The sequence below is a fragment of the Spongiactinospora sp. 9N601 genome, assembly GCF_044326295.1.
Lineage (GTDB): Bacteria > Actinomycetota > Actinomycetes > Streptosporangiales > Streptosporangiaceae > Spongiactinospora > Spongiactinospora gelatinilytica.
Genome location: NZ_JBIRBB010000010.1, coordinates 1 through 111,450 on the forward strand (window position 1 = coordinate 1; position 111,450 = coordinate 111,450).

The 111,450-nt window shown below is 71.8% G+C and carries 102 protein-coding genes, 3 pseudogenes and 1 riboswitch; of the genes and pseudogenes, 57 read left to right on the forward strand and 48 right to left on the reverse strand.

The features are described from left to right. Window positions 1–142 (reverse strand): dihydrodipicolinate synthase family protein (locus ACH34R_RS23995; RefSeq protein WP_397564065.1); only part of this gene is annotated, 142 nt, incomplete at its 3' end. Between the two features lie 7 nt (window positions 143–149). Then, the gene (locus ACH34R_RS24000) at window positions 150–1,562 is read right to left on the reverse strand and encodes a fumarylacetoacetate hydrolase family protein (RefSeq protein WP_397563760.1); all 1,413 of its coding nucleotides are present in this window, start codon (window positions 1,560–1,562) and stop codon (window positions 150–152) included. Window positions 1,563–1,980: 418 nt separating this feature from the next. Between ACH34R_RS24000 and ACH34R_RS24005 the strand changes: the two genes are divergently transcribed. From ACH34R_RS24005 to ACH34R_RS24025, 5 genes are read left to right on the forward strand one after another with little or no spacing between them, the layout of a single operon-like run. After that, entirely contained in the window at window positions 1,981–2,154 is a 174-nt protein-coding gene (locus ACH34R_RS24005) for a hypothetical protein (RefSeq protein ID WP_397563761.1), read from the forward strand. Continuing rightward, window positions 2,118–2,555, forward strand: coding sequence for an aldehyde dehydrogenase family protein (locus tag ACH34R_RS24010; RefSeq protein ID WP_397563762.1), 438 nt, complete (start codon window positions 2,118–2,120; stop codon window positions 2,553–2,555). The genes ACH34R_RS24005 and ACH34R_RS24010 overlap by 37 nt, the downstream gene beginning before the upstream one ends. Then, window positions 2,555–3,424 carry a 3,4-dihydroxyphenylacetate 2,3-dioxygenase gene (gene hpaD, locus ACH34R_RS24015; RefSeq protein WP_397563763.1) on the forward strand — a complete coding sequence of 290 codons (870 nt, stop codon included), beginning with the start codon at window positions 2,555–2,557 and terminating at the stop codon, window positions 3,422–3,424. The genes ACH34R_RS24010 and hpaD overlap by 1 nt, the downstream gene beginning before the upstream one ends. 35 nt (window positions 3,425–3,459) lie before the next feature. Beyond that, window positions 3,460–4,200, forward strand: coding sequence for an alpha/beta fold hydrolase (locus ACH34R_RS24020; protein WP_397563764.1), 741 nt, complete (start codon window positions 3,460–3,462; stop codon window positions 4,198–4,200). Window positions 4,201–4,214: 14 nt separating this feature from the next. Next, window positions 4,215–4,913: a GntR family transcriptional regulator gene (locus tag ACH34R_RS24025; protein WP_397563765.1), complete on the forward strand. Its 699-nt coding sequence runs from the start codon at window positions 4,215–4,217 to the stop codon at window positions 4,911–4,913. A 169-nt stretch (window positions 4,914–5,082) separates the two neighbouring features. Here ACH34R_RS24025 and ACH34R_RS24030 read toward each other — a convergent pair whose 3' ends face one another. The 5 genes from ACH34R_RS24030 to ACH34R_RS24050 all read right to left on the reverse strand — a co-directional run bounded on the left by ACH34R_RS24030 (window position 5,083) and on the right by ACH34R_RS24050 (window position 8,409). Further along, on the reverse strand, window positions 5,083–6,351 hold the full coding sequence (locus ACH34R_RS24030; RefSeq protein WP_397563766.1) for a hypothetical protein: 1,269 nt from the start codon (window positions 6,349–6,351) through the stop codon (window positions 5,083–5,085). Beyond that, complete coding sequence (locus tag ACH34R_RS24035) at window positions 6,348–6,839, reverse strand: SigE family RNA polymerase sigma factor (RefSeq protein WP_397563767.1); 492 nt, start codon at window positions 6,837–6,839, stop codon at window positions 6,348–6,350. The genes ACH34R_RS24030 and ACH34R_RS24035 overlap by 4 nt, the downstream gene beginning before the upstream one ends. Then, on the reverse strand, window positions 6,764–7,117 hold the full coding sequence (locus ACH34R_RS24040) for a DUF397 domain-containing protein (RefSeq protein ID WP_397563768.1): 354 nt from the start codon (window positions 7,115–7,117) through the stop codon (window positions 6,764–6,766). The genes ACH34R_RS24035 and ACH34R_RS24040 overlap by 76 nt, the downstream gene beginning before the upstream one ends. A 98-nt stretch (window positions 7,118–7,215) precedes the next feature. Further along, complete coding sequence (locus ACH34R_RS24045) at window positions 7,216–7,368, reverse strand: Scr1 family TA system antitoxin-like transcriptional regulator (RefSeq protein ID WP_397563769.1); 153 nt, start codon at window positions 7,366–7,368, stop codon at window positions 7,216–7,218. Window positions 7,369–7,485: 117 nt separating this feature from the next. Continuing rightward, a complete protein-coding gene (locus ACH34R_RS24050) occupies window positions 7,486–8,409 on the reverse strand; it encodes an NmrA family NAD(P)-binding protein (protein WP_397563770.1) in 924 nt (307 codons plus the stop codon). Window positions 8,410–8,511: 102 nt separating this feature from the next. Here ACH34R_RS24050 and ACH34R_RS24055 point away from each other — a divergent pair, with 102 nt between their 5' ends. Next, complete coding sequence (locus ACH34R_RS24055; RefSeq protein WP_397563771.1) at window positions 8,512–9,117, forward strand: TetR/AcrR family transcriptional regulator; 606 nt, start codon at window positions 8,512–8,514, stop codon at window positions 9,115–9,117. A gap of 125 nt (window positions 9,118–9,242) precedes the next feature. Here ACH34R_RS24055 and ACH34R_RS24060 read toward each other — a convergent pair whose 3' ends face one another. Next, window positions 9,243–9,977 (reverse strand): SDR family NAD(P)-dependent oxidoreductase, encoded by a 735-nt coding sequence (locus ACH34R_RS24060; RefSeq protein ID WP_397563772.1) that lies wholly within the window; start codon window positions 9,975–9,977, stop codon window positions 9,243–9,245. A 149-nt stretch (window positions 9,978–10,126) separates the two neighbouring features. Here ACH34R_RS24060 and ACH34R_RS24065 point away from each other — a divergent pair. Beyond that, window positions 10,127–10,288 (forward strand): annotated as a pseudogene (locus ACH34R_RS24065) (helix-turn-helix domain-containing protein); the annotation flags it as partial. A 163-nt stretch (window positions 10,289–10,451) separates the two neighbouring features. Here ACH34R_RS24065 and ACH34R_RS24070 read toward each other — a convergent pair. Beyond that, window positions 10,452–11,456, reverse strand: coding sequence for a methyltransferase (locus ACH34R_RS24070; protein ID WP_397563773.1), 1,005 nt, complete (start codon window positions 11,454–11,456; stop codon window positions 10,452–10,454). Between the two features lie 123 nt (window positions 11,457–11,579). On the opposite strand from ACH34R_RS24070, the gene ACH34R_RS24075 reads away from it, so the two are divergent. Next, a complete protein-coding gene (locus ACH34R_RS24075; RefSeq protein ID WP_397563774.1) occupies window positions 11,580–12,560 on the forward strand; it encodes an aldo/keto reductase in 981 nt (326 codons plus the stop codon). Between the two features lie 73 nt (window positions 12,561–12,633). On the opposite strand, the gene ACH34R_RS24080 is transcribed toward ACH34R_RS24075, so the two are convergent. Then, window positions 12,634–13,992 carry an amidohydrolase gene (locus tag ACH34R_RS24080; RefSeq protein WP_397563775.1) on the reverse strand — a complete coding sequence of 453 codons (1,359 nt, stop codon included), beginning with the start codon at window positions 13,990–13,992 and terminating at the stop codon, window positions 12,634–12,636. Window positions 13,993–14,188: 196 nt separating this feature from the next. Here ACH34R_RS24080 and ACH34R_RS24085 point away from each other — a divergent pair, with 196 nt between their 5' ends. From ACH34R_RS24085 to ACH34R_RS24115, 7 genes are read left to right on the forward strand one after another with little or no spacing between them, the layout of a single operon-like run. Beyond that, complete coding sequence (locus ACH34R_RS24085; RefSeq protein WP_397563776.1) at window positions 14,189–15,046, forward strand: alpha/beta hydrolase; 858 nt, start codon at window positions 14,189–14,191, stop codon at window positions 15,044–15,046. Continuing rightward, window positions 15,046–15,807 carry an ABC transporter ATP-binding protein gene (locus tag ACH34R_RS24090; RefSeq protein ID WP_397563777.1) on the forward strand — a complete coding sequence of 254 codons (762 nt, stop codon included), beginning with the start codon at window positions 15,046–15,048 and terminating at the stop codon, window positions 15,805–15,807. The genes ACH34R_RS24085 and ACH34R_RS24090 overlap by 1 nt, the downstream gene beginning before the upstream one ends. After that, window positions 15,804–17,546, forward strand: coding sequence for an ATP-binding cassette domain-containing protein (locus tag ACH34R_RS24095; RefSeq protein ID WP_397563778.1), 1,743 nt, complete (start codon window positions 15,804–15,806; stop codon window positions 17,544–17,546). The genes ACH34R_RS24090 and ACH34R_RS24095 overlap by 4 nt, the downstream gene beginning before the upstream one ends. Before the next feature lie 27 nt (window positions 17,547–17,573). Next, window positions 17,574–18,722 carry an ABC transporter substrate-binding protein gene (locus tag ACH34R_RS24100; protein WP_397563779.1) on the forward strand — a complete coding sequence of 383 codons (1,149 nt, stop codon included), beginning with the start codon at window positions 17,574–17,576 and terminating at the stop codon, window positions 18,720–18,722. 40 nt (window positions 18,723–18,762) lie between these two features. Next, window positions 18,763–19,638 (forward strand): branched-chain amino acid ABC transporter permease, encoded by an 876-nt coding sequence (locus ACH34R_RS24105; RefSeq protein ID WP_397563780.1) that lies wholly within the window; start codon window positions 18,763–18,765, stop codon window positions 19,636–19,638. Window positions 19,639–19,655: 17 nt separating this feature from the next. Next, complete coding sequence (locus ACH34R_RS24110) at window positions 19,656–20,777, forward strand: zinc-binding dehydrogenase (RefSeq protein WP_397563781.1); 1,122 nt, start codon at window positions 19,656–19,658, stop codon at window positions 20,775–20,777. Window positions 20,778–20,816: 39 nt separating this feature from the next. After that, entirely contained in the window at window positions 20,817–21,776 is a 960-nt protein-coding gene (locus tag ACH34R_RS24115; RefSeq protein ID WP_397563782.1) for an aldo/keto reductase, read from the forward strand. Between the two features lie 240 nt (window positions 21,777–22,016). On the opposite strand, the gene ACH34R_RS24120 is transcribed toward ACH34R_RS24115, so the two are convergent. The 3 genes from ACH34R_RS24120 to ACH34R_RS24130 all read right to left on the reverse strand — a co-directional run bounded on the left by ACH34R_RS24120 (window position 22,017) and on the right by ACH34R_RS24130 (window position 24,493). Continuing rightward, complete coding sequence (locus ACH34R_RS24120) at window positions 22,017–22,793, reverse strand: HAD family hydrolase (protein WP_397564066.1); 777 nt, start codon at window positions 22,791–22,793, stop codon at window positions 22,017–22,019. 132 nt (window positions 22,794–22,925) lie between these two features. Then, window positions 22,926–23,783 (reverse strand): glutamate ABC transporter substrate-binding protein, encoded by an 858-nt coding sequence (locus ACH34R_RS24125; protein ID WP_397563783.1) that lies wholly within the window; start codon window positions 23,781–23,783, stop codon window positions 22,926–22,928. Then, entirely contained in the window at window positions 23,780–24,493 is a 714-nt protein-coding gene (locus tag ACH34R_RS24130; protein WP_225878828.1) for a response regulator, read from the reverse strand. Before ACH34R_RS24130 ends, ACH34R_RS24125 begins: the two co-directional genes overlap by 4 nt. Window positions 24,494–24,651: 158 nt before the next feature. Here ACH34R_RS24130 and ACH34R_RS24135 point away from each other — a divergent pair, with 158 nt between their 5' ends. Continuing rightward, the gene (locus ACH34R_RS24135; RefSeq protein ID WP_397563784.1) at window positions 24,652–27,753 is read left to right on the forward strand and encodes a response regulator; all 3,102 of its coding nucleotides are present in this window, start codon (window positions 24,652–24,654) and stop codon (window positions 27,751–27,753) included. On the opposite strand, the gene ACH34R_RS24140 is transcribed toward ACH34R_RS24135, so the two are convergent. Beyond that, window positions 27,713–28,336 (reverse strand): LuxR C-terminal-related transcriptional regulator, encoded by a 624-nt coding sequence (locus ACH34R_RS24140; RefSeq protein WP_397563785.1) that lies wholly within the window; start codon window positions 28,334–28,336, stop codon window positions 27,713–27,715. The genes ACH34R_RS24135 and ACH34R_RS24140 overlap by 41 nt on opposite strands. Further along, entirely contained in the window at window positions 28,270–28,650 is a 381-nt protein-coding gene (locus ACH34R_RS24145) for a hypothetical protein (RefSeq protein ID WP_397563786.1), read from the reverse strand. The genes ACH34R_RS24140 and ACH34R_RS24145 overlap by 67 nt, the downstream gene beginning before the upstream one ends. A gap of 194 nt (window positions 28,651–28,844) precedes the next feature. Between ACH34R_RS24145 and ACH34R_RS24150 the strand changes: the two genes are divergently transcribed. Then, complete coding sequence (locus ACH34R_RS24150; protein ID WP_397564067.1) at window positions 28,845–29,621, forward strand: ABC transporter ATP-binding protein; 777 nt, start codon at window positions 28,845–28,847, stop codon at window positions 29,619–29,621. After that, the gene (locus tag ACH34R_RS24155; protein ID WP_397563787.1) at window positions 29,606–31,462 is read left to right on the forward strand and encodes a hypothetical protein; all 1,857 of its coding nucleotides are present in this window, start codon (window positions 29,606–29,608) and stop codon (window positions 31,460–31,462) included. The genes ACH34R_RS24150 and ACH34R_RS24155 overlap by 16 nt, the downstream gene beginning before the upstream one ends. Before the next feature lie 22 nt (window positions 31,463–31,484). On the opposite strand, the gene ACH34R_RS24160 is transcribed toward ACH34R_RS24155, so the two are convergent. Beyond that, complete coding sequence (locus tag ACH34R_RS24160) at window positions 31,485–32,144, reverse strand: 4'-phosphopantetheinyl transferase (protein ID WP_397563788.1); 660 nt, start codon at window positions 32,142–32,144, stop codon at window positions 31,485–31,487. Between the two features lie 74 nt (window positions 32,145–32,218). Then, window positions 32,219–32,467, reverse strand: a complete 249-nt coding sequence (locus tag ACH34R_RS24165) for a DUF5988 family protein (RefSeq protein WP_397563789.1) — start codon at window positions 32,465–32,467, stop codon at window positions 32,219–32,221. 220 nt (window positions 32,468–32,687) lie between these two features. Between ACH34R_RS24165 and ACH34R_RS24170 the strand changes: the two genes are divergently transcribed. After that, complete coding sequence (locus ACH34R_RS24170; RefSeq protein ID WP_397563790.1) at window positions 32,688–33,506, forward strand: universal stress protein; 819 nt, start codon at window positions 32,688–32,690, stop codon at window positions 33,504–33,506. A gap of 4 nt (window positions 33,507–33,510) precedes the next feature. Here ACH34R_RS24170 and ACH34R_RS24175 read toward each other — a convergent pair whose 3' ends face one another. From ACH34R_RS24175 to ACH34R_RS24185, 3 genes and pseudogenes are all read right to left on the reverse strand, one after another. Then, window positions 33,511–35,514, reverse strand: coding sequence for an MBL fold metallo-hydrolase (locus tag ACH34R_RS24175; RefSeq protein WP_397563791.1), 2,004 nt, complete (start codon window positions 35,512–35,514; stop codon window positions 33,511–33,513). Then, window positions 35,511–44,087, reverse strand: coding sequence for a hypothetical protein (locus tag ACH34R_RS24180; protein WP_397563792.1), 8,577 nt, complete (start codon window positions 44,085–44,087; stop codon window positions 35,511–35,513). The genes ACH34R_RS24175 and ACH34R_RS24180 overlap by 4 nt, the downstream gene beginning before the upstream one ends. 253 nt (window positions 44,088–44,340) lie before the next feature. Then, window positions 44,341–44,947, reverse strand: a pseudogene (locus tag ACH34R_RS24185) (SAM-dependent methyltransferase). 437 nt (window positions 44,948–45,384) lie between these two features. Between ACH34R_RS24185 and ACH34R_RS24190 the strand changes: the two are divergent. Continuing rightward, complete coding sequence (locus tag ACH34R_RS24190) at window positions 45,385–46,617, forward strand: C39 family peptidase (protein WP_397563793.1); 1,233 nt, start codon at window positions 45,385–45,387, stop codon at window positions 46,615–46,617. Window positions 46,618–46,948: 331 nt separating this feature from the next. Here the strand turns inward: ACH34R_RS24190 and ACH34R_RS24195 are convergent, their stop codons facing one another. After that, entirely contained in the window at window positions 46,949–47,692 is a 744-nt protein-coding gene (locus ACH34R_RS24195) for a DUF6597 domain-containing transcriptional factor (protein ID WP_397563794.1), read from the reverse strand. Between the two features lie 64 nt (window positions 47,693–47,756). Between ACH34R_RS24195 and ACH34R_RS24200 the strand changes: the two genes are divergently transcribed. From ACH34R_RS24200 to ACH34R_RS24210, 3 genes are read left to right on the forward strand one after another with little or no spacing between them, the layout of a single operon-like run. Then, on the forward strand, window positions 47,757–48,338 hold the full coding sequence (locus ACH34R_RS24200) for a TIGR03086 family metal-binding protein (protein WP_397563795.1): 582 nt from the start codon (window positions 47,757–47,759) through the stop codon (window positions 48,336–48,338). A 44-nt stretch (window positions 48,339–48,382) separates the two neighbouring features. Beyond that, complete coding sequence (locus ACH34R_RS24205) at window positions 48,383–49,303, forward strand: DUF5996 family protein (protein WP_397563796.1); 921 nt, start codon at window positions 48,383–48,385, stop codon at window positions 49,301–49,303. 20 nt (window positions 49,304–49,323) lie between these two features. Beyond that, on the forward strand, window positions 49,324–49,695 hold the full coding sequence (locus ACH34R_RS24210; protein ID WP_397563797.1) for a VOC family protein: 372 nt from the start codon (window positions 49,324–49,326) through the stop codon (window positions 49,693–49,695). A gap of 10 nt (window positions 49,696–49,705) precedes the next feature. On the opposite strand, the gene ACH34R_RS24215 is transcribed toward ACH34R_RS24210, so the two are convergent. Next, complete coding sequence (locus tag ACH34R_RS24215; protein WP_397563798.1) at window positions 49,706–50,401, reverse strand: Mut7-C RNAse domain-containing protein; 696 nt, start codon at window positions 50,399–50,401, stop codon at window positions 49,706–49,708. A gap of 63 nt (window positions 50,402–50,464) precedes the next feature. Between ACH34R_RS24215 and ACH34R_RS24220 the strand changes: the two genes are divergently transcribed. Next, window positions 50,465–51,442: an LLM class flavin-dependent oxidoreductase gene (locus ACH34R_RS24220; protein ID WP_397563799.1), complete on the forward strand. Its 978-nt coding sequence runs from the start codon at window positions 50,465–50,467 to the stop codon at window positions 51,440–51,442. Between the two features lie 4 nt (window positions 51,443–51,446). Here ACH34R_RS24220 and ACH34R_RS24225 read toward each other — a convergent pair whose 3' ends face one another. Further along, window positions 51,447–52,871 carry a PLP-dependent aminotransferase family protein gene (locus ACH34R_RS24225; protein ID WP_397563800.1) on the reverse strand — a complete coding sequence of 475 codons (1,425 nt, stop codon included), beginning with the start codon at window positions 52,869–52,871 and terminating at the stop codon, window positions 51,447–51,449. Window positions 52,872–52,965: 94 nt separating this feature from the next. On the opposite strand from ACH34R_RS24225, the gene ACH34R_RS24230 reads away from it, so the two are divergent. After that, the gene (locus tag ACH34R_RS24230; protein WP_397563801.1) at window positions 52,966–54,189 is read left to right on the forward strand and encodes an MFS transporter; all 1,224 of its coding nucleotides are present in this window, start codon (window positions 52,966–52,968) and stop codon (window positions 54,187–54,189) included. Here the strand turns inward: ACH34R_RS24230 and ACH34R_RS24235 are convergent. Beyond that, window positions 54,173–54,295 (reverse strand): annotated as a pseudogene (locus tag ACH34R_RS24235) (GNAT family N-acetyltransferase); the annotation flags it as partial. The gene ACH34R_RS24230 and the pseudogene ACH34R_RS24235 sit on opposite strands and share 17 nt — an antisense overlap. Before the next feature lie 200 nt (window positions 54,296–54,495). Between ACH34R_RS24235 and ACH34R_RS24240 the strand changes: the two are divergent. Next, window positions 54,496–55,086, forward strand: coding sequence for a histidine phosphatase family protein (locus tag ACH34R_RS24240; RefSeq protein WP_397563802.1), 591 nt, complete (start codon window positions 54,496–54,498; stop codon window positions 55,084–55,086). Here the strand turns inward: ACH34R_RS24240 and ACH34R_RS24245 are convergent. Continuing rightward, window positions 55,055–56,959: a glycoside hydrolase family 15 protein gene (locus ACH34R_RS24245; RefSeq protein WP_397563803.1), complete on the reverse strand. Its 1,905-nt coding sequence runs from the start codon at window positions 56,957–56,959 to the stop codon at window positions 55,055–55,057. The two genes, ACH34R_RS24240 and ACH34R_RS24245, sit on opposite strands and share 32 nt — an antisense overlap. A 269-nt stretch (window positions 56,960–57,228) precedes the next feature. Continuing rightward, window positions 57,229–57,873, reverse strand: a complete 645-nt coding sequence (locus ACH34R_RS24250; RefSeq protein WP_397563804.1) for a phosphotransferase — start codon at window positions 57,871–57,873, stop codon at window positions 57,229–57,231. Between the two features lie 129 nt (window positions 57,874–58,002). Between ACH34R_RS24250 and ACH34R_RS24255 the strand changes: the two genes are divergently transcribed. Beyond that, the gene (locus tag ACH34R_RS24255) at window positions 58,003–58,380 is read left to right on the forward strand and encodes a VOC family protein (protein WP_397563805.1); all 378 of its coding nucleotides are present in this window, start codon (window positions 58,003–58,005) and stop codon (window positions 58,378–58,380) included. Window positions 58,381–58,383: 3 nt separating this feature from the next. On the opposite strand, the gene ACH34R_RS24260 is transcribed toward ACH34R_RS24255, so the two are convergent. After that, entirely contained in the window at window positions 58,384–58,986 is a 603-nt protein-coding gene (locus ACH34R_RS24260) for a class I SAM-dependent methyltransferase (RefSeq protein ID WP_397563806.1), read from the reverse strand. A 175-nt stretch (window positions 58,987–59,161) separates the two neighbouring features. On the opposite strand from ACH34R_RS24260, the gene ACH34R_RS24265 reads away from it, so the two are divergent. The 3 genes from ACH34R_RS24265 (at window position 59,162) to ACH34R_RS24275 (ending at window position 61,163) form a co-directional block, all read left to right on the forward strand. Further along, window positions 59,162–59,416 (forward strand): hypothetical protein, encoded by a 255-nt coding sequence (locus tag ACH34R_RS24265; RefSeq protein WP_397563807.1) that lies wholly within the window; start codon window positions 59,162–59,164, stop codon window positions 59,414–59,416. 94 nt (window positions 59,417–59,510) lie between these two features. Further along, a complete protein-coding gene (locus tag ACH34R_RS24270; protein WP_397563808.1) occupies window positions 59,511–60,428 on the forward strand; it encodes a TIGR03619 family F420-dependent LLM class oxidoreductase in 918 nt (305 codons plus the stop codon). A gap of 234 nt (window positions 60,429–60,662) precedes the next feature. Then, complete coding sequence (locus ACH34R_RS24275; protein ID WP_397563809.1) at window positions 60,663–61,163, forward strand: hypothetical protein; 501 nt, start codon at window positions 60,663–60,665, stop codon at window positions 61,161–61,163. Between the two features lie 12 nt (window positions 61,164–61,175). On the opposite strand, the gene ACH34R_RS24280 is transcribed toward ACH34R_RS24275, so the two are convergent. After that, window positions 61,176–64,265 carry a BTAD domain-containing putative transcriptional regulator gene (locus ACH34R_RS24280; RefSeq protein WP_397563810.1) on the reverse strand — a complete coding sequence of 1,030 codons (3,090 nt, stop codon included), beginning with the start codon at window positions 64,263–64,265 and terminating at the stop codon, window positions 61,176–61,178. A gap of 155 nt (window positions 64,266–64,420) precedes the next feature. On the opposite strand from ACH34R_RS24280, the gene ACH34R_RS24285 reads away from it, so the two are divergent. Further along, window positions 64,421–64,687: an SHOCT domain-containing protein gene (locus ACH34R_RS24285; RefSeq protein ID WP_397563811.1), complete on the forward strand. Its 267-nt coding sequence runs from the start codon at window positions 64,421–64,423 to the stop codon at window positions 64,685–64,687. 15 nt (window positions 64,688–64,702) lie between these two features. Here the strand turns inward: ACH34R_RS24285 and ACH34R_RS24290 are convergent, their stop codons facing one another. The 4 genes from ACH34R_RS24290 to ACH34R_RS24305 all read right to left on the reverse strand — a co-directional run bounded on the left by ACH34R_RS24290 (window position 64,703) and on the right by ACH34R_RS24305 (window position 67,844). Beyond that, window positions 64,703–65,059, reverse strand: a complete 357-nt coding sequence (locus ACH34R_RS24290; protein ID WP_397563812.1) for a Uma2 family endonuclease — start codon at window positions 65,057–65,059, stop codon at window positions 64,703–64,705. A 70-nt stretch (window positions 65,060–65,129) separates the two neighbouring features. Beyond that, on the reverse strand, window positions 65,130–66,059 hold the full coding sequence (locus ACH34R_RS24295) for a HEAT repeat domain-containing protein (protein WP_397563813.1): 930 nt from the start codon (window positions 66,057–66,059) through the stop codon (window positions 65,130–65,132). A 29-nt stretch (window positions 66,060–66,088) separates the two neighbouring features. Next, the gene (locus tag ACH34R_RS24300; RefSeq protein ID WP_397563814.1) at window positions 66,089–67,009 is read right to left on the reverse strand and encodes an acyltransferase domain-containing protein; all 921 of its coding nucleotides are present in this window, start codon (window positions 67,007–67,009) and stop codon (window positions 66,089–66,091) included. Window positions 67,010–67,136: 127 nt separating this feature from the next. After that, window positions 67,137–67,844, reverse strand: a complete 708-nt coding sequence (locus tag ACH34R_RS24305; RefSeq protein WP_397563815.1) for a bleomycin resistance protein — start codon at window positions 67,842–67,844, stop codon at window positions 67,137–67,139. Between the two features lie 49 nt (window positions 67,845–67,893). Between ACH34R_RS24305 and ACH34R_RS24310 the strand changes: the two genes are divergently transcribed. Beyond that, window positions 67,894–68,673 (forward strand): TetR/AcrR family transcriptional regulator, encoded by a 780-nt coding sequence (locus tag ACH34R_RS24310; protein ID WP_397563816.1) that lies wholly within the window; start codon window positions 67,894–67,896, stop codon window positions 68,671–68,673. 231 nt (window positions 68,674–68,904) lie between these two features. Further along, window positions 68,905–69,144 (forward strand): hypothetical protein, encoded by a 240-nt coding sequence (locus ACH34R_RS24315; RefSeq protein ID WP_397563817.1) that lies wholly within the window; start codon window positions 68,905–68,907, stop codon window positions 69,142–69,144. A 44-nt stretch (window positions 69,145–69,188) separates the two neighbouring features. Here ACH34R_RS24315 and ACH34R_RS24320 read toward each other — a convergent pair whose 3' ends face one another. Then, a complete protein-coding gene (locus ACH34R_RS24320) occupies window positions 69,189–69,653 on the reverse strand; it encodes an SRPBCC family protein (RefSeq protein WP_397563818.1) in 465 nt (154 codons plus the stop codon). Between the two features lie 350 nt (window positions 69,654–70,003). Here ACH34R_RS24320 and ACH34R_RS24325 point away from each other — a divergent pair, with 350 nt between their 5' ends. After that, entirely contained in the window at window positions 70,004–70,765 is a 762-nt protein-coding gene (locus ACH34R_RS24325) for an ABC transporter permease (RefSeq protein WP_397564068.1), read from the forward strand. Next, entirely contained in the window at window positions 70,762–71,793 is a 1,032-nt protein-coding gene (locus tag ACH34R_RS24330) for an ABC transporter ATP-binding protein (protein ID WP_397563819.1), read from the forward strand. Before ACH34R_RS24325 ends, ACH34R_RS24330 begins: the two co-directional genes overlap by 4 nt. 6 nt (window positions 71,794–71,799) lie before the next feature. Here the strand turns inward: ACH34R_RS24330 and ACH34R_RS24335 are convergent, their stop codons facing one another. The 5 genes from ACH34R_RS24335 to ACH34R_RS24355 are packed head-to-tail and all read right to left on the reverse strand — an operon-like array spanning window position 71,800 to window position 78,970. Next, on the reverse strand, window positions 71,800–72,765 hold the full coding sequence (locus ACH34R_RS24335) for an ABC transporter permease (RefSeq protein ID WP_397563820.1): 966 nt from the start codon (window positions 72,763–72,765) through the stop codon (window positions 71,800–71,802). Then, the gene (locus tag ACH34R_RS24340; protein WP_397563821.1) at window positions 72,762–73,718 is read right to left on the reverse strand and encodes an ABC transporter permease; all 957 of its coding nucleotides are present in this window, start codon (window positions 73,716–73,718) and stop codon (window positions 72,762–72,764) included. Before ACH34R_RS24340 ends, ACH34R_RS24335 begins: the two co-directional genes overlap by 4 nt. Then, a complete protein-coding gene (locus ACH34R_RS24345; protein ID WP_397563822.1) occupies window positions 73,711–75,267 on the reverse strand; it encodes a sugar ABC transporter ATP-binding protein in 1,557 nt (518 codons plus the stop codon). Before ACH34R_RS24345 ends, ACH34R_RS24340 begins: the two co-directional genes overlap by 8 nt. A 2-nt stretch (window positions 75,268–75,269) precedes the next feature. Further along, window positions 75,270–76,349 (reverse strand): ABC transporter substrate-binding protein, encoded by a 1,080-nt coding sequence (locus ACH34R_RS24350; protein WP_397563823.1) that lies wholly within the window; start codon window positions 76,347–76,349, stop codon window positions 75,270–75,272. Window positions 76,350–76,384: 35 nt separating this feature from the next. After that, window positions 76,385–78,970 carry a PA14 domain-containing protein gene (locus tag ACH34R_RS24355; protein ID WP_397563824.1) on the reverse strand — a complete coding sequence of 862 codons (2,586 nt, stop codon included), beginning with the start codon at window positions 78,968–78,970 and terminating at the stop codon, window positions 76,385–76,387. 217 nt (window positions 78,971–79,187) lie between these two features. Here ACH34R_RS24355 and ACH34R_RS24360 point away from each other — a divergent pair, with 217 nt between their 5' ends. After that, entirely contained in the window at window positions 79,188–80,012 is an 825-nt protein-coding gene (locus tag ACH34R_RS24360) for a DeoR/GlpR family DNA-binding transcription regulator (RefSeq protein ID WP_397563825.1), read from the forward strand. A 113-nt stretch (window positions 80,013–80,125) separates the two neighbouring features. Beyond that, a complete protein-coding gene (locus ACH34R_RS24365; protein ID WP_397563826.1) occupies window positions 80,126–81,655 on the forward strand; it encodes a sugar ABC transporter ATP-binding protein in 1,530 nt (509 codons plus the stop codon). A gap of 199 nt (window positions 81,656–81,854) precedes the next feature. Here the strand turns inward: ACH34R_RS24365 and ACH34R_RS24370 are convergent, their stop codons facing one another. From ACH34R_RS24370 to ACH34R_RS24380, 3 genes are all read right to left on the reverse strand, one after another. Then, the gene (locus ACH34R_RS24370; RefSeq protein WP_397563827.1) at window positions 81,855–82,298 is read right to left on the reverse strand and encodes a VOC family protein; all 444 of its coding nucleotides are present in this window, start codon (window positions 82,296–82,298) and stop codon (window positions 81,855–81,857) included. A gap of 40 nt (window positions 82,299–82,338) precedes the next feature. Beyond that, window positions 82,339–84,573: an accessory Sec system translocase SecA2 gene (gene secA2 / locus ACH34R_RS24375; RefSeq protein ID WP_397564069.1), complete on the reverse strand. Its 2,235-nt coding sequence runs from the start codon at window positions 84,571–84,573 to the stop codon at window positions 82,339–82,341. A 126-nt stretch (window positions 84,574–84,699) separates the two neighbouring features. Next, window positions 84,700–85,572: a DMT family transporter gene (locus ACH34R_RS24380; protein WP_397563828.1), complete on the reverse strand. Its 873-nt coding sequence runs from the start codon at window positions 85,570–85,572 to the stop codon at window positions 84,700–84,702. A 594-nt stretch (window positions 85,573–86,166) separates the two neighbouring features. On the opposite strand from ACH34R_RS24380, the gene ACH34R_RS24385 reads away from it, so the two are divergent. Both ACH34R_RS24385 and ACH34R_RS24390 read left to right on the forward strand, forming a co-directional pair. After that, window positions 86,167–86,529 (forward strand): VOC family protein, encoded by a 363-nt coding sequence (locus tag ACH34R_RS24385; RefSeq protein ID WP_397563829.1) that lies wholly within the window; start codon window positions 86,167–86,169, stop codon window positions 86,527–86,529. A 149-nt stretch (window positions 86,530–86,678) separates the two neighbouring features. Continuing rightward, window positions 86,679–87,521: a DMT family transporter gene (locus ACH34R_RS24390; protein WP_397563830.1), complete on the forward strand. Its 843-nt coding sequence runs from the start codon at window positions 86,679–86,681 to the stop codon at window positions 87,519–87,521. Here ACH34R_RS24390 and ACH34R_RS24395 read toward each other — a convergent pair. Continuing rightward, a complete protein-coding gene (locus ACH34R_RS24395) occupies window positions 87,457–88,644 on the reverse strand; it encodes an FAD-dependent monooxygenase (RefSeq protein WP_397563831.1) in 1,188 nt (395 codons plus the stop codon). The genes ACH34R_RS24390 and ACH34R_RS24395 overlap by 65 nt on opposite strands. A 55-nt stretch (window positions 88,645–88,699) precedes the next feature. Here ACH34R_RS24395 and ACH34R_RS24400 point away from each other — a divergent pair, with 55 nt between their 5' ends. Both ACH34R_RS24400 and ACH34R_RS24405 read left to right on the forward strand, forming a co-directional pair. Next, complete coding sequence (locus ACH34R_RS24400) at window positions 88,700–89,359, forward strand: TetR/AcrR family transcriptional regulator (RefSeq protein WP_397563832.1); 660 nt, start codon at window positions 88,700–88,702, stop codon at window positions 89,357–89,359. Window positions 89,360–89,518: 159 nt separating this feature from the next. Continuing rightward, on the forward strand, window positions 89,519–90,286 hold the full coding sequence (locus ACH34R_RS24405) for a nuclease-related domain-containing protein (RefSeq protein ID WP_397563833.1): 768 nt from the start codon (window positions 89,519–89,521) through the stop codon (window positions 90,284–90,286). A 30-nt stretch (window positions 90,287–90,316) separates the two neighbouring features. Here the strand turns inward: ACH34R_RS24405 and ACH34R_RS24410 are convergent, their stop codons facing one another. Next, a complete protein-coding gene (locus tag ACH34R_RS24410) occupies window positions 90,317–90,832 on the reverse strand; it encodes a universal stress protein (protein WP_397563834.1) in 516 nt (171 codons plus the stop codon). 216 nt (window positions 90,833–91,048) lie between these two features. Then, window positions 91,049–91,214, forward strand: a riboswitch (cyclic di-AMP (ydaO/yuaA leader). Between the two features lie 369 nt (window positions 91,215–91,583). On the opposite strand from ACH34R_RS24410, the gene ACH34R_RS24415 reads away from it, so the two are divergent. Both ACH34R_RS24415 and ACH34R_RS24420 read left to right on the forward strand, forming a co-directional pair. Beyond that, window positions 91,584–92,471 (forward strand): hypothetical protein, encoded by an 888-nt coding sequence (locus ACH34R_RS24415; RefSeq protein WP_397563835.1) that lies wholly within the window; start codon window positions 91,584–91,586, stop codon window positions 92,469–92,471. A 205-nt stretch (window positions 92,472–92,676) separates the two neighbouring features. Beyond that, complete coding sequence (locus ACH34R_RS24420; protein WP_397563836.1) at window positions 92,677–93,561, forward strand: alpha/beta fold hydrolase; 885 nt, start codon at window positions 92,677–92,679, stop codon at window positions 93,559–93,561. Window positions 93,562–93,580: 19 nt separating this feature from the next. Here the strand turns inward: ACH34R_RS24420 and ACH34R_RS24425 are convergent, their stop codons facing one another. Continuing rightward, window positions 93,581–94,795, reverse strand: coding sequence for a DUF4032 domain-containing protein (locus ACH34R_RS24425; RefSeq protein WP_397563837.1), 1,215 nt, complete (start codon window positions 94,793–94,795; stop codon window positions 93,581–93,583). 229 nt (window positions 94,796–95,024) lie between these two features. Here ACH34R_RS24425 and ACH34R_RS24430 point away from each other — a divergent pair, with 229 nt between their 5' ends. Further along, window positions 95,025–95,975 carry a zinc metalloprotease gene (locus ACH34R_RS24430; protein ID WP_397563838.1) on the forward strand — a complete coding sequence of 317 codons (951 nt, stop codon included), beginning with the start codon at window positions 95,025–95,027 and terminating at the stop codon, window positions 95,973–95,975. Between the two features lie 9 nt (window positions 95,976–95,984). Here the strand turns inward: ACH34R_RS24430 and ACH34R_RS24435 are convergent, their stop codons facing one another. Further along, complete coding sequence (locus tag ACH34R_RS24435; RefSeq protein WP_397563839.1) at window positions 95,985–97,097, reverse strand: acyltransferase; 1,113 nt, start codon at window positions 97,095–97,097, stop codon at window positions 95,985–95,987. Beyond that, window positions 97,094–97,720, reverse strand: a complete 627-nt coding sequence (locus ACH34R_RS24440; RefSeq protein WP_397563840.1) for a TetR/AcrR family transcriptional regulator — start codon at window positions 97,718–97,720, stop codon at window positions 97,094–97,096. Before ACH34R_RS24440 ends, ACH34R_RS24435 begins: the two co-directional genes overlap by 4 nt. Before the next feature lie 208 nt (window positions 97,721–97,928). Here ACH34R_RS24440 and ngcE point away from each other — a divergent pair, with 208 nt between their 5' ends. From ngcE to ACH34R_RS24465, 5 genes are all read left to right on the forward strand, one after another. Then, on the forward strand, window positions 97,929–99,377 hold the full coding sequence (gene ngcE / locus ACH34R_RS24445; RefSeq protein ID WP_397563841.1) for an N-acetylglucosamine/diacetylchitobiose ABC transporter substrate-binding protein: 1,449 nt from the start codon (window positions 97,929–97,931) through the stop codon (window positions 99,375–99,377). A 2-nt stretch (window positions 99,378–99,379) separates the two neighbouring features. After that, on the forward strand, window positions 99,380–100,294 hold the full coding sequence (locus ACH34R_RS24450; RefSeq protein ID WP_397563842.1) for a carbohydrate ABC transporter permease: 915 nt from the start codon (window positions 99,380–99,382) through the stop codon (window positions 100,292–100,294). A 9-nt stretch (window positions 100,295–100,303) separates the two neighbouring features. Beyond that, window positions 100,304–101,206, forward strand: a complete 903-nt coding sequence (locus tag ACH34R_RS24455; protein WP_397563843.1) for a carbohydrate ABC transporter permease — start codon at window positions 100,304–100,306, stop codon at window positions 101,204–101,206. A gap of 68 nt (window positions 101,207–101,274) precedes the next feature. Continuing rightward, entirely contained in the window at window positions 101,275–101,568 is a 294-nt protein-coding gene (locus tag ACH34R_RS24460; RefSeq protein ID WP_397563844.1) for a 4a-hydroxytetrahydrobiopterin dehydratase, read from the forward strand. 71 nt (window positions 101,569–101,639) lie between these two features. Further along, window positions 101,640–102,509 carry a hypothetical protein gene (locus ACH34R_RS24465; RefSeq protein ID WP_397563845.1) on the forward strand — a complete coding sequence of 290 codons (870 nt, stop codon included), beginning with the start codon at window positions 101,640–101,642 and terminating at the stop codon, window positions 102,507–102,509. Between the two features lie 8 nt (window positions 102,510–102,517). Here the strand turns inward: ACH34R_RS24465 and ACH34R_RS24470 are convergent, their stop codons facing one another. Then, complete coding sequence (locus ACH34R_RS24470; protein WP_397563846.1) at window positions 102,518–104,050, reverse strand: penicillin-binding transpeptidase domain-containing protein; 1,533 nt, start codon at window positions 104,048–104,050, stop codon at window positions 102,518–102,520. A 91-nt stretch (window positions 104,051–104,141) separates the two neighbouring features. Between ACH34R_RS24470 and ACH34R_RS24475 the strand changes: the two genes are divergently transcribed. The 8 genes from ACH34R_RS24475 (at window position 104,142) to ACH34R_RS24510 (ending at window position 110,831) form a co-directional block, all read left to right on the forward strand. Beyond that, complete coding sequence (locus ACH34R_RS24475; RefSeq protein WP_397564070.1) at window positions 104,142–104,993, forward strand: spermidine synthase; 852 nt, start codon at window positions 104,142–104,144, stop codon at window positions 104,991–104,993. A gap of 346 nt (window positions 104,994–105,339) precedes the next feature. Next, window positions 105,340–105,798, forward strand: coding sequence for a peptidoglycan-binding protein (locus ACH34R_RS24480; protein ID WP_397563847.1), 459 nt, complete (start codon window positions 105,340–105,342; stop codon window positions 105,796–105,798). Window positions 105,799–106,032: 234 nt separating this feature from the next. Continuing rightward, window positions 106,033–106,926: an ABC transporter ATP-binding protein gene (locus ACH34R_RS24485; RefSeq protein WP_397563848.1), complete on the forward strand. Its 894-nt coding sequence runs from the start codon at window positions 106,033–106,035 to the stop codon at window positions 106,924–106,926. 15 nt (window positions 106,927–106,941) lie between these two features. Then, entirely contained in the window at window positions 106,942–107,637 is a 696-nt protein-coding gene (locus tag ACH34R_RS24490) for an ABC transporter permease (protein WP_397563849.1), read from the forward strand. Between the two features lie 3 nt (window positions 107,638–107,640). After that, entirely contained in the window at window positions 107,641–108,804 is a 1,164-nt protein-coding gene (locus ACH34R_RS24495) for a sensor histidine kinase (protein WP_397563850.1), read from the forward strand. After that, window positions 108,797–109,441 (forward strand): response regulator, encoded by a 645-nt coding sequence (locus ACH34R_RS24500; RefSeq protein ID WP_397563851.1) that lies wholly within the window; start codon window positions 108,797–108,799, stop codon window positions 109,439–109,441. Before ACH34R_RS24495 ends, ACH34R_RS24500 begins: the two co-directional genes overlap by 8 nt. Before the next feature lie 616 nt (window positions 109,442–110,057). Further along, window positions 110,058–110,312, forward strand: coding sequence for a MerR family transcriptional regulator (locus ACH34R_RS24505; protein ID WP_397564071.1), 255 nt, complete (start codon window positions 110,058–110,060; stop codon window positions 110,310–110,312). A 312-nt stretch (window positions 110,313–110,624) separates the two neighbouring features. Beyond that, window positions 110,625–110,831: a cold-shock protein gene (locus ACH34R_RS24510; RefSeq protein ID WP_111170406.1), complete on the forward strand. Its 207-nt coding sequence runs from the start codon at window positions 110,625–110,627 to the stop codon at window positions 110,829–110,831. Between the two features lie 72 nt (window positions 110,832–110,903). Here the strand turns inward: ACH34R_RS24510 and ACH34R_RS24515 are convergent, their stop codons facing one another. Further along, entirely contained in the window at window positions 110,904–111,290 is a 387-nt protein-coding gene (locus ACH34R_RS24515) for a hypothetical protein (RefSeq protein ID WP_397563852.1), read from the reverse strand. Window positions 111,291–111,450: the final 160 nt, after the last annotated feature.

The window sequence follows — 111,450 nt, forward strand, 5'->3', positions numbered from 1 at the left end:
AGATGCCGTGGGAGCCTTGGCGTAGTTGCCAGCGGACCAGTTCGCGTAGTGAGTCGTGGTCGAGGGCGCCCTCGTCGGTGAAGGGGGTCACCACCGGGGCGATGGACCCACGGATCGACGCGGGGTCGGAACGGAATCTCATGCCGGACTCACTCCTCCTTCCACTCCTCGTATTCGCGGCGGCGGCGCGGGCCGAGCGGGTAGAGACCGTCGATCGAGGCGCCGCCGTCCACCTGCTGGTAAATGAAACGTTCCTCGCGTTCTTGGGCGGCGGCCTCCTGGGCGATCTCCGCGACCAGGGCGGGCGGGATGACGACCACGCCTTCGGCGTCGCCCACGAGTACGTCGCCGGGCATGACCAGCACGCCGCCGCAGGCCACGGGGACCTGTGACTCCAGTGGAACGTGCCGCCGCCCGAGCACGGAGGCGTGCGCGACCGCGTAGTAGGCGGGCATGTCGAGCTTGCCGAACGAGGGGCTGTCCCGCAGGCCGCCGTCGGTGACCACGCCGGCCGCGCCCCTGCGCAGCGCGCGCAGGGCGAGGATGTCGCCGAGCGTGCCCGCGCCATGGTCGCCCCGTGCCTCGATCACCAGCACCTCGCCCGGCCGGATCTCCTCGATCGTGCGCTTCTGGGCGTTCATGCCCCCGCCGATCTTCTTGAACACGTCCTCGCGCAGCGGGACGTACCGCAGCGTGCGCGCCACGCCGACCATGCGCAGGTCCGGCCGGGCCGGGCGGACGCCTTCGATGAAGTGATGGTCGATGCCGTGCCCGCGCAGCCGGGCCGACAGCGTCGCGGTGGACACCGAGCGCAGGGTGGCGGCCACGTCGTCGGGCAACACCGGAGGCGGCGGGACGCTCCCGTACGCCAGGGCCCGGGTCTTCTCGTCCACCTGCGGCTGCGCCCCGTACGGCGGGATCGGGGTCTCCTCGGTGACGATCTTGTTGCTCAGCCGGCCAGCGTTCTCCAGCTCGACCTCCACCACGTCGCCCGGCTGGACGACGGTCGAGCCCGCCGGGGTGCCGGCCAGGATGATGTCACCCGGCTCCAGCGTCATCATCCGCGACAGGTCGGCGATCAGCAGGTCGAACGGGTAGAGCAGCTCGTCGGTGCGGGCCTCCTGGGCGATCTTCCCGTTGACGTACGTGCGGAGCAGCAGGTTCTCGGGGTCGGCGTCGGCGGCCCACACGATCGCGGGGCCCACCGGGGTGAAGCCGTCCTGGCCCTTGGCCCGCAGGTTGGAGCCCCCGTCGCTGTGCTTGAAGTCATAGACGCCGAAGTCGTTGGCCGCGACGTAGCCCAGTACGTGACCGAGCGCCTTCTCCCGGGACACCCGGTGGGCGCGTGTTCCGATGATGATGGCGATCTCGCCCTCGAAGGCCAGCAATTCGCATCCGGCGGGCCGTACGACCGGGCGGCCGGACCACGACAGCGACGACGACGGCTTGAGGAAGTACGTGGGGTGGGGGGCCGGGAGGCGTCCCCGCTCGGCCGCGCGGCTGCGGTAGTTCAGGTGGACCGCGATGATTTTGGCTGGTGAGAGGCCCAGCGGGTGTTCCATACCATCCCTTTCGGATCATATAGGACATCGTTGATGATACTTCGTGGGCCCTGGTCGGGCTATAGACAAAAATATCTGACTTCATACATGATTTTAGCTATGGGTCGGTGCGCACCTCAGGGGAAGGGTCGCTCTTCGACTCCGAGGGCGGCGCGCCCTCGGGGGTGCCCCTCCTGCCAAGGCGATCCCCCGGATGCGGCGTGCCGCCCCGACGCCCCCCTTCGGTGTGGGGCGCGCGGCTGCGGGAGCTCGGCGGGGAGGAGTTTCCCGAAGTCATCCCCGGGGGTGCGGATTCCAAGGCCACCCCCGGGGAACGCGGTCGCGGGCAGCGGGCGGACGCGGGCGGTTCCCTCCGGCCACGGGCCGGTGGGAGGGCGGTGACGGTCGGGGATGACTGCGGCGAGAAGGAGGCTGGCGGATGACCGATTTGCTGGTCGGCGGCGAGTGGGCGGCGGCATCGGGCGGAGCGCGGTTCCAGACCGTGAACCCCGCCGACGGTACGGTGATCACGGAGTGCGCCGAGGCGGCACCCGCCGACACCGGGTGGACTCCTACGTGCGCGGCGCCCGCGCCGAGGGCGCCGAACTGGTGACCGGCGGGCGGCGCGCCGACGGACCGCTGGCCGGCGGGTACTTCTACGAGCCGACCGTCCTGGCGGGTGTGGGCGACGAAATGACGGTTGCGAAAGAAGAAGTCTTCGGTCCGGTCATCCCCGTGATCGCCTACGATGACCCAGAGGAGATAGTGGCGCGCGCCAACGCGTCGGAGTACGGCCTGGCCGCGTCGATCTGGACCAACGACCTGTCCACCGCGCACAAGCTGGCCGCAAGGATCCGGGCCGGCGCCGTATTCATCAATATGGGTCATGTACCCGACGCCGCGACGACCTGGGGCGGTTTCAAGGCCAGCGGCTGGGGGCGGGAGATGGGGCCCTACGCCATAGACGCCTACACAGAGATCAAAGGCGTCTGGACACACCTTGGAGGGGTGTGATGGGAGAGCTCGTCCTCGCAGCGAAGATCACGCACGTACCGTCGATCTGGCTGTCGCTCCAGCCCGGCAAGCACTTCGGCATCCGCCGTCCGGCCGAACTCGCGCTCAGCGAGGTCGGCCGCAGGGCCAGGGAGCGCGGCGCCGACACCTTCCTGATCGCCGACACCCACTGGATGAACAGCATCGGCTTCCATCTCAACGGCAAGGAGCGGCACAGCGGCTCCTACGCCAGCCATGAGCTGCCGCACTTCATCCACGACCTCGAATACGACTACCCGGGCAACCCGGAGCTGGCCGAGCTGGCCAGGCAGGAGATCGTCGCGGGCGGCCAGAAGGGGCTCGTGCACACTTACCGGGACCTCGGGCTGGAGTACGCGACCCTCGTGCCGATGTACTTCATGAACCCCGACTCCAACATCAGGGTGCTGCCGATCGGCTGCAACGTCTACTCCTCGATCGAGGAGAACCGCCGGATCGGCGAGGCCCTGATGCGGGCCATCCGGCACAGCGACAACAGGGTGGCCTTCCTGGCCAGCGGCTCGCTGTCGCACGCGTTCCCGGACAACGAGGTCGCCGAGTCGCTGCTGAACGACGTGAGCAGCGAGATCAACCGCAAGGTGGACATGGCGGTGCTCGACATGTGGACGACCGGCCGGGCGGCCGAGTTCATCGACATGCTGCCCGACTACAACCGGCGCTGCTCGGGCGAGGGCGCGATGGCCGACACGGCCATGCTCTTCGGCATGCTGGGCTGGCGCGACTACAAGGGCAGCGGCGAACAGCTCTGCCCCTACTTCGGCTCGACCGGGACCGGGCAGGTGGTCGTCGACTTCCCTGTACCCGGGCACGATACGATGTCGAGTCGATAAGAAATCATATGTGAAATAGCACAGGAGTACCTGGGATGGCTGAGCGGCCGGTGTTGTCGTACAGAAGGTTCGAGCCGGGCCCGTCCGGCGACGGGCGCGTCACGGTCCTGCTGCACGGGTTCTGCTCGGACGGAGACGCCGACTGGGTGCGGCCGGGCACGGCCGCGGCGCTGGCCGCGGCCGGGCACACGGTGATCGTGCCCGACCTGCGCGGCCACGGGGCCAGCCCGGCCCCGGCGGCGGCATCCGCGGCGCACGCCGACGCGCTGGCCCGCGACGTGCTCGCGGTGCTCGACCAGGCCGGAGCCCGGGAGTTCGACATCGTCGGATACTCGCTGGGCGCGCGGCTGGCCTGGGAGGTCGTCCGGCAGGCCCCCGAGCGCGCGGGCCGGGCGGTGCTCGGCGGGCTCAGCCCGGCCGAACCGTTCACCGCGGTGGACGTCGCGGCGCTGCACCGCGCGGTGCGCTCCGGTGAGCAGCCGGCCGACCCGCTCACCGGGATGATCGCCGGAATGGTCGCCGGCGCCGGCGAGCGGGCCGCGGGCCTCGCCCTGGTGGTGGAGGGACTGCGCGAGACGCCGTTCGACCCGGCGACGTGGGCGGGCCGCACGCCGCCCGTGCTGATCGCGGGGCGCGACGACATGATGGTCAAGGGAATCGAGCGTATCGTCGAATCGACCGCGGGCGCGCAGCTCGTCACGGTCCCTGGAGGACACATCGAGGCCCTGACGGGAGCCGACTTCCGCGAGGCCGTCGTGAAGGTGCTCCAGAGATGAGCGAGGGGGGACGTGTGAGCACCACCAAGAGATCGGCCCCGGCCGCGAAACAGGCCAGGTCCAAGGGATCAAAGGCCGAGCTCAGCTACTCGCTGCTGCGCTCGCGCATTCTGGACGGCACGTACGGTCCCGGGTACCGGCTGGTCATCGACCAGTTGGCCAGGGAGACCGGCGTGAGCACGATCCCGCTGCGCGAGGCCGTGCGCAGGTTGCAGTCCGACGGGCTGGTCGAGGTCATCCGCAACATCGGCGCGCGGGTGGCCGCCTTCGACGCGGTCCAGGTCGAGCACACGCTCAACGTGCTGGCCCGGCTGGAGGGGTACGCGACCGCGGTCTCCGCGCCGCTGATGAGCGCCGCGCAGATCCGCGAGTCGCGCGAGATAAACACCCGGATGTTCGAGGCGCTGGAGGAGTTCGACCCGGCCTCCTTCACCGCGCTCAACCGGGAGTTCCACTTCTCGATCTACCGGCACTGCCCGGACGACCACCTCAACGCGCTGCTGGAGTCGGAGTGGGCGCGGCTCGACCACATGCGCCGGTCCACCTTCACGTACGTGCCGGGGCGCGCCCGCCGTTCCGTCGAGGAACACGACCACCTGCTCGAACTCATCGAGACCCGCGCGGCGGCGGCCGAGATCGAGGAGGCGGCCCGGATGCACAAGGTCGCCACGGCGGCGGCCCTGCACAGCGCCCACGTGGGCAGCCTGCGCTGACACTTGGTGCGGGCCCTCATAGGCCCGCACCTTCGCCATCTCGGGCGGGCGAATCAGGCGGCGATCGACCGCTTGCAGCCGTCGGGCATCGGCAGACCGCAGCACACGACCGGCGCGAACGTCACGCCCTTGATCGACATCGGAAACCTGTACGACGGGTGGCTCGGGGTCACCTGATCCGGCGCAGGTTCACGACCACCCACTCGCCGCCGCGCTCGTAACCGAACAGCCCCTGGTAGCGGTAGTCGAGCACGGCCACGGGCAGCGAGACCGACCCGCGCTTGAGCCTGCTTCCCGGCCTGCGCTCGACCTTGGTCGCCTGAAGACCGAGATCCCCCGCCCGCCCGGTGGACAGGTCGTACAGCACCTGTCCCCGCAGCTCGCCCTTCTCGTCCTTCTGAAGCAGCGTGACGAAACGGTCGAGTTCCACCCCGTTGGAGTCGATCAGGCCGGGCAGGGGGCGTTCGGTGCCGTCGCCGCGGCGGAACGCCGAGCGGTCCCGCACGCACCAGGTGGCGGTGCAGAAGGATCCCTTCGGGGCGGGCGCGCGCCCAAGCCGGTGCCCGGTTTCGAGGTTGACCAGAGTGCTGAAGGCCACGATGGTGTTCCGCTTGAAGCCGTCGGGGCGCGGAACCCCCACCCAGGGCCAATCGAGCAGGGTGTAGTGCGCCAACGCGCCCGGTACCGGCTTCGGGCGTCCGCCGGTGAGCGGTACCTCGTAGACGCCGGAACCGCCCCACGGCGACCACACGGCCTTGTCGCCGACGATCTCCATGTCGATGCCGCCGTAGCGCGGAACGGTCCCGAACGTGGCGACCTTCCGCTGCGCGCCCCCGGAGGCCGGGGCGGTCCAGATGTCGACCACGGGCTTGCTCTGCACCTTGCGGGCCGTCCACCAGGCCAGCCTGCCGCCGCCCGCCGAGATCACGCCGGCGGTGACGGTCGTGCCCTTGGGCGGGGTGACGGCGACGAGCCGCCTGGCGGTACGCGAGCCGAGGTCGTAGGCCCATACGCCGTCCATTTTGTCGGCGTGGCCGTCCTTGAGGGTCCTGGCCAGGATCGTCCGGTCGTCCAGGAACGCCTCGGGCCGGAACGGCCTGCCGTTGGGCAGGGTGGCGGGGATGCTGTGCACGGCGTCCGGCCACACCTTTTCGATCGCCGGAAAGACCTTGTCCGGCGCCTGGGGCGGGCTCTTGGTCACGGTGGGTGCCGGGCGCTCGGCGATCTCCGGGTCGCGCGGGGCCACGCCGTTGACGGCGTACGCGCCGCCCGCCGTCAGTACGACGACGGCCGCCGCCGCGTACAGCGCCACCCCCCGCCTGCGCCGCCGCCGATGCCCGGCCTCGACCCGCCCGCGCAGGTCGCCGGCCGGGCGGGGGGCGTACCGGGCGGCCTGCTTGAACTCGGCGGCCAACGACTTCTCCAGTTCCGTGTTCATGCGAGATACCCCTTCTCGGCGAGGGCGGGCAGGTCGTCGCGGAGCTTGCCGAGCGCGCGAAATGCCTGGCTGCGCACGGTGCCCTGGGAGATCCCCAGCACACCGGCGATCTCGACGTCCGTCAGTTGCTCGTAGTAGCGCAACACCAGCACCGCCCGCTGACGGCGAGGCAGCTTCGCCAGGACATCCCAGACCGGCGAGCCCTCGTACGGCACGTCCACATGAACACGGTCCGGCGGGACCGCGGTGACATGCTCCCGCCTGCGCCTGCGCCACGCGTTGATGTGCAACCGCGTCATCGTGGTCCGGACATAACTCTCCGGATCACTCTTCCGCCGCACCCGCCCCCACGCCCCACGCAACCGGACGAGAGCGTCCTGCACGAGATCGGCCGCGTCGTGCGGGTTGCCCGTCAGCAGGTATCCGAAGCGGAGTAACGCATCAGCCCGTTCAGCAAGGAACTGCTCAAACAGCGCATCATCCTGCAAGCCTGCACCCTCCTCCATCCATCCCGACTACGACGGACAGCGGGCACCGGACGTTGCACGAACCACCGTATTTTCCAGGGGACGAACGGACGGGTCAGCGGAGGTCGCCGAACTCGCCGTCTTTGATGCCACCGGCGAATGCGGCCCACTCGGTACAGGCCCTCGGCGTGGTCGGTGATCTCGTCTGCGGCGACGGCGGCGACCTCGACGCAGTCGGAGCCATTGGCGCTCCGGCTGCTCTTACGCCACTGGATGTGGGTCAGGTCCAATTCGGACACCCGGGCTTTCTACGTGGGGCATCGGTCGTGTCGTGATCAGTGACGGGCGATGTACGAGATCAGAGCCTTCGACGCGCCGGGGTCCAGAGTGGCGCGGCTCAGGTGGTCGAAAGCCATCGTGTGCCGGTATATCTCGGCATCGCTAAGGGGGCGGCCGTGGACAGGTGCGCTCCCTCGGTGAGCGGGAGCACCTGCAAGGTGACGGTGTCGAGCCGGGCGAGTTCAAGAAGTTTGTCGTACTGGGCGGTCATAATCCCCTCCGACCAGCGGCGGGGTGCTGGTGTCGCGGCAGGGGGCGGCGCTGGTGGAGCGAAGTAAGGCGGGCTCTTCCCGGCCGGGTGAAGCCGGGAGGGCCCGTTTCGCCGGTGCTAGGCGGTGGGGGACATGTGCTTTTGTGCCCATTGGGCGAAGGGGGTGAGGGGGATGCCGAGGGCTTCGGCGTACTCCGGGCGGGCGGGCTGGCCGGCGACGTTCATCCAATCGTGGGTGGCTCCCATCGCGGGCATTCCGGCGGCGAGGGCCTCTTCCTCAGTCATGTCCGGCGCGGAAAGGGGGGTGCCCAGGGCGCGGGACAGGATTTCGGCGATCTCCGTCATCGGCAGGTAGTCGCCGGCCAGCTCCAGTTCGACTCCGTCGAATCGCTCGGGGTCGGCGATGGCCGCGGCGGCGGCTGCGCCGATGTCGTCCACCGCGATGAGGGACAACCGAGTGTCCGGCTTCAGCACGCTCACCAGGCCGCCCTCGATGCCGCGCGGGAACAGGAACGCCATGGAGAGCAGGAAGTTCTCCATGAAGAAGCCGGGCTTGAGGAGGGTCCAGTGCGGGAAGCCCGCCGTGCGGAGCCGGTCCTGGATCGCGCTCTTGGCGGTCATGGTGGGTTCCAGCGCCGCCCAGCGGCCTTCGGCCCAGCCGGGGGTCTTCGTGTGCTGACCGGCGCCGGAGACGGAGGTGTGCACGAACTGCGGCACTCCGGCGGCCCTCGCGCCCTCGATGAGGTTGACGCCCTGGGTCACCTCGCCCGCGAAATCGAAACCTTCCCCCGTGAAACCGGGCATCTGCACGGAGAAGACGGCGCGGACGCCCTCGGCGGCCCGGACGATGGAGTCGCGGTCGCGCAGGTCGCCGGTGACCAGTTCGACGCCGAGCGAGCGGACGGCCTTGGCCCGGTCGCTTGCCGGATCGCGTACCAGCGCGCGGACGGGGACGCCCGCCGCGCGCAGGGCGCGGGCGGTGGCTCCGCCCTGCCTGCCGGTGGCTCCGGTGACCAGGACGGGCGCGGATGCTGTGGACATATGCTCCCCCAAGTACTCATAGCAAAACGGCGGGGCCCGCCGTTTCTGCTTCGGTACAATACGGCGGGGCCCGCCACTTAGCAAGCGACCGGAGGTGACGCCATGGCAGAGCGACTGCGCTCCGATGCCCGGCGCAACTACACGCGCATTCTCGCCGTGGCCGAGGAGGAGGTCGCCGCCCACGGCGCAGCCGCCTCCCTGGAACAGATCGCCCGCACCGCGGGCGTCGGCTCGGCGACCGTACGCCGGCACTTCCCCACCCGCCGCGCCCTGCTGGAGGCGGTCTCCCGGAAACGGATCGACGCCCTGTGCGCCCGCGCCCAAGAGCTGACCGGCATCGGCGACAGCCGCGACGCGCTACTGACGTGGCTGAGCGAGATCCTCGCCTACTGCATCTCCGCCCGCGGCCTGGCCGCCGCCCTGTCCTACGACGGCCCCGAGACCGATCCGGTACACGAAAACGCCTGCTCGGCGGCCTTGGAAGAGGCCGCGGTCCCCCTGCTGTACCGCGCCGTACACGACGGCGCGGTGGCACCGGACACCACGGTCGCGGACATGATCACCCTCATCGTCGGCATCACCATGGCCACCGAGCACCACCCCACCCCGGCCGCCCAGGCAGATCGCCTCTTCCACCTGGCCACGACCGGCCTGAGCCCGCAAAGCCGAACAGGTGATCCCCTGCCTGCCGAAGCCGGCAGCGGCTGAAACCGCGGTGCCCGCGTTCGATCGTGAAATGCGCGGGCCGGGACCTAAGGGGGAGCCCACTAAGGCTGGGGAGTTGTCCGTGAGGGCCGCTCCCCATCGCCTTTCCGGGCGTCCAGCGTCGTATGTCAGGTGAGGAGTTGGCCGCCGTCCACCTGGATGGTGGCGCCGGTGATGTGACCGGCGGCGGGGGAGGCGAGGAAGACGACGAGGGGGGTGAGGTCGGCGGGGGTGGCGATCTTGCGGAGGGGGATGCGGGACTCCCATGCCTGGCGGGCCTCGGGGTTGTCCATCAGGCCGGCGGTCATCGGGGTGTAGACGGGGCCGGGGGCGACGCCGTTGACCAGGATGCCGCTGGGGGCGAGTTCGAGGGCCGCGGTGCGGGTGAGGGCGTCGACGCCGGCCTTGGTGGCCTCGTAGTGGCCCAGGCCCGCGGTGGGCTGGCGGGCGCCGATGGAGCTGATGTTGACGATGCGGCCCGCGATGCCGGCTTCGATCATCCGCTTGGCCACCGCCTTGGTGACGTTGAAGGTGCCGCGCAGGTTGACCGACACCACGCGGTCGAAGACCTCGTGCGGCAGGTCGATCAGCGGGCCGCCGCCGGCGACCACGCCGGCGTTGTTGACCAGTACCTCCACCGGCCCGAGCCGGTCGGTGACGGTGTCCAGCGCGGCCTCGACGGAGGTGGGGTCGCTGACGTCCAGCCGTACGGCCAGCGCGTCGAACGCCGCCGCCGCCTTCTCCGCCTCCTCCATCGCGACGTCGGCCACCACCACGCGCTCGCCCTCCACGGCGAACGCCTCCGCGACTGCCCTGCCGATCCCGCTCGCCGCGCCCGTGACGAAGACCACTCTGTCGCTCATCGGATACCTCCGAGGAAACCCCCGTCTTCAGGCCGGGGGGAATCTGACCCCTGCCCGGCAGGACAGGGGCAGCCGGTTCGCTGTCAGGCGAAACCGGCATATCGAACACATGCGCGATTCTTGTGTGATCGCGCGATACGATCTGACGCATGGCGCAGCTCGTGAAGCGGGCCTACAAGTACCGCTTCTACCCGACTCCCGAGCAGGCCGGACAGCTTGCCCGGACATTCGGCTGCGTCCGCTTGGTCTACAACAAGGCACTGGACGAACGCACCCGCGCCTACACTCAGCACGGCCGCCGGATCACCTACCCGTCCACGACCGGGACGTGAACGCCGCGAAGAACGTCCTCGCCGCCGGGCTGGCGGAGAGCTGAAACGCCTGTGGAGTCGGCGTAAGTCCTGAAGAGGAGTTTTCCTTGGCGGGCGGTCGATGGTGAAGCAGGAATCCCCTTCCTTCGGGGGAGGGGAGAAGTCAATTCGCCTCCGCTACCAGGACCCGCGGGGAACCCGCGAGGATCAGCGTCTCCACCGGTTCCCAGCCCGCCTCGCGCAGCCACCCGGCGACCTCCTCCGTCGAGTAGACGACCGTCCCGTCGATCACCAGATACTCGCCCGCGTGCAGGGCGTCAAGGGCGCGCTGCAACGGGTCGTCGTCGAGGAAGAAGTCGAGCAGCAGCAGCCGGGCTCCGGGGGCGGCGGCCTGCCGGGCGCGTGCGGCGATGCGCTGGTTGTCCTCGGCGGTGAACCGGTGGACGACGTGTTCGAGCAGGATCAGGTCGAAGCCGCCGGGTACCGGCCCCTCAAGCAGGTCGCCGGTGACCACCTCGGCGCGCTCGCCCGCCTCGGCCAGCGACTTGCGCGCGTACTCGGCCAGGTCGCCGCCGGACAGGAAGGTGCCGTGCAGCCCGGGGGCGGCGCGCAGCGCCTCGGCGAGGAACGCGCCGGACAGGCCGCCGAAGTCGAGGGCCTTGGTGTGCCGGCTGAAGTCGTAGTTCTTGGCCAGCATCTTGGCGTGCAGCGCGTTGTAGGTCATCACGCCGGACAGGAACGTGTTCATCCGGTCGCCGGACAGATCCAGCGGCACGGGGGCGTCGGTGCGGGCGGTCTGCCCGAAGCGCAGCCAGTGCGGGTAGCTGATCTGGTCCAGGAACGCGAGCCAGGGGCGCAGGTCCACGTCCTCGCCGGTGCCGGCGAGGTGGCGGGCGGTGGCGGCGGTGTTGGCGTACCGGCCGTCGTCGCGGGTGAGCAGGTCCAGGGAGGTCATCGCGTCGGCCAGGATGCGGGTGGTCCGCTGCGGCAGCCCGATGCGCTCGGCGACCTCGGCCGCCGTGGCGGGACCGTCCGCCAGTGCGGCGAACAGGCCCGTCTCGGCCGCCACGAAGAGCTGCTTGGCGGCCATGTAGCCGGTGGCCACGGTGGCGATCTTGTCGACCCCGGCGGTCGCCGCCGGCGTCACGGGATCTGGTTGTGGTGGCATCTCATGGACTCCCTGGACATGCCCGGCAGTGGAAAATATTTGGAATGCTATACGATTTTTGCTGTTCCGTCAGCGGCCCGTGGGATTCATCGCGGGCCCGCGCATCATCACCGGAGGTGGGCTGTGGAAGTCGCAGGACAGGTGCCCCGTCGCAGGCTCGGCGCGGCAGGACCGGAGGTCCCGGTGTTCGGCCTCGGATCCTGGAACACATGGGACCGGATGGAGACCGGCGCGGCGGTCGAGCTGGTCCGGGCGGCCGTCGATCACGGGGTGAACCTGTTCGACGTGGCCCACTACAACTTCGGCCCGCACGCCGAGAACGCGCGGACCGACGTGATCTTCGGCCAGGTGGCCGCCGAGGCCGGACTTCGCCGCGAGGACTACCTGCTGTGCGGCAAGCTCTGGCTGTGGGACTACCCGGCGTCCTCGCTGAGCGACGCGCTCAAGGTCGCCCTCGGCCGGGTCGGTACCGACCGGGCCGACATGGTGGTGGCCGGCGACTTCTTCGGCGAACTGGACGTCCGGCGGGTCGTGGCGGACGTGGCCGAGATGGTCGCGGCCGGGCTGTTCACCTCGTGGGGGGTGAACAACTGGTCGGCCGCCGACCTGCGCCTGGCCATCGGCTTCGCGCGCGCGGAGGGGCTGGTGCCGCCGTCGTTCGCGCAGCTCAAGTACAGCGTGGCGCGGCGCTCGGTACCGGAGGGCGAGCCGTACGGCGGGCTGTTCGCCGACGGGCTCGGCCTTCAGGCGTCCGACGTGCTGGAGGGCGGCATCCTGGCCGGGAAGCTGAACCCCGAACGCAAGATCGGCGCCGACCCCGGCGGGATCAGGGAACGCATCCGCGATTCCTTCCCCGCGCTCAAGCGGGTCGCCGACGGCTTCGGCGCCACCCCGGCGCAGGTCGCCGTGGCCTACTGCCTGACCCACCCGGCGACCGCGAGTGTGCTGGTCGGGGTGAGCCGCCGGGAGCAGTTCGACGACAACCTCGGTGCGCTCGACCTGCTCGCCCGGCACGGTGACGAACTTCGCGCCGCCGTCGCGGACCTGTGGGCCGACCGCGACGTGGTGGCCCCGGACGCCTCCTGGGGCACCGAGGCCCCATAACCCACCGAGGCCGCATAACTCACCGAGGCCCCATAACTCACCGAGGCCCCATAACTCACCGAGGGCGCATAACTCAGAGCTCATGGACGACGCGCCCGTCCACCATGGTCATGGAGACCGTCACCTGCGGGATGGCCGCGGGGTCGGTCTCCGCCAGATCGGTCTCAAGGACGCACAGGTCGGCGACCTTGCCCGCCTCCAGCGAGCCCTTCCAGGAGTCGGCCCCGTCCTGCCAGGCGGGCGTCATCGTGTAGGCGCGGATCGCCTGGGCGAGGGTCAGGCGCTGCTCGGGGCGGGTGAGGGCGGCGGCCATGCCGTACCGCCAGTCCGGGGTCAGCACCGGTGAGTCGGAACTGAGGCACAGCGGCACCCCGGCGCTCAGCGCGTCGCAGACCGGCCAGGCGTGCCGCATCGCCTCCTCGCCCACCGCGCCGCGCATCATCGCCCCCGCCGTCGCCACCAGCCCCGGCTGGGTGTTCAGGCCGATCCGGGCCGTGGCCATCTTGGCCAGGGTCCCGGGGTGGATCAGGTCGCCGTGGATGATGTAGTGCCGGTCCCCGCCCCCGCCGCTCGCGGCCAGGGCGTTCACCACGGTCCGGGTCGTCCTGCTGCCGGTGGCGTGTACGCCGACCTGGTGCCCGGCCGCCCGCGCCGCGCCGATCATGGCGATCAGCGCCGCCTCGCGCTCCTCGTCGCCGGCGCCCTCCACCAGCAGCGAGCCGTGCCCGCCCGAGATGTACGGCTCGTCGTTCCAGGCCGTCCCCATCGGCGGGATGCCGTCGGCGAAGATCTTCACGCCGGCCACGTGGAACCAGCCGGGGATGTCGCCGGGCGGGGTGAAGCCGTCGAGTCCGGCCAGGAAGCCCGGCAGTGAACTGGCCCCGTCCAGCTCGCCGAACAACATCAGCGCGGTGACTCTCGCGTTCAGCCTGCCCTCGGCGGCCAGATCGGCGTACTCTCGCAGGACGGCGGAGCCGAAGCACCCGCTCGGGCCGTCGTCCTCGCCGGGCCCGAGACCGGGTTCGGTGTAGCTGGTGATGCCGAGCGGGGCGAGGAGCTGGGAGGCGCGCAGGATCGCGGCCCGCCGTTGGGCGGAGGTCTCCAGCCGGACGCGCTGCTTGGGCGGTTCGGCGGCGGGGGTCGCGGCCATCTGGTCCATCAGCAGCGAAGGCCACATCTGGCCGAGCCACGTACCGTGCAGATGGGAGTCGTTGATGCCGGGGAGCACCGACCTCCCGGCGAGCCGTACGACCCGTGTACGCGGGCCGACGAGGCAGGCGACCTCCTCATCGGCACCCACCCTGGAGATCCTTCCGGCGGTGATCGCGATCGCCTCGGCGACGCGGTCGCCGGTGTCCACGGTATGCACTTTGCCGCCGGTCATGACAAGATCCGCCGAGTCGAGGTCGGCCCAGGAACCCATTCGTGACATCTTGGCCTCCACTCTGGACACCCCCGTTTACCTACGCATAACGTACATGGAATCAGATACGATTTGTGCCTGAACAAAAGGCACCGGGCAGCCGGAGGTGACGATGCCCCTGCACCCCCAGGCACGGCGCATCATCGATCGGATTCCTCTCGCCCCAGACGCCGGCGGTGCCGCCACGCAGCCGGACGTGGCCGCGATGCGGGAAGAGTTCCGTAAGGCGTGGCCCATCCCCGAGGACCTGCCACCGGTCGGGCGCGTCACCGAGATGGCCGCCCCCGGCCCCGCTGGAGACGTTCCCGTGCGGGTCTACACCCCTGACGGCGACGGCCCGTTCCCCGCGCTGGTCTGGTACCACGGAGGCGGCTGGACGGTCGGTTCCATCGACGAGAACGAGTACGCCTGCCGCACGCTCTGCGCGGGCGCCGAGGCCGTGGTCGTCTCCGCCGACTACCGGCTCGCCCCGGAGAACCCCTTCCCGGCCGCCGCCGACGACTGCTACGCCGTACTCCAGTGGGTCCACGACAGCGGCAAGGACATCGGCGTGGACCCCACACGGATCGCCGTGGGCGGGGAGAGCGCGGGCGGCAACCTCGCCGCGGTGACCGCGCTGCGCGCCCGTGACCAGGGCGGCCCGGCCATCGCCTGGCAACTGCTGGTCTCCCCGGTGCTCGGCCACCCCGACGACGGCCGCGCCTCCTACCGCGACTTCGCCGAGGGCTACTTCCTGAACAAGTCCGCGATGGACTGGTTCTTCACGACCTACCCCAAGTCCCCGGCCGACCTCGACGACCCCTACCTGCTGCCGCTGCGCGCCGCCGACCTGTCCAGGCTGCCGCCCGCGCTGGTCCTGGGCGCCGAGTACGACGTGCTGCGCGACGAGGGCGAGGACTACGCCCGCGCGCTGCGCGAGGCGGGCGGGCAGGCCGAGGCGGTCCGGATGCCCGGCCTGATCCACGGCTTCTTCGGGCTGCTGTCCACCGAGCTGCCCCCGGCCGCCGACGCCCACAGGCGGGCGATCGAGGAGCTGCGCGCCGCGTTCGCCGGGAGTGTTTGATGGCCGAACAAATCCTCGATGTGCGTGACATAAGTGTCGCCAGGGGCGATGTCCCAATCGTGTACGACGTCACGCTCGGGGTCCAGCCGGAGGCCGTCACCGTGTTGCTGGGCGCGAACGGCGCGGGCAAGACCACCCTCCTGGACGGCATCGCCGGGCTGGCGAAGACCACCTCCGGAACGATCGGCCTGGCCGGCCAGGCCATCGCCGGGCTGCCCACCTACCGCAGGGCGCACGCCGGACTCGGCTACGCCGAACAGGCCCGTACGGTCTTCAAGTCCCTCACCGTCGAGCAGAACCTGCTGGTGGCCAGGACCGGCAACGGCGACCTCGGCACCGCCTACCGGCTCTTCCCCGAGCTGGAACGGCGGCGCGCGCTGGGCGCCGGGCACCTGTCCGGCGGCGAGCAGCAGATGCTGGTCCTGGCCCGCGCGCTGCTCGGCGAGCCCAAGGTGCTGCTCATCGACGAGATGTCGCTCGGCCTCGCGCCGGTGGTGGTCCGCCGGCTGATGAGCGCGGTACGCGAGCTGACCTCCCTCGGCATCGCGGTCCTGCTGGTCGAGCAGTTCGCGCACCTGGCGCTGGAGATCGGCAGCCGGGCCTACGTGCTGCGCAAGGGCCGCGTGGTGTTCGAGGGGCCGTGCGCCGACCTGGCGGGCGATGACGACCTGCTCAAGGAGTACTACTTCGGCACCGTCGAAGATCCCACAGAGCACGACGACACCGCGGAGAAGGTCGCGGCGGAAGGCGAGGCCCGGTGAACGTCAGCGAGCTTCGTCCCTGGGGGATCGGGCTGCTCCTCGCCCTGGCGGCGTGCGTCGTGCTGCCCCTGGCGCTCCCGTCGTACTGGATCTACCTGGCGATCGCCGCCATGGTCAGCTCCGTGCTCATGCAGAGCTTCGGCGTCATCGTGGGCCGGGCCGGGGTGATGTCCCTGTGCCAGATGTCCTTCGCGGCGATCGGCGCGTGGGTCGTGCTCTGGCTCAACCTCGAAGACGCGCCCGGCGGCTTCCTGCTCTGGCTGGTGCTCGGCGGGCTGGCCGCGGTGCCCGTCGGGGTGGCGATCGGGCTGCCCGCGCTGCGCATCCGCGGGGTGAACCTCGCGGTCGTCACGCTCGGCTTCGGCGTCTCCACCGACATCGTGCTGAACGCCAACCAGTTCCCCGGCACCAGCGAGTTCAAGAGCCTGCAACGCCCGGCGCTGTTCGAGAGCGACCAGGGCTACTTCGTGCTCGCCGTGATCGTCTTCGTGCTCATCGCGATCGGGCTCGCGCTGTTCAACCGGACCAGGCTCGGCCGCTCCTGGACCGAACTTCGGCACTCCGAGCAGGCCGCCGCCGCGCACGGCATCTCGGTGGCGCGCAGCAAGCTCGCCGCGTTCGCGATCAGCGCGTTCGTCGCGGGCATCGCAGGCGGGCTGATGGTCGGGCAGCTCAGCTCGGTCGTGTCCAGCAACTTCGCGATGATGCAGTCGGTGGCGATGTTCGCGGTGGCGGTGCTGATCGGGCCGCACCACCCCGAGGGCGCCATCATGGGCGGCATCTTCGGCGCGGTGATGGCCACGCTGCTGGACACCGTCGGGCTGCCCCAGGACGTGGGCGGCATCCTGTTCGGCGTGGCGGCGATCTTCGCGCTGCGCAGCGGGTTCAGCCAGACCGACTTCACCAGGACCAGGAAGCGGGAGAAGGACGCGCGGGCGCTGCTGACCCGCGAACGCCCCCCCGTACCGGACCTGCCGCCACCGCCCCCGGCCGGAGACGGGCGCGGCGACCGCCTGGCCGTACGCGGGCTGACCGTCCGCTTCGGCGAGGTCGTGGCCCTGGACGGCGTGGACCTCACCGTGCCCGAGCGCGGAGTCGTCGGGCTGATCGGCCCCAACGGCGCGGGCAAGTCCACGCTGATCTCCGCCGTCACCGGCTTCCTGGCCGGCTACCAGGGCGCGGTCGAGCTGGACGGCAAGGCCATCGACCGCGACAGCCCGAGCGTCCGGGCCCGCCGCGGGCTGCGCCGCACCTTCCAGACCACGGCCATCGCGCCCGAGCTGACGCAGTACGAGTACCTGATGATCAGCGCGGGCCGCCGGCTCGGCCGCGGCGAGGCGGAGGCGCTGCTGAAGTTCTTCGGCTGCCCGCCCGGCGACGTGCCGGTCTCCATCATCGACGCGGGCACCCGCCGGCTGCTCGACGTGGCCGCGGCCATCGCCGCCCGGCCGCGGGTCGCGCTGCTCGACGAACCGGCCGCCGGGCAGTCGCTGGACGAGTCCATGGAGTTCGGCCGCAGGCTCGCCGAGGTGCCCGACCGGTTCGGGGTGTCGGTCCTGCTGGTGGAACACGACATGCAACTCGTCCGGGCCGCCTGCGAGCAGGTGACCGTACTCGACTTCGGGCACGTCATCGCGTCGGGCCCGACGCACGACGTGCTGGAGAACCCGGCCGTCAGGGACGCCTACCTCGGCACGGCGGACGTCCCGCTCCTTGATACCGCCCCTGTCCAGCCCTAGATATTTTCAGCCATAGGAAGTGGCAGCATGAAGCATGCACGCCTGGTCGGCTTGGTCGCACTGCTCGTATTAGGAGTGACCGCCTGCTCCGGCGGGAACTCGGCCTCAGACACGATCAAGGTGGGGTCGATCAACGGCATGACCGGCCTTTTCCAGACCCCGGAGGTCGCTCCCGCGGTCAAGGCCGTGTTCGAGGAGGTCAACGCGGCCGGTGGGATCAACGGGCGCAAGCTCGAGCTGATCAGCAAGGACGACGCGATGAACCCGCAGCGGTCCACCGAGGCGGCCCGCGCCCTGATCGACTCCGAGGGCGTCGTGGCGCTCGTGGGCTCCTCCAGCGCCGTGGACTGCGGGCTGAACCGGACCATGTACAGCCGGAGCAACATCATCTCCATCCCCGCGGTGGGCGTCGACCCGGCCTGCTTCACCAGCCCCAACATCGCGCCGGTCAACCCCGGCCCGTTCAAGCTGCTGACCGCGCTGCTCTACTACGCTTCCGAGACGCTGAAGCACGACAAGGTCTGCATGGCCTTCACCGTCCTGCCGGGCAGCGGCGGCGGCATCGACGCCGCGATCAAGGAGTGGTCCGACCTCACCGGCAAGTCCCTCACCGTCAAGGACACCTCGGTCGGCCAGGGCGACCCCACCCCCTACCTGGTGAAGCTGAAGGCGGGCGGCTGCCAGGCGGTCATCTACAACGCCCAGGTGGGGCCGTGGTTCGCCCAGGCCAAGACGCAGGGCATGACCGACGTGGACTTCATCATGATGGCCAACAGCTACACCGACGCCAACGCCAAGCTCATCCCCGAGGGGCTCAAGGCATACGTCGGCACCGAGTGGCAGCCCTACACCGACGAGACGCTGCCGGGCAATGACCGCTGGTCGCAGCTCGTCACCAAGAACAAGATCCAGAAGACCGCGTTCAGCCAGGGCGCGGTGATGGCCGCGGACGTGTTCGTCCAGGTGCTCAAGGGCATCAAGGGCGAGATCAACCGCGAGTCGGTGACCAAGGCGTTCAAGTCCATGCAGCCGATCAACTACCCGCTGGTGGGCACGCCGTGGGTGTTCGGCCCGGGGCAGGCGCACAACCCGATCGAGGGCAGCCGGTTCGTCAAGGCCGAGGGCGGCGCCTGGAAGGTGCTTCCCGAGGGCTTCATCGTCCCCGGCAAGAACTAGCCCTCGGCACCTACCTGCACCTCGGGAAGGGGGCGCGCACATGGTCGGATCAGTGGTCGCGGGCCTGACGAGCGGCGGCGTATACGCGCTGCTCGGGCTCTCCATCGTGCTGACCTATCGGCTGGCGGCGGTGGTCAACTTCGCCATGGCCGTGATCGGGGCGATGGGGGCGTTCGTGATGGCCTCGCTCACCGACGCGGGGCTGAACGTCTGGCCGGCCCTCATCGTCGGGGCGGTGTCGGGCGGGCTGCTGTCCGCGGTGCTCGGCGCGGGCCTGGTCCGCTGGTTCGGCGCGCACGCGCTGCGTACCAAGGCCGCCGTCACCGTCGCCGTGTACGTGGCGCTGATGGCGCTCGGACTGCGGCTGTTCGGCAGCGTCACCACGGGCGCGCGGCGCTTCCCGCAGCCGTTCGACGCGCCCGCGTTCGTGGTGGGCGACGTGGTGGTGCCGCAGGCCGCGCTGGTCTCGCTGGCCCTGGCGGTGCTGATCACCGTCGGGGTGACGCTGCTGCTCGGCCGCACGATGTTCGGCCTGCGGCTCCAGGCGATCTCCGAACGGCCGGCCACCGCCGAGGTGGTCGGCATCCCCGCCCCGCGGCTCGCGATGGCCGTCTGGACCGGCATCGGGGCGCTGACCACGCTGGTGATCGTCCTGGTCGCGCCGCGCCTGGGCGGCGACTTCTCCACCCTGGGCAACCTGGTCACCACGGCGCTGGCGGTGGCGATGATCGGGGCGTTCCACAGCCTGTGGCTGACGCTGGCGGGCGGACTGCTGCTCGGCTGCCTGGAGGGCGCGGCCGCCTCGCTGGAGGCCGTACAGGCCTACCGCGGGGTGCTGCCGTTCCTGGTGATGCTCGCGCTGCTGTGGTGGCGTAGCCGGCACGAGGTATGGGACACCGCCACCGCGGCCAGATGACGATCGGAGGAGACCGCATGACACCCCCCGGCACGATCCCCGCCACGACGCGGGCGGCGGTGCTGCGCGCCCATGGCGAACCGCTGGTCATCGAGGATCTGCCGCTGCCCGGCGAATGCGCGCCCGGCGCGGCGGTCGTCGAGGTCACCTGCGCGACGCTGTGCGCGACCGACGTCCACCTGTGGAGCGGGGCCATGTCGTTCCCCGGCATGCTCCCGCTGGTGCTCGGGCACGAGATGGTCGGCCGGGTGGTGGCGCACGGCGAGGACACCCGCGACGCGCTCGGCCGGCCGATCAAGGTGGGCGACCGGATCGGCTGGTCGGAGTCCACCTGCGGGCACTGCCACGGCTGCACGGTGCTGCGCGAGCCGGTCGCCTGCGCCAACCGGGGCTACGGCTTCAGGCAACGGGCCGACGCCTGGCCGTACGCCACGGGCGGCCTGGCCGAGCACGCCTACGTGGCCGCCACATCGCAGAAACTCCTGCTGCCCGACGACGTGGCGGACACGTGGGCGGCGGCGTCCGGGTGCGCGGTCAAGACCGTCGTGCACGCCTTCGAGCGGGCCGGCGGCCTGCGCCCGGGCGCGAACGTCGTGATCCAGGGCGCGGGCGGGCTCGGCCTGGTCGCCACCGCCCTGGCCACGGCGGCCGGGGCGGGCGTCGTCATCACCGTCGGCGCGCCCGCCGCCCGGCTCGACCTGGCCACCAGGTTCGGGGCCGACGTCACGATCGGCCTGTCCGGCGAGCCGGCCGACCGGGTGGCCGAGGTGATGGCCGCCACCGACGGCCGGGGCGCGGACCTCGTGCTCGACATGGCGGGCGCGCCCGGCGTGGCGGCCGAGGCGGTGGACATGGCCGCCTGGGGCGGCAAGTACGTGGTGGTGGGTACGACGGGCCCGCGCCCTGACCCGGTCCCGCTGGGGACGGTGATGGGCAAGCAACTGGCCGTGCTGGGCTCGCTCAACGGCGACATCTCCGACTACCACCGGGCCATCGAGTTCCTGCGCGAATTCCGCTCCTTCTTCGCGTGGGACGAACTGTTCAGCGAGCCGGTCGGACTCGCCGGAGCCTCGGACGCGCTCGCCGCGATGTCCCGGCTGGAGCAGGTCAAGGCCGTGGTGCAGCCCGGCCTTTCTTGATCAGCGAACGAACTCGATCACCGAACGAACGGAACCCAGATGAGCACGACGATTCCGATCCGCCGCCTCGGAGGGGACGGCCCGCTGGCCTCCGTCCTGTCCCTGGGGTCATGGCACACCTACGACCGGATGGACTTCGGCGACGCCGTCGCGATGTTACGCAAGGCCGTCGACCTCGGCATCAACCTGTTCGATGTCGGGGTCTACAGCATGCCCGGATACCCGCCGGTGTTCACCGACGTGCTGTTCTCGGCGATGGTGCGGGCCGCCGGGATCAAGCGTGACGAGTACCTGCTGTCCACCAAGCTCTGGCTGGACGGCTACCCCGAGCGCCCGCTGCGCGCCCAGTTGGAGAACGCGCTGTTCCGGGTCGGCGCGGACCGCGCCGACGTCGCGGTGCTCGGCGACATCCGCAGCGACCGCGTCAACCTCCAGCGCCTCGCGCTCGACCTGGCCGCGCTGGAGGCCGACGGCCTGATCGGCTGGTGGGGCGTCAACAACTGGTCGACCTCCACGATCTTGGAGATCCGCCGGCACGCCCATTCCGGCGGGTCGCCGGGGCCGCAGTTCGCGCAGCTCAAGTACAGCCCGTGCCGCCGGACCATCGCCGACGGCGAGCCGTTCGCCGAACTGTGGGAGCTGGGCATCGGGCTCCAGGCGTCCGACGTCATGGAGGGCGGCATCCTGGCCGGGCGGCTGACCCCGACCCGCCCCATCGGGCGCGACCCGGGCGACGTGCGCAGCAAGATCATGGAGTCGGCCGAGGGCATCGCCCGGGTGGCCGCCGACCTCGGCGTCACCCCGGCCCGGCTGTGCGTCGCCTTCTGCCTGACCCACCCGGCCATCGCCAGCGTGCTGTTCGGGGTCACCAAGGAAGAGCAACTGCTGGACAACGTCGCCGCGCTGGAACTGGTGGAGAAGGTCGGCGCGGAGCGGATCCGCGAACTGCTCGACCCCTTCTGGGCGGACCGCGACGCCGTCGCCCCCGAAGGGCCCTGACGGCTTTTTCCGCTTGCGCCACTTCGTCCGGTGAGCGCGCCGGACATGCCGGGATTCGGCGTATCGAGCGCTCGTCGGGATCACGCGGTCGAGGTTCGCGAAGAGTGGACGAGCCACGCGCTGTCCACTCTTCCCGCCGACCGCCCCGCCGCCCCGGCACCTACGTGGTACGCAGGCAACGCGGACGCGCCACCACCGGCGACCTCCAGCGCGACGGCGGCAAGCCGCCGCTCGCCCGGTTCATCGCCGACCGACCCCGAAGGCCCGGGGGCGGGTCAGGGGACCCGCGGGGACCCGGCCGTGGACGGGGAGGTCGGACAGATCGGCGACCACCAGATCGGCTCCGCTCGCCCGCAGTACGTCCGGCGTGTTCGTCCGGCTCACGCCGACGACCAGCCCGAAGCCGCCCCTGCGCCCGGCGGTCACGCCGGCCGGCGCGTCGTCCACGGCCGCCGCGCGCTCCGGGGGCGTGCCGAGGTGCCGGGCCGCCGCCAGGTACATCGCCGGGTCCGGCGTGCCCAGCAGGCCGAGCCCGGCCGCGTCGTTGCCGTCCAGCAGCGCGTCGAACAGCCCGGCCAGCCCCGCCGAGGTGATCGTCGTACGGCAGTGCCGGCTCGCCGACACCACGGCGGTGCGGCAGCCGCGCCTGCGCAGCTCGTGCAGCAGGGCGACGGACGACGGGAACGCGGCCACGCCGTACCGCTCGACCTCGGCGGCGAACAGCCGGTCCTTGGCAAGGCCGAGGCCGTGTACGGTGGCCGCCCCGGGCTCGTCGCGGGGGTCGCCCTCAGGGAGGGTGATGTCCCTTGAGGCCAGGAACGTGCGCACGCCGTCCAGGCGTGGCCGGCCGTCCACGTGCCGCAGGTAGTCGGCCCGGATGTCGAAGGGCGCCGAGCGCCCCCGCAGGAACGGGTCGAACACCCGTTTCCAGGCCGCGGCGTGGATGCGCGCGGTGTCGGTGATGACGTCGGCGTCGAAGACGACGCCGGTCACCAGGGTCAGGTCGATGGCGGTGATGGCGGCCACGTTGACGCCCTCCCTCCGGTTGTTCCGGTGCCGTGATGGTACCGCCGTGTCGCCGCTCGTAATCAGAGCCGGCCCCCATGTCGCCCGATCCCGCGACCATCCCCAGGTCGGTCGGCGGGCCGGTCAGCGGGCCGGTTTGGCGCGGTCGGGGTCGGCGCCCGTGATGCCGATGGTGTCGCGGAAGACCCGGTCCCATCGGCCGTCGCGCAGGTACTGGGTGATGAGCCCGTTGAGGTACCGCCGGAAGTCGTGGTCCTCGCGGCGTACGCCGATGCCGTACAGCTCCCTGCCGAACGTCCGGCCCACCAGCCGCACGCTGTCCGGGCGCAGGCTCATCAGCCCGAGCAGGATGCTGTCGTCGGTGCTGATCGCGTCGATCCGGCCGGACACCAGCGCGTGGGTGCACTCGCTGTAGGAGTTGACGATCTCCAGGTGGGCGTGCGGCGCGCGGACGCGTAACTGGCTCTCGGACGTCGAGCCGGCCGCCGTGCAGACCCTCTTGCCCGCCAGGTCGTCCACGCCCCTGATGCTCGTGTCGTCGGCGCGTACCAGGATGTCCTGGTCGGCGTAGTAGTACGGGTCGGTGAAACCGACCTCCGCGGCCCGCTGCGGGGTGATCGAGTAGGTGGCCGCGATCATGTCAACCAGGCCCTGCTGGATGAACTTCTCCCGGTCGCGCGGCATGATCTCGATGAACCGGACGTTGCGCTCGCTGCCGGTGAGGTCCTTGGCCACCAGGCGGGCCAGATCCGCGTCGAAGCCGGTGATCCGCCCGTTGGTGGGGTCCTTGAAGCCGAACAGCGGATGGTCGAACTTGATGCCCACGGTGAGCACCCCGCGCCGCTCGATGCGCTGCCTGGTGGACTCGTCGGGGAAGCCCGGGGCCACCGCCGGTTCGGTGCAGGCCGTGCCGAGCAGCGCCCCCGCCACGGCCGCGAGCGCGGCGCGCACGACGCGGGCGGCGAACCTCGCCCGCCTCACGTCACCCGTATCCAGTACCTGTGCTGCGGGCGCCCCTTCGGCCCGTACCGCAGCCCGACCTCGACGTGCCCGCGCTCGGAGAGGTACTCCAGGTAGCGCCGCGCGGTGGCCCGGCTGATCCCGATCGACTGGGCCACCTCGTTCGCCGACAGGTCCGCCCCGGCCGACTCCAGCGCGCCCAGCACGGCGTGCTCGGTCTCCTGGGAGATGCTCTTGGGCCGGGCGACCTGGTCCATGTGCAGCGAGCGGAAGATCCGGTCGATCTCCTCCTGGTCCACCGTGGCCTCGGTCGCGGAGAACTGGTCGACCGCCGCCGCGTACCGGGTGAGCGTCTGTTCCAGGGTGCCCATCCTGGTGGGCTTGACCAGGTAGTACAGCGCGCCGTGCTGCATGGCGGCCCGTACCGCGCCGGACTCCTTCCTGCCGGAGATCACGATGACGTCCGTGGACGGCTGGTTGGGCCGTCTGAGCTGGTGCGCGACCTCCAGGCCCGGCAGGTCGGGCAGGTACAGGTCGAGCAGCACCAGCCGGGGGACGAGGCGGGGCACGGCGGCCAGCGCGGCGCGGCCGGTGTGGGTGACCCCGATCACCTTGAATCCCGGAACACGATTGACCTGCGCCTTGAGCGCGGTCGTGACGACGGGATCGTCATCGACGATGAGGACCGTGATGTCCTTCGAGCCAGGGGGAGTTCCGATGGTCATCGTCATCGCCGCATCCAGGTGAAGGGACTGGACCTTCTATTTTTCGATCGTGTCATCTTATGTATATCGATGTTATTGCTTGGGGCTTTAGTTCGTTCTGCTCACCCTGACCCGCCCCTCCGATCCGATCCGCCTAATATCGGACCCCGACAGCCTCGGGGGAGGTGAGGATACTGGTCTTCCGACTCTTTCGGCGCTCGGGCCGCCTGGCGCACCGTACCAGGACACACGTCAGCGGCGGACGCGTTGCCAAGGTTCCACAGGATTCACAGGGCATCGACGACGACAACTATCGAAACTGGCTGCTCGCCGTCATCGTCATGTGGCTCCTGCTCGGGCTGCTGCCGCTCGGCCTGCTGACCTCGTCCAGCGTTCAACTCTCGGAAGACGCGGTGAGCGACGAGGTCAGGGAGCGGGTGGGCACCACCGCCGCGGTGAGCAGGGTCGTGGTGGACCAGCAGATGCTGTCGCTGAAGCAACTGGTCAGCGCGTTCGCCCAGCGGCCGGAGATCGCCGGTGTGGTGACCTCCTCCGCGGGCGGGGTACGCGCGGGTCGGGCGCCGCGCCTCGACGTGCAGGAGGCCGTGGCCGGCTACCGCGAGGAACTACGGCAACTGCGCTCCGGCGTCTCGGGCGTGATCCTGATCGATCCGGAGGGCTACACGATCGGGGCCGCGCCGCCCGGCGGGCTCCCGCAGGACTTCACCGCCACCGACTGGTACCAGGCGGTCCTCGTCCGCAACCAGGCGTACGTGTCGCAGGCGTACACGCCCCCGCGCGGGCGCATCCGGGCCGTGGCCGTGGCCGCGCCGGTGCCGAAGGCGGGCGGCATCGGCATCGCCGGCATCCTCGTCGTCGTCTACAGCCTGGAGGCCATCCAGGACTTCACCTACGAGGCGGCCAGGGCCCAGGGCATCCGGCTGCTCATCACCGACCAGGCGGGCGTGCTGGTCGCCGACTACGGGCGCAAGCTGGTCGGACTGACCTCGCTGCGCGAGGACCCCCGGGTGGACGCCGCGCTGGCCGGCCGCCGCTGGTCCACCGACTACATCGGCTACGACGGGCCGGTGCTCTCGGCCTCCGAACCGATCCCCGGCATCGGCTGGACGGTCACCGCCGAAGTGCCCTCCGCCGAGGCCCTGTCGTCCGCGGACCGGCTGCGCACCAGCCTGCTCACCGTGGCCGCGCTGGTCGCCCTGATGCTGCTGGCCGGGCTCGCGCTCCAGATCCACACCACCAGGGACCGTCGCCGCGCCCAGCGCGCGCTGGCCGTCTACGCCGACGCGCTGGCCGCCGCCCGCGACGAGGCGGTGAGCGCGTCCAAGGCCAAGTCGGAGTTCCTGGCCAAGGTCAGCCACGAGATCCGCACCCCGATCAACGGCATGCTCGGCATGAACTCCCTGCTGCTGCGCACCCGCCTGGACGACGAGCAGCGCCACTACGTGAGCACCGCCCAGGACTCGGCGCAGAACCTGCTGCGCCTGCTCGACGACTTCCTCGACCTGTCCACCATCGAGGCCGGGCACCTGGAAGTCTCCACCGTGCCGTTCGACCTGCCCAGGTTCTGTGACGAGCTGATCGCGCCGCTCGCCCCGCACGCCTACCGGCAGGGGCTCTGGCTCACCCTCGACCTCGCCGACGACGTCCCCCAGCACGTCGCGGGCGACCCGGTACGGCTGCGCCAGGTGATCAGCAACCTGATCGGCAACGCGCTGAAGTTCACCTTCCAGGGCGGCGTGCGCCTGGAGGTGGGCCTGGAGCGGAGGATCAGCGACGTCCGCGCGGTGCTGCGGTTCACCGTGACCGACACCGGCGTGGGCGTCGGCGCGGCCGACAGCGAGCAGGTCTTCGACATCTTCCGCCGGGTGGACTCGCCGATCACCCGCCGCACCGGCGGCAGCGGCCTGGGCCTGGCCATCGGCCGCCAGCTCACCGAGCTGATGGGCGGCAACATCGGGCTGGACAGCGTGGAGGGCGTCGGCAGCAGGTTCTGGGTCACCGTGCCGCTGGACGTGATCACCTGGGCGCCCCCCGAGATGGAGGCGCTGCGCGACCGCCGGGCGCTGGTGGTGGACGGCACGCCGGACGACCGGGTGCTGACCGCGCGCATCCTCAGCGGCGCGGGCCTGCGGACCGACGAGGTGGCGGTCGCCCCCGGCGCCCTGGCCGCGCTGCGCCGGGCCGCCGAGGCCGGGACCCCCTACGACCTGGCCGTGATCGACCTGGACATGAACGCCGTGGCGGCCGACGAGGACGAGGGCTCACTCGCCGACGCCGTGCTGTCCGACCCGCTGTTCGCCGAGACCGGGGTGATCGTGCTGATCGCGCCCGGCCGTACCCGGCACGAGTGGCCGTCCGCGCCGAACGGCAGCGACCGCTCGGTCCAGTCGGTCACCCGCCCGGCCAGCCGCCGCCGGCTGCTCGCCGCCGTGGAGAACGCCCTGCTCATCGCGCGGGACACCCCCGTGGCCGACGAGTTCACCGCCGCGCCCGCCGCTCCGGCGACGATCCTGGTGGCCGAGGACGACGAGGTGAGCCGCCAGGTGGCCAGGCTGGTCCTGGAGAAGGCGGGCCACCGGGTGGAGGTGGCGGGCGACGGGCCGCAGGCGCTCCGGATGGTGCTCTCCGGCGACTACGACCTCGTCTTCATGGACTGCCAGCTCCCGGTGATGGACGGCCTGGCCGCCACCGAGCGGCTGCGCCGGGAGGAAGGCCCGCACCGGCGTACGCCGGTCATCGCGATGACCGCCGCCGCGAGCCCCGCCGACCGCGCCCGCTGCCTGGCCGCCGGGATGGACGACCACCTCCCCAAACCGGTCGACTGGCAGGACGTCCTGGCCCGTATCCCCACCTGGATCGAGCAGGAGGAGGCCGAGCCTCCGGAGGCGGACGCCGGGCTTTTGACGGAGGACGCCGGATCCGACGCCGCGGCGGAGCAGGGCCCGGCCGGGATCGACGGGCTGACGCCGGAGGACCTGGCGGACATCGCGCAGGCGTTCGCCGCCACCGTGCCCGCCGTACGCCGGGACCTGGCCGACGCCGTGGCGGCCGGCGACCTGCCCAAGGCCGCCGCCCTCGCCCACCGCCTGGCCGGCACCTGCGCCACGGTGGGCGAGCCCGTCGCGGCCCGGCTGTGCCGCCGCGTCGAGGACCTGGCCCGCGACGGACACGGCGGCCCCGAACTCACCGGCGCGGCATCGGAGCTGGACGGCGAACTCGACGCCGTCACCGCCAGGCTCGGCGAGTCGATGAACGCGTCGGGCTGACGCCCTCCGGGGCCGGTGGGGCCGGGGCCGCGAGCCCGGCCTGGTAGGCGGCGATGACGAGGTGGACCCGGTCGCGGGCGTTCAGCTTGGTCATGATCCGGCTCACGTACGTCTTGACGGTGAGGGGGCTGAGCACGAGCGTCTCGGCGATCTCCCCGTTGGTGAGCCCACGGGCGATCAAGGCGAACACCTCGCGTTCCCGATCGGTGAGCGTGTTCACCGCGTGGGCCGCGGGGGAGGGCTCGGGGGTCCGCAGGAAGTGCGCGATCAGCGTGGCGGTGGGGCCCGGGGACAGCAGGGCCTCGCCCGCGGCCACCACGCGGATGGCCTCCAGCAGATCGGCGGGCCGGATGTCCTTGACCACGAACCCGCTGGCCCCCGCCCGCAGCGCGGCCACCAGGTTCTCGTCGGTGTCGTAGGTGGTGAGCACGAGCACCCGGACGCCCGCGAGGTCGGAGTCCGCGGCGATCAGCCGGGCCGCCTCGATGCCGTCGATGTCCGGCATGCGGATGTCCATCACCACCAGCCGTCCGGCAGCCGTACCCGCCCGGTCCGCCCGATCTCGTGCTGCCAGCGTGACCACATGAGCATCGTGGTGGCGAAGGTGGTGACCTGCACGCCCGCGGCGGCCCCGGCCAGCCACCACGACACGCGCGGATGGCGGAGCAGCACGGTCCCCACCATGCAGATCCCGCTGAAGACCGACAGCGGATGGATGATCGCCTGGACCGCCGCGGTGGCCCAGTGGCGATGCACCGCGTCCATCTCCCCGGGGCCGACGTACTGCCACGACGCGTAGTGGACCTGGGTCAGCAGGATCACGCCGACCATCGCGAACGCCACCACCAGCGCGATCAGCAGCACCCATGGCCCCAAACGTTCCTGAATTCTCCTCATGGCCGACATCGTGGCCCGGGGCGAGGGAGCGGCACGTCCGGCCACGGGGGACATTCGGCGGTACTCCGCCGGTGGACATAGGGGTGGAAACACCTTGGAAAAACCCGGCAGTATGCCCTTGTGAATCATCCCCCAGCAAAAAGGCCGAGGAGATCCGAGTGAACGCGCGAGCCGAACCGACCGGCGGCGCGGTGATATCCGCCGAGGGTGATAAGGCAGCCGCGCTGAAGGTCGCCGGCCTGCGCAAGGTCTTCGGCGATTACACCGCGGTCGAAAACGTGGATCTGATGGTACGGACCGGTTCCTTCTATGGTCTGGTGGGGCCCAATGGGGCCGGTAAGACCACCACGCTTTCCATGGCGGTCGGCTTACAACGCCCCGATGCGGGCCGTTCACTGGTGTTCGGAGTGGACGTCTGGAAGGAGCCGCTGAAGGCGCGGCGGCTGATGGGCGTGCTGCCCGACGGGCTCGCCCTGCCCGAACGGCTGACCGGCCGCGAACTGCTCACCTACCTCGGACGCCTGCGCGGCCTGGACGCCGGAACCGTGGCCGGCCGCGCCGGCGAACTGCTCGCCCTGATGGAGCTGGACGGCGACGCCGAACGCACGCTGGTCGTCGACTACTCCACCGGCATGCGCAAGAAGATCGGCCTGGCCACGGCGCTGCTGCACGGTCCCAGGCTGCTCGTCCTCGACGAGCCGTTCGAGGCGGTGGACCCGGTCTCGGCCGCCACCCTGAAGCGCATTCTCACCAGGTTCGTCGCCGGGGGCGGGTCGGTCATCCTGTCCAGCCATGTGATGGCCCTGGTGGAACAGCTCTGCGACACCGTCGCGGTGATGGCCAAGGGCGGCGTCGTGGCCGAGGGCCCGCTCGACACCGTGCGCGGCGGCAAGTCGCTGGAAGAGACCTTCGTCGAACTGGTCGAGGTCGAGATCGGCGGCGGGGAGGGGCTGTCGTGGTTGGCGTCCTGATCGGCATGAAGCTGGCGCTGATCCGTCATTCCGCCACCGGGTCGCGCGCCACCTGGATGCTCACCGGCGCGCTCATCGGCCTCACCGTGGCGGCGGCGACGATCTCCGTCGCCACCTTCGGCTTCTCCCGGCCCGACGCTCTGATGGACCTGCTCGCGGTGGTGCTGGCGATCTGGATGTTCGGCTGGATGCTCGGTCCGGCCTGGAGCGGGCAGCCGGTGCTGCGCGCCGCGCACTTCGCCCTGGAACCGGTGCCCAGGGGCCGGCTCGCGGTCGGGCTGCTGGCCGCCGCGTTCGCCGGGATCGGCGCGCTCGTGTCGCTGGTGGCGTTCGCCTCGCTGGTCGTGTTCGGGGCCAGGCTGGGCGCGGCCTCGGCGGTGGTCGCGGTGCCCGCGATGTTCCTCCAGCTCGCCCTGGTCGTACTGCTGTCGCGGGTGACGGCGTGGGTCTTCGGGGCGATGGCCAGGTCGCGTACCGGCGCGGTCGTCACCGGCCTGATCACCGCGGCCATGCTGGTGCTCGCCCAGTCCGGCTGGCTGGTGTTCATCGCAGTGGACTCGGTGCTGGTCACCGGGTTCTCGCCGGAGTTCTCCCGGATCATCCGGGCCCTCCCGTCGAGCTGGGGCCTGATGGCCGTGGAGGCGGCGGCCCGGTCCGACTGGCGTACGGCGGGGCTCGCCCTGGGCGGCCTGGTGGTGCTGCTCGCCCTGCTGGTGCTGCTGTGGAGCCGGCTGCTCGGTTCGGAGGGCCTGGCGCGTACCGTCGTCCGGGGCTCGGCGGGCGAGCGCGTCACGGCCCGTACCGCCACCGGTGCGGTGTACCGCAAGGAGCTGCGCACCTGGCGGCGCGACGCGCTGCGGGTGCAGAGCCTGGTGGTGGCGCCCGCGTTCGCGATCCTCACGGCGCTGCTGCCGCTGCTGTTCGGCTCGACCGCGCTGCTGCCGTTCGCGGGCGCGCTCGCCGCGCTGATGGCCGCCGCCACCTGCGCCAACCTGTACGGCCAGGACGGCACCGCGCTGTGGCTGACGCTGATGACCCCCGGCACCGAGCGGGCCGACGTACGCGGCAGGCAGTTCGCGTGGCTCACGTTCGTGGCCCCGGCCGCCGCCGTGCTCACCGTCGCGGGCACCCTGTGGCACGGCGACCAGGGCATGTGGCCATGGGCCCTGACCGCCCTGACCGCCACGCTCGGCGCGGGCGCGGGCCTGGTCGTGTTCGTCGGGGTGGACCAGCTCGTACCGGGCCCCGACCCGCACCGCAGCAAGGACAGCCCGCTCGACCACGGCGATGTGACCGGACAGGGCTTCGTGACGCTGTTCCTGGTGCTGGCCCTGACCCTGCCCGCGCTGGGCACCGCCCTGGCCGGCCAGATGCTCGGCGTCCCTGCGCTGCGCTGGGCGGGCGTCGCGGTGGGCGTCGTGACCGGCGTGCTCTGCCACTGGTGGCTCGGCCGCGCGGCGGCGGCCAGGCTGCTCACGCGTGGCCCCGAACTGCTCTACCTGATGCGCTCGGGCCGGGAGCGGCAGGCCGAGGTCGCAGAAGACACCTCGGTGCTCAAGGCCATGCCCGGCCACCGCAGGGCGCTGCTGTGGGCCTGCTTCCTGATCGGCTGCATCGCGCTGTTCCCGCAGGGCCTGGTGCCGCTGGGGATGAAGGTCACCGGTGAGATCGCGCCGGTGTGGTTCCTCGCGCTGCACCTGCCGCCCGTGTGGCAGTGGCCGGTGATCGCCATCATGGTCGTGCTCGGCGCGGTCGCCTTCGTCATCGCGGGCGGCGTCTACCTCACCGAGAGCAGGGCGCTGCGTGCCAGGTCGGCGGCGGTCCGCCGGGAGCCGGCCTGACCTGATGGACGGCGGAGCGCGGCTACCCGGCCGGCAGCACGATGGCGGTGAGGATCAGGCCGTTCTTCACCAGCCACCGGCCGGTCAGCCGGCTCAGCGCGCCGCCGTTCACCGAAGGCCCCTCGACCAGCAGCCGAGCCTCGAACGTGCCGGTCAGCGGGTTGATGACGACCTCCGCGTCCTCGAAGCCCAGCCACCGGCCGGCCAGCGGGAACCACACCTTGTAGACCGTCTCCTTGGCGCAGAACAGCATGCGGTCCCAGTGGACGCCGGGATGCGAACGCAGCGCCTCGGTGATCGCCCGCCGCTCGCCCTCGGCGGTGACCGCGTCGAGCACGCCGTCCGGCAGCCTGTCGTTGGGCTCGGCGTCGATGCCGATCGCGGCGACGTCCGAGGTACGGCCGAGCACCGCGCCCCGGTAGCCCGCGCAGTGCGTGATGCTGCCGACCACGCCCGCGGGCCACACCGGCTCGCCGCGCGCTCCCTGCGGGATGGCCGAGGGCGGCAGGCCGAGCAGGCCCATGGCCTGCCGCGCGCACGTGCGTCCCGTGGTGAACTCCCTGCGGCGCTTGTCGACCGCCTTGCGGACGACCTCCTCCTCTTCGGGGTAGAGGCGGGCGTCGGCGGGGTCGCCGGTGGTGTCCACCGCGACCACCGTGGGGGGCAGGATGATCTCGATCAATCGGACCTCTTCATCCGGGGGGCATGCACGATCTCACGATAGGCGGGCCGGTGCCCGGCTCGCGAGCGCGCCGGCTACTCGGCGATCCTGGTCCGCATGATCCAGCGGAACACCCAGGGCCCGGCGTCGCTCTCCCGGACGCGCTCGTAGTGCTCGTAGCCCGCGCCGTTGGCGATCTTCAGCCGGCCGGACGCCGCCTCGCCCGGCTCGACGCGCAGACTCCGCGGCAGATGCGCGGGCCCGCCCTCCAGCACCACATCGACCGGGCCGTCCGGGGTGCCGTCGTCGGCGGAGGGGGCGGTGAGCATGATGTGCTTCTTCATGGGCAGGCACTCCTCGTCGGCCGGGCCCGCTGGCGCGGGTCGTCACCTCGTAATTGCCATGGTGACGAACAACGGCGCCGCCGAACATCCCCTACTCACCCCTGACGACCCCTTAGCCGGGGGCTCGCGGGCCGCCGCGGCCAAGAATCATGCCCGGCAAGGTGGGCAAGGCGCCCTTTCCGGCAAGGCTAGGAGGTAGGACGCGGCGAGAGGGGGATCCATGCGGACCGAAGATCCCGGCAGGCCGGTCGCGACGGGTTACGACGGATCGGCGGCGGCGGAGGCGGCGCTGCGGTGGGCCGTGCGGGAGGCCCAGCTCCGGTACGCCCCCCTGGTCGTCTACCACGCCTGGCAGGTGCCCATCCCCGGCTTCCTGGACGACCCGGTGGCGGTCGCCGCCGTACGGCAGTCGGCCGAGCTGATCCTGCGGCACGGCGTCGAACTGGCCAAGGACATGGCCGGGCGGCTCGTGGTGCGGCCCAGGCTGGAGCGCGGCACGGCCGCGGGGGCGCTGCTCACCGACGCGGGGGCCGCGCAGCTCGTGGTGCTCGGCACCCGGGGGGTGAACGGCGGCCACGGCCGGCCGAAGCTCGGCTCCACGGCCGTCTACGTCTCCTCGCACGCGCCGGGCCCGGTGATCGTCGTGGGGCCGGGGGCCGCCCCGCCCCGCCAGGTGGTGCTGCTGGGGGTGGGGGAGGAGCCGGGCGCCAAAGCGGTGGCCTTCGCCTTCGAGGAGGCGTGCCTGCGGCGGTGCGAGCTGCACGTCGTACGGACCTGTGCCGAGGACGAGGACACCTGGCGCGAGACCGGCCGCCGCTTCCAGCGGCTGCTGGCCCCGTGGCTGGAACGGTACCCGCAGGTACAGGTGCGCACCCGGATCGACCAGCGTCCACCGGCCCGCGCCCTGGCCGCGCTCGCCACGGACTCCGCGCTGGTCGTGGTGGGCGAGCCCGCCGCCCCCTCGCTCGGCTCGGCCACCCAGGCCGTGCTGTACGGCACCGGCCAGCCGGTCGCGGTCGTGCACGGCACCGGCCGTTGACCTCTCACCTCTGGCGCTGCTCTCCCCACACCCCGGAGGCCACCGGAGAGTGCCGCCGCACACTGAGGATCTTGGCGAACTCCCGCTGCCGCGCCGAGAACCCATGGACCAGCATCACCTCCCGGGCCGCGACCTCGTCGGCGATGTCGAGCAGCCCGCGCTTGTCGGCGTGCGCCGAAAGCCGCATCATCTCGATCCTGGCCCGGATCGGCACCTTGCGCTCCACGCCGTTGTCGTCGAGGGTCAGCGACGCCGCGCCGTCCTCCGCCAGCCGCAGCAGCCGCGCCCCGCCGGACTCCTCGTCCTGGTAGCCGGACAGGAACAGCGCGCCGTTGGGCTCGGGCAGGATGCGCGCCGCCCACTGCACGGCCGGGCCGCCGGTCATCATGCCGGACGTGGTGATCACCACCCCCGAGGCGAACCGATCCAGGTCGGCCGGCCGGTCGGCGCGCGACACCGAGCCCTGGAAGATGCGCAGCGGCGCGGGCCCGTCGGCGGTGACCCGCTCGAACGCCGCCGCCACGTCGGCCGCCATGCCGTCGAGCAGCACCGGTACGTGCGGCAGCCGGTCCTGGAGGATCAGCGCGATCTCCTGGGCACGGCCCAGCGCGAAGGCCGGGATGAGCACCCGCCCGCCCGCCGCGTGGATGTCGCCGACCGCCTTGACCAGGTCGTTCACCCGGCCATCGCGCGGCCCGTGGGTCTCGGCGCAGCAGGTGGACTCCAGCACCAGCAGGTCGGCCTCGCGGGCGGACTCGGGGATCTGGTAGCCGTCCACGGTCCGCTGGTTGAATCCCGATATGTCGCCGGATATCGCCACCCGCTGGTCGCCCGCGCGTACCACGACCCCGGCCGCGCCCAGGATGTGACCGGCCGGGAACAGCTCCAGGGTGACCTCGCCGACCTGCCGGGGCCTGCCGTACGGGACCTCCTCGCAGCGCTGCGCGGCCTCCTCGACCGCGGCCCGCCCGTACAGGGCCGTCGCGCCGTCCGCGCCCCACTGCCGGTAGGTGCGCTCGCGGCGGATCATCAGCTTGGCCGAGTCGGCCCACATCGCCGGCATGAGCTGGACCGTGGCCGGGGTCGCGATCACCCGCAGCCCCGGGAAGCGCTCGACCAGCGCCGGGATGTACCCGCAGTGGTCGGTGTGCGCGTGGGTGACGACCGCCGCGTCGATCGGCCCGGTGAGCGCCCGGTCGATGTCGCGGGGCGGGCGCGCCGGATCGCCGGGACGCAGCCCCGCGTCCACCAGCAGCCGGGTGCCGCCCGCCTCCACCAGCACACACGAGCCGCCGATCTCGGTGTCCCCGCCCAGCGGCGTCACCCGCAGCGCGCGCTCGCGCACGACCGACACCCGATCGCCAGCGATCTCCTGCGGCGGGGACACGATCGCCTGGATGGCCGTGACCAGCTCCAGCGAGGAGATCCCGGCCGCCCCGGCGGCCCGTTCGAGCAGCGCGGCCGGCTCGGTGGCCGAATGGCCCTGCAACGCGGCCAGCAGGCTGGAGGCCGCCGTGCGCGGGTCGCCCAGCCGCCGCTGCAACGCCGAGACCTGGATGTCCAGCTCCTCGGCGCGCTTGTCGGCGTCGGCCAGGGCCGCGCTCGTGGTGCGCAGCCCGGTCAGGGTGTGCTCGTGGCGGCCGTTGGCCCGCTCCAGCCTGCTCCGCAGCTCGCTCAGCTTCTCCTGGTGGCGGCGCAGCCGTACCTGCTGGGTGCGGCTCTCCCTCACCAGGTGCTCGGACAGCCGCAGCGCGGCGCGCACCACCTCGTCGTCGTCGGCGAGCACCAGCGTGGCCAGGGCCTGGGCGTCCGGCTGGTCGCGGCGGATGCGCAGCTCGGCACGGACCCGTCCGCGCAGTTCCGGCACCTTGACCAGCGCGTCGAGCAGCATCTCCCGGTTGTCGGCGGCGAACCGCTCCACGTCGTGCCCCTTCTCGGCCAGGGCGGGACGCGACAACACCACCTTGGCGGCGGCGTGCAGCACCGGCAGGAGGAGATCGGAAGTCACCCCGCCGGCCCCAGCCTCCGGGTGGCGGCGGCCAGCACCTCTTCGCGCTCCAGCCGGCCGTCCGGGCCCGGCGACAGCGCCCCCAGCATCCGCAGCACCTCGACCAGGTCGGCGGTGGAGGAGTGGCCCTCGGCGCGCAGCGCCGCCTCCGACAGCGGATGGCCCGGTTCGTCCGCGCCCGCCAGCGCGAGCAGCCCGGCCAGCGTCTCGGCGCTGTCGGCGATCTCGGTCTGCGCGGCCAGCAGCCGCCACGCCGCGGCGACGGCCGCGCCGGACAGCACGCCCGTGGAACGCACGAACGCCTCCGGAGACCGCTCCAGCCGGGTACGGCAGGCCGCCAGTGCGCGCTCGCCCTCGCCCTCCATCAGGCCCTTCACCACGTCGCCGACCAGCGCCGGCCAGCCGCCGGTGACCGCGAGCACGGCCTGCCGGTCCGCCTCGCCGGGCAGGCCGATGTCGTCCTCGTCCGCCCACCGCGCGAGCGCCCGCCGGTCGAACCGGCGTAACCCGATCACCTGCCCGGCCCCTCCCGCCTGGCGGGCCAGGGCGGGCCAGAGTACGGCGTGCTCCGGCGTCGCGACCAGCACCACGGCCGGCGTGCCCGGCCCGGTCGCCTCCTGCGGCGTACGTCCGGCCGGCGCGAGGTCGTGTCCGGTGCCCTCGCCCGCGTGGCGCAGTGCCTCGGCGAGCGCGGTCACCTCTTGCGGCGTACGTCCGGTCAGTTCGGCCAGCACGAGGTCGTGCCCGGCGCCCTCGCCCGCGCGGCGCAGTGCCTCGGCGAGCGGCAGGCCGTCGCCGACCCGCCACACCCGCCCCGGGCCGTGCCGTACGGCGGCGTCCGCCAGGGCGGCGGGCACCCGGTCGATGCGCAGCGCCGCCGAGCCCGTGACCAGGCGCAGCCCGCCGCCCGGGCGCAGCAGCCGGGCCACCTGGCCGCCGGTCAGCGGCGAGCGGTCCCGGCCGTCAGGGCCGGGTGCCCGGACGGAGTCGGGGTCGAAGCCCGCAGGGGCCCCGAAGCCCCCTTCGAGCACCGCCTCGATCTGGCCCGCGCCGCCCAGCAGGGTCAGGATGTACGGCGTGCGCAGCCGGAACCCGTCGCCGTCGGCGGCCAGCATGCCCAGGCCCACGCACTCCTCCAGCAGCGCCGGGAAGTCACCGCCCGCCCCGGCGAAGCCCTCCGGCCACCACTCCTCGCACGCGGCGCGCAGCTCGTCCGTGGTGAGGGTGGCGTCGGTCCCCGCGTCCAGCGCGTGGAACGCCATCGCGTAGACGATCACCTTGCATCGCCCGGCGAGGCCGAGCGCCCGTTCCAGCCGGTCACGGTACCCCGGCGCGGCCCGAAGGTCCAGCCAGACCGCCGTCACGTCCTCCCGGGTGACCGCGTACGGCAGCGTCGTACGTGCCACCGGGGCCCGCCGCGCCCGGCACAGCAGCGCGTCGGCGAACAGCCGGATCAGCCCGGGGGCGTTGTTCGCCTCGGTGACCACCCGGGCCGCCGCCTCGGGGCCGAGCCGCAGCCCCAGCGCCGCCAGCGGGCGGGTGAGCAGGTCGAAGGCGTCCTGCGGGTCGAGCGGGCCGACCGCGACCGCCTCGCCCTGGAACCGGCCCGGGTGCCCGGGGCCGGCGAAGACCACCCGCACGCGGTGGCCGCTCTCCTCCATCAGGTCGGCGAGCGCGGCCACGTTCGCCGACGTTTGCCGCGCGTCTGCCGCCAGGAACCCCTCGGCGTCGTCCAGCAGGATCAGCATCCGCCTGGCCGGGTCTTCCTCGATCCACTCGCCGATCAGGCGGCGGACCCCGGCCGGTGTCCGGTCGTGCGCGGGCGGCAGCCCGGCGTCGGCGAGGGCCGCGGCGAGCGCGGGCCACAGCGCGGCGGCGGGCAGCACCGTGCCGACCTGCCGGATGGAGGCCGAGACGACCACGGTGTCCGGGGCCGTCCGGCGGGCCTGCCGTCCGGCCTGGCGGAGCAGGGCGGACTTGCCGAGCCGCCGCCCGCCATGCACCAGGCAGGGGCCGGTGCCGCCGGTCACCGCGGCGAGCTGCGCCGCGCGGCCGTAGAACATCTCGGGGGGCGCGTGGCCCGCGGCGGCGTACGGGTTCGCCGAACCGAACGGCGCGAGCAGGCCCACCGCGGCGGCCCAGCTCGGCCCGGGCAGGCAGGCCAGGTAGCCCAGCGCCGCGTCATCGACCACCCCGGCCACCGGCCCCTGCCCGGTACGGCAGGCGGCGGCCATCCGATGCCGCTGCTCGGGCGACAGCACGCCGAAGCACAACACCAGCACGGTCTGGTCACCCGGCTGGCCCTTCACCAGGTCGGCGACCTGCTGCGGCTGAACCCGCCAGACCAGCAACACCCGCAACCGCCGCCCCGTGCCACCGGCCGGGCTCCTCCAGCCGTGGTCCTGGTCTCCACCCGGCTCGCCCACCAGGCCGATCGCGCCTGCGGCGCGGATGTCGGCCGGGATGCTCCGGCCGCGCTCCTGCCCGGTGCGCGGCGGACTCATCCGGTCCCCGACGTCCGCCACCGGCAACGCGACGGAGGCCCCATGCTTCTGTCCCTTTTGCGGCGGGGTCGTTCGGTCCCCCGCCGGGGTGATCGGGGCGCAGTCGCGTTCACCGCCCGGCCGGCCCGCCGGGCCGGCCACGGGCGGCTCCCCGGAGACGCCGGCTCCGGCCCGGTCGATCGGGCCGTGGTTCGGCTCTTCATGCGGCGGGGTCGTCCGCGGCCCGCCGGTGGTTCGGTCCCCCGCAGGGGGGATCGGGGCGCAGTCGTGCTCGCCGCCCGGCCGGCCCGCCGGAGGCGTGCCGGAGGGGCCGGCACCGGCGGGCGGTGGGCTCATCCGGGAACCGAAGGCGGGGACCGGGGAATCGTCGGTGGTGTGGACCTCGGTGAGGGTGATCCAGGCGCGGTTCTGTTCCACGCGTGGCGGGCCGTCCGGCTCGCCCGTCAGGCCGATCACCCGGAGTGCCGCCGCCACCTGTGCGGTGAGGTCGGCCGCCGCCTTCGGCCCCTTGGCCAGGGCGTGCCACCCGAGCAGGCCCTGGGCCGACTCCTCGCGGCGGGCGGCGGGCAGCTCGGCGGGGGCGAGGCCGCAGCGTTCGAGCAGGGACGCGAGCGCCGGGTCGGCGGGAGCCGTACCGGCGCGCAGCGCGTCGGCGAGCAGCCGCGGCCACATCGCGGCCTCCGCGCCGCGCTTGCGCCCGTACGCGTGCTCAAAAGCCTGCGGGAAACGCGGGAAGAACCGCTCCAGGTGGTCGATCGCGTCCGGCGGCTCCGGCGGCGGCCGTCCCTCGCAGGCCCGCGCCAGCAGTTCGCGGGCCGTGGTGAGGTCGCCCGCCTCGGCGAACGCGCTGATCCGCGCCGCCCCCGCGGCCACCGTGGCGTGCCGCTCGGCGAGTTCGGTGAGCCGGTCGAGCGTGCCGGCGATCTCGGCGGCGCGGATCGTCCGCGCCTCCCGCTCCACGTCGGCGAGCGCCTTGGCGATCGCGCCGAAGTCGTCCCTGCCGTCGTCGCCCAGCGCCGCGACCATCGCAGCGAACCGGGCCGCCGCCGCCCCGGGCAGTACGCCGTCGTCCCGCCACCGGGCGAGCAGGTCGGAGATGGCCTCGATCCGGTCGCTGCGGTCGTGCCTGGCCTCGTCCACCAGCTTGTCGCGGTGCTGGCGCAGTTCCTCGGCCAGCCGGCGGTTCCGTACGCCGAGTACGGCCAGCAGCGAGGCGGTGCCCTCGTGGTCGCCGAGCCGGGCGCGGGCGTGGAACGCGGCCCGCCACTCCTCGTCGGTGGGCGGGTGCGCGCACAGCGGGATGAGCGCGGCGGGCGGCGGCGGGGTGCGGGGGGCGAGCGTACCGGGCTCCAGCGGCAGCGACGCGCAGAGCAGCAGGTCGCCGTTGAGCAGATGGGCGGCGGCGGGCTCGGCGCCGGGCACCGGACCGCCGTCCAGCAGCCGGATCGTGTCGGCGACCAGGGCCGTCGTACCGCGCGCGGCGGCGGCCGTCAGCGGATCGGGTACACCGGCCAGCGCGGCCAGCTCCGCCTCGGCCTCCGCGCGGTGCTCGGTGACCACGCCGCGCAGGTCGTCCAGTGGCTTGAGGACCCAGGACACCTCGGCGTCGGCCGCGTGCAGCGCCGTCACCTCGCGGGTCGCCGTCACCCAGGCGTCCACCAGGTCGAGGCCCTTGCCGATCTTGTCCACCAGCTTGGCGCGGGCCCCCGAGTGGATGCGGCCACCCGGCCGGTTCGCGCGGCGGGTCTTGGCCGTGTCGTCGATCATCCGGTCCACGGTGTCGCCGGTGCGCAGCCGCTCAAGCTCCGCGGCGGCCCGCCGTACCTTGGCGCAGTCGTTGCGCGCGGCCAGGGCGAGCAGCGCGCCGAGCGGTTCGTCGTCCTGGAGGAGGGTCTTCCACACCTCGGTGGCCAGCGCGTACTTGATCGTCTGCGTCGGGCTCTCCGCCAGGAACCGGCCCGCCTCCGCGGCGGCGGCCTGCTGGGCGGCCTCGGCTCGGGCGGCGTCGCGCATCCGGCCGGAAAGGCCGGGGACCAGGTAGGCCCCGGCGTGCGCGGTCCTGGCGAACGCCGCGCCGAGCCTGGCCAGCCGCGGGTACGGCGAGAGCGCGGGGGCGAGGTCGTCCAGCAGGTGGGCGATCTGCGGCGTCGGATGGATCAGTCCGGCCCGTACGGCGGCGCCCCAGGCGAGCAGCCGCCCCGCGGCGTCATCGGCCAGCGCCTTCAGCGAGACCGCGCCCGCCGCCTCGGCGAACGCCGCCGACAACCGTCCGCCGAACTCGCTCATCTCCCCGGCCACCGCGGCGCACCGCCGCGCCGCCGCCTCGGCCGCCGGTCGGCCCGCCGCCTCCCGCAGCCAGGCCGCCGCCGCGAAGCGCCCGCCCTCCAGTGCGCGCGCCTCCGCGGCCTCCCACCCGTCCCCCGTCTCGGCGGCGACTCCCGCGCTCGTTGTGTCCGCCGCCCGCTCGTCCCGCCCGGCCGGGCGATCGAGCGTCCCCCCGCCTGGTCGTGGATCTCGCTCCGCTGCTCGACCGGGCCTTCCCCCGGCGTCCCGGTCCCGTGCTCTGGGGTGGTCCCGGGGGCCGGAGGTCGCTCCGGTGCCTTGATTTCGAGCCTCGGCGTGACCGCCCGCGCGGGGGTCGGCCGGTGGGGAGTCTTGCGGGGCTTCGGGGTCGTCGGGGGCCTTCTCGCCTGGTGCGGTGGCATTTGACTGCCCGCTTGGACGGGTTCGGCCGGGTTTCTCGGGCGCCGTACCGTCGTCCTGCCGCTCCCCGACCGCCGCCGCCTCCGGACCTGGCAGGTCCTCGCCATGCCCGGAGGCTCCCCTCTTGACGCGTTCGGTACGGGGGGGCGCTTGCCGCTCGAAGTAGACCTCCTCAAGGAAGGCATCGAGATCAGTGAGATCCCCGAACCCGTCACCGCCGCCCTTGGCCGCCTGGCCACCAGCCGCCGGGTCGGCCCCGGGCGGAGCGGCGGAGGGCCGACCACTGTCGCCCTGCCCACCGCCCACTGGGCCCCCTGCGGGTCCGGCGGTCGGGTGGCCGGTGCCCGTCAGCCCTGCTGAGGCGGAGCCGCCCGCGGGCCGGCCATCGGCGGGTATCCCGGGCGTACCCGGGCCGGTGCCCTGGAGGCCGGTTGCGGCGGGGTCGCTGGTGGGCCGGACGTCGGCCGGGTGGCCGCTCGCCGGGTGGCCGGTGTTGGGCTGGCCCGTGGTGGCCGGGTTGTCGGCCGGTGGGTCGGGCATGCGCGGGTCGGTGCCCGGGTGGCCGGTTGCGGCGGGGTCGCTGGTGGGCCGGACGTCGGCCGGGTGGCCGCTCGCCGGGTGGCCGGTGTTGGGTCGGTTCGTGGTGGCCGGGTTGTCGGCCGGTGGGTCGGGCATGCGCGGGTCGGTGCCCGGGTGGCCGGTTGCGGCGGGGTCGCTGGTGGGCTGGACGTCGGCCGGGTGGCCGCTCGCCGGGTGGCCGGTGTTGGGTCGGTTCGTGGTGGCCGGGTCGTTGGCCGGGAGGGCGGGCGTACGCGGGTCGGTGCCCGGGTGGCCGCTCGCTGGGGGGCCGGTGTTGGGTTGGCCCGGGGTGGCCGGGTCGTTGGCCGGGAGGGCGGGCGTACGCGGGTCGGTGCCCGGGTGGCCGCTCGCTGGGGGGCCGGTGTTGGGTTGGTTCGTGGTGGCCGGGGCGTTGGCCGCGAGGCCGGGCGTACGCGGGTCGGCGGCCGGGGGGCCGGTGTTGGGTTGGTTCGTGGTGGCCGGGTCGTTGGCCGGGAGGGCGGGCGTACGCGGGTCGGCGGCCGGGGGGCCGGTGTTGGGTTGGCCCGGGGTGGCCGGGTCGTTGGCCGGGAGGGCGGGCGTACGCGGGTCGGTGGTCGGCAGGCCGCTGGTGGGCTGGCCGGGGGCGGGGTGGCCGGTGGTGGCTGGTGGGTCGGCCTCGGGACGACCGGCGGGGGGTTGGCCGGCGACCGGCGGGTTGAGGTCGGGCAGGCCGGTGCCCGCCTGGCGGTCGGCCGGAAGCGCCGCTGTGGCGGGGCCGCTGGTGGGGCCGCCTGCCTCCGGCTGGCCGGCCGTTGGGTGGCCGGGGGCCGACAGGTTGGCGTTGGGCCGGCCCGGGACAGCCGGGCCGTCAGCACGCAGTCCGGGGGTGTAGGGGCCGTCGGCCGGGGGGTTCGTGTTGGGCAGGCCCATGGCGGGGTGGTCGGCGGCCCGTTGGTCGGCCTCGCGGGGGGCCGGAGCAGGGAGGCCGGTCTCGGTCGGACCGCTGGCGGGTCGGCCGGTGGCCCGCGGGTCGGCCGGCGGCTGGCCGTCGGCTACGAGGTCCGCCCTGGTCGTAGCGGTGACAGCCTGCTCCGAGGCGGGTCGGCCGGTGGCCGGTAGGCCCGCTGTGGCGGGGCCGGTCGTGGCTCGGCCGGGGGCCGGCAGGTTGGCGTTGGGCCGGTCGTCGGCCTGTAGGCCGGGCGTGCCTGGGGTGATGCTCGGGTGGCCGGCCTCGGTGGGGCCGCTGGTGGGCCGGGCTGGGGAAAGCCGGTCGGCGGCCCGGGGGACGGGAGCCGGTAGGGCGGCGGTCCGGTGGCCTCCGGGGTGGTCTGTGGCGAGTCGCCCCGGGGGTGGCGGGGTGGCGCTCGGCTCGTCCGCGGGTGGGCGTGGGGCCGGGGGCCGCGGGGAGGGTGGGCGTGGCGGTGGGTCGGGCAGGGTGAGCAGGCCCTCGGCGGCGGCGCCCGCGACCGGCGCCCAATGGTCCGGGGCCTCCTGCCGGAAGCGTTCCTGCAAGCTGAACCTCTCCAGGAAGGCGTCCGGGTCGCCGCCCAGGCTGATCAGGTCGGCCAGGGTCTCCAGGCCGGGCGCGCCCACCAGCGCCCCCTCGCGTACCTCCGAAAGCAGTGTCTCCAGCACCGAAGGCCCGGCGACCTCGGCCAGGGCGCGTACCCGGTGCCGCCGGAGATGGGCGATCGCGGCCTGGTCCAGGACCTCTTCCAGGGCGTCGGCGCTGGCCTCGGCGACCTGGCCGCCGCACGCCGCCTCGACGCGGGCGCGCAGGTCGTCGAACTCACCGGCGAGCCCGTTGAGCGCGCTCAGGTCGTGCTGGGCCGGGCGGCGCTGGTCGGCGTACGCCTGCCGTACCCGCTCGGCCGAATCGGCCGCCGCGGCGAACGACGCGCGCAACCGTTCCAGACCCGCGCGCAACTCGTCGAACGCGGTCCCATCGAACGCGGCCTCGGCGGCAGCAGGCGCGGCCGGCGGGCGGGGTTCCGGCTCCGCCGCCACGGCGGGCGCCGTGCCGTTGCCCACGGCCGCCGCCTTGGCGGGCGGGGCGACGGCCTGCACCGCAACCGCCGCCGCCTTGGCCGCCGCCGCCGCCTTGGCCGCCGCCGCGTTCGCTTCCGCAGCCGCGTTCGCTTCCGCAGCCGCGTTCGCCTCCGCCGCGGCGATGGCGCGAAGTTCGGTCAGCGAGATCGGTACCTCGGGCAGCCTGGACTGGCCCTCCCGCAACTGGTCCCACGCCGTGCGGAGCACGTCGGCGGCCTGCGGGGCCATCCGCTCGGTGGAAGAGAGCAGCAGGGCGAGCGCCAGCCCCGACAGCGCGTGGTCGTGCCGAAAGATGTCGATCAGCACCAGGTCGATGAAGTTGCCGGTGAGCCCGTCCAGGCTCGTCAGCGCCTCGGCGATCTGCGGCGCCTCGGCCAGCGCCCCGGCCGCCGTGTTCGCGCGCAGGAGGTTGACGCAGGTCTCTGCTGAGAGTCCATCGGAGTTGTCGAAGCCACGGCTAAAGCGGGTACTCAGTGCACAGATAAGTGAAGAGCCCCTTTTCTTGTCACTTCCGCGCAGTGCCCGGGTAAGACTGGTCGCGGCCATTTTGCTGATCGAGCGCATGTCGCGCAGCCGGACATGGGCGAGGATCTGCTTTCTGTCCGTTTGAGTGTATCCGTGATCAGCGGAGAGTAAGTCGTCGGGGGTGATCCTCCCCACCGCCTCGGCGAGCACTATGCCGACATCGGCGAAGGCAGGAAGGACGCCGACGGCTCCCAGTGGCACGGGATCGCGCGGGCCGCCCTTGTCTTCCTTCCCCAAAGTGTATCGAACCATCAGATACCTCCGCCTAGCACAATGCCACCCACATCGTAAGGGCAGAAGGTCGTGAATCCTTCTTAAAGCAGGAAGAGGCACTGTACTTGGGAAGTCTTATCCAATAGAAGGCGGCCCTCACGATGTCAGAATAAAAGCGGGGCCGTATTTGGCAATACAAGCGTACTTAGAGATAAAGTGCGGTCACGTTTCGATATTACGGCCCGCCCGTAACCTGCATACCGTGTCACACAGTAGCGCACTCCCACCCGCGTCACCGCATTCCGGCAAGCCCGCAGAACTGATAAACCTCATCCGGAACCCCGAACCGCGACTCCTCGGGACGCCACCGGGAGCATGAGACCACCCCGGGTGGCAGCGGTTCCAGCCCGTCGAAGAACGCGGCGAGCCGGTCCTTCCCGCGCAGGCGGATTTCGGCCACTCCCGCCTCGTTGCCGATCCGGACGGCCTCGCGCGCCGCCTCCGCGCTGACCTCGTCGGTGGCGTGGGCGATGGCGAGATGGCCGCCCGAGGACACCGCGCCCAGAACCGGCGCACGATCGCGTCGGCCTCCTCGCCGCCGGTGACGAAGTCGAGGATGCCGAGCATCGTGATCGCCGCCGGCCTGGAGAAGTCCAGGGTCGCCCCGGCCGCCTCGATCACCGCGCCGGGATCGCGTACGTCGGCGTGGAGGTAGTCGGTCCGGCCCTCGGGGGTGCCGACGAGGAGGGCGCGGGCGTGGTGAGTACGAGTGGGTCGTTGTCCACGCACACGATCCGCGGCTCGGGGGCGACGCGCTGCGCGATCTCGTGCGTGTTGCCGGCGGTGGGCAGGCCGGTGCCCAGGTCCAGGAACTGCCGGATGCCCGCCTCGCCCGCCAGGTGGCGGACGGCCCGGCCGAGGACATCCGGTCGGCGCGGCCGACTCGGCGATGTACGGGATCACCTGGCGGATCCGCTCGCCGACCGCCCGGTCGGGGGCGTGGTCGTCCTTGCCGCCCAGCCAGTGGTTCCAGACCCGGCGGTGTGCGGACGGTCGGGTCGAGTCCGGGGGCGGGTCGCCGGCGTCGGCCATGGTGGTCGGTCCTTCCGGGGATGAGGGGAATCCATGATCGCCGACAGCCTTTCATGAGAATAGGAGCTCGGCGGCCATGACAAAGGGGATGTCCGGAAATCGGGAAAGTGCGGAACTTCGCCAGAGTGGCCCGGGTTCCGCGCGCGATACGTAACATCTCCGATGTGCGCGCCCGACCGGCGAACTACATTCCCCGCGTCGAGCCCCTAAGTGAGGTCACATGCGAAAGCTGACCGTAGCGCTCATGTCATTGGTCCTCGTCGCGGCTCCGGTGACGGGCCCGGTAACGGGCGCCGCCGCCGCGAGGGCCCCCGCGCAGATCCCCGAAGTCGTCTACCAACGGGCCGCCTTCCCCACGGGCACCCAGGAGGGCACCTCCGCCGCCGGCGGCGCGCTGCGCTTCGGCAAGGCCGTGGGCACCGTCACCTACACCGACGCGCTGGGCGCCAAGACCTGGGAGTACGCCCGCTGGACCGGCTCCGGCCGGGCCGTCGGGTTCGCCGCCACCGAACTCGTCGCCTCCTGGACCGCCGACACCCCGGCGGGCACCTGGATCCAGGTGGACATGCGCGGCACCACCCCCGACACCAAGTGGTACGTCCTCGGCCGCTGGGCGTACGGCGACGCGGACATCCAGCGCACGTCCGTACGCGGCCAGGGCGACGCCGACGGCACCGTGGCGGTGGACACGTTCGTCGCCGCCAAGGGCAGGCCGATCGACTCCTACCAGTTGCGCGTCACCCTCTACCGCAAGCCGGGCCAGTCGCGGGGGCCGGTCGTGACCGCGCTCGGCGCGATGGCGTCCGCCGTACCGGACCGCGCGAGCGTGCCGGTCAGCCCGGGCGGCGGCGCGTGGGGCGTCGAACTCGACGTACCGCGCCGGTCGCAGAACGTCCACGAGGGGCACTACCCCGAATGGGACGGCGGCGGCGAGGCGTGGTGCAGCCCCACGTCCACGACCATGGTCCTCGGCCGCTGGCACAAGTGGCCGAGCGAGCGGGACACCTCCTGGGTCGATCCCACCGACCCCGACCCCGAGGTCGACTACGCCGCCAGGCACACCTACGACTACACCTACCAGGGCGCGGGCAACTGGCCGTTCAACACCGCCTACGCGGGCCGGTTCGGCCTGTCCGGCTTCGTCACCAGGCTGCGCTCACTGACCGAGCTGGAAAAACTCATCAAGGCCGGCATCCCGGTGGTGACCTCGCAGTCCTTCCAGGCCCACGAACTGCCGGGCGCCGGGTACGGCACCGACGGCCACCTGATGGTCGTCATCGGCTTCACCGCCACCGGCGACGTGATCGCCAACGACCCGGCCTCCCCGGACAACCCCGCCGTCCGCCGCGTCTACCCCCGCGCCGCCTTCGAGAACGTCTGGCTCCGCAGCACCAGCAGCGGCGGAATCAGCTACATCATCCACCCCAAAGGCCACAAGCTCCCTCCGCCCACCCCCGGCCTCCCGGCCAACTGGTAACCCCGCCTCGGCCTGTCACGCCACCGACGTGACAGGCCATGGGCTCTTTCTTGCTAAATTCCGTCAAATGCGTGAATTATCAGCATTTATTCCGGCATGCAGTACCGCGCCGGAGCGCGGGTGTCGTCATTTCGGGCTAATCCCGGCCGGGGGCCCGAGCGAAGAGTGAGCAGACGGTCGATCAAAAGTCAATATGACCGCTGTCGCGGATGGGCCGGCCTCGTGCCTTCGGCCATTCCGATCCGCCCATTCGCAGCCGCCGGGCCATCATCCGCAGAAGTACCCGGCGAACTCCTCGATCCCTCGATCCCTCGATCCCTCGAATCGCCGGTCAGTAGCGTTCGGCGTAGTGGGTGGGGGATTCGCCGAACATGGACTTGAAGTCGCGGGTGAAGTGGGCCTGGTCGGCGTAGCCGAGGTCGGTGGCGAGGGCGGGCCAGTCGATGGGGGTGCCGGTGGCCAGGCGTTCGGTGACCTCGTGCAGGCGGTAGCGGCGGATGACCCATTTGGGGCCGATGCCGACGTGGTCGGCGAAGAGGCGTTGCAAGGTGCGTACGTTGGTGCCGAGGTGGTGGGCGAGGGTGGCGACCCTGGTGATGGCGGGGTCGGCGATGATCCGGTCGACGGCGTGGGCGGCGCGGTCGGACTGCGGGTCGGGAGCGGGCCGATGGGCGCGCAGGAAGTCCTCGACGGCCGGGACGTCGGGCGGGTCGGGCGGGTCGCCGGGGAAGATCTGGCGGGCGTCGATCGTGCGGCCGGTGATCGAGGAGACCGGGACGCGCAGGAAAGGCCGGAAACGGCCGGGCCGGAACGCCACGCCGAACACCTGCCCCCTGCCGTGCAGCACCTTGATCTGGTGGCCGGGAACGACGCCCTGCACCCGCGCGACCCCGTCGCGGAAGGTCAGGTGGACGTTCGGGTAGGGCACGATGAGCTGCCGGTACGGCTCCTCGTAATCCCAGGACACCGCCCAGTACCGGGCGACGTACTCCGCCAGATCCGCCGACGGGCTCGGATAGGCGTGGCTCTGGAACCGCCGCCAGGCACCGTCCAGCTCGCGTACGTCCCTGGTCATACCGCACAGATTATGTCGCGTTTGTTCAATACCTCCCCAGGTGGCGGCCCCTAGCCTGGACCCCATGTCTGACGCACTACCGGTCGCAGCAGCGGGCCGTACCCTGATCGACATCATCCGCGACCTCAAGCCCGACCATCTCACCGCGCCCACCCCGTGCGCCGACTTCGACGTACGCGCGCTGGTCCACCACCTGCTCTTCTGGGGGCCCTCCCTGGAGGGGGCCGCGCGCAAGGAGACCGTGCCGCCGCCCGCCGCGACCGAGGGCGAACTCGACCTGACCGGCGGCGACTGGGCCGCCGATCTCGTGGCCCAGGTCGGCCGTACGGCCACGGCCTGGGACGACCCCGCCGCCTGGACGGGCACGACCCACATGGGCGGCCCCACCGAGCTGCCCGCCGCGATGGTCGGCGGCATGGTCGTGGTGGAGTTCCTGGTCCACGGCTGGGACCTGGCGCGGGCCGCCGGCAGGCCGGCCACCTGGGACGCCGCCCTGCTGGCCTACGCGCACGAGGAGGTCGCCAAGACCGCCGCCATGGGCAGGGAGATGGGCGTCTACGGCCCGGAGGTCCCGGTGCCGGACGGATCGCCGCCGCTCGACCGGGTGCTCGGGCTGACCGGGCGCGACCCCTCCTGGACGCCGTGACGCTTCCTGGTTATGCCCCCTGACGTGGGGGAATGGGGTGCGCTATGGAGGAGTGGCCGAGTCTGCGGGTCGAGGAGTGGAGCCCCACGCGCGACACGCTGCACATGTGGGCCCAGGTCGTCGGCAAGGTCCGCCTGGCCCAGGCGCCGATGGTGAACCACTGGTGGCAGGTCCCGCTGTACGTCAGCGCCCGGGGCCTGACCACCTCCGCCATCCCGTACGGCACCCGCGTCTTCGACATCGAGTTCGATCTGTGCGATCACCTGCTGCGCATCCGGGCGGGCGACGGGCGGGCCCGTGACATCGGCCTTGAGGCGATGCCCGTGGCCGTGTTCTACACCGAGACCATGAACGCGCTGCACGAACTCGGCCTGGACGTGCGGATCATGCCCCGCCCCACCGAGGTCGAGCCCGCCATCCCGTTCGCCGAGGACTACCAGCACTGCTCCTACGACCCCGGCCAGGCGCATCTCTTCTGGCTCCAGCTCGTCCAGGCCCACCGGGTGCTCAGCGAGTTCCGGTCCTACTTCATCGGCAAGGTGAGCCCGGTCCATCTGTTCTGGGGCGCGATGGACCTCGCCTGCACGCGCTTTTCCGGCCGTACCGCGCCCAAGCACCCCGGCGGCGCGCCCAACGTCGGCGACTGGGTGATGGTCGAGGGCTACACCCACGAGCTGAGCAGTTGCGGCTTCTTCCCCGGCGGCGGCGAGGAGGGCGCATTCTACTCCTACGCCTACCCGGAGCCGGAGGGCTACGCCGACTTCCCGGTACGCCCGCAGGCCGCCTACTACAGCACCGACCTGGGCGAGTTCGTACTGCCCTACGAGGCCGCCCGGACCGCGCGCGACCCCGGCCAGGCCGTGCTCGACTTCCTCCAGGACACCTACGCGGCGGCGGCCGACCTCGGCCACTGGGACCGCGAGTCGCTTGAAGATGATCCGAATCGTCGTGCGCATCCGCACTGACTACCGAATAATGGGGAAGCATGTTCAAGAACACCAACGCGTTCAGTGGATTTTCCGTGAACGACATCGAGCAGGCCCGCCGTTTCTACGGCGAGACGCTGGGGCTCGACGTCTCCGAGGAGTACGGCCTGCTCACCCTGCGCCTCGGCTCGGGGGCGAATGTGCTGATCTACCCCAAGCCCGGCCACACCCCGGCGACCTTCACCATCCTCAACTTCCCGGTCGATGACATCGAGGCGGCCATAGACGAGCTGACCGCGCGGGGCGTCACCTTCGAGCGCTATCCGGGCATGGAACAGGACGAACGCGGGGTGATGCGGGCCGGCGGGCCGTACATCGCGTGGTTCAAGGACCCGGCGGGCAACGTGCTGTCGGTGCTCCAGGAGAGGTGACCGGGCCGGTTCAGCGGCCTCCGGCGCGGCGCACGATCGCCGACAGGTGCGGGCGGTGCGCGCCCGGCCAGTAGGCGCGCCCGCACGCCCGGCAGCGGGCGAACGAGTCGTACTCCCGGCGGGTGCCCGGCTCCAGCAGGTGCGCCACGTCCTCCTTGGCGACGGGTTCGAGCAGCCCGTTGCACGCCGTGCAGCGGGTCCAGGGGGCGAGATCCGGGGCGAACCGGTCGAGCACGTCGGCGAGCTGGTCGTCGGGCCGCTCACCGCGCACGTACGCGCCCGCCCACAGCCTCCTGCGGCGCAGCAGGCCGCGGTCGCGGGTGAGCAGCACCCGCCGCTCGGCGTTGGCCTGCTCGATCAGCTCGTCGTCGTCGCTGTCGTTGTGGTAGGCGGTGTCCACGCCGAGCACCCGCAGCCGCCGCGCGAGCGTGCCCAGGTGCACGTCCAGCAGGAACCCCGCCGACTCCACCCGCTGCGGCCTGCGCACCGGCCCCACCTCGACGGTCTCCCCGCCGCCTGGCCGGTAGGACGGCGGTTCGTCCCGCCCGTCCACCCGCATCGAACCCACCTCGGTCAGCGGCACCCCCGCCGCCTCCACCAGGTGCCCGAGCGTGGAGGTGCCGTCGGCGGGCACGCTGACGTCTCCGCCGCGCCGCCCGGTGGCCAGGAACACCCGCAGTTCTTCGTCGAAGCGCAACGACACCATCTACCCAGCATCGCCCAAACCCCCGGGAACCGCCGCGAACCTCGCGGTGTTACACCGAAGGTGATGCGCATTTCGATCCTGGACCGATCGCTGGTCCGAACGGGGCAGGGGCACGCGGAGGCGCTGCGCGACACCGTGCGGTTCGCCCGCGCCGCCGAACGGCTGGGCTACCACCGCTTCTGGGTATCGGAGCACCACAGCGTGCCCGGCGTGGCGGGTTCCGCGCCCACCGTGCTGGCCGCCGCGGTGGCCGGGGCGACCTCGCGGATCAGGGTGGGCACCGGCGGCGTGATGCTGCCCAACCACCGCCCGCTGGTGGTCGCCGAGCAGTTCGGGGTGCTGGAGTCGCTCCACCCGGGGCGCATCGACATGGGACTCGGGCGGTCGGTGGGCTTCACCGAGGGCGTACGGCGGGCGCTCGGCCACGGCAAGGAGGAGACCGGCGACTTCGCCGCCCAGGTGTCGGAGCTGCTCGGCTACTTCGCCGGCGGCACGCCCCGCCATCCCGGCGTACACGCCTGGCCCGCCGAGGGGCTGCGGGTGCCCGCCTTCATCCTGGCCATGGGCAGCGGCGCGGACATCGCCGCCCAGCTGGGGCTGCCGCTGGTCATCGGCGGGCGGGAGGAGCGCATGCGGCCCGCGATCGACCGGTACCGTGCCACCGTCGCGGGCCGTCCGTACGTGGTGGTGGCGGCGACCGTCGCGGTGGCCGGTACCGCCGCCGAGGCGCAGGAACTCCTGGTGCCCGAGGCGTGGTCCACCGCCTACTCGCGGACCAGGGGGGAGTTCCCGCCGCTGGCCCCGCCGGGCGACGTCCTTGCCAGGGCGATGGACGCCAGGGAGCGCGGCTACTTCGAGGAGGCGCTGGAGGGCCAGGTCCACGGCACCGAGGACGAGGTGGCGGCCGAGCTGTCCGGCCTGGTGGCGCGTACCGGCGCCGATGAGGTGCTGGTCACCATGAACACCTACGACCACGAGCGGCGGCTCGACTCCTACACCCGCCTGGCCGCCATCGCCCGCGAACTGCCCCTGGCCGCCTGAGGGCTCACCCCGCCTCCGCGAAGGCGCGGCGCAGCCGGCGCAGGCCCTCGGGGACGCGTTCGGCCGGGATCGCGCCGTAGCCGAGCACCAGGCCGTGCTCGGGCTCCCCGGCGTAGTATCCGGCCAGCGGCTCGACGGCGACGCCGAGCCGCCGCGCCCGCGCCCGGACCTCGCCGAGGAAAGCGGGCACGCCGGGATTGAGCCGCGCGCAGACGTGCAGCCCGGCCGTCGAGGGCATCGGGGTCAGCCACTCGGCCAGCTCACCGCGGAGCGCCGCGACGATCAGCTCGTGCCGGGCCGCGTAGGCGCGGGTCGCCCTGCGGATGTGGCGGGGCAGCTCGCCGTCGTCGATGAACCGGGCCAGCGCGGCCTGCGCGATGGGGTCGCCGTGCCAGTCGGCCAGCCGTTTGGCGGCCCGCAGGGCGGTGCGCAGCGAGGCCGGCGCGACCAGGAAGCCGAGGCGCAGCATCGGCAGCAGGGTCTTGGAGAAGGTGCCGACGTAGAGGACCCGGCCGGTGCGGTCCAGGCTCTGCAACGGCGCGAGCGGTCGCTCGGAGAAGCGGAACTCGCTGTCGTAGTCGTCCTCCACGATCACCGCGTCGTGCCGGGCGGCCCAGTCCAGCAGCGCGGCCCGCCGTTCCAGGGACATCGGGACCCCCAGCGGGAACTGGTGCGACGGCGTGACGTACACCAGTCGTACGCCGGGCGGGAGCGCGGCCACCACCAGGCCCTGGTCGTCCACCGGCACGCCGGTCACCCGCGCGCCCATGGCCGCGAACAGCATCCGCGCCGGGGGATAGCCGGGCTCCTCCACGGCCACCCGGTCGCCGGGGGCGATCAGCACCCGGCCGATGAGGTCGAGTGCCTGCTGCGCGCCCTGGGTGAGCAGCACGTCGTCGGGACGGGCGCGGACCGACCGGGCGACCCCGACGTAACGGGCGATGGCCTGCCGCAGCCCGGGGTGACCGGCGGCGTCGTGGTAGCCGGCGGTCACCGCCCGGGCGCGCAGTTCGCCCGCGATCAGCCGCCGCCAGGTGGCCAGCGGGAACAGACCGGCGTCCGGGACGCCGACCCGGAAGTCGTAGGGGGCCTCCGCCGGGTCCTCGGTGACCGGGTCCAGGTCGCGCCACGGTGGGCGGGGACGCACCGCGCCGCCGTACGGCGGGCCCGCGGGCCGGGCGGGCGGGATGTGCCGGTCGCTCACGAACGTGCCCGCGCCCACCCTGGCGACCAGGAAGCCCTCGGCCGTCAGCCGTTCGTAGGCCACCGAGGCCGTGTTGCGCGACACATCGAGCCCGCGGGCCAGTGTCCTGGTCGGCGGCAGGCGCTCACCCGGACGCAGCCTGCCGTCCAAAATGGCGTCCTGGATGCCGCGGTAGATGCGCGCCGCCAGGTCGCCGGGCCCGTCCAGGCTGATATGGATGTCCACTATTGGCCCAATCGACTTGGCTTCCATTGGCCCTTATGCCGGCCAATCCCCCCGCTGTTCAATGGTGCCACCATCCGGACAAGGAGCGGCGGTCATGAACCGAATCCTGCCCCCTGCCGGGCCGCCCCGCGTACTGGCCCTGGCGCAACTGGTCAACTCGCTGGGCGATGGCGCCTACTATGCCTGCTCGGCGCTGTTCTTCACCCGGATCGTCGGCCTGTCGCCCACCCAGGTCGGGCTGGGCCTCACGCTCGCGTGGGGGACCGGAATGCTGGCCGGGGTGCCAATGGGGCACCTGGCCGACCGGTGGGGGCCGCGCCGAACCGCGCTGCTGCTCGCCCTGCTCACCGCCGCCGCGCTGAGCGCGTTCCTGGTGGTGCGGTCATTTCCGGCGTTCCTGGTCGCGGCCTGCGCCTACGCGTGCTGCCAGGCCGGGCTGACCTCGGCCAGGCAGGCCCTGCTGGCCGGGCTGGTGGACCCGGAGGAGCGGACCGCCATGCGCGCCCGCCTGCAGTCCACGCTGAACGCCGGCCTCGCCGTCGGGGCGGGGCTGGGCGGGCTGGCCCTGTCGGTGGACACCGAGGCCGCCTACCTGGCGGTGTTCGTGGCGGACGCGGTGTGCTTCATCGCCGCCACGCTGGTGCTGCGCGGGCTGCCCGAGGTGCCGCCCGCGCCGCCGATCGCGGCCGGCGAGCCACGGCTGGCCGTACTGCGGGACCGGCCGTACGCCCTGATCACGCTGCTGAACGCGGTCATGTACCTGAACATGCCGCTGCTCAGCCTGGGCCTGCCGCTGTGGATCGTGCACCGCACCGACGCCCCCGCGTGGCTGGCCGCCGCGCTGCTCATGGTGAACATGATCAGCGTGGTGCTGTTCCAGGTGCGCCTGGCCCGGCCGGTGACCGGCCCGACTACCGCCGCCACCGCGATCCGCCGCGCGGGCCTGCTGATGTTCGCCGCCTGCGCGGTGTACGCCCTGTCCGGCGCGCCCATCGGGACGGCCGCCGCCATCGCCGTACTGCTCGCCGCCGCGGTGATCCAGGTGTTCGGCGAGATGATGCAGGGCGCGGGCGGCTGGGAACTGAGCTTCGCGCTCGCCCCCGACGGCAGGCACGGGCAGTACCAGGGCTTCTACGGGATGGCCCCGCAGATCGCCCGGATGCTCGGTCCCCTGCTGCTGACCACCATGCTGCTCGGCTGGGGCACGGCGGGCTGGCTGACCCTCGGCGCGGCCTTCCTGCTCTCCGGCCTGGCCATCGGCCCGGTCGTCCGCAACGCCGCCCGCCTGCCCGCGACGCGGGTCAAAGTGCCGGCTTGAAGCCCTCGTGGCCGGCGGTGAAGCCGAGACGGGTGTAGAAGCGGTGGGCGTCCGAGCGGCGCTTGTCGCTGGTGAGCTGGACCAGCGCACACCCCCTGTGACGGGCCAGGCCGGGCAGGAAACGCCGTCCGTGCGCTCGCGGGTGGCGCCGAGCTGATCGGCGGCCGGCAGCGCGACGATCGGCCGGATGTCGGCCGCGACCGCGCGCCTGAGGGTATAGGTTCTTTCGCCCGCAGCGAGATCCATCACGGTTCGCACCGCCCCAGGTTGTCATAGGAGGGACCGGACGGGCGAAAGGAGCCGACTGTGGCGGTGACGCTGGTCTATGAGACGCACTCGATCACGACCGACAACGAGACGGGCATCGCGACGGGATGGCTGCCGGGGGAGCTGTCCGCGCGTGGCCGGGCGCTCGCCGCCGAGCTGGGCGAGCGGCGCCGTGACGACGGCATAGACGTGGTGTTCAGCTCGGACCTGCGCCGTGCCGTGCAGACCGCGCAGATCGCGTTCGCCGGCTCGGCGGTGCCGCTGCGGCAGGACCGGCGGCTGCGCGAGTGCGACTACGGCGAATGGAACGGCGGGCCCGTGGCGCGCCTGGCGGGCAGGCGCGCCGAGTACATCGACCGGCCGTGGCCGGGCGGGCAGAGCTACCGGCAGGTGACCGCCGAGACCGCCGCGTTCCTGGGCGATCTCGCCGCGTCATGGGACGGCGCGCGGGTGCTGGTCATCGCCCACTCGGCCAACCGGTGGGCCCTCCAGCACCTGCTGCACGGCGAGGCGCTGGAGGACCTGGTGGACGCGCCCTTCGGGTGGCAGGAGGGCTGGACCTACACCGTGCCCGCGCCCTACCTGCCGCCCGATGGGATCACACCCGCCCTTGGCCGCCGTTCGTCGTGATCGACGGCACGGCCAGTTGCTGCTGTTCGGCCCTGATGATGTGGATGATCGCGTTGATCAGGGCCAGGTGGGTGAACGCCTGCGGGAAGTTGCCCAGATGGCGGCCGTTGACCGGGTTGATCTCCTCGGCGTACAGGCCGAGCGGGCTGGCGAACGACAGCAGCTTCTCGCACAGCCGCCGCGCCCGGTCCAGCTCGCCGATCTCCACCAGCGCCGAGACCAGCCAGAACGAGCAGATGGTGAAACTGCCCTCATGGCCGGTCATGCCGTCGTCGGTCTCGTCGGTGAGATAGCGCAGCACCAGGTCATCGACCGTCAGATGGTCGGCGATGGCCAGCACCGTCGCCTTCACCCGGGCGTCGTCCGGGGGCAGGAACCGCACCAGCGGGATGAGCAGCAGCGAGGCGTCCAGCGCGTCGGTGTCGTAGTGCTGGCGGAAGATCCCCTCGGCGGAGACCCCGCGCGTGCAGACGTCCGCGTGGATCTCGTCGGCGACCTTCTGCCACCGGTCGGCCAGTTCGGGCTCCTCGCGCAGCCGGGCCAGCCGCGCGCCCCGGTCGGTCGCCACCCAGCACATCACCTTGGAGGAGGTGAAGTGCTTGGGCTCGCCGCGGACCTCCCAGATCCCCCGGTCCGGCTCCCGCCAGTGCGTGATGGCCGACTCCACCAGGCGCTTGATGATGGGCCAGATCCGCTCGTCCAGACCGTCGCGCGACTTGATGTGGATGTAGAAGGAGTCGAGGATCGCGCCCCACACGTCGTTCTGGCGGTGGGTGTAGGCGCCGTTGCCGATCCTGACCGGTTTGGCGCCCTCATAGCCGTGCAGGTGGTCGAGCGTCTCCTCGTGCAGGTCGCGCTCGCCGTCCACGCCGTACATGATCTGCAGGTCCTTGTCCCGCTCGGCCACGTCCGCGATGAACCAGAAGAAGTCGTCGGCCTCCCAGTCGAACCCCAGCGTGTAAAGGCCCCACAGGGCGAACGTGGAGTCGCGGATCCAACTGAAGCGGTAGTCCCAGTTGCGCTGCCCGCCCGGGGTCTCCGGCAGCGACGTGGTGGCCGCCGCCACCAGCGCGCCGGTCGGCGCGAACGTCAGGCCCTTCAGCGTGAGCGCGCTGCGCTCCAGGAAGCTCCGCCACGGGTGGTCGGGGAAGTCGCCCCTGGCCAGCCAGTGCTGCCAGTGGTGGGCGGTCCACACCAGTCGTTCGTACGCCTCACGGAAGTCGTGCGGCGGCTCGTGCTCGGTCCACGACAGCGCGACGTAGCGGGTCTCGCCCTCTTTGAGCAGCGTGCGGGCCATGGCCTTGCCCGCCTCGAAGCCGAGCCGCATGTCGGTGGTCAGCTTCAGCTCAAGGCCGACGTCCTCGGCACGGGCCACGCCCTGGTGGTAGCCGCGGTCGGTGTAGGACCAGGTAGCGGCCTGCCTGCCGTAGTCGAACACCGGCTCGCAGTCCAGCGTGACCTGCACCTCGCCGCTCACGCAGCGCACCGTGCGCAGCAGCACGTGCTCGGCGTCATAGTCGGTGGGCGCTCTTCGGTGAGTGCGCGAAAGCTCATCCTCATGGTGCCAGGGGCCCATGAGCAGTACATCACGGACGATGATCCAGCCGGTGGCGGTACCCCAACTGGTCTCCAGCACCATGGTGCCGGGAATGTATCGGCGGGCCGCGGGCACCCGGATGTCGGCGGGGCCGAGCCGGAAGCCGCCCGCCCCCCTATCCAGCACTGCTCCGAACACGCTGGGCGCATCCAGGCGCGGCAGGCATAGCCACTCGATGTTCCCACTCGGCGCTACGAGGGCCGTAACCTCGCAGTCGGACAGGAAACCGTAGTCACCGATCGGCGGAAATGCAGAAGATCCGCTGATGCCGTCCATGCCTGGATTACTCCAATCGTGCTGGTGCAGCGGTCCGATGCGATCCGCTTGAGGTGATTGATTCCATCGTGCCCATACGCCCGTGTCGACCCGATATTCACCCCGGAGTGACCCCTGCGCCGCGTCATCGGAACAGCGTCCGGGCCATCTCGCCGAAAAGGGTTCGGTCATGGCTGCCGCCTCACGGTTCGACTGATTCGAATAATTGAACTGATTGATCTGATTCACATGGTTCGTTTGGTACTTCTGCTTATTGCGCTTTCTGTGGTTCAACCGGTTCGCCGTCGTACGAGGCCGGCCGCGTCGTCCAGGCCGGCGATCTCGTGCTCGGTGAGCCTGGGGTTGACGGCCCGCATCGCCACGGCCCGGTCGAGCAGCCTCGCCGGGTCGCCCTCGGCCGCCGGCAGGAACCCGTCGAGGACGGCGGTCGCCTGATGGGCGATCTCCGCCGGTCCGGTGACCGCCACCATGCCGAGGATCAGCGCGGACATCGCGAGGTCGAGGTCAGCGGGCCCCTCCCCGGCGTCGCGCCAGTCGATCACCACCGGGCCGTCCTCGCCCAGGATCACGTTGCCCGGGTGGAGGTCGAGGTGGACGACGGCCTCGTCGCCGCCGGGTGCGGGCAGCCGGTGCAGCAGGTTGTGTAGACCGGCTGGCGTCCCGCCGCCCTCCTGGGGCGGCAGCTCGCCCGCGAGCAATGCGTCGGTCATCGTCGGGCCGTCGACCCGGGCCATGACCATTTCGTCGCCGTGTGCGGAGAAGACCTCCGGTACGGGATATCCACCGTCCCGCACATAGGCCATGATCTGCGCTTCCCGGGCGACGTCACCGCCTTGCCGATAGCGGCGCAGCACCCGTCCGCCGCCGATGGCGTATATGTCGGCGGTACGGCCGGAGGCGATAGGTGCCGTCATCACACCAGAGTAGGGCCGAGTGCGCGAAGCGCGAGCGTGTATCGCTAGTGTGTGAATCTACCCATACTTGGGCGGGGCTCGAAGGGTGCGGCGGGCGATGCCGGGTAGTGGGGCCGCATGATTGATCGAGTGCTGCCCAACATCGTGTCCGATCAGCTCGCCGAGACCCGCGACTTCTATGTCGGGCTGCTGGGATTCGCGGTGAACTACGAATCGGACTGGTTCATCAACCTCTCCGCGCCCGGCGAGCCCAAGCGGGAGATCGGCATCTGGCGGCGTGACCACGAGTTGGTGCCGGTGGAGGTACGTAGCCCTCCGATGGGCGTGATCCTCACGATCGTGGTGGACGATGTGGACACCGTCTACAAGAGCGCCATCATCAAGGGCGTCCCGGTGGTCGCCCCGCCGCGCGACCTGTTCTACGGGCAGCGAAGCTGCCTGCTCGCCGACCCCAACGGGCTCATCATCGACGTCTCCACCCCGGTGGCCGAGCCCGAGGCCACCTGAGCGTCAAGGCGTGCCGGCGCGGTACAGCAGGAGGTAGCGCCAGAAGAGCAGGCGGCGGACGGACGCGCCGGGGAGCAGCCGGGCGGCGGCCCGCCTGATCTCGGGCAGGCTCATCGCGGGCCCCTTCACCGGCGCGCGCACCGCGGTGCCGCCCGGACCGCGTACCACGGCGGTGGCGAGGCGGGCCACCGCGTTGATCGGTACGGCGGCCAGGCTGACGGCGTAGTCGGCGGGGGTGCGTTCGGCGTAGCAGCCGAGGACGGCCAGTACGCCGCCGGGGGCGAGCGCGGCGCGCAGCCGGGTGACCGTCTCGAACGGCATGTGGTGCAGGCTGGCCAGGCAGGAGATGTAGTCGTAGCGGGCGGCGGGGAGCGCGATCTCGGTGATGTCCGCGACCTGGTAGCGGACCGCGGCGGAGGGCGAGACCCGCTCGGCGTCCTCGATCACCTCGGGGGCGGGGTCGAGCGCGTCCACCTCCAGGCCGCGCGCGGCGAGCCTGCGGGCGAAGCGGCCGGTGCCGCACCCCACGTCGAGGGCCGTCCGCGCGTCGCGGGGGAGGCTGCGGAGGAGCAAGGGATGGTAGTGGTCGTTGTGGTCGAACCCCATGGGTGTGGGAGGGTATCACCGGGTGTGCGGTGGTCCCGGGGTGGGGGAATGAAGCCGCATTTGGGGACTTTGGAGTGTTTTTCCATATTCAGCATTAAGGGTTTGCGGGGCGGTACGAAACTCCGGGCGGCGATTGGCGTGCTCTTTCGCGGGCGGTGCGACGTATCATCGAGTTGTGCCGAATCTGGGCCCGATCGAATTAATGATCATCATGGTCGTCTTCGGATTCATCGCGGCGTTGACGATCGGCTTGATCCTGCTCGCGGTGCGGCTCGCCGGCGGTCGCAGGCCGCCCCCGCGCGAGGCCGATCTCGCGGCGCGGGCGCGCGCGCTGAAGTCCTCCGGGCACGCCGACCGCGCGATCATGCTCGTCAGGGGCGAGACCGGCATGTCCCACGACGACGCCACCCGCTTCGTCCACACCCTCTGACGCTCCGCCGCCGCTCGTAGCCCCCGTTACGGCACGCCACCGTGCCCGCCGCCCCGCACGCCCCGTCAGGCGACGAGCGATCACCGGAGAGTAAATGAAATTCGGCGTCAACATCCTCAACTTCGGCCCCGGCACCGATGCCGGCACGCTGCTCGGCTGGGCACGGTTCGCCGAGGACGAGGGGTTCCACTTCGCGATGATCTCCGATCACCTGGCGGTGACCCCGGACGTGGCGAAGCAGTACCCGGCCCCGTTCTACGATCCGTTCACCGCGCTCGCGTGGCTGGCCGGGCGCACGTCGCGGATCGCCCTCGGCACGACGGTCGTGGTGCTGCCCTTCCGGCATCCGCTGGAGGTCGCGCGGATGGCGGCCGACATCGACGAGTACAGCGGCGGGCGGCTGATCTTCGGGATCGGGGTGAGCTGGGCCAGGCGGGAGTACGCGGCGCTCGGGGTGCCGTTCGAGCGGCGCGGGGCGATCACCGACGAGTACCTGGAGGTGATCAGGCGCTGCTGGACCGAGGACGTGGTGTCCTTCACGGGCGAGCACGTCGCCTTCGAGGAGGTGTCGGTGGGCTCGGCCGCGGCGGGCCGGCGCCGGCCGCCGATCTGGGTCGGCGGGTCCAGCGGAGCGGCGTTGCGCCGTACCGTGCGGTTCGGCGACGCCTGGCACCCGCTGAACCTCCGCCCGGCCCAGATCCACGAAAAGCTCCCCGCCCTGCGGGCGATGGCCGTGGAGGCCGGCCGTCCCGTCCCGGCCTTCGCCCCGCGCCTGCCGCTGCGGGTCACCGGCTCGCCGCTGCCCGAGGACGAACGCCTGGCCGGGCAGGGCACCCTCGGCCAGATCCACGGCGACCTGCTGGCGCTCGCCGACCTCGGCGCGGGACACGTCCTGTTCGACACCTACCAGGGCACTCCCGCGGAGATGCGCCCGCCCGAGGAGGACCGGCGGATGCTGCGCACGGTGGCCGGCGCCATTCTCGACCTCGACCGCGGAGAAGTGCGCCGATAAAACGCGGAGAACCGCGATGAAAAAGTCGCCAAGTGATACTGTGGTGACTTCTGCGTGTTCTCCGACAAGGACCGGAGGGCTGCTCGGAAGCCTGTCCCGCCGTGGCGACCCCGCGCGCGGGCGCGGGGCGCGGCCGGCGAATCCCGTGCCGAAAGCCGTGGCCTCTTCCGGCCCTTTCGCGGTTCGTCGCGCTCTTCATCGCCCATTCGCCACCCGACCCCCCGCCACATTCACATGCCACACGACAAGCCTGCCGAACTCGCGCTGAATTTCAGCGTTCGCGACGACCCTGAGCACCGCAAACGGGAAGACGAACTCGACCTCGCCACCGCGCCCGGATACCAGCTCTTCTTCTCCTGCTTCGTCGGTGATGTGGATCTGCGGCTCGACGGCGTGAATTTCCGCACCAGGTTCGGCTGGGTGGCGACGCTGAGCTTCGCGATCGGCTTCGCCTGGCGGCTTTCCGGCCTCCCGGCGGCCGGTCGCATGTCCATGGACTTCCTCGAAGACGACGAATGGCTCAGCCTGCGTTTCGACGACGGCCGGGTGCTGGTGTCCAGTTCCTACGCGCGGGGGATCGCCGTCGTGCCGTACGGCGACCTGCTGAACCTGGCCCGCGACTCGCTGACCCGGCACGCCGACGGCCTGATGGCCGCCTACCCGCGCCTCGCGGAGAACCGCATCCTGGCAGGCCGGCTCGCCATGGTCCGCGGCGGGCCGACCCCCGGGGCCTGACCGCGAAGCTCACTACACATCGCCGGACAGCACGTCGTCGAACCCCTGCCCGCCGCCGAGCGCGTGGGCGGCGGCGAACGACTCCGCGCCCAGCGCGCGTTCGGCCTGCTCGGCGATGCGCTCGATGTCGTCCCGTTCTTGCCGGGTGATCGGTACGCCCGCCGCGGTACGGGCGGCTGCGGCGAGCCCCAGCAGCCGGGCCGCCTCCTCGGCCGGGACGGTCGCCGCCAGGCCCTCGACGGCCCACGCCGTGCTCAGCGGGTCGCCGATCTTCCTGGCCGCGGCGAACGCCTCCAGGAACAGCTCCCTGGCCGCCCCCGTCTCCCCCCGCCCATGCCGGACGAACCCCAGCTCGACCAGCACCGTCGGCAGGTGCAGGGCCGGTTCCAGCTCCGGGTCCCGCGGTACGCCTTCCAGCATCGCGTTCAGGTGCTCCTCGGCGAGGTCCGGCCGGCCGGCCTTGCGGGCGGCGAACCCGAGCCCCATCCGCGCGAAGATCTCACCCTGCCGGTGCCCCTGCCCGAGGGCCAGCCGCAGCGACCGCTCGCAGGTCTCCATGGCCCTGCCGTACTCGCCCTGGCTCAGCGCGATCCAGCCGAGCCACGACAGCCGGCCCGCCGCCTCCGGCCACAGCCCCAGCTCCTCGGCGATGTGCAGGCCCTCGGTGAACATCCGGCCCGCCCGCTCGTACTCCCCCCGAACCTCGGCCAGCCCGCCCAGCCACTCGGTCGCCTGGAGCAGCCCCCAGCGGTCGCCCAGCTCGCGGAACAGCCGCTCGCTCTCCGTCCCGGTCCGTTCGAGGGCCGGGAAGTCGCGCCGGGTGTAGGCGTCGCGGGCCAGCACGCTCAGCGTCACCGCGACCCCCCAATGGTCGCCCAGCTCGCGGAACGTCAGCAGGGCGCTGTCGGCGAGGGCCCGGGCGGATGGCAGGTCGGGCATGCTCCACGCGAAGAACCACTCGGCCCGGGCGCGGTCGCCCGGATCGTCCATCGCGAGGGTGTCCTTCCAGTCGGCCCAGTCGGCGTCCTGGCCGAGCAGCAGCGCGAACCCGGCCCGCCAGGCCCGCGCCCTGGCCCGGTCCGCCTCCGGCGCCTCACCGGGTGCGCGCAGCGCGACCTCCAGCGCCCGCCGCGCCTCACGCAGCCTGCCGCGCAGGAACCAGTACCAGGCCAGCGCGTTGACCAGCCGCAACGCCGCACCGGCGGGGGCGGCGTCGAGCGCGGCGCGCAGGTTGGCGGCCTCGGCGTCCAGGCGGCGCAGCCACAGCGCCTGCTCGGGCCCGCGCAGCCGCGCCTCCGCCCGTACGGCCAGCGCCGCGTAGCACTCGACGTGCGCCCGCCGTACCCGCTCGGTCTCGCCCGCGTCGTCCAGCCTGCGCCGGCAGTAGGCGGCCACCGACTCCAGCAGCCGGTAGCGCGTCCCGGCGGGCCCGTCCACGACCGTCACCAGCGACCGGTCCACGAGCCGCGCGATCAGCTCCAGCACGTCCAGCCCGTCGCCGCCGCACACCTCCTCGGCGGCCTGGAGCGTGCAGCCGTCGGAGTAGATCGAAAGGCGGCGCAGCACCACCCGCTCGGCGTCGCTGAGCAGCGTCCAGCTCCAGTCGATCGTCGCCGAAAGCGTCTGCTGCCGCGCCGGTCCGCCGCGCTGCCAGCCGGACAGCACCCGGAAACGGTCGTCCAGCCGGGCCACCAGCTCATCGACGCCGAGTGCCCGCACCCGGGTGGCGGCCAGTTCCAGGGCGAGCGGCAGGCCGTCCAGGCGGCGGCAGAGCTGCGCCACGGCCGCCGCGTTGGTCTCGTCCAGCGCGAACCCGCGCGCCGAGGCGGCGGCCCGCGCCAGGAAGAGCCGCACCGCGTGCGACTCGGCCACGGCGCGAAGGTCACCGTCTTGGGGCAGGTCGAGCGGCGGCACGGCGTACAGGGCCTCGCCGGACACGCACAACGGCTCCCTGCTGGTCGCCAGGACGCGCAGGCCGGGGGCGGCCCGCAGCAGCTCGTCGGCGAGCCGGGCGGCCCGCTCGACGACGTGCTCGCAGTTGTCGAGCACCAGCAGCATCCGCCGGGCGCGCAGCGCGTCCACCAGCCGTTCCAGGGCGCTGCCGGGGCCCGCGCCGTCCCTGACGTCGAGCGCGGCGAGCACGGCCTCGGCCAGCGAGTCGGTGTCGTCCTTTTCGTGCGCGGCCAGCTCGACCAGCCAGACCCCGTCGGCGTAGCGGCCGGCCGGCCCGGCGGCCGTCTCCAGCGCCAGACGCGTTTTCCCGACCCCGCCGGAACCGGTCAGCGTGACCAGCCGGGCCGTGTCCAGCAGCGCGGTGATCTCGGCGACGGCCGTCTCCCGGCCGATCAGGTCGTTGACCGGGGCGGGCAGGTTGGTCGGCCGGCGCCGGGCCGGGCCGCTCAGCGCGGGGTCCTGCCGCAGGATCCGGCCGTGCAGGTCGGCGAGTTCGGGGGAGGGGTCCAGGCCGAGTTCGCCGGCCAGCCGTTCGCGCAGCTCGCCGTACGCGGCCAGGGCCTCGCTCTGCCGTCCGGCCCGGTAGAGGGCCTTCATGTGGACGGCGCGCAGGCGTTCGCGCAGCGGGTGGGCGTAGGTCAGCTCGGCCACGTCCACCGGCTCGCCCGTGGCCAGCCGTACCTCCGACAGCTCCTCCACCGCCGCCAGCCGCGCCTCCTCCAGCCTGGTGATCGCCGGCCGGGCGAACTCGTGGTCGGCGAAGTCGGCGTACGCCGAACCCCGCCACAGGTCCAGCGCCTCGGGCAGCCGCCGCTCCGCCACCAGCCTGGCGAACCGGACGGCGTCCACCGCGTCCGGCTCCACCCGCAACTGGTAGCCGGGCGCGCGTGAGACGACCAGCAGCTTGCCCCCAGGCTCGGCCTCCTCCAGCGCCCGCCGCAACTGCGACACGCGCACCTGCAACGCCGCCACCGGATTGCCCGGCACGTCGTCCCCCCACAGGTCCGCGACGAGCCGATCGGCCGACACCACCCGGCCCTCGTGCGCGAGCAGATCGGCCAGCAAAGCCCGCACCTTGGTACCGGGAATCGAGACGACCTCTCCGGCGTCGGTCCATACGGTGAGCGGACCTAGTACCCCAAAACGCATACGACCGACCTTAGGCGGGCCGGGGAGCGTACGTCACCGGGAGTACGGCAGGCCACCGCCCCGCACACCACCTGTCGTACCTGCGAACAAGGCCACCGTCGGATGCCTCCGCGCCGCCGATGCCGGACCGTTGAGGTGTCGAAAGGAGACATCTCATGAACACCCTGGCCGTGACGCACTGGGGCGGCGGCTTCTGGCCGATCATCCCGCTCTTCTGGCTGCTCTTCTGGGCCGCCGCCATCACCCTGTTCATCAGGGCCCGCAAAAAGGGCTGGAAACCCCCCTTCGCCACCACCCCCACCGCCCCGACCGGCCCGACCGACTCCGCAGAACGCATCCTCGCCGAACGCTTCGCCCGCGGCGAAATGACCGACGACGAATACCTTCAGCGGGTGTCGGTCCTGAAAACCGGCTCCGCATGACCGGTCAGGGAGCGGTCAGGGAGCGGTCAGCGCGGCGAGCGGAATGGAGACCATGATCGGGAGTTCCAGTTCGAGCACGGTGCGATGGATCCGGTGCTGCCGATACTCCATCGCCACGGCGTCGAGGTGGACGACCACATCCGGCCGCCGGAAAGTGAACTTGGGAACCCGCCAGAGCACTACATCGATATCGGTCTCCACGCTGAGGCACCGCCCGCCGGGCGGACGCGCGTTTTCCAGGTGCGTGGCGAGGCGACGGGCGATCCGGTTGTGGCCCGGTTCCGGTGACTCACATTTGATGACGTGCCCGTGCACTACCTCGATGGTCCTCGCGACCTCTTCGGAGAGCGCGTTGTAATCGGCCTCGCCCATGACTTCCGGGAGGCCTCGTACCACGATGGGGTCGCCATGTGGCTCTCCGGGTTCGTGGAAGGGGCATTGATCAGGGCGAACGTACCACGGTCACGCGTGCCAGAGCGGCGCGGTCGGTGGGGAGGTCCCAGGCGCGCAGGATGTCGGGGAGATCGCCGCGCCGCCAGGCGGCGGGATCGAGCGCGGCGATGGCGCTGAGTGCGGTGTGCCGCCGGGCGGGGGCCGGGTCGGTGGCGAAGGCGGCTTCCAGCAGATCCGAGACGATCCAGAAGGTCTCGGTGGGAGCGGCCTTCCTCAGCCGGTCCACGAGCGCGGTCACCTTGTGATCGGCGAGGTCGTCGGCGATGCGCTCGCTGATCTCAATGGCCAGTGCGGCGAGGTCGCCGTTGCGATAGGGGACCGGTGCCCGCGTACGAGCGTCGCGCAACTCCAGCACTCTGATCCGCGCTGGCCGCGGAGCCTGGGGGCCGCGCAGGGCGACCAGGGCGAGTGCCGCCACATCGCGGGTCCGCCCGGCCTCGAAGTGCCGGGTGGCCAGCTCGATCGACTCGCCGGTGGGCGGCAGCAGGGAAAGCGCCAGCAACGCGGTCGCCACGACCCCCGGGTCGCGATCCCGCGCGATCAGCCCGCGCAGCGCCGGGGCGATGGCCGCCGAGTCGGCGGGGAACCAGCCGAGTACGTGGGCCGCGTGGGCGCGGACCAGCGGGTCGCGGTCCGTGGTGAGCGGCAGCAGTACCGGGACCGCCTCCCGTACCGCGTCGTATGCGGGATCGTCATCGGGGGGCGTGTCCCGCCGGGCGAGATCAGGGTCCAGGCTCACGGCCAGCTCCGCCAGCATGGTCAAGATCTCGTGGCGCTCGGGCGTGGCCCGGTCGATGGCCAGCGGTACCAGGTACGGCACGGCATCGGCGCTCGCCGGGCAGCGTGACCCCTGGTGGAGGATGGCGCTGTACAGATCCTCGCGTGCCCGCTCGCGTACTTCCTTCTGGGGCGACCGCAACGCCCGGACAGCGCGGTGTGTGTCCGGGGTCACAGGGGGAGCCAGCCGTGGCCGATGTACCAGTGGCCGCCGGAGCGGAGGTGGTCGGTGAGGGCGCGCTGGAGGGTGGTGTGGCGGGGGAGGGTGTCGAGGGGGCGGTCGGCGCTGCCGAAGACGAAGGCGAGGGGGTCGCCGTCGGCGGGCTCGGCGGACTCATAAGCGGTGCGAAAGCGCTCCTGGAACCGGATCAGGTTGGCGTCGGGCGGGAGATATCGGGCGAGTTGCCGGTCCAGGACCCAGGAGTGGAGTACGGCGATCCGGTACCGCTCGTCGGGGAAATGGCGGGGGAAGAACGCGCGGGCCAGGGCCATGGAGTGGTCGCATGCCTCCGGGGTCAGCGGGCCGTAGCAGTCGGGGATGTGGATCGCCAGGCAGGGATCGCCCGGGGCGTAGGGGAGACCGGCGGCGGCCATGCCGTCGCCGGTGCGGGTGCCGAGCCGGGCCCGCTGGAACTGCAACCGGCCGAGCTGGTACAGCTCTCCCCGGAAGTGGAACCTGAGCCAGCGTGGGTAGCGCAGGCCGCCGGTGCCCTTCCAGCGGCGGTGGGCCGCGACGCTGCGGCCGAGGTCGGCGAGCGTCCGGCGGGAGATGTCGCGGGGGATGCCGTGCCGCTGGTGGTAGTCCAGGACGTACGGCAGGGCGGCGAGGTACACGAAGAGGTGGAAGAAGCGGCCGAGTGCTTCGGGCTCTCGTGGCGGCTCCGGTAGCTGGAACGGCTCGTCCAGCGCCCCGATCCCATCGGCCAGGGCCGGCAGGCGCTCCTCCAGCGACCGCAGCGCGGCCGGGTCCTTCAGGAGTACGCCCCGCAGCGCGACCAGCTCGTTGATGTCCTCGTGCGGCACCCCGAGGTCCAGCAGCACCTCGGGTAACTCGTCCGCCGTCGGTAACCCGCCCGTCCCGGAAGTGGCCACGGCGCCCAACCGTACGCCACCCCGGACACCCCTTCAAGAACTGCCGGCACGGATGATCAAGGGGCCAGGCCGGGCGTGGACGCCACCTGATTCGCCATGACCTGGCCACCCCGCGCCCACGGCCGGGTCAGGATCGTAGGTCGGCGGTGAGTTCGGTGGCGGTGGCCAGCTCCGCGGTGGCGTCTTCGCGGTCGGCGGGGGAGAGGTCGAGGGCGGCGACCTCGGCGAGGACGGCGGCGGCGGCCTCGCGGTCGCCGGTGCGGATGTGGAGTTCGGCGAGGTAGACCAGGGCGGGGAGGCGTTGGACGGCGGGCGCGTCGGCGTGCCGGGCGAGGCCGTTCTCAAGGACGCGGATGCCGGCGGCCTCGTCGCCGTGCGAGTCGGCCTGCCGCGCGGCGGCGGCGACCGCGCGGGCCAGCCGGCCCTCGGAGGGGGCGGCCCCCTCGCTCTGGTCGTGGCCGGTGATCCGGAGCCAGTTGCCGCCCGGATCGACGACGGTGAACCCGCGCGGCACGCCCTGCTTGACCCGGGGCCGGGTCATCCGCGGAATCCCGGAGACCGGCACCTTGCCGTACCGCTCGCGCAGCCCGGCCGCGAACGCGGTGTGCAGCGCGCCCGTGTCGGGGACGACAACGCCCACGTTGCCCAGGGACAGTTCCGGGTCGAACTCGGGGACGGAGAAGAAGTGCAGCTCGATGCCGCCCCTGCGGACGACGGCGTAGGGGTTGGGGCGCTGCTGGCGATAGGTCGTCTCGAACCCGAGCGCGGTGTAGAACGGCAGGACGTCATCGAGGTCCCGGCATGGCAGGCAGGGGACGGTGTACTCGGTGCGCATAGAAACATCGTACGGTGTTCGTAGTATTTGACGGGAGGGGTTTCCCCGGATGGAGTACGCAGGACGCGGCGACCCGGCGCGCACGATGGCGCTCCTTTGGGACGGCGTGCCACCGGCCCCGAGGCGCGGGCCACGGCCCCGGCTCGACCTGGACTGGCTGGTGGAAACCGCCATCGCCGAGGCGGACCGCACCGGCCCCGCGGCGCTGTCGATGCGGTCGCTCGCGCAGGCCCTCGGCATCGGTACCGCGTCGCTCTACACGTACGTGCCCGGCAAGGCGGAACTGCTGGAACTGATGGTCGATCGCGTCGTCGGCGCCCAGCCCCTCCCGCCCACCGGCGCGGGCTGGCGGGCGGGCCTGCACCACCTGGCCACCGAGGACCTGGCGGCCTTCCGCGCCCACCCATGGCTGCTCCAGGTCGCGGCCTCCCGCACGGTGTTCGGGCCGCACGTCATCACCCGCTACGAGGCCGCGCTGTCGCTGCTCGACGGCTACGGCCTGCCCGCCATCGAGGTGACCGGCTGCGTCGCGGCGGTCGAGTCGTACGTCCGCGGCGCGGCCTCGGCGGTCGTCGAGGCCGAACAGGCCCCGGCCCGTACCGGCAGCACGGACCAGGAGTGGTGGGAACGGCGCCTGCCCTACCTCACCGAACGGATGAACGGCCGCTTCCCCCACCTCGACGCCCTGGAGCAGGCAGGCGCGTTCACCGTGTCGGACACCACCCTGCCGTACACCCTGCAACGCGCCCTCGACCGCTTCGACTACGGCCTCGACCTCGTCCTGAACGCCATCGCCACCCGCATCGAGGCCCCCGAATCATCCCCTTGACACCCTGCGCGGCCCGCACCTGAGCGGCATCGTGGGCGCGGCGGACCGCCAGGAAAATCCCTATGGCCCGTGCGGCCCCTTGACGGGCCAGAGTGGTAATCCATGGGGCATCTCCGTGCCTGCGGATCCTGGGCTGAATCCGGATACGGCGATGTTCTGTCTCGACAATTCTCTTCAGCCCGACCCCGCCTACAGCAGCCCCTGACAGGACCCGCTCTCGTGTTCATCGCCATGCTCCTGATGATCGCCGTCGCCGTCGTGTGGACCGTCCTCGCCGCACTTCAGGTCCGTGACATCCGCATCACCAACGGCATCCTGGTAATCCATCTCGTCGCGACGGTGATCCTCATCACCGCGCTCGGCTCGCAGGACCCGGGGTCGGTGGGAATGTGGCTGATCGTGTTCGGCTGGGGCGGTATCGTCTCGGCGATCCGCCTGGCGGTGGCGCTGGTGAGGGCGCTACGTGGCTAGGGAAGGCCGGTCGCCTGGCCGGCCTTCCCATGAGCACGGCCGGGCTATTCGGCGCTTCCGTTGCCGGGATCCTCGGCACGGTATTGCAGCGCGTTGTTGAAGGCCGTGAACCCCTCGTCGCCCCCGGGGGGTCCGGTGTCGGACAGGCGGGCCAGCAGGCCGCTGAAGTGCTCGCGGTGGGTCAGCCGGGTGCCGCCGTCCGGCAGCGCGTCGAGCACGAACTCGTGAACACCGGTGAAGATCGCCCTGGGCAGCCAGGTGGCGCCGGGGATCACCGCGGCCCAGGCCAGCCTGACCTCCGGGGTGGCCTCAAGGACGGGGGTGCGGAAGACGTGCGGCGGCCGGTCCGGCGGGCCCAGGGTGACCTTCAAGGAACCGCCGGTCCTGGCCTGCCCCTCGATCCGCTGGATGTAGGTGGCCCACTCCGGGTAGCGCGGGAAATCGGTGAGCACCGCCCACACCATTCGCCGGCTCGCCGCGATCTCCGTGCTGACCTCTACCGTGCGCATCGGCTTTCCCGTATCGCTTCCTCACGCTGACAGGGCCCGCCACTTTAGCGAGGGACGCAGTAATTCGGCAACGTTCGCCGGTAAACGCGGAAAAGCACAACTGAAAAGATCGAAGGTGGCGGCATTTCCGCGATTTAGCCGCCCTGCTCGGCGTTTTCCGGAAAAGGGGGCGGCGGGCGACTCCGACATGTCGCGAAATCCCAGGACGTATGAGGGTTTGCCATGCTTCTGCGAGGGGTATCGGCGGATGTGCCCCGCACACGCGAGAGTATGGTGAGGTGGTGAACAGCAAGGCCCCCTCCATTCGCGCGAGCCGTCCTCCCGATCGCCCGCGCAGCCGAACGCCCTGGATGCTCATCGTCCCCGCGCTGCTCGGGCTGGCCTTCCTGGTGCTCCCGCTGGCCGGTCTGCTGGCCCGCGCCCCCTGGTCCACGATGCCGCGCCGGTTGGCGCAGCCCGAGGTCCTGGAGGCGCTGCGCCTCTCGCTGCTCACCGCGACCGTCGCCACCGCGCTGTGCCTGCTGCTCGGCGTGCCGCTGGCCTGGCTGCTGGCCCGGGTCGCGTTCCCCGGCAGGCGGCTGGTGCGGGCGCTGGTCACCATCCCGCTGGTGCTGCCGCCGGTCGTGGGCGGCGTCGCGCTGCTGCTGGCGCTCGGCCGCCGGGGGCTGGCCGGGCAGTGGCTGGCCGAGACGTTCGGCGTCTCGCTGCCCTTCACCACGGCGGCCGTGGTCGTCGCCGAGGCGTTCGTGGCGATGCCGTTCCTGGTGATCAGCGTGGAGGGGGCGCTGCGCGGCGCCGACGACCGGTTCGAGGAGGCCGCGGCGACGCTCGGCGCCTCGCGCTGGACGATCTTCCGCAGGGTCACCGTCCCGCTGGTGCTGCCCGGCATCGTGGCGGGCGGAGTGCTGTGCTGGGCCCGGGCGCTGGGGGAGTTCGGGGCGACCATCACCTTCGCCGGAAACTTCCCGGGAGTCACGCGGACCATGCCGCTCGCCGTCTACCTCGCCATGGAGACCGATCCGGAGTCGGCCATCGTGCTCAGCCTGATCCTGCTCGTCGTCTCGGTCGCGATCCTCGCGGGGCTGCGCGACCGATGGGTGGCCGCCCCGTGACGCTGCACGCGCGCCTGATCGTCGAGCGCCCGCGCTTCCGGCTCGACATCGAGCTGACCGTGGCGGCGGGGCAGGTCCTCGCGCTGCTCGGGCCCAACGGCGCGGGCAAGACCACCGCGCTGCGCGCGATGGCCGGGCTCACCCCGCTCACCGACGGCCGCATCTACCTGGACGGCAGGCCGCTGCACACGATGCCGGTCGAGGAGCGCCCGATCGGCGTGGTGTTCCAGGACTACCTGCTGTTCCCGCATCTTTCCGCGCTCGACAACGTCGCCTTCGGCCCGCGCTGCCAGGGGGCGGCCAAGGCCGCGGCCCGCCGTACGGCCGGCGAGTGGCTGGAGCGGGTCGGCCTGGCCGAACACGCCGCCGCCCGGCCCCGGCAGCTCTCCGGCGGGCAGGCCCAGCGGGTCGCGCTGGCCCGCGCGCTCGCCGTACACCCGAGGCTGCTGCTGCTCGACGAGCCGCTGGCCGCGCTCGACGCGCACACCCGGCTGTCGGTGCGCTCCCAGTTGCGCCGCCACCTGTCCGACTTCGACGGGGCCACCGTGCTGGTCACCCACGACCCGCTGGAGGCGATGGTGCTCGCCGACCGGCTCGTGGTGATCGAGGACGGCACGGTCGCCCAGGAGGGCACCCCCGGCCAGGTCGCCAGGCGGCCCCGTACCGACTACGTGGCCAGGCTGGTCGGCCTCAACCTGTACCGGGGCACCGCCGACGGCGACGGGGTCACGGTGGACGGCGTGGAGTTCAGCGTGGCCGAGCACCTGCGGGGGCAGGTGTTCGTGGCGTTCCCGCCGTCGGCCGTCGCCCTGTACCGGACCCGCCCCGACGGCACCCCGCGCAACCTGTGGCGGGCCCGCATCGAGGGCATGGAACGGCACGGCGACAACGTGCGCGTCCACCTCGGCGGGCCGATCGCGGCGGGCGCGGACATCACGCCCGCCGCGGTGGCCGACCTCGGGCTGTCGCCCGGCCAGGACGTCTGGGCGGGGGTCAAGGCCACCGAGACGCACGCCTACCCGGCGTGAGGCCGGCTAGGTGATCCGCTGGGCCTTGCCGAGCAGCCGCTGGGTGACCACCACCAGCGCCAGGAACGCCCCGCTGACCACCTGCTGGATGGACGAGGTCAGGCTGCCCACCTGGTTGATCATGCTCTGGATGACGCCGAGCAGCAGTACGCCCGCGATCGTCCCGGTGATGCCGCCCGCGCCGCCGGTGAGCAGCGTGCCGCCGATCACCACGGCGGCGATCACGTCGAGTTCCATGCCGATGCCCAGGATGGTCACCCCGGACGACAGCCGGGCCGCGTTCAGCGCCCCGGCGAGCCCGGCCAGCAGCCCGGACATCAGATAGACGTAGACCTTGGTCCGCGCCACGGGGACGCCCATCAGCGCCGCCGCCTGCTCGTTGCCGCCGATCGCGTAGACGTTCTGGCCGAAGCCGGTCCGCTGCAACAGCACCATGGCGGCCAGCGCCAGCGCGATCGTGACGTAGACGGGGAAGGTCAGGCCCAGCAGCTCGCCCTGGCCGAGCCCGGCGAACGTCCGGTCGCGCACCAGGTAGGTGGTGGCCCCCTCGTCGGAGATCGCGAGCATCAGCCCGCGTACGCCGAGCAGCCCGGCGAGGGTCACGATGAACGGGGCCATGCCGGTCCGCGCGATCAGCAGGCCCTGCGCCAGGCCGACCGCGCCGCAGACCAGCAGCGGCAGCGCGAGCGCGACCACCGGCCCGGCCTGCGAGCCGTACGCGGCCAGCACCCCGCCGAGCACGAACAGCGACCCCACCGACAGGTCGATCCCGCCACTGATGATCACGAACGTCATGCCGATGGCGATGATCGCCAAGAACGAGGAGGAGACCACCACGCTCGCCGCGTTCGCGGCGGTGGCGAAGCTGTCGAAGGCGAGCGCCCCCGCCGCCACCAGGGCCAGCAGCACCATCGCGGCGCCGTGGTGCTGGAGCAGGTGCCCGACCCGCTCGCGGGACACACTGAAGGTCATCGCTTGCCACGCTCCCTGGTCGCGTAGACGGCGGCCAGGATGATGACCGCCTGCACCATCTGGGTCCACGACTGCGGCAGGTTGTGCTTGATCAGCGTGGCCGACAGCAACTGCATCAGCAGCGCCCCCATCACGGTGCTGACCACGCGGATCCGGCCGCCGGTCAGCGGGGTGCCGCCGACCACGACCGCGGTGATCGCCGACAGCTCGATGAACATGCCGAGTGAGGTCGGGTCGCCGGCCTGGAGCCGGGCGGTGGCCAGCACCCCGGCGACGGTCGCGAGCACGCCGGAGATCACGTAGACGGTGAGCAGCACCCGTTTGACCGGCAGCCCGGAAAGCTCGCTGGCCGCGCGGTTGCCGCCGATCGCGACGACCTGCCTGCCGAAGGTCGTCCTGCGGACGAGGAAGGCGACCAGCAGGGTCAGCACGGCCGCGATGATCACGATGACCGGGACCCCGGCGACCGCCGCACTGCCCAGCGCGATCAGGTCCGGGTTGCGGAACTCCTCCAGTTGCGGCACCAGCACGTTGGCGATGCCGCGCACGCCGACCAGCAGGGCGAGCGTGGCCACGATCGGCTGCACCCCGACGTACGCGACCAGCGAGCCGCCCGCCGCGCCCACCACCGCCCCGGCCACCAGCGCGACCAGCACCGCGGGCAGCGCGCCGTACCCCAGGTAGAGCACCGTGACCGCGGCGGCCAGCGCCATCACCGACCCCACCGACAGGTCGATGCCCTGCGTGCCGATCACCAGCGCCATCCCGAGCGAGACGATCACGATCGGGGTGACCTGCACGAACTGCGTGCGGAAGTTGGCCGCGTCCAGGAAGTGCGGCGTGAACAGCACGTTGAACAGCAACAGCGCGGCGACGGCCGCGTACACGCCGTACTCCTGCAGCCAGGCGAGCACCCTGGCGCGGTCCGGCCGCGGCGGCGCCGCCTCAGCCATCTGCGTGGCCTGCGTCATGAGTGCCGGCTCCCGGGGAGTGTTCCGCGATGGACGCCATGATCCTCTCCTCCGTCACCTCGTCGCCGGACAGTTCCCCGACGACGGCCCCGTCCCGCAGGACGAGGATGCGGTCGGAGCCCTCGACGAGCTCTTCGAGGTCGGATGAGATCAGCAGTACGCCGAGCCCGCCCTCGGCCAGTTCCTCCACCAGGGCCTGCACCTCGGCCTTGGCCCCCACGTCGATGCCGCGCGTGGGCTCGTCGAGCAGCAGTACCTTGGGGCGCATCGCCAGCCAGCGGGCCAGCAGCACCTTCTGCTGGTTGCCGCCGGACAGCTCGGAGACCTTCTGGTGCGGGGAGGACGCCTTGATCCGCAGCCGCCGCATGAAGGTGGCCACGACCCGGTCGATCCTGGCGTCGGAGACGACCCCGGCGCGGGCCAGCGCGGGCAGCGCGGCGAGCGCGATGTTCTCCCGCACCGACAGGGTCGGGATGATGCCCTCGGCCTTGCGGTCCTCGGGCAGCATGCTCACCCCGGCGCGGATCGCGGTGGCGGTGGAGCCGGGCCGCAGCGGGAGCCCGGCCACGATCACCTCGCCCGCGTCGATGGGCAGGGCCCCGACGATGGCCTTGGCGGTCTCGCTGCGCCCCGCGCCGAGCAGCCCGCCGAGGCCGACCACCTCGCCGGGGCGGACGCTCACCGACACACCGTGCAGGACATGCCTGCGGCGCAGGCCGCGCGCCTCGACGACCGGCTCGCCGGCCGGGCTCCGCCGCCGCCCGCTGAACCGCGTCAGGCCCGAGCCGCCGCCGACCTCCCGGCCGAGCATGAGCGAGATCAGCCGGAGCCGGTCCAGCCCGCCCAGCGGGCCCGTGTGCGCGACCCGTCCGTCGCGCAGCACGGTCACCGTGTCGCAGATCCGGTACAGCTCCTCCAGCCGGTGGCTGACGTAGACGACCGCGATGCCCTGCTCGCGCAGGCCGCCGATCACGCCGAACAGGGTGTCCACCTCGCGGGGTTCGAGGGAGGACGTCGGCTCGTCCATGATGACCACGCGGGCCTCCACCGAGACCGCCCTGGCCAGCGCCACCATCTGCTGCGCGCCCACGCCGAGGGTGCGCAGCGGGCGGCGGACGTCGGCGCGCACGCCGTACCCGGCCAGGACGTGTTCGGCCGCGCCGTTCATCCGGGCGGTGTCGATCACACCGAACCGGTTGCGCGGCTCGCGGCCGAGCAGCAGGTTGCGGGCCACGCTCATCATCGGCACGAGGTTGACCTCCTGGTAGATCGTGGAGATCCCGTCGCGCTGGGCGTCCAGCGGCGTGCCGAAGGCGACGGGCGCGCCGCGGTGGCGCAGCTCGCCGCCGTCGGGACGGTACACGCCGGTGAGCACCTTGATCAGAGTCGATTTCCCGGCGCCGTTCTCGCCGACCAGCGCGTGCACCTGGCCGGGGCGCAGCGTGAACGACACCCGGTCCAGGGCGAGGACGCCGGGAAACCGCTTGGAGACGTCCCTGGCCTCCAGCACAGGCTCATCGGGGTGGGTCATGGTCAGTAGGCCTCGGAGAGCGAGCCTTCGGCGTTGGCCGCGTCGTACTCACGGTCGCTGATGATCACCTTGTCCGGGATCGGCTCGCCGTCCAGGAACTTCCGCGCGGTCTCGAACGCCAGCGGCCCGAACCGCGGGTTGGACTCGATCACCGAGTGCAGCCAGCCGTCCACGATGCCCTGCACCGCGCTCCTGGTGCCGTCCACCGACACGATCTTGATGTTCCCCGGCTCCTTGCCCGCGCCCTTCAGCGCGGTCACCGCGCCCAGCGCCATCTCGTCGTTCTCCGCGTAGATGCCGTTGATGTCCGGGTTGGACTGGATCAGTTGCTCGGTGACCTGCTGGCCCTTCTCCCTAGCGAACTCGCCGGTCTGCTCGAAGGAGATGGTGATGCCGGGGGCCTTCTCCTTGACCCGGTCCTTGAAGCCGTTGGTCCGCTCGGTGGTCACGTTGTTGCCGGGCGCGCCGAGCAGGATCGCCACCTTGCCCTTACCGTTCAGCGCCTTGATCATCTGGTCGGCGGCCCGGGCGCCCTGCTGGTAGAAGTCCGAGCCGATGAAGGTGAGGTAGTCGCCGCAGGGCCTGGCGTTGATCTTGCGGTCCACCGTGATGATCGGGATCTTCTTCGCCGCGGCCTGCTGGAGCACCGGCTCCCAGCCGTCGGAGTTCAGCGGCGCGATGATCAGCAGCTTCGCGCCCTGGGCGATGAGCTGCTGCACGTCGGTGATCTGCTTGGAGAACTGCGACTGGGCGTTGGTCACCCGCAGCTCGCCGATGCCCAGCCTGCCCGCCTCGTCCTTGATCGACTTGGTCTCGGCGATCCGGAACGGGTTGGCCTCCTTCTCCGACTGCGAGAAGCCGACCACGGCCGTCTTCAGGTCGAACTTCGTGCCGCCGAACTGCTGGAGGGTGCAGGCCGGGCCCGCGGACCCGGCCGGTGACTGGACCACCTGGGCGCCCTGGGTGCCGGAGGCGGCGGGCGCGGCGGCCGGGTCGCTCTCGCCCTTGGCGCAGCCGGCCACCGCGAGCAGGGCGGCAAGGGCGAGCACCACGGCGCGCGAGCGCCGCATCGTTCGCAACATGGGACTTCCTTTCGCCGGAGGTGCGCTCCAGGGGTTCAGCAGGGGACGGGCGTCTCGTCGATGGCCGCGCGGTTCGCCGCGCGCACCCGCTCGGCGTCCATCTTGGTGATCGACCTGTCGTAGGTCATGAACCCGTTCAGCTCGGTCTCCACGTCCGTGGTCTGGGTGTAGATCGCGCCGCTCAGGCCGTCGCAGGACCGGAGGCGGGCCAGCGCGGCGCCCATCGCCACGTAGCGGCCGGTCAGCGCCACCGGGTCGGGCTCGGTGACGTACCCCCAGCCGCCGCCGGACCAGGTGTGCCCGATGACCGGCATGCCGAGCCCCCCGTACTCGCCGAGCACCGCCGCCCGCGCCGCCGTCGGCCTGCCGGGAGCGCCCGGCCCCGGGTAGATGTGGTAATCCATCAGGTCGCCGTTGCCGCCGTCGTGCGCGCCGCAGCAGTTGATCCCGGACATGTTGTTCACCAGGCGGGACGGGTCCCAGCCCTTCACCAGGTCGGCGATCCTGGCCTGGTCGTACTGGCCCCAGCCCTCGTTGAACGGCACCCAGACGACGACGGAGGGGCTGTTGCGGTGCTGGTCCACCATCTCGCGCAGCTCCGACTCGAACTGCGCGCGCTGCGCGGCGTCGGTCGAGTGGGCCATCGACGGCATGTCCTGCCAGACCAGCAGCCCCAGCTTGTCCGCCCAGTGGTACCAGCGGTCCGGCTCGACCTTCACGTGCTTGCGCACGGCGTTGAAGCCGAGCCGTTTGGTCTCGATCAGGTCGTACGCGAGCGCCCGGTCGGTGGGCGCGGTGTAGATGCTGTCCGGCCAGAACCCCTGGTCCAGCGGTCCCATGTGGAAGACCGGCTTGCCGTTGAGCAGCATCCGCGTCACGCCGTTCACCTGGCCGACCGACACCGAGCGCATCCCGAAGTAGCTCTCGACGCGGTCGGACGTGCGGTGGCGCTCCTTCAGTTCCACGGTCAGGTCGTACAGGTAGGGGTCGTCGGGGGACCACAGCCGCGGCCGGGGGACCGGCAGCCGCAGCTCGGACCCGGTCGGGCCGCTGACCCGGCCGATCACCCGGCGACCGGCGCGGGCGGTGACCACGGCGGTCGCGCCCGGCGTGCCGCCGACGGTGACCTTCAGCGCCTGCCCGGGCACGTCCGGCACGGTCGCCAGCGACTCCACGCGGGTGCGCGGGACGGGCTCCATCCAGACCGGCTGCCAGATGCCGGAGGCGGGCGTGTACATGATCCCGCCGGGGTTCAGCCGCTGCTTGCCGAGCGGCTGGCGGCCCTGGTCGGTCGGGTCGTACACGGCCACGACCAGCTCCTGCGCGCCGCGCGGGCGCAGCGCGTCGGTGACGTCCACGGTGAAGCGGTCATAGCCGCCCCTGTGCGTGCCGACCTGCTTTCCGTTGACGTAGACGGTGGACTCCCAGTCCACTGCGTCCAGGTGGAGCAGCAGCCGGTCGCCGTTCCTGCCGCGCACCGTCCAGTCGCGCGGGACGGTGAACGTGCGCCGGTAGAACATCCGCTCCTCGTGCCGTTGCAGCCCGGACAGCAGCGACTCCACCGGGTAGGGCACGACGATCCGTTCGGCCAGGTCCCGCCCGAACGGCGGGGCCTCGCCCGGCCCGGCGGCGGCGAACTGCCACACGCCGTTCAGGCTCCGCCAGGAGTTCCTGGCCAGTTGCGGCCGGGGGTACTCCGGCAGCGGGTCGTACCTGTCCACGTCCTTGGCCCAGCGGGTCCGGATGGTGTGCTCGGAGCCGTTGACCACGGCCGCCAGGTCGTACTTCGGCAGGGGATCTCCACCGGCCAGCGTGATGCCGCCCCGGCCGTCGTAGGAGGCCCGCACATTGTCGCCGGCCTGCTTGGGCACGGCGTGCGCGAGCGTCAGCTCCACCACCGAGGGATCGCCCCGCCGCAGCCGCGCGGACCGCGCCGGCCACGCCGTGCCCGAGACCATCACCACCAGCTTGTCGTGCGCGCCCGGGGGCAGCGCGGCCAGGTCCTCGGCGAAGTCCAGCGTGACGGACGTGCCGGACGCGGCGACCGCCGCCGACTCGGGCCCCGGCGGGTCGTAGCCCTCGGGCAGGAACAGCGCCCCGACCGGCACGATCTCCTTGGCCTGGGTCGGGCTCTGCCAGCGCAGCCGCAGGTTGGCGCCGCCGTAGTGCTCGAAGTACTCGATCTTGATGTCGTACTTCCGCCCGGCTTCCAGTGCGATCGGGACGCCTACCTGCTCGCGGTCCCAGTCGTCCACCCAGTGGTCGATGACCGGCCTGCCGTCGATCCACAGCCGGTAGCCGTTGTCGCCGACCATCGAGAACGTGTAGGTCTCGCTGTACTTCGGCGCGATCCGGCCGGTCCAGCGCACGGTGACGTCGTCCTCGCGCCCGGTCAGGAGCTTGAACACCGGGTTGAGGTCGGCCAGCTCGATCGCCGGGTCGACGATGGTCGCCTTGTGCTCGGCGAAGTCGAACCGGCCCGCGCCGGAGCTGAGGTAGTAGTCGCCGCGCAGGCCGTTGCGCTCGGCCGTGGCCGAGGCCGAGGCGGTGGGCACGGACTGCCAGGCGAAGGCGAGGAGGAGGGAGAGGAGGACTGACGAGGTTCGTCGCAACGCGGTCATACGTGGGGGGCCTCTCGTGCGAATCCGAACAACTCCGGACGCGTATGGGTATCAAAGAAGCACTCGAATGACCGGAGCGTCAATAGATTCGATCAGATTCGTTCTCTTCCGATCACAAGATCGGTCGCCCAGGTGCGGCGAGAGCGCCGCCGGACGGCTCGCGACCTGCGGCCGGGCCGACTATGATCGGATCTGACCGAGGACGACGAGCGGATCAATGACGGGCGGGCAGACCGTGGGCGAGACCCAGGCGCCGGGCGACGGCCGCCGGCCGGTGTTCGCCGCCGAGCGCCGCCAGCGCATCATCGAGCTGCTGCGGGTCAACGGCGCGGTGTCGCTGCGCGAGCTGGCCCAGGCCGTGCGCTCCTCTGAGGTCACCGTCCGCCGCGACCTGCGCGCGCTGGAGGCCGAAGGGCTGATCAACCGCCACCACGGCGGCGCGACGCTGCCGGGCGAGCTGTCCCGCGAGCCCACCTACGCACAGAAGGCGCAGGTCGCCGCGGCCGAGAAGGCCGCCATCGCCGATCTGGCCGCCTCCCTGGTCGAAGACGGCGACGCCATCGTGGTCGGCCCCGGCACCACCACCCAGGAGTTCGCCAGGCGGCTCGCCCGGCACACCGAGCTGGCCGTGGTCACCAACTCGCTGCTGGTCGCCCAGGCGCTGGCCGGGTCGCCGCGCATCGAGGTGGTGCTCACCGGCGGCACGCTGCGCGGCTCCATCCACGCCCTGGTCGGCAGCGCCGCGGAGCGGTCCCTGGCCGGGCTGCGGGTGCGCCGGGCGTTCGTCTCCGGCAACGGCCTGACCGCCGAGCGCGGCCTGTCCACCCCCAACATGCAGGTCGCGGGGGTCGATCGGGCGCTGGCCGGGGCGGCGGAGGAGGTCGTGGTGCTGGCCGACCACACCAAGATCGGCGTGGACACCATGGTGCAGACGATCGCCGTCGAGCGGTTCGACCATCTGGTCACCGACGACGGCGCCCCCGCCGACGTGCTGGACGAGCTGGGCGGCAGGGGCGTGCGGCTGCACGTGGCCCGCGTCTGATCCCCGGCACACCTGATCATATGTGATCGGCCGTGACGGGATCATGGCCCTTCCGTTACAGGATCGTTTTCTGCCCGGATCAGCATCGATCCCAGCGAGGCAGGGAAAGAGCGATGAGCAGTACGGTTCTCCAAGCCGCCGGGGTGTTGAAGACGTTCTCGGGTGTCCGTGCCCTTGACCACGTCTCCTTCGCGGTAGGCCCGGGCGAGGTGCACGCGCTCGTGGGCGGTAACGGCGCGGGCAAGTCCACGCTGGTCAAGGTCCTCTCCGGGGTCTACCAGCCAGACCGTGGCGAGCTGCGCATGCGCGGCGAGCGGGTGCGGTTCGGCTCGCCCGCCGAGGCCAGGCGGGCCGGCATCGCCACCATCCACCAGGAGGGCAACCTCGTCCCGCTGATGAGCGTGGCCCGCAACCTGTTCCTCGGGCGCGAGCCGCGCGGCCGGTTCGGCCTGATCGATTTCGCCCGGATGCACGCGGAGGCCGACCAGATCGTCCGGTCGTACGGCATGCCGCTGGACGTCCGCCGCCCGCTCGGCTCGCTCTCGCCGGGCACCCGGCAACTGGTCGCGATGGCCAGGGCGGCCTGGGCCGACGCCCGCGTGGTGATCATGGACGAGCCGACCTCGGCCCTCGAACCGGGGGAGATGGAGACGCTGTTCCGGGCCATCGCCCGGCTGCGCGCCCAGGACCGGTCGATCATCTACGTGAGCCACCGGCTGGAGGAGCTGTACCGGGCCTGCGACACGGTGACCGTGCTGCGCGACGGCAAGGTCGTCCACACCGGCGGGCTCGCCGGGCTGGACCGGGTCCGGCTGGTCTCGCTCATGCTCGGCCGCCCCCTCCAGGGGCACCGCTCACCCCCTGAGGAGCCCGGCCCCGCGGATCGGCCCGCCGACCTGCCCATTCTGGAGGCGACCGGGCTGACCAGGAAGAACGTACTGTCGGATGTCTCCATCGCGATGCGCGAGGGCGAGGTGCTGGGCCTCGGCGGGCTGCGCGGAGCCGGGCGCAGCGAGACCGCCAGGGCCATCGCCGGGGCCATGCCGGTGGACGCCGGGCAGGTGACGGTGGCGGGCGCGCCGCTGCGCAAGTGGTCGATCAAGGGCGCGATCCGCGCCGGCGTCGGGCTCGTCCCGGAGAACCGCGTCTCCGAAGGCATCGTCCCGACCCTGTCGGTCCGCGACAACATCGCCCTGGCCGCGCTGCCCCGGCTGTCGCGCGCCGGGATCGTGTCCGACGCCCAGGTGGACCGCATCGTCGCGACCTTCATGCGGCGGCTCGGCATCAAGGCGGTCTCCCCGCGCCAGCGGGCGCGGGAGCTGTCCGGCGGCAACCAGCAGAAGGTGATGCTGGCCCGCTGGCTCGCGATGAACCCCAAGATCCTGCTGCTGGACGAGCCCACCAGGGGCGTGGACGTCGCGGCCCGCGCCGAGATGCGGGCGCTGATCGACGACCTCGCGGTGGACGGCCTCGCCGTCCTGCTCATCTCCTCCGACCTCGCCGAACTGGTGGCGAACTGCGACCGGGTCGTGGTGCTGCACGACGGCGCGATCACCGGCGAACTGGTCGGCCCCGAGGTCACCGAGGACGGCATCATGGCGGCCATGGCCGCCACTCCCGCCGCCCTGTGCCCGGAAGCCTGACGCGCCGACGCCCGGTGCGCGGGGCATCGACCTCAGGGCGGGCACCGACGGCCCGGTGAAACGGCGGGCAACATCGGCAGCGGCGACGCCGGACACCTGATCTCCGCTGGGCATGGTGATCGACGGCGGCGGCGACCAGGGCCCCTGCGGCCCGACGCCCGACCCCGATCTGACCTGCTTGTGACCGGATGAGAACCGGTCAGCTCAGGCAGAACTCGTTGCCCTCCGGGTCGAGCATGGTGACCGCGTAGTAGTCGGGGAGGCCGCCGCTGGGGACCGCCCGGACCAGGGTCGCGCCGAGGCCGACCAGGCGCTCGGCCTCGGCGTCGACCTGCCGCCTGCGGACCTCCACCGGCACGGCGCGGCCCTCGGTGACCTGGATGTCGAGGTGCAGGCGGTTCTTCACGGCCTTGCCCTCGGGGACCCGCTGGAACCAGATGCCCGGACCCACGCCGCCGGGATCGACCACCGAGTCATAGCCGTCGGGGATCTCCTCCTGGAGCCCTCGGTCGGCCCAGTAGGCGGCCCAGGTGGCGAAGCCGTCGGGCGGCTCCTCCAGCCGGTAGTGCAGGGCCTCGGCCCAGAAGCGGGCCAGCCGGTCGGAGTCGGCGCAGTCGAAGGTGACCTGGAATTTCCGTGCCATGCGGCAGATCCTGCCGCATGGCACCGACGATTTCGGGCCGTCAGTCGCGGTCCTTGCCCGCGACCCGCTTGAGGATGCGCTCCAGGGCGGTGCCGAACGGGTTCTCCTGGACCATGTAGGTCCAGGTGGCGGTGGGGCGCTTGATGTCGGCGGCGGCCAGGTCCAGGCCGTCGGCGGTGACCGGGGCGGTCTCGAACGCCTCCACCGAGGACTCCTCGACCTCGGCCAGCAGCCGCTGGTAACCGGCGACCGCCTCCCGGTGGAACTCGTCGAGCGGGTTCATCCGGCCGAGCACGCGCAGGTGGATGCCCTCGCGTACCTCGGTGAGGAAGGCCATGTGGCGGGTCCAGCCGGCGTCGAGGTGGAACAGCACGATCTGCCTGGCCGCCTCGCGCAGCACGTCTTCGCCCACGGATTCGAGCAGTTCGGCCCACCGCTCCGGCCGGGCCTCGGCCAGCGCGTCGGCCGCGCTGTCGCCGTGCAGGATCTTGTCGCGGTGCTCCAGGACCAGCGACCGCTGGTGTTCCAGCAGCCGGGTGTAGCGCCAGGTGTTGCGGTGGATCTCCAGGTTGGCGCCCTCGGCGACGCGCTGGGCGTGGCCGACGATGTGGTCGCCGCGGCGGTGCCGTACCACGCCGTCCTTGTCGGCGGCGGGCGGGCGCTCGTCGGGAGCGAACCTGGTGATCAGCTCGTCTTCCAGGCTGACGTAGAAGACCGAGCCGCCGGGGTCGCCCTGGCGTCCGGCCCGGCCGCGGAGCTGGTCGTCCAGGCGGGTGCTGGTGTGCCGGCCGGAGCCGATCACGTACAGGCCGCCCAGCTCGGCCACGTCCTCGCCGAGCCGGATGTCGGTGCCGCGCCCGGCCATCTGGGTCGAGACGGTGATCGCGCCGCGCTCGCCCGCCTTGGCGATGATCGACGCCTCCTCGGCGTCGTTCTTGGCGTTGAGCACCACGCAGTCGATGCCGCGCCCGCGCAGGGTGAGCGCCAGGCGCTCGGACTCGGCCACGTCGAGGGTGCCGATCAGGATCGGCCGCCCGGTGGCGTGCACTTCGACGATCTTGTGGGCCAGCGCCATGTCCCGGTCGGTCACCGTGGCGTACAGGACGTCGGGCTCGTCCACCCGGACGCACGGCTTGTTCGGCTGGATCGCGGCGACCTGGAGGTCGTAGAACTCGGTGAGCTGTTCGCCGACCGCCACCGCCGTGCCCGTCATTCCGCATTTTTCGGGGTAGCGGGTGATGAGTCCCTGGATGGTGATCGAGTCCAGGATCTCGCCGGTCTCGCTGGCCGGCAGTGCCTCCTTGGCCTCCACCGCGGCCTGAAGCCCGTCCGGCCAGCGCTGGAGCAGCGCGACCCGGCCCCGCGAGGGGTTGATGAGCTGGACCCGGCCGTCTCTGACGATGTAGTCGATGTCGCGGGTCAGCAGCGCGTGCGCGTGCAGGGCGAGATTGACCTCGGTCACCTTGTCGGGCGTGTCGTAGAGGTTGACGCCCTCGCCCAAGGTCTCGCCAAGAGTCTCCTCGACCGCGTCCGTGCCGAGCGCGGTGAGGAAGACGTTGCGGCCCTGCTCGTCGATCTCGTAGTGGTAGCCCCGGACGAGCTGCCTGACCAGCGCGGCCATCGACGGCACGCTGGTGCCCGGGTCGGCGGCACCGGCCAGCACCAGCGGCACCCTGGCCTCGTCCACGAGCACCGAGTCGGCCTCGTCGATCAGCGCCACGTTGGGCTCGGGCACGATCTGGTCGGCGGCGGAGGTGACCATCCGGTCGCGTAGCACGTCGAAGCCGATCTCGCTGACCGAGCCGTAGGTGACGTTCTTGGCGTACGCCTCCCTGCGCTCCTCACGCGTGGACCCCTGGCCGATCCAGCCGACGCTGACGCCGAGCGCCGTATAAAGCGGGCCCATCCACTCGGCGTCGCGCCTGGCCAGGTAGTCGTTGACGGAGATGACGTGGACGCGCTTGCCCTGAAGGGCGTAGCCGGCGGCGGCCATCGCGCCGGAGAGGGTCTTGCCCTCGCCGGTCGCCATCTCGGCCACGTGCCCGGCCAGCAGCGCGAGCGTGCCGACGAGCTGCACGTCGTAGGGGCGCAGGCCGAGGGTGCGGTCGGCGGCCTCCCTGGCGATCGCGCAGAACTCCGCGAGATCGTCCATCGCGGGGGTGGGCAGCTCGTCGAGCGCCGCGATGCCCTCCGCGCGTTCGCCCGCCTTGGCGACCACACGCTCGAACGGGGTGAGGTCCAGCGTACCTGGACGCTGCAGGAGCTTGCGGAACATCTGCGCTAAAGAGGCCACGAACCCTCCAACGAGCCGTTCGAGGGACACGTTCCCCGAAGGCTCCTAGTATGCATCGCCTAGTATGCATCGCCGCCGCAGGCGTGCGCCTGCCTCACCCCATTGTGATCAGTGCGGTTCGCGCAGCGCCAGCGTCAGCACCGCGAGCAGCAGTACCGCCGCGCCCGCGGCCGAGTACGGGGTCAGCGTCTCGCCGAGCAGGAAGACCCCGATCAGCGTCGCGCCCAGCGGCTCGACCAGCACGATCACCGACGAGGTGGTGGCCGGTACGGCGCGCAGCCCCGCGAAGAACAGCCCGTACGCGAGCGCCGTGGGCACCGCCCCCAGGTAGGCCAGCAGCGCCGCGGCGGCGACCGGGTGCCCGCCGGACGGCAGTACCCCGGCGGCCAGCGCCGCGGGCAGCAGGAAGATCCCGCCGACGACCAGCGAGCCGAGGGCCGTGCCGTACGGGTCGGCGCTGCCCGCGCGGTTGACCAGCGTCACGCTCGCGTACGTCACCGCCGACAGCAGCGCCCAGCCCAGCCCGCGCGGCGAGAACTCGGCCGAGCCGCCGGGCAGGCTCAGCAGGACCAGCCCGGCCGGCGCCGCGGCGACCGAGCCGAGCCTGGCCGCGCCGAGCCGTTCGCCGAGGACGAACCGCGCGCCCGCGGCGACGAGCACCGGCGCCGCGCCCAGCGTGACCACGGTGGCCACGGCGAGACCGGATTCGCCGACCGCGGCGAAGTAGGACGTCTGCGACACCGCCATGCAGACGCCGGTGATCGCCATCCGCCCCCGCCCTGCGGGGACGCCCGTACGGGCGAGCAGGACGCCCGCCACGGCCAGCAGCACGGCGCCGATGGCGAATCGCCAGAACGAGACGGCGACCGGCCCGAGGCCGCCGAGCCGGTAGATGAGGGCCGCCGCGGCACCACCGGTGCCCCAGGCGGTGGCCGCGACGGACACGTACAGCAAACCTCGCCGCACGGAGACATGCGTCATCGAGAACTCTCCGGAAGGGAGTGGCCGAAAGGGGACCCGAATGCGGGCAGCGACCACTCGCCGGGTCACCCGGACCCGGCTACGCGCGTGAGACCGGCCCGCTTAGCGGGCGGCGGGAGGAGACATGATCGAACGCATGATGGCCCCACCCTACTGGCCGCCCCCGCCTACCGCCTCGGACCGAGCGCCCCGCCCCAAAGGCCCTCGCTCCGCTCGGACGATCTTCCTAACGTCTCCAAGGTCACCCGGGGCCCATCCTGGCCAGAATGCCGAGCTGTCTCGTGAGCGCTTCCACCAGTTCATACGGCCCTATACGGCGCGCACCGGCCTCGGGGAAGGTGTGGCCGCCGGGCAGCCCGTGGGTCGCGGGGGCGGGGAGGGTACCTCGTACCCGGCCATGCCAAGCGGGATCGGTGAGCCGGTGGGAAGCGGGTTACGAACGTGCCGGTGGCGTGAGCGTCGGGCGGAGCCCGACACAGGAAACAGGGCTGAGCGGAGCGAAGGCGATTGAGGGCGGTGGGGTGGAGGGGGCGATTGGATATCGGTGGGGGTACCTGACAGGGGGTGACAGGTATGGGGGGCAGGGTCTGAGGCATGACGACGACTGCGAAACTGATCGCCTTCACCATTGACTGTGCCGAGCCCAGGCGGCTCGCCGAGTTCTATGCCGAGATCCTTGGGTTCGAGGTGCAGTACGCCGAGGACGAGTACGCCGGTATCGGTGATGGCACGACCTCGATCTACTTCCAGCGGGTGCCCGAGCGTGTCCCCGCCGCCTGGCCCGGCCCCGGCAAGCAGTTCCACATCGATGTGCGGGTGCCCGACGTGGCCAAGGCCGTCGAGGAGTACATCGCCCTCGGGGCCACCCGGCCGGACTTCCAGCCCAGTACGGACTGGGTCGTGCTGGCCGATCCGGAAGGGCATCTCTTCGATGTCTGTCCCGAGCGAAACGCCTGATTTCGGCGTTGTTGGGGAGCCCGTAAGACGGAAGTGGGAATAGGTGCGTTCGGGAGTCCCTAAGCTTGGGGAATGCTCTTGCGACCCCATGCCTTTCCCATGCCCGCGCCCGCCGCCCCCGCGGGCGGGAGCCGATGACGTGGGCAGGCGTGTCGATCGCACTGGTCGGGGCGCTCGGATACGCGCTGGGCGCGGCACTTCAGCAGTTCGAGGCGGTGCGTGACGGCGCGACGCTGAAGCTGGTCAAGAGCGTCCGCTGGTGGGTCGGCGGAGCGATCGGCTTCACCGGGGCGTGCCTGCACGCGGTGGCCCTTTCGCTGGCGCCGCTGGTCGCGGTGCAGCCGGTCAGTGTGGCGACGCTGGTCTTCGCGGTCCCGCTGGCCGCCATGATGTACGGCAGACGGCCGCACCGGGCCGAGATCCTCGGTTCCATCGCGGTCGCGGGCGGGCTGCTCGGCCTGATGCTGCTGGTCCCGCACGAGGCGTCCAGGCCGGTGCTGAGCGACCGGGGCGCGTTCGGGTTCCTGGCCTGCGTGGGCGTGATCGTGCTGGTCTGCCTGGTGGCGGCGCGCCGGGCCGTCGGCCCGGCGAAGGCGCTGCTGCACGCGGTCGGGGCGGGCGCGGTGACGGCGAGCGTGTCCACCTTCGTGCGGGTCGTGGGCGGGGGCCTGGAAGGCGACCTCGCCAACCTGCTGACGTGGTACTCGATCGCCATCCCGGTGCTGCTCTGCTGCGCCGTGGTGCTGTTGCAGAAGTCCTATGCGGTGGGCTATTTCGGGGTCGCCTACGCCGGGGTCCAGGTGGTGGACCCGATCACGTCGGTGCTGGCGGGGGCGGTGCTGCTCGGTGAGCCGCTGCCGACCGAGGCGGGCACCGCCGTACCCGCCCTGATCGCCGCCGCCGTGCTGGTGGCGGGCACGGTCACGCTCAGCCGGCTGTCCCCGGACCACCATCACGCGCCTGCGGCGCGCGCTCCGGCTCCGGTGGGGTAGGCGGGCGCCAGCCCAGCACGTCGTCGAGCTGCCGGAGCATGAACGACCGGGTGAACCGGTCGCCCAGCAGCATCGCGCCGTCGCGCAGCGCCACGGCGAGCGGGTTGCGTACCCGGGTCAGCCGCCCGATCGCCCGGGAGCGGGCCACGATCTTGGTGGTCCTGGGCCGCCGCGCGGCGGTGTAGGCGGCGAGGCCGCCGGGCCGGTCGGCCAGCCCGGCGAGCACGATCGCGTCCTCCATGGCCTGGCAGCCGCCCTGACCGAGGTTGGGCGTCATGGCGTGCGCCGCGTCGCCGAGCAGCGCCACCTTGCCGTGATGGAAGGCGGGCAGCGGCTCGTCCAGCGAGTAGAGGTCGTGCCGCAGGATCGCGGCGGGCTCGACGTTGCGCAGGATCTGCGGGATCGGGTCGTGCCAGCCGCCGAACAACCGGACCAGCTCGGCCTTCTCGCCGTCCGCCGAGGCGCCGCCCGCGGGCACGGTGTCGCTGGCATAGCAGTACACCTGGTCGCCGGCCAGCGGCGTCACGCCGAACGCGAGCCCCGCCCCCCATGACTCGGTGGCCCCGAAATCGATCTCGGGACGCCGGGTGACCAGCCGCCAGGCCGTCACGCCCGCGTAGACCGGGCCGGGGTGGGCGGGGAAGAGCGTCCGCCTGGTGAGGGAGTGGATGCCGTCGGCGGCGACGACCAGGTCGGCCGACAGCTCGCCCGCGTCGGTGGTGACCGTGCCGGTGCCGGCATCGACGGCGGTGACGGCCGTGCCCAGCCGGAGCGTGCCCTCGGGCAGCAGGTCGACCAGGATGCCGACCAGCGTGGCGCGCAGCAGGACCACGATCGAGGCCCCGTAGCGCTCCCTGGCCAGGGCCTCGCTCGTGCGGGTCAGCCATCTGCCGTCACGCCGGCGGATGCCGGCGTCGCCCTGGATGGACGCCAGCCGCCGTACGGCCGCGCCCGCCCCGATGGAGTCGAGCGCGTAGAGCGCGTTGGCCGAGACCGCGATCCCCGCGCCCACCGGCTCCAGCACGGGGGCCTGTTCCAGCACCGTCACCGACCAGCCCCGCCGGGTCAGCGCGACCGCGGCGGTCAGCCCGCCGATCCCGCCACCGATCACTATCGCACGCATTACGCCTCCTCAACTACACCTGTAGTGCAGGCTACTACACCTGTAGTATGGGGTCGTGACCGACTCCAGGAACGTGACCGGCCCCAGCAGCCCGCGCGCCACGCGCGTCGCCGACACGGCCATCGCGCTCCTGGTCGAGCGCGGCATGCGCGGCCTCACCCACCGGGCGGTGGACGAGGCCGCGGGCCTCCCGCCCGGATCGACCTCCAACCTGGCCCGCACCCGCGCCGCCCTGCTGGAGCTGACCCTGGCACGCCTCACCGAGCTTGAGGCCACCGTCTACGCGAGGGAGCTGAGCGAGCCGCCCGCCGATCCGCGCGGGCTCGCCGACATGGTGGCGCGCATCGTGTACGCGCAGCTCAGCGACGGCCACGAGCGCACTCTGGCCCGCTACGAACTCGCCCTGGAGGCCACCCGCAGGCCGGAACTGCGGGTCATCTACGACCGGATCGGCGGGCGGCTGCGGGAGACCGCGGCCGGTCTGCTCGCCGCCGTCGGCGCGGCCGATCCGGTACGCCAGGGCGCCCGGCTCGTGGCGTTCATGGACGGACTGCTCTTCGACGCCGTGGCCGGGGCCGGCGGGAAGTACACGGAAGAGGACCTGCGCGCGGCGCTGTACGAACTGCTGTCCGGGATGCTCGGCGGGCACCTGGCCGAGGACGGGGCCGGCGTACGCCGGCCTGGGCAGGCCGCGGGCGGCCGGAGGGGGCCCTGACCCTGGCGCGGCCGGTCGATTACCATCACCCCTAGGATTCCGGGACTTCCACAGGGGAATCCAACCTTTTGGCGAGGGTCTTCAATGTGGCAGATCACTCGTCCATGCCCAAATGCAGGTGGTTTCGACGATTCACTGAGTCGGGAAGCGGCGAGGGACATGCCAGGCGGATCGATCTACGTGCCACAGGACGACAAGTTCACCGGCGCGTCACCGCAGCAGATGTACGAGAAGTTCTGGGTCGAGGGGATCGGCGAGCGCAGGAAGATGCGCGGGGTCAAGGCCGCGATCGGCCTGGCCGCCGGGATGGCGCTCGCCGCCCGTTTCTCGATCCCCCAGCCCGTCCTGTTCGGCATCGCGGTCGCGGCGATCGTCGCGGTGGCCGACGCCGTGGTGGCGTGGTACGCGCACGAGCGCACCGCCGTGTGGCGCGGCAAGCGCAAGGGCGAGGTGCTCACCGGGCGCATCCTGCGCCGCCGCCTCACCAAGGAGGGCTACAAGGTGCTGAACGGCCGCGCCGTGCGCGGCGAGGCGTCCATCGACCACCTGCTGATCGGGCCCGGCGGCGTGTGGATCGTGGACAACGAGGCGTTCAGCCCCGAGACCGAGCTGGCCCAGTACGGCGGGCGGCTGTTCTTCGGCGAGAAGTACGGCACCAAGATGGCCGACGGGCTGAACCAGGCGGCCGAGCGGCTGGCAACCGTGCTCACCGAGAAGTCCGGCATCCCGGTCACCATCGAGGCGCTGCTGGCCGTCTACGGCGGCGGCATGCCGCGCGGCGGCATCGTGTCGGCCGAGCGGCTGACGCTGCTGCGGCCCCGGCGCATCCCGCGGTTCATCCGTTCGCGGGCGACCGGCGCGCTGTCCGACGAGCAGGTGGAGACCCTGGCCAGGACGGCGGCCAGGGAGCTGCACAAGATCACATGATTCGGCCGGGGCCCACGGTGGCCCCGGTGTTCATGCGACGCCTGGTGGCCTGCCGGACAGCGCCAGCGCCGCCTGCCGTGCCCGCCGGGCCGGCGCCACCCTGCCGGGCGTCACCACCACGACCGGGCACGCCGCCCGCGGCAGGCAGGCGGCCAGCACCGCCCCCATCGGGGCGGGGGAGTCCGGGTCGTAGGGCCGGCTGCCGAGGACGAGCAGGTCGGCCGCCTCGGCGTGCCGCAGCAGCACCTGTACGGCGGGCCCCTGGTCGATGACCGGGGCCGGCGGCGTCAGCGGCCTAGGGGTCAGTTCGGCGACCGCCCGGACGACCTCCCGCCGCACGGCGGCGAGTTCGTCGTCGCGACATCGCCAGGTGCCCATCGGTGCGTAGGACGCCCGGGACTCCCCGGACCACTGCCATGCGTGTACGGGGGAGACCACGGCCTCGCGCAGCGCCGCCTCGCCGAGCGCCCAGAGCAGGGCCGCGACCGAGGCCGACGAACGGCTGAAGCCCACGACGATGCGCGGCTGGGATGTCTTCTGGCTCACTGTTCGAGCATTAGCGGACGCGGGTGAGGAGTGGTCAAAGCGCTGGGAAACCTGGTGCTAAATCCCTAAATGATCAGATCTCGGGACAGAACCACCTGTTCAGTGGTGAAGGTAGATCTTCTGACTGAATCATGGTGATTTGTTTGCTTTGCCCCAGGATGGCTACTAGAGTCCAGTTTTGTTATCAACCTAATGGTGCTCTTCAGAGTTGAGGAGCACGAACAGACGCCGAGTCCCGAAGCGGCCGACAGGCCCTCCGGGAGCCGGGGACCCATCAGCGGGGCCGCCACGCGGCCCTTGGGGTGAATCCGCCCGCGCGGCGGTAGGGCATCTCCACGTCCGAACCCGACAGCTAACCCGGTAGGCGAGATGGAGAGGAGAAGTCGTGGGTCACCCCCACCCTGACACGCCTTCTATGAGGTTGGCTTTCCCCAGGTCCACGAGACCGCTCTCGGTTCAGACGCCCGTACGCACGGGTGTTCCCCCACTGGGGGCCTCCGCCTGAGCCGGACCAGGCCGAGCATCGCATCGATGACCTGGCGTCTCGCATTGATGACCCGGCCGGCAAGAATTCGCTGACGATCGACGCCACCTATGCCGTGGCGGACTTTGCCGAACGCGCGTCCCCGCGTGGCGATCTGCCCGCGCGACCCTTTCCCCTTACCTCTTCCTGGACGTGCGTGGCCGCGACGTTGCCGAGTGAGGCACGCGGCCTCCCCCTTGTCGTCTCACGAAAGAGCCCCATTTCTTGATGAACGTTTCCTTTGGCCTGCGCCCGAACCGCCTTCTGGCCTCCACCCTCCTGGGATTCGTACTCACCGCCGGCGCCGCCATCGGCGCGGGCGCCCCCGCCGCCCACGCGGAGGACTCCCCCGAAAAGGTCCTGCTGCAGGGCTCCACCAAAGCGTCCTACTTCTGGGACGACGCCTCCGGCCGCGCCGGGGACACCGGGCTGCCGGCCATCGGCAAGCCCATGACGAAGGGCATGTTCGCCAGCCCGAGCTGGCCGCTCGGCACCGAGGGGTACGTCACCTTCGGCGATAGGAAGGCCGAGTTCTTCATCGGCGACCGCGGGCCCGGCGTGCCGTCCAACAACGGGATCATGCTCGACATCGACGCCAAGACCTTCGCCGACCTCACCGGCGGCACGTTCAACCCGACCACGCTGATGGTCGTCGGCAACGGCGGGCGCGGGCACATCAACGTCGAGTACACGATCACCAAGTGGGGCAAGGGCCCCGGAAAGAAGAACTACCCGGTCGCCTTCTCCACGGGCGCGTGGAGCAAGCACGACCGCAACCCGGTCGATCCGCCGGAGCAGGAGGAGACCCGCGAGCTGAAGGTGGTCCCGCCCAAGCCCGCCCGCAAGCCCGAGGGCCCGGCCGTCACCGGCTCGCCCCTCTCGGTGGCCGGTACCGCGCCGTACCATCAGCTCCCGGCCGCGGACGCCGCCCAGGCGAACCGGGACGCGGCCGTCCGGCCGGCGGCGGCCAAGTCCGGCCGGACCGTGGCCGCCGCGGACACCGTCGCCCCGGCCCCGGCCAACCTCGCCCTCCTGGCCGGTCTCGGCGCCGCCGGTGCCGGTCTCCTCGTCGGTCGCAACCGCGTCCGCCGGCTGCTCTCCGACGACTCCGCCTGATCCCTTGGCGGAGCGGCAGGTCCCCCTGGTGGCCGCTGCCCCCGTGCGGCCACTGCGGTGGTCACCGAATTCACCCGCGGTGACCGTGCGGTCACGTCGCCTCTCCCTTGCGACGGCGTGACCGGGTAAAGGCGGGCGTCCTCGTACCCCCTCTGAGGACGCCCGCCCTTGCCATGCTCGCGAACCGAATGCGATTCTGCTCTGCATGAGCCAGCGCGCCTCAGCCAACGGCATCGAGATCGCCTACGAGAGCTTCGGGTCTCCGCGCGGCCGTCCGGTGCTGCTGATCATGGGGCTGGCCACCCAGATGATCTTCTGGGACGACGACTTCTGCGCGATGCTCGCCGCACGCGGCCACCACGTCGTGCGGTTCGACAACCGCGATGTAGGACTTTCCACACATCTGACCGGAGCCGGGGCCCCCGAACTCGGCGACGTGCTGGCGGGCAGGGCCGCCGCGCCGTACCTGATCGAGGACATGGCCGCCGACGCCGCCGGGCTGATGGACGCGCTGGGCTGGCGGAGCTGCCACGTGGTCGGCGCGTCGATGGGCGGCATGATCGCCCAGGCGCTGGCCATCGGGTATCCCTCCCGGGTACGCAGCCTCACCTCGATCATGTCCACCCCCGCGGCCGGTGTCGGCCCGCCCACGGACGCCGCCATCAGCGCCCTGCTGGCCCCGCCCGCGACCGACCGGGACGACGCCGTGGCGCGCGCCCTTGAGGTGTGGAGCGTGATCGGCTCTCCCGGTTACCCCCTGGACCGGGAGCGCATCCGCCGCCTGGCCGGGATCGCCTACGACCGTTCCGGCGATCCGGCGGGCTCGACCCGGCAGTTCGCGGCGATCCTCGCCTCGCCGGACCGCAGGCCGGGCCTGGCCCGGCTATCGGTGCCCGCGCTGGTCGTGCACGGCCGCGACGACCAGCTCATCCAGTTGCCCGGCGGCCTCGCCACCGCCGAGGCGATCCCGGGCGCGCGGCTGCGCGTCTTCCCCGGGATGGGCCACGACCTGCCGTACCCGCTGTGGGGCACGATCATTTCGGCGATCACCCGGCTGACCGAGGCGGCGGAGACCCAACGCGCGGCCTGACCCCGGCCGCCCGCCGCGCTCACGGAGTCTCCTGGATGACCGCCTTCTCGTCGGGCTTGAACACCAGCACGTTGCGCACGTAGGAACTCACCGCCGCGGGCAGGCCGACGTCGTGCCCGGCCGCCTCCGAGCGGAACCACCGGTGGTCCAGCACCTCGTGGAACAACTGGGCGGGCTCCAGCTTGCCGCGCAACTCGCGCGGGATCGCCTCGATCGTGGGCTGGAACACCTCGGCCAGCCAGCGGTGCGCGACGATCGCCTCCTCCTCGTGCCGCAGGCCGTTCTGCACCCGGAAGGCGTCGAGGTCGTTGAGCAGCCGCCTGGCCTGGTTCTCCTCGACGTCCAGGCCGGTCAGCCGGATCAGCCGGCGCTGGTGGTGCCCGGCGTCCACGACCTTGGGCCGCACGATCAGCCGGCCGGTGCCGGACTTGCGGCGCACCATCATCTCGGCCACGTCGAAACCGAGCGAGTTGAGCCGGCGGATGCGGTGCTCCACCCGGTGCCAGTCGACCTCCTCGATGATCTCGTCCTGGGTCAGTTCGTCCCACAGGCGCGTGTAGCGGTCGCAGATCTGCCCGGCGGTCTCCTCGGGGTCGATCGACGCGTGCAGCAGCCCGCCCGCCTCAAGGTCCAGCAGCTCGCCGAAGATGTTCGTGTGCGCGATGTCGATGTCGTGCGCGCGCTGCCCGTTGCTGAGCATCGGGTGCAGTTCGCCGGTCTCGGCGTCGACCAGGTAGGCGGCGAAGGCCCCGGCGTCCCTGCGGAACAGCGTGTTCGACAGCGAGCAGTCGCCCCAGTAGAAGCCCGTGAGGTGCAGCCGCACCAGCAGCACGGCCAGCGCGTCGAGCAGCCGGATCAGGGTCTCCGGGCGCAGCGTGCCCGACATGACCGCCCGGTAGGGCAGGGAGAACTGAAGATGCCTGGTGACCAGCGCGGAGTCCAGCGGCTCGCCGTCGTGGCCGGCGCGGCCGGTGACCACGGCGACGGGCTCCACCGAGGGCGTGTCGAGCCGGGCGAGGTCCCACAGCAGGCGGTACTCCGCCTTGGCGTAGCGCTCGCTGATCTCCTTGATCGCGTACACGTTGCCGGACAGCCGGACGAACCGTACGACGTGCCGGGAGATGCCGCGTGGCAGCGCGACCAGGTGCTGCTCGGGCCATTGCGCGAGGGGGAGGTCCCACGGCAGGCGGATGAGGTCGGGGTCGCTCGGCGCGCCCGTCATCTGCAGGGGCAACCCATCGCTCCTTGGGGGAGATGTCCGCTTCTTCTTCGGAGGAGGGTAGTCCCCCGTATGTCACGATCACCCGGCGGCAGGGTGGCGATGTCGCGAAGGACAAGCGACACTCACCTCCGGTTGTCATGGTTGGCACCTTGCCGGGTGTTCTTATCGCTGGTCATCGGTTATGGCTACGTTCGGTTAACGAGAATCGCTGTTCGTAATCGAACGGGAAGGAGCGTCCCCGATGCCCGGGTACGAACCCTGCGCCACGATGCCGGTACACCACCGGATGCTGGCGAGCAGGCCCGGCTACGCCGTCGCGCTGGCCGCCATCGAGAACGACACGCTCGCCAGGAAGACCGGCCGCGCGCCCGCGCGGCGAGAGGTGGTGACGATTCCGGTCGTCGTCCACGTCGTTCACCGTACGGCCGGGCAGAACATCGGCCAGGAGCAGATCGACAGCCAGATCGAGATCCTCAACCAGGACTTCCGCAAGGCCAACGCGGACGTCGCCAAGGTCCCCGCCGTGTGGCAGGACCTCGTGGCCGACCCGCTGATCGAGTTCAAGCTCGCCGACAAGGACCCGCAGGGCAAGCCGACCTCGGGGGTCGTCCGCAAGAAGACCACCCGCGACTCCTTCGGCGCGGACGACATGGTCAAGTCCGCCGCCCAGGGCGGCGCGGACGCCTGGCCGGCCGACCGCTACCTCAACGTGTGGGTGTGCGAGCTGGCCGGGTTCCTCGGTTACGCGCAGTTCCCCGGCGGGCCGCCGGAGACCGATGGGGTGGTGATCCTGCACAGCGCGTTCGGGTCCACCGGCACCGCGGCGGCGCCGTACGACCTGGGCCGGACCGCCACCCACGAGATCGGCCACTGGCTCAACCTGCGCCACATCTGGGGCGACGACGAGACCGGCTGCTCGGGCACCGACTTCGTGGACGACACCCCCAACCAGGGCGGGCACAACCGCGGCCTGCCCACCTTTCCCACGGTGAGCTGCGACAACGGCCCCAACGGCGACATGTTCATGAACTACATGGACTACACCGAGGACGCCGGGTGTCACATGTTCACCAAGGGTCAGGCCGCGCGGATGGACGCCTGCCTGGCGGGCCCGCGGGCGTCCTTCCTGCCCGCCGCCGTACGCGAGAAACTGCGGATCGACGGCCGGGCGAAAGGTACGAAGAAGGTGTGACGGGGCGGTTCACAGTACGCGATCGGCGCGCGGCAGGGACCTGACCAGATAGGCGAGGCCCCAGCACAGGGGCAGGGCGATCACCGCCACCAGGGCGAACTTCACGATGGCGGCGGCGTGCAGCCCCGCGACCGCGGTGCTGACCGCGACGAGCACCACCGGATGGATGATGTAGACGGTGTAGGCGTGGCCGGACAGGAAGCCGGCCGCGCGCCCCTGCCCGGCGTACCGGTCGCGGAAGAGCGTGAGCAGCCCGATGATGAGGCCGACCGCGAAGACCGCCTCCCAGACCGACTGGGCCAGCGACTGCACCATGCCACCCTGCGGCGCGAGCGCGACGACCGGGAACAGCAGCAGGGAGGACACCCCGGCCGCGGCGAACCCGGCCCGGCGGGCCCGCGCCGGCAGCGCCGCCGCCCAGCCCCGCCGGTGCGCGATCACCCCGGCCGCGAACAGCGCCGCGTACTGCGGCAGGTGGGACGGGGTGGGCAGGCCGAGCACCGGGACGTAGAGACCGACCGGCACGACCAGCCGCCACAGGAAGGTCGCCGCCGCGAGCCCCGCCGTGAACCACCCGACCGCCCGCAGCGACGGCGGGGCGGGCGCGGCGGCCGGGACGGGACGGCGGGAGGCGCGCCGCCGGTAGAACGCGTACACCGCCGCGAACACCAGCAGCACCTCGACGAACCACATCGGCCCCGGGTCCCAGGTCACCAGGTAGAACATCCAGTACGGCAGGTCGGGCCGCTCCGTCGCGGCGGCCACCGCGTCATAGGAGCCGAAGACGGCCAGCGGGCGCAGCGCCACCAGGTACACCAGCAACGGAACGCCGAGCCGGATCAGGCGGTCCCGCAGGAAGCCCCTGCCGCCCTTGCGGTCGTGGGCGCCGGGGGTGAACATTCCGGCGATCAGGAAGAAGAACCCCATGAAGAACGCCTGGTTCACGGCCACGAAGACGTCCAGCGCCAGGCCGGAGGCGTCCCGCGCCCGCTCGAAGTGATACCAGGCGGGGATGGTGCCATAGGTGACCGCGACGTGGTGCAGCACGACCAGGACGGTCAGCGCGGTGCGCAGGTTGTCGATGTAGTGGAGCCGGGTCCCGGGAAGCCGGAGCACGGTCATGCGGAGGGCTCCTTACGGGTGGCCCGGACGAAGACATCGGCCAGTTCGGCGGCGTGCGCGTCGAGGTCGTGGCCGGGGTGGGTGGCCCAGTAGGCGAACATGTCGTTCACCGCGGCGTTGTGCGTGACGGCCATCACCCGGCAGTCGAAGGCGCGGAACTCGCCGGTGCGCTGTCCCATCTCGTATATCCCCTCCAGCAGTCGCAGGATCTCCTCGTTGGCCTCGATGCCGTAACGGAGGGAGCCGTCGGGAGCGCGCATGTTGGCGGCGATCTCGTGCAGCGCCATGATCGCCGCAGGCCGCTCCCGCATGTGCGCGGCCACGGCGAGGATCTGCCCGCGCAGCACCTCGGTGGCCGACTCCCGGTCCTTGACGGACTCCACAACGAACTCCACGACCTCCGTCAGGATGCGCCGCACCACTTCCTCCATCAGCTCGCTCTTGGAGGTGAAGTGGTAGGAGATGACCCCTTTGCTGATCCCCGCGTCCTCGGCGATCAGCGCCAGTGACGCGCCCGCGTATCCGGTCTCGGCGATGACCTTGGTCGCCGAGGCGACGATCTGGGCCCGCCGGGCCTGCTCGATGAACGACTGCTTGTCGCCTCCGGCCGTCCTGGAGCTCATCTGACCCCCCGTACTAAATTTTGGCCGCTCGGTCAGAATCTAGCACGCGCGGTTAGACACTGCGCAGGAAATCGGGATGGCGGCGGGGAGGTCACGGGTCGGTTGAGACGCTAGGGGCGGTCTTGACGCTGGGACGGGGGGATACGTACCTTCCATAAAACGGTTAGGAAACTTTCCTATTCCTCAACCCCCCAACACGGGAGCACGGATGTCCTCTTCCGCTGACTTCAGCCGGCGCCAGGTGCTGCGCCGTATCGGACTCACCGCGTTCGTCGCCGGCCCCGGCGCCGGACTGCTCGCCGGCTGCGCCACCGCCGGCAGCGGCTCCGGCGCCTCGTCGGCGCCCTCCCCGGTGGCCTCAGGGGGAGCCAGTACGGCGGCCAACCCCTTCTCGGTGAAGGCCGACGCGCCCCTGGAAGTGGTGATCTTCAGCGGTGGCTACACCGACGCCTACGCGACCAAGATCCACGAGCCGCTGTACAAGAAAGCGTACGCGCAGGCCGCCATCAAGCACACCGCCACCCAGCGGATCGGCACCCAGCTCCGGCCCAGGTTCGTCAGCGGCGACGCCCCCGACGTGGTCAACAACTCCGGGTCCGACCCGCTGGACCTGGTCGCCCTCCAGGCGGAAGGCCACCTGGCCGACCTGACCGCGCTGTTCGACGCCCCGTCGATCGACGATCCGTCCAAGAAGGTCAAGGACACCATCACTCCCGCCGTGCTGACCAACGCGCTGGTGGCGGGCAAGCCGCACGTGCTCAACTACACCGTGTCGCACCGGGGGCTCTGGTACAACGCCAAGCTGTTCGCCGAGAAGGGCTGGAAGCCGCCCACCACCTGGGACGCCTTCCTGGCGCTGTGCGAGCAGATCAAGGGCGCGGGGATCACCCCGTTCGCCTACCCGGGCCAGGTCGGGCCGTTCTACCAGACCTGGAACATCCTCTACACCGCCGCCAAGATCGGCGGCAACCAGGTGATCATCGACATCGACAACCTGGTCGACGGGGCCTGGACCAAGGACGCCGTGATCAAGGCCGTGACCGTCTGGGCCGACCTGCAAAAGCAGTTCGGCGACAAGGCGTACTTCGGCCTGGACCACACCCAGACCCAGCTCAAGCAGCTCCAGAACAAGGTCGCCTTCTACCCCACCGGCTCCTGGGTGGAGAACGAGATGGCCAAGGAGATCCCGGACGACTTCGAGTACGCCGTCATGGCGCTGCCCGACATCACCGGTGGCGACGTCATGCCGACCGGGGCGTTCTTCGTCGGCGTGGGCGAGAACTTCTTCGTCTCCGCCAAGGGCAAGAACCCGCTGGGCGGCATGGAGTACCTGCGGGTGATGCTCTCCCAGGAGGGGGCGCGCGGCTTCACCCAGGAGACCAAGAACCTCACCGTGGTCAACGGCGCGGCCGACGGCGTGGACCTCCCGCCCGGCCTGAAGAGCGCCGCGGCCGTGCAGAGCGCGGCGGGCCAGAACGTCATCACCGACGCCCGCTACGAGGGCTGGTACAAGAAGCTCTACGACTACTCCCAGGCGCAGACCAACTCGGTGATGGCCGGGCGGATCACCCCGCAGCAGTTCGCCGAGAACGTGCAGAAAGAGGCTGACAAGACCAAGAAGGACAAGAGGATCACCAAGCAGACGCGGACCAGCTAGGAATGTCGCGGCTACGTGCCCACCTGTTCGTCGCCGGGTTCCTCATCGCGCCGGTGGCCCTGTACGTCGTCTTCGTGATCAGCCCGTACATCCAGGCGTTCCAGATCGCCCTGACGGACTGGCGCGGGGTGGCGGCGAGCCCGAACTACGTGGGCTTCGAGAACTTCCTGACGATGTTCGGCGACGAGGTCTTCTGGGCCGCGCTGCGGCACCACGGGGTCCTGCTGGTCGCCCTGCCGGTGCTCACCATCGGCATCTCCCTCTTCTTCGCGTTCCTGCTCAACCTGGGCGGCGGACAGCGCGGGGGGAGCATGACGGGGGTCTGGGGGTCGAAGGTCTACCGGGTGGTGTTCTTCTTCCCCCAGGTCCTGGCCGTCGCCGTGGTCGGGGTGCTGTTCCAGGCGGTGTACCGCCCGGACGACAGCGGCGTGGTCAACGGGGTGCTGATCCGGCTCGGGATCGAGCCGGTCGGCTGGCTGACCGAACCGAGCATCGCGTTCTGGGCGATCATCGCGGTGATGGTGTGGCAGGCGGTCGGCTTCTACGTCGTCCTGTTCTCCGCCGGGATGGCGGCGATCCCCCGGGACGTCTTCGAGGCGGCGGCGCTGGACGGGGCCGGGCGGTTCCGGCTGTTCTTCAGCATCACGCTGCCGCTGCTGTGGGACACCCTCCAGGTCGGCTGGGTGTACCTGGGCATCGCGGCGTTCGACGGCTTCGCACTCGTCCAGGTCCTCTCGGTGGACCGCGGCGGCCCGGACAACTCCACGACCGTGCTGCCCCTGGAAATCTGGAAGACCGCGTTCAGCTACTCCGACTTCGGCTACGCCTCGGCCATGGGAGTGGCGCTGTTCTTCCTGACCATCACCTTCGCCGCGCTGACCCTCCGGGTGTCCAGGCGCGAGCGGATCGAGTTGTGAGAAGGGCTCATGGCTACTCGCACGACGGTCGAGAAGGCGGCGGCGGAACGGGTGACCCACAAGAGAGCGCGTCCCCGGCGCAACGAGCTGGGGGTGTTCGGGGGGCTCGCCCACCTCGCCCTGTTCGTGTGGGCGCTGCTGGTGATCGTCCCGCTGCTGTGGACGTTCCTGTCCTCCTTCAAGAACAACACCGAGCTGTTCGGCGACGCCTGGTCGCTGCCGGCCGAGCTGCGCTGGGAGAACTGGGGTCGCGCCTGGGACCGCGCGCAGGTGGGGCGGTACCTGCTGAACAGCGTGATCGTGGTGGCCTTCGGCACGGCGGGCACCATGCTGCTCGGCTCGATGGCCGCCTATGTGCTCGCCCGGTACCGCTTCCCCGGGAACCGGGCGATCTACTACCTGTTCGTGTCCGGCATGGCCTTCCCGGTCTTCCTGGCGTTGGTGCCGCTGTTCTTCGTGGTGAAGCAGTTCGGGCTGCTGAACACCCACTTCGGGCTGGTCCTGGTCTACATCGCGTACTCGCTGCCGTTCACCGTGTTCTTCCTCACCGCCTTCTTCCGCACGCTGCCCACGTCGGTGGCCGAGGCGGCGATGATGGACGGCTGTTCGCACACGCGTACGTTCTTCCAGGTCATGCTGCCGATGGCGAAGCCGGGCATGATCAGTATCGGCATCTTCAACATCCTCGGGCAGTGGAACCAGTACCTGCTGCCGCTGGTGTTGCTGCCGGCGGATCGCGAGAAATGGGTCATCACCCAGGGCATCGCGGACATCTCGACGATCGCGGGGTACGAGTCCGACTGGCCGGGGCTGTTCGCCGCGCTCAGCATGGCGATCATTCCGGTGCTGCTGGTCTACATCATCTTCCAGCGGCAGATCCAGTCCGGCCTGACCGCCGGGGCGCTCAAGTAGCCGCTCAGATTGCGGCGGCCCCCCACCCGAGCGTCGACGGCCGCGCCCGGCCGTGATGTCCTGGAGGCATGCTGGCTGAATCCGAGATCGTCAAGAGGCTGGGCGTACTGCCCGCGTGGCGGCGCGAGGGCCGGGAGATCCGGCGCGAGGTGACCGCGCGCGACTTCCCCACGGCCATCCGGATCGTGGACGCGGTGGCCGTACGCGCCGAGGAACTCGACCACCACCCCGACATCGACATCCGGTGGCGGACGGTGACCTTCGCGCTGACCACGCACTCCGCGGGCGGGCTGACGGAGTCCGACTTCGGGCTGGCCGCCGACATCGACAGGATTGTGGAGAATATAGAAAGTCACGCTTAGTGCTTGAATGATTACGCTTTAGAGTGGGCGGTGGACCTTGGTTCCATCCGCAAACAGGGGGAGATCCCGCGATGCGCCGCCCACTAGACCGTCGTCGTCATGTCCATGTCCTCATGCTCGCCGTGCTCGGCGCCGGATACGCCGCGACCGCGGCGTGCTCGGCCGGGCAGCAGGCTCCGCAGGCCCAGGGGCCCGCAGCCGCCCCAGCGTCACCGACGCAGACCGGCTCGCCGTCGCCGGACGCCACCGGGGCCAAGTCCATCCGCCTGAAAGGCCAAGGCACCTTCGTGCCGTTCGCGGAGGGCGAGAACGCGGTGGTCTACGACGAGAAGCTGGTGCCGTCCGGCGCCAAGGGCGAGGTGACGGTCGCGTCCAAGGGGGAGGGCACGGCCTCGGAGCTGAGCGTGGACGGGCTGCTGCCCGACCGGCAGTACGGCGCGCACCTGCACGTCAACCCCTGCGGCGAGAACCCGGACGACTCCGGCCCGCACTTCCGGGGCCAGGAGGCCACCGGCACCCCGACATCGACCGCCGGACCCGAGGAAAGCCCGACCGGCAGCCCCGACGAGAGCCCGACCGGCAGCCCCACGAACGGCCCGCAGGGCTTCGCGGCGAGCCCCACCAGTGGCCCCACCAACGGCCCGACGGACAGCCCCACGGGCGCGCCCACCGACACCATGGCGCCCAGCCCGAACGGCACCGCCACCGCACAGAACCCGGCGAACCCGGTCAATGAGGTGTGGCTGGACCTCAAGACCAACAGTGAGGGCGACGCCGAGGCCAAGTCCAAGCAGCCCTGGACCCTCTCGGAGACCCGCCTGCCCGGCTCCCTGGTCATCCACGCCAAGCCCACCACCACCGAGGGCCCCCAGGCCGGCGAGGCGGGCGAACGCGTCGCCTGCCTCACCCTCACCCGCGCCCCGAACAACAACAACGACTGACGGGCGGGTCAGAGGGCGCGCAGGAAGCGGGCGGCGATGGGGAGGGCGGAATCGCGGGGCGGGCCGCCGTTCTTGACCAGGACGGCGAAGGCGACGTCGCCGCGGTAGCCGATGAACCAGGCGTCGGCCCGGCCGCCCGGGCCGGGGCGGGTGCCGCCCGTGTGGCCGGCCGAGCCCTTGGCCAGGCGGCGCTGGGCGGCCTCGGCCCGCAGCATCGCGCGCAGGCCGGACAGCACGTCGCGGGGCACCGGCACGTTCTTCGGCCGGACCTTGCCCAGGGCCCGCGCGGTCCGCGCGGCGGTGAGCCGGGGCGGGTGCCAGGTGCCGTTCCGCACCGCCGCCGCGACCAGTGCCATGCACAGCGGCGTGGCGCGTACCGTGCCGTGCCCGATCGCGTCGTACGGCAGGCGGCGAGCCTCGCCGGGGGGCGTGCCGCAGGTGCCCCGCACCCCCGAACCGAGCCTGCGCCCGAACCCGAGCGCCGCGGCCTGGGCGGCGAGCCTGCCGCCGCCCAGCCGGTCCACGGCCTGCCGGGCGAACGCCGTGTCGCAGGACAGCGCCAGCGCCTTGGCCAGTGAGACCGTGCCGTGCGCGGTCCGGCCCGGGTTGGCGATCCGGCGGGTCCCCTTCGGTGTGAAGTCGCGCGGGCAGGCGACCTCGCTCTGCGGTGTCAGCCCGGCCGACAGCAGCGCGGCGGCGGTCACCACCTGGAAGGCCCCGCCCGGCTGCGTCGCCTCCTCGAACGCGGCCCGCCGGCCTCCACGCGCGTCGGGCTCCAGGCGGTCGGCGACGGCCAGGACCTCCCCGGTGCCGGGCCGTACCGCGACGATCGCGGCGGCCTGCCGTACGCCGTCCAGCGCCCGCGCCGCCGCCGCCTGCACCGGGCGCGACAGTGTGGTGCGGACCTTGCGCTTCGCCGCCGGCTGGTAGGTGACCAGCCGCCGGGCCTGGCTGGCGCGTTCGGCCTCGATCGCCCAGCCGGTCACCGGCGCGCCGAGCCTGCCGCCCAGCTCGGCGAGGTACGGCTCGGCGGCGTGGTCCTTCGGCATGGCCTCGCCGGTCCGGGTCAGCAGCTCGGTGGAGGGCACCTTGATCTCGGTGAGCCGCAGCGACCCGCCGTCCCGCAGCGCGGGATGCAGCACCTCCGGCCCCCAGAGCACCTTCCAGCGCCGGTCGTGGACCGCCAGCCGCAGCGTCCCCGCGAACGGCCACGGCCTGAGGTCGCGAATCTGCCGGGTCCCCTTGAACGCGAGCCGCGCGGCCTCCTCCCCGTCCCGCGTCAGCGTCTTCGCCTCCACGGTGAGCGACGCGACCCGGAGGCCGGCGTCGAAGCGCCGGTGCCGTTCGGCGAAGTCGGCGGGCGGGTCCGCCACCAGGCCGCGCATCGCGCCCAGGTCACCGGCCCGCCAGGCGGTCAGGTAGGCGCGGGCCACCTCGTCCGGGGCGCCGCTGACGGGCATGAGCCGCGGGTACAGCGCGACCACGCCGGCCCCGCCCAGCACGGCGAGCACGACGGTCAGCAGTACGAGCAGCCTCTTCATCGGCATACGGTTTCTTCCGAGGGCCTTGTCCCCCAGCGGTATACCAGAACGAACACGGCAAAAAGGACCCAATCATGAAAGATCCGGCATGATGGCCCGGCGCGTCCCCCGCGAGCCCGAGCCGGGTCGCTACGCGGTGTCCTACGGCGAGGTCGAACTTCTCCGCGACCTGGACCGGCCCAGCGGCTGGGTGCTGACCTGTGACGGGGTCCCGCAGTCCTACGTCGATCTGGACGACCCGCTCTACCTCGACTTCGAGTACGTCAGGCTGATGGCCGACGTGATCGACCTGCTCGCGGAAGGGCCGCTGGACGCGGTCCACATCGGCGGCGGCGCGTGTACGATCCCCCGCTATGTCGCCGCCTCCCGTCCCGGGTCCCGGCAGATCGTCGCCGAACGCGACGCCGCGCTGATCCAGCTCGTCCGCGACCAGTTGCGGCTCAAGTCGGTGCCTCGCTTAAAGGTGCGGATCGACGACGGGCGGGCCGCGATCGGCGGCATCTGGGACGACTCGGCCGACCTCGTGGTGCTCGACGCGTTCACCGGCGCGGTGATGCCGATCGAACTGGCCACCGTGGAGTACCTCGGCGACATCGCCCGCGTGCTGCGCCACCGGGGGACGCTGCTGGTCAACCTGGCCGACGGCAAGGGGCTCGCGTTCGCCCGCAGGTTCGCCGCGACCGTGTGCGAGACCTTCCGGCACGTGGTGCTGCTGGCCGAGCCGGGGGTGATGCGCGGGCGCAGGTTCGGCAACCTGATCCTCGCCGCCTCGCGGGTCGAACTCCCGGTGGCCGGCCTCACCCGGCGCGCGGCGGGCGGCCTCACCCAGGCGCGCTGCGTTCACGGCGAGGACCTGACCCGCTTCGTGGCCGGAGCCGCGCCGATCAGGGACGGCCAGGCGGTGCTCGCGCCGGTGCCGCCGCCCGAGGTCTTCGGCTCCTAGCCGCCCGCCACATCAGCGCCGGGTATCGGCCGGTCACACCCCGCGTAAAACGCCGGCGGCGTGCGGCCCGATCGGGTATCGCCATTTCGATGCTTTTTCCAATCGATCGCTAAATGCGGGTAGCGGTGTCGAGTTTCGGGTGGCGACTGTGATACCGGTCACATTGTCCTAAGGTGCCGGTCAAATCCTTTCTGGATGGTACTCACCCCTGCTGACCTGTGATGGTCTGGAAATGTGACCTGATTTCCGGATAGGTCTACATCGACGCGGTCCTCTCCGGGCCGCCACCACATCACCACGAGGAGGGGGAAAGCGAATGTCGGCACCGCCATTCGAACCACCGCTCATGAGGTACCCGCCGATCCAGCGGACCCCGAATGTCAGAAAATGGCAACAGCAGTTGCGGAACCGCGGCTGGCATATCGTCGTCGACGGTGACTACGGGCAGGAGAGCAAGCGCCTGTGCGCCAACTTCCAGATGGAACACGGCCTGGAAATCGACGGCATCGTCGGTCCCATCACCTGGGAGGCCACCTGGGAGGCACGCAGCACGCAGCCCAAGTCCCCGCCTGACCGCGTCCTGAAGAAGGGCGACATGGACAACCCGTTCGTGCGCCAGTGGCAGCGGCAGGTGAACAACCGCGGCTGGCCGGACCTCGCGGTAGACGGCGACTTCGGCCCCAATACCGAGCGGGCCTGCAAGGAACTCCAGGAGTTCAAGGGACTGCCCGTGACCGGCCAGATCGATCGGCACACCTGGGACGAGGCCTGGCTGGAGAAGGCCCCGGTGGGAGCGGCCGCCTGAGGCACGCCACCGAGATCCCGGGCCGGCGCCCATCAGGGGCGCCGGCCCCCGTCCGCCAAGGGCCAAGGGGCGGGCGTCACCCACTCGTGCCCCGGCGGTGCGGGGCAACGTACGCGCAGACGTGCCGAAGCGGCGGTATCCACCGTTCGGTTGATTTCCGGGTCAGCACCATACGCGGCCGATCATGGCCGACAGGTCGATTCGCCGTGCGGGCAGGCGGCCGATGCTTGATCCATGGCAGTCATCGAAGTCACCGAACTCCGTAAGCGGTACGCGGATCTGACGGTTCTGGACGGCGTGTCGTTCTCGGTGGAGGAAGGCGAGATCTTCGGCATCCTCGGGCCGAACGGCACCGGTAAGACCACCACGGTCGAGTGTGTGGAGGGGCTGCGGCGGTCCGACGGCGGGTCGATCAGGGTGCTCGGGCTGGACCCGATCAAGGACGGGCGCAGGACGCGCGAGCTGATCGGGGTGCAACTCCAGCAGACCCGGTTGCCGGAGAACCTGAAGGTGTGGGAGGCGCTCGACCTGTACGCGTCCTTCTACGCGGCCCCTCGTGACTGGCGGGAGCTGCTGGAGGAATGGGGGCTGGCCGACAAGCGCAACGTCCGGTTCGGGAAGCTGTCGGGCGGTCAGCAGCAGCGGTTGTTCATCGCGCTGGTGCTGGTGGGCAATCCGCGGGTGGCGTTCCTGGACGAGCTCACCACGGGCCTGGACCCCCAGGCCCGCCGTACCACCTGGGAACTGATCAAGCGCGTGCGCGCCGGCGGGGTGACGGTGGTGCTGGTCAGCCACTTCATGGACGAGGTCGAGGAGCTGTGCGACCGCGTCGCCGTGCTGAACCGCGGCGAGGTCGTGGCGATCGACAGCCCGGCCGGGCTGGTCGGTGGCGAGCACCAGATGCGGTTCACGCTGATGTCCGGGGACATGATCGACCTGGCGCGGCTCCCTGGGGTGATCGGCGTGTCCCGGGAGGGAGACCGGGTGGTCGTCACGGGCAGGGGCGACTTCGCCACGGCGGTCACCGCGCATCTGGCCCGCCACCAGGTCCTGGTCAGTGACCTCCGCATCGACAAGCGCACGTTGGAAGACGCGTTCACCGCCCTGACCGGCCGGTCCTTCGGCTGAAGGAGTAGACCGATCATGATGAAGCTCGCCATTGCCGAGACCAAGCTGCTGACCCGAGAGCCCGGGGCGCTGTTCTCGCTGCTCATCCCGCTGTTCATCCTGGTGGTGTTCGGCAGCTCGATCGAGCCGGGTGACACGGTCCTGCTGCCGATGGCGCTGGCCATCGCCGTCGGGCTGGTCGGCCTGTACCTGCTGCCCACCACCCTGGCCACCTATCGCGAGCGCGGCATCCTGCGCAGGCTGTCGACCACGCCGGTGCGTCCGGGCAACCTGCTGGTGGTGCAACTGCTCCTGCAACTCGTCCTGGCGGTGACCGCGTGCGGGCTGCTGGTGGCGGGCGCGGGCACCGTTCTTTCGGCGCACCTGCCCACGGGGGTGCTGCCCGGTGTGCTGGTGTTCCTGCTCGGTACGGCCGGTATGTTCGCCATCGGCCTGCTCGTGGCGGCGCTCGCGCCGAGCGGCCGGGCCGCCAACGGCATCGGGGTGCTGCTGTACTTCCCGATGGCCTACCTCGCAGGGCTCATCCAGCCGACGCATCAGATGCCCGCTATCGTGGCACGCATCGGGGAGTACACCCCTCTGGGCGCTTTCGGGCAGAGCCTTCGCGAGGTCTGGGCGGGCAGTGCTCCCAGCCCCTTGCCGCTGGGTGTGATGGCCGTCTATGCCCTGGTCATCAGCATCGCCGCGGCCAAGTTCTTCCGCTGGGAGTAAGGCATGACCGGGCGGCTCGACCGATGGGAGCCCCTGCTGGAGCGGCAGACGGCGGTCGCGCCGTACGTCCTGCTGGTGATCTCCGCGGTGCTCGCTCTGCTCACCGACGGCGAGCCGTGGGCCACGTCCGGCCTCGCCGTGCTCGCCGCCGCCTGGATGCGGCTGATGCCGCGTAACGCGCTCTACATGGCCGGGCTCGTGGCGCTGATCGGCGTGCTGTGCATGCAGAGCGGGTGGTTCGCGAGCTTCTTCGGCATCGCCGGATATATCCACTCCTGGCAATACCTGAAGGGGAAGTGGAGGTTCGCCGGGGTGACGGCCATCGCGGCGATCAGTGTCGCGGCCTACAACCGCGGCCTGCCCGACCTCACCCTCTCCGCGATCCTCGCCTATCTGTTCTTCACCGCCGCGATCGTGGCGGCGGTGGCCCTGTTCAGCTTCGCCGGTGAGATCACCACCGAGCGGAGCGCCGAACGCAAGCGCATGGTGGCGCAACTGGAGGCGGCCATGCGGGAGAACGCCGGGCTTCAGGCCCAGTTGCTCGTACAGGCCCGCGAGGCGGGCGTGCTCGACGAGCGGCAGCGCATGGCGGCCGAGATCCACGACACCCTGGCCCAGGGCCTGACCGGCATCATCACCCAGCTTCAGGCGGCGAAGCGGGCCGAGGACTGGCACCGTCCTGTGGACAATGCGATACGGCTGGCGCGGGAGAGCCTGGCCGAGGCCCGGCGCTCGGTGCACGCGGTGGGACCGGGCCGGTTGGAGGCGGCGCTGCTGTCCCAGGCCCTGAAGGACGTCGTGACCGAGTGGGGCGAACTCAACGGAGTACGGGCGGACTTCACCCTCACTGGTGCGGTCCGTCCCATGCATCCGGAGGTGGAGGAGACGTTGCTGCGTACGGCGCAGGAGGCCCTGGCCAACGCCGCCAAGCACGCCGGCGCGTCCCGGGTCGGCGTGACCCTGTCGTACATGGAGGACATGATCAGCCTGGACGTCCGCGACGACGGCACCGGATTCGATCCCGAGCGCGTCCGCGACGGCGGGGGGTTCGGTTTGACCGCGATGCGCAAGCGGGTGGCCCGCCTGGCGGGCACGCTGGACATCGAGTCCGAGCCCGGCGCGGGCACCGCGATCTCCGCCGGCGTCCCGGCGGTGGCCCGTGGCTGACGCCCCGATCCGGCTGCTGATCGCCGACGATCACCCCATCGTCCGCGACGGCATTCGTGGCATGTTCACCGGCGACCCGGCCTTCGAGGTGCTCGGCGAGGCCGCGGACGGCGCTCAGGCGGTCGCGCTCGCGCGGGCGCTGAACCCCGATGTGATCCTCATGGATCTCCGCATGCCCAGGATGGACGGCGTCACGGCGATCAAGGAACTCGCCCGGCTCGGCATCGCCGCCCGCGTCCTCGTCCTCACCACCTACGACACCGACCGGGACGTGCTGCCCGCCATCGAGGCCGGAGCCACCGGCTACCTCCTCAAGGACACCGGCCGTGACGAACTCGCCCAGGCCGTGCGCACGGCGGCGCGCGGCGAGGCCGTGCTCTCCCCATCGGTCGCCACCCGCCTGCTCGGCCAGGTCCGTGCCCCCGCCGACCCGCTGAGCGCCCGGGAGCTGGAGGTCCTCCGCCTCATCGCCGAGGGCGCCACCAACCGGGAGGCCGCTGCACGCCTGTTCATCAGCGAGGCCACGGTCAAGAGCCACGTCCTGCACATCTACGCCAAGCTCGGCGTCAACGACCGCGCAGCCGCCGTCGCCACCGCCTTCCGGCGAGGACTGCTCGTCCTGGACGACGACCGCTGACACCAGAAAATCTGTAGCCGTCACGGTAGACATCCGCGCAGGACGGGGGTAGTGTTTCTGACATCGCAAGGGACGCATCCACGAGGGCAGCCCAGAACGAGCACCATGACGAACTGCCCGGACGAGCGTGGACGGTAAGACGGTAAGACAGAGGCGGCAGGTCAGTGGACACGCCGCCGTTGCACGAAGGCGACACACGTAGTCCGACTGTGTCGACGTACGAAGAAAACCGGAAGGGAGTGTTGAACGCCATCAGGATCGCCCGTCGCAGGCAGTGCATCGCCGCACGGGTACCGCAGCTCCACGAAGAGGACGGTGGTCTACGGTCACGCTTATGCGATCCCCGCACCCCCGCATCTGGCGGCTGGCGCGGAACAAGTGAACCGGTCAACAGGACCGGTCGATGGTGTTAAACCTCTGGGCCCCGGCGCATAATGGCGCCGGGGCCCCTGTTCGCATGTGGGAAGGTTGAATGGATCAAACAGCACCGGCACCGGCCGCCGGCTCCAGCCGAGAGCGGCCTCGCCACACCCTTGCGAAATCGGCCGACAACCCGGCCCCCTCGGGCGGCAGCCCCGAACAGCGGCTCGATGATGAGGACTACCCCGCTTACAGCATGGGCCGGGCCGCCGAGATCCTCGGCGTCACCCCGGCGTTCCTGCGCAGCCTCGGGGCCGCCAAGCTGATCGAGCCGCTGCGCTCGGAGGGCGGCCACCGCCGCTTCTCCCGCTACCAGCTACGTCTGGCCGCCCGCGCCCGCGAACTCGTCGACCAAGGCACCCCGCTGGAAGCGGCCTGCCGCATCATCATCTTGGAAGACCAACTCGCCGAGGCCCTGCGCATCAACGAAGAACTGCGCCGGCGCGACTGACCGCTCCTGACCCCGGCCCTGCCGGGGTCACCAGGACCGGCCGCGAGACCGTCCTCGCGCTGGTGGTGGACTCGCGCGGCGCGACCTTCCACGACTCGATGGAGGTCGCGTGCTGGAGCGTGAGGCATGCCAGACCGGGGTGTGATACTCTGAAGTCAGTTGCAGTTTGGTACCCATAAGAGCTTGTGTGCACCTGACGGTATGTAACCTCAGGTGCATTTTTGTTTGCCGGTCCCTCCGGGTGGGCCTATTACGGCGACGCGGAATTCGCAGAGTGCGGATTCCGGCTTCACCTCTCAAGAGGAGATCGACATGGCTAATGGCACTGTGAAGTGGTTCAACGCGGAAAAGGGCTTCGGCTTCATTGAGCAGGACGGCGGCGGCGCCGACGTCTTCGCCCACTACTCCAACATCGTCTCTCAGGGCGGCTACCGCGAGCTGCGCGAGGGACAGAAGGTGGCCTTCGACGTCACCCAGGGCCAGAAGGGCCCTCAGGCCGAGAACATCGTTCCCGCCTGACAAACGTCTCGCCACGAACCAGGCTCGTACCCTCATGGGTGCGAGCCTGGCTCTTTGCCGGGGGCGTGTTCGTCAGGAGTGGATCGCGCGGATCTCCGTCACCGTGAACTCCTGGACGATGTGCCGGTTCTGGAGCAGGAATCCGGCCACACCCGCCACCGCCTCCGCGCCCGAACCGGCCCGCATCTGGCCGCTCAGCAGGTAGATCAAAGGTGTCGAGGGCTGGTCGAGGGTGAAACGGCGGCCGTGACGATGCACATCCTGTAGCGCTCTGATCGGAATCGGCCCGTTTATGGTGAACCACACCGCCACGTCCCACAGCGGCAATGCCGGATCGGCGTCGGCCGAAGCCTGGTAGCAGGTGACGCAGCCCTGCCCGGCCTGGCGATCGTGCGGGCAGGTCCAGCGGAGGACGTCGGCCGGGCTCAGTGGGCGACCGGTCAGGATCGCCGACTCCATCACATGGCTCCGGGCCGGCCGCGGCCGGTCTGGAGGGAAGGAAGCGCTGGCGATGATCGGCATCCTTTCGCGCCCGCTGGTCGGTGCCGAGTCTATCGGTAGGCCGCACCGATCCTCCGTAGCGGGCGAGGTGACCGTGTCGTCTCAGCGTTCGCCGCAC

Bases quoted from the DNA above. Each gene is read 5' to 3' on its own strand.
- ACH34R_RS24000 (WP_397563760.1), bottom strand. From the start codon at position 1,562: ATGGAACACCCGCTGGGCCTCTCACCAGCCAAAATCATCGCGGTCCAC.
- ACH34R_RS24005 (WP_397563761.1), top strand. From the start codon at position 1,981: ATGACCGATTTGCTGGTCGGCGGCGAGTGGGCGGCGGCATCGGGCGGA.
- hpaD (WP_397563763.1), top strand. From the start codon at position 2,555: ATGGGAGAGCTCGTCCTCGCAGCGAAGATCACGCACGTACCGTCGATC.
- ACH34R_RS24020 (WP_397563764.1), top strand. From the start codon at position 3,460: ATGGCTGAGCGGCCGGTGTTGTCGTACAGAAGGTTCGAGCCGGGCCCG.
- ACH34R_RS24030 (WP_397563766.1), bottom strand. From the start codon at position 6,351: ATGAACACGGAACTGGAGAAGTCGTTGGCCGCCGAGTTCAAGCAGGCC.
- ACH34R_RS24045 (WP_397563769.1), bottom strand. From the start codon at position 7,368: ATGACCGCCCAGTACGACAAACTTCTTGAACTCGCCCGGCTCGACACC.
- ACH34R_RS24050 (WP_397563770.1), bottom strand. From the start codon at position 8,409: ATGTCCACAGCATCCGCGCCCGTCCTGGTCACCGGAGCCACCGGCAGG.
- ACH34R_RS24055 (WP_397563771.1), top strand. From the start codon at position 8,512: ATGGCAGAGCGACTGCGCTCCGATGCCCGGCGCAACTACACGCGCATT.
- ACH34R_RS24060 (WP_397563772.1), bottom strand. From the start codon at position 9,977: ATGAGCGACAGAGTGGTCTTCGTCACGGGCGCGGCGAGCGGGATCGGC.
- ACH34R_RS24070 (WP_397563773.1), bottom strand. From the start codon at position 11,456: ATGCCACCACAACCAGATCCCGTGACGCCGGCGGCGACCGCCGGGGTC.
- ACH34R_RS24080 (WP_397563775.1), bottom strand. From the start codon at position 13,992: ATGTCACGAATGGGTTCCTGGGCCGACCTCGACTCGGCGGATCTTGTC.
- ACH34R_RS24085 (WP_397563776.1), top strand. From the start codon at position 14,189: ATGCGGGAAGAGTTCCGTAAGGCGTGGCCCATCCCCGAGGACCTGCCA.
- ACH34R_RS24090 (WP_397563777.1), top strand. From the start codon at position 15,046: ATGGCCGAACAAATCCTCGATGTGCGTGACATAAGTGTCGCCAGGGGC.
- ACH34R_RS24100 (WP_397563779.1), top strand. From the start codon at position 17,574: ATGAAGCATGCACGCCTGGTCGGCTTGGTCGCACTGCTCGTATTAGGA.
- ACH34R_RS24105 (WP_397563780.1), top strand. From the start codon at position 18,763: ATGGTCGGATCAGTGGTCGCGGGCCTGACGAGCGGCGGCGTATACGCG.
- ACH34R_RS24110 (WP_397563781.1), top strand. From the start codon at position 19,656: ATGACACCCCCCGGCACGATCCCCGCCACGACGCGGGCGGCGGTGCTG.
- ACH34R_RS24115 (WP_397563782.1), top strand. From the start codon at position 20,817: ATGAGCACGACGATTCCGATCCGCCGCCTCGGAGGGGACGGCCCGCTG.
- ACH34R_RS24130 (WP_225878828.1), bottom strand. From the start codon at position 24,493: ATGACGATGACCATCGGAACTCCCCCTGGCTCGAAGGACATCACGGTC.
- ACH34R_RS24145 (WP_397563786.1), bottom strand. From the start codon at position 28,650: ATGAGGAGAATTCAGGAACGTTTGGGGCCATGGGTGCTGCTGATCGCG.
- ACH34R_RS24165 (WP_397563789.1), bottom strand. From the start codon at position 32,467: ATGAAGAAGCACATCATGCTCACCGCCCCCTCCGCCGACGACGGCACC.
- ACH34R_RS24170 (WP_397563790.1), top strand. From the start codon at position 32,688: ATGCGGACCGAAGATCCCGGCAGGCCGGTCGCGACGGGTTACGACGGA.
- ACH34R_RS24180 (WP_397563792.1), bottom strand. From the start codon at position 44,087: ATGGTTCGATACACTTTGGGGAAGGAAGACAAGGGCGGCCCGCGCGAT.
- ACH34R_RS24190 (WP_397563793.1), top strand. From the start codon at position 45,385: ATGTCATTGGTCCTCGTCGCGGCTCCGGTGACGGGCCCGGTAACGGGC.
- ACH34R_RS24195 (WP_397563794.1), bottom strand. From the start codon at position 47,692: ATGACCAGGGACGTACGCGAGCTGGACGGTGCCTGGCGGCGGTTCCAG.
- ACH34R_RS24200 (WP_397563795.1), top strand. From the start codon at position 47,757: ATGTCTGACGCACTACCGGTCGCAGCAGCGGGCCGTACCCTGATCGAC.
- ACH34R_RS24205 (WP_397563796.1), top strand. From the start codon at position 48,383: ATGGAGGAGTGGCCGAGTCTGCGGGTCGAGGAGTGGAGCCCCACGCGC.
- ACH34R_RS24210 (WP_397563797.1), top strand. From the start codon at position 49,324: ATGTTCAAGAACACCAACGCGTTCAGTGGATTTTCCGTGAACGACATC.
- ACH34R_RS24215 (WP_397563798.1), bottom strand. From the start codon at position 50,401: ATGGTGTCGTTGCGCTTCGACGAAGAACTGCGGGTGTTCCTGGCCACC.
- ACH34R_RS24220 (WP_397563799.1), top strand. From the start codon at position 50,465: ATGCGCATTTCGATCCTGGACCGATCGCTGGTCCGAACGGGGCAGGGG.
- ACH34R_RS24230 (WP_397563801.1), top strand. From the start codon at position 52,966: ATGAACCGAATCCTGCCCCCTGCCGGGCCGCCCCGCGTACTGGCCCTG.
- ACH34R_RS24245 (WP_397563803.1), bottom strand. From the start codon at position 56,959: ATGGACGGCATCAGCGGATCTTCTGCATTTCCGCCGATCGGTGACTAC.
- ACH34R_RS24250 (WP_397563804.1), bottom strand. From the start codon at position 57,873: ATGACGGCACCTATCGCCTCCGGCCGTACCGCCGACATATACGCCATC.
- ACH34R_RS24260 (WP_397563806.1), bottom strand. From the start codon at position 58,986: ATGGGGTTCGACCACAACGACCACTACCATCCCTTGCTCCTCCGCAGC.
- ACH34R_RS24270 (WP_397563808.1), top strand. From the start codon at position 59,511: ATGAAATTCGGCGTCAACATCCTCAACTTCGGCCCCGGCACCGATGCC.
- ACH34R_RS24275 (WP_397563809.1), top strand. From the start codon at position 60,663: ATGCCACACGACAAGCCTGCCGAACTCGCGCTGAATTTCAGCGTTCGC.
- ACH34R_RS24280 (WP_397563810.1), bottom strand. From the start codon at position 64,265: ATGCGTTTTGGGGTACTAGGTCCGCTCACCGTATGGACCGACGCCGGA.
- ACH34R_RS24285 (WP_397563811.1), top strand. From the start codon at position 64,421: ATGAACACCCTGGCCGTGACGCACTGGGGCGGCGGCTTCTGGCCGATC.
- ACH34R_RS24290 (WP_397563812.1), bottom strand. From the start codon at position 65,059: ATGGGCGAGGCCGATTACAACGCGCTCTCCGAAGAGGTCGCGAGGACC.
- ACH34R_RS24305 (WP_397563815.1), bottom strand. From the start codon at position 67,844: ATGCGCACCGAGTACACCGTCCCCTGCCTGCCATGCCGGGACCTCGAT.
- ACH34R_RS24310 (WP_397563816.1), top strand. From the start codon at position 67,894: ATGGAGTACGCAGGACGCGGCGACCCGGCGCGCACGATGGCGCTCCTT.
- ACH34R_RS24315 (WP_397563817.1), top strand. From the start codon at position 68,905: ATGCTCCTGATGATCGCCGTCGCCGTCGTGTGGACCGTCCTCGCCGCA.
- ACH34R_RS24320 (WP_397563818.1), bottom strand. From the start codon at position 69,653: ATGCGCACGGTAGAGGTCAGCACGGAGATCGCGGCGAGCCGGCGAATG.
- ACH34R_RS24325 (WP_397564068.1), top strand. From the start codon at position 70,004: ATGCTCATCGTCCCCGCGCTGCTCGGGCTGGCCTTCCTGGTGCTCCCG.
- ACH34R_RS24335 (WP_397563820.1), bottom strand. From the start codon at position 72,765: ATGACCTTCAGTGTGTCCCGCGAGCGGGTCGGGCACCTGCTCCAGCAC.
- ACH34R_RS24340 (WP_397563821.1), bottom strand. From the start codon at position 73,718: ATGGCTGAGGCGGCGCCGCCGCGGCCGGACCGCGCCAGGGTGCTCGCC.
- ACH34R_RS24345 (WP_397563822.1), bottom strand. From the start codon at position 75,267: ATGACCCACCCCGATGAGCCTGTGCTGGAGGCCAGGGACGTCTCCAAG.
- ACH34R_RS24350 (WP_397563823.1), bottom strand. From the start codon at position 76,349: ATGTTGCGAACGATGCGGCGCTCGCGCGCCGTGGTGCTCGCCCTTGCC.
- ACH34R_RS24355 (WP_397563824.1), bottom strand. From the start codon at position 78,970: ATGACCGCGTTGCGACGAACCTCGTCAGTCCTCCTCTCCCTCCTCCTC.
- ACH34R_RS24360 (WP_397563825.1), top strand. From the start codon at position 79,188: ATGACGGGCGGGCAGACCGTGGGCGAGACCCAGGCGCCGGGCGACGGC.
- ACH34R_RS24365 (WP_397563826.1), top strand. From the start codon at position 80,126: ATGAGCAGTACGGTTCTCCAAGCCGCCGGGGTGTTGAAGACGTTCTCG.
- ACH34R_RS24370 (WP_397563827.1), bottom strand. From the start codon at position 82,298: ATGGCACGGAAATTCCAGGTCACCTTCGACTGCGCCGACTCCGACCGG.
- secA2 (WP_397564069.1), bottom strand. From the start codon at position 84,573: ATGTTCCGCAAGCTCCTGCAGCGTCCAGGTACGCTGGACCTCACCCCG.
- ACH34R_RS24380 (WP_397563828.1), bottom strand. From the start codon at position 85,572: ATGACGCATGTCTCCGTGCGGCGAGGTTTGCTGTACGTGTCCGTCGCG.
- ACH34R_RS24385 (WP_397563829.1), top strand. From the start codon at position 86,167: ATGACGACGACTGCGAAACTGATCGCCTTCACCATTGACTGTGCCGAG.
- ACH34R_RS24395 (WP_397563831.1), bottom strand. From the start codon at position 88,644: ATGCGTGCGATAGTGATCGGTGGCGGGATCGGCGGGCTGACCGCCGCG.
- ACH34R_RS24405 (WP_397563833.1), top strand. From the start codon at position 89,519: ATGCCAGGCGGATCGATCTACGTGCCACAGGACGACAAGTTCACCGGC.
- ACH34R_RS24415 (WP_397563835.1), top strand. From the start codon at position 91,584: ATGAACGTTTCCTTTGGCCTGCGCCCGAACCGCCTTCTGGCCTCCACC.
- ACH34R_RS24420 (WP_397563836.1), top strand. From the start codon at position 92,677: ATGAGCCAGCGCGCCTCAGCCAACGGCATCGAGATCGCCTACGAGAGC.
- ACH34R_RS24430 (WP_397563838.1), top strand. From the start codon at position 95,025: ATGCCCGGGTACGAACCCTGCGCCACGATGCCGGTACACCACCGGATG.
- ACH34R_RS24435 (WP_397563839.1), bottom strand. From the start codon at position 97,097: ATGACCGTGCTCCGGCTTCCCGGGACCCGGCTCCACTACATCGACAAC.
- ACH34R_RS24440 (WP_397563840.1), bottom strand. From the start codon at position 97,720: ATGAGCTCCAGGACGGCCGGAGGCGACAAGCAGTCGTTCATCGAGCAG.
- ngcE (WP_397563841.1), top strand. From the start codon at position 97,929: ATGTCCTCTTCCGCTGACTTCAGCCGGCGCCAGGTGCTGCGCCGTATC.
- ACH34R_RS24450 (WP_397563842.1), top strand. From the start codon at position 99,380: ATGTCGCGGCTACGTGCCCACCTGTTCGTCGCCGGGTTCCTCATCGCG.
- ACH34R_RS24455 (WP_397563843.1), top strand. From the start codon at position 100,304: ATGGCTACTCGCACGACGGTCGAGAAGGCGGCGGCGGAACGGGTGACC.
- ACH34R_RS24460 (WP_397563844.1), top strand. From the start codon at position 101,275: ATGCTGGCTGAATCCGAGATCGTCAAGAGGCTGGGCGTACTGCCCGCG.
- ACH34R_RS24465 (WP_397563845.1), top strand. From the start codon at position 101,640: ATGCGCCGCCCACTAGACCGTCGTCGTCATGTCCATGTCCTCATGCTC.
- ACH34R_RS24470 (WP_397563846.1), bottom strand. From the start codon at position 104,050: ATGAAGAGGCTGCTCGTACTGCTGACCGTCGTGCTCGCCGTGCTGGGC.
- ACH34R_RS24475 (WP_397564070.1), top strand. From the start codon at position 104,142: ATGGCCCGGCGCGTCCCCCGCGAGCCCGAGCCGGGTCGCTACGCGGTG.
- ACH34R_RS24480 (WP_397563847.1), top strand. From the start codon at position 105,340: ATGAGGTACCCGCCGATCCAGCGGACCCCGAATGTCAGAAAATGGCAA.
- ACH34R_RS24485 (WP_397563848.1), top strand. From the start codon at position 106,033: ATGGCAGTCATCGAAGTCACCGAACTCCGTAAGCGGTACGCGGATCTG.
- ACH34R_RS24490 (WP_397563849.1), top strand. From the start codon at position 106,942: ATGATGAAGCTCGCCATTGCCGAGACCAAGCTGCTGACCCGAGAGCCC.
- ACH34R_RS24495 (WP_397563850.1), top strand. From the start codon at position 107,641: ATGACCGGGCGGCTCGACCGATGGGAGCCCCTGCTGGAGCGGCAGACG.
- ACH34R_RS24505 (WP_397564071.1), top strand. From the start codon at position 110,058: ATGGGCCGGGCCGCCGAGATCCTCGGCGTCACCCCGGCGTTCCTGCGC.
- ACH34R_RS24510 (WP_111170406.1), top strand. From the start codon at position 110,625: ATGGCTAATGGCACTGTGAAGTGGTTCAACGCGGAAAAGGGCTTCGGC.
- ACH34R_RS24515 (WP_397563852.1), bottom strand. From the start codon at position 111,290: ATGGAGTCGGCGATCCTGACCGGTCGCCCACTGAGCCCGGCCGACGTC.